The sequence below is a fragment of the Mycobacterium heidelbergense genome (assembly GCF_010730745.1).
Lineage (GTDB): Bacteria > Actinomycetota > Actinomycetes > Mycobacteriales > Mycobacteriaceae > Mycobacterium > Mycobacterium heidelbergense.
The window spans coordinates 281,763-393,137 of the sequence record NZ_AP022615.1; the positions used below are offsets into that span (position 1 = coordinate 281,763).

Annotated in this window: 110 protein-coding genes and 4 pseudogenes (2 of these 114 running past the window's edge); 44 read left to right on the forward strand and 70 right to left on the reverse strand. The window is 70.3% G+C overall.

Going from position 1 to position 111,375, the window contains the following annotated elements; translation table 11 throughout:
• Window positions 1–290, reverse strand: partial view of a thymidylate synthase gene (locus G6N25_RS01400; RefSeq protein WP_083072720.1) — the start only. 511 nt of this gene lie to the left of the window's left edge; the window shows 290 of its 801 coding nt (coding positions 1–290); it begins with the start codon at window positions 288–290; the stop codon falls past the left edge of the window.
• Window positions 291–444: 154 nt separating this feature from the next.
• Here G6N25_RS01400 and G6N25_RS01405 point away from each other — a divergent pair, with 154 nt between their 5' ends.
• Window positions 445–1,185, forward strand: a complete 741-nt coding sequence (locus tag G6N25_RS01405) for a dienelactone hydrolase family protein (RefSeq protein ID WP_083072721.1) — start codon at window positions 445–447, stop codon at window positions 1,183–1,185.
• A 78-nt stretch (window positions 1,186–1,263) separates the two neighbouring features.
• On the opposite strand, the gene G6N25_RS01410 is transcribed toward G6N25_RS01405, so the two are convergent.
• From G6N25_RS01410 to G6N25_RS01420, 3 genes are read right to left on the reverse strand one after another with little or no spacing between them, the layout of a single operon-like run.
• Window positions 1,264–2,349 carry an acyl-CoA dehydrogenase family protein gene (locus G6N25_RS01410; protein ID WP_083072722.1) on the reverse strand — a complete coding sequence of 362 codons (1,086 nt, stop codon included), beginning with the start codon at window positions 2,347–2,349 and terminating at the stop codon, window positions 1,264–1,266.
• Entirely contained in the window at window positions 2,346–3,524 is a 1,179-nt protein-coding gene (locus G6N25_RS01415; protein ID WP_083072723.1) for an acyl-CoA dehydrogenase family protein, read from the reverse strand. Before G6N25_RS01415 ends, G6N25_RS01410 begins: the two co-directional genes overlap by 4 nt.
• The gene (locus G6N25_RS01420; RefSeq protein ID WP_083072724.1) at window positions 3,521–4,285 is read right to left on the reverse strand and encodes an SDR family oxidoreductase; all 765 of its coding nucleotides are present in this window, start codon (window positions 4,283–4,285) and stop codon (window positions 3,521–3,523) included. Before G6N25_RS01420 ends, G6N25_RS01415 begins: the two co-directional genes overlap by 4 nt.
• Window positions 4,286–4,421: 136 nt before the next feature.
• Here G6N25_RS01420 and G6N25_RS01425 point away from each other — a divergent pair, with 136 nt between their 5' ends.
• The gene (locus G6N25_RS01425; RefSeq protein ID WP_071511340.1) at window positions 4,422–4,751 is read left to right on the forward strand and encodes a PE-PGRS family protein; all 330 of its coding nucleotides are present in this window, start codon (window positions 4,422–4,424) and stop codon (window positions 4,749–4,751) included.
• Window positions 4,752–5,195: 444 nt separating this feature from the next.
• On the opposite strand, the gene G6N25_RS01430 is transcribed toward G6N25_RS01425, so the two are convergent.
• Window positions 5,196–6,539 (reverse strand): hypothetical protein, encoded by a 1,344-nt coding sequence (locus tag G6N25_RS01430; protein ID WP_083072725.1) that lies wholly within the window; start codon window positions 6,537–6,539, stop codon window positions 5,196–5,198.
• 1,161 nt (window positions 6,540–7,700) lie between these two features.
• On the opposite strand from G6N25_RS01430, the gene G6N25_RS01435 reads away from it, so the two are divergent.
• A complete protein-coding gene (locus G6N25_RS01435; RefSeq protein WP_083072726.1) occupies window positions 7,701–7,931 on the forward strand; it encodes a hypothetical protein in 231 nt (76 codons plus the stop codon).
• A 484-nt stretch (window positions 7,932–8,415) separates the two neighbouring features.
• Here G6N25_RS01435 and G6N25_RS01440 read toward each other — a convergent pair whose 3' ends face one another.
• The 4 genes from G6N25_RS01440 to G6N25_RS01455 form a co-directional block, all read right to left on the reverse strand.
• A complete protein-coding gene (locus tag G6N25_RS01440; protein WP_083072727.1) occupies window positions 8,416–8,871 on the reverse strand; it encodes a flavodoxin family protein in 456 nt (151 codons plus the stop codon).
• Complete coding sequence (locus G6N25_RS01445) at window positions 8,868–9,332, reverse strand: hypothetical protein (RefSeq protein ID WP_083072728.1); 465 nt, start codon at window positions 9,330–9,332, stop codon at window positions 8,868–8,870. The genes G6N25_RS01440 and G6N25_RS01445 overlap by 4 nt, the downstream gene beginning before the upstream one ends.
• Window positions 9,329–10,063: a 4-hydroxy-tetrahydrodipicolinate reductase gene (gene dapB / locus G6N25_RS01450; protein WP_083072729.1), complete on the reverse strand. Its 735-nt coding sequence runs from the start codon at window positions 10,061–10,063 to the stop codon at window positions 9,329–9,331. Before dapB ends, G6N25_RS01445 begins: the two co-directional genes overlap by 4 nt.
• 160 nt (window positions 10,064–10,223) lie before the next feature.
• Window positions 10,224–10,925, reverse strand: a complete 702-nt coding sequence (locus G6N25_RS01455) for a UPF0158 family protein (RefSeq protein WP_083072730.1) — start codon at window positions 10,923–10,925, stop codon at window positions 10,224–10,226.
• Between the two features lie 345 nt (window positions 10,926–11,270).
• Here G6N25_RS01455 and G6N25_RS01460 point away from each other — a divergent pair, with 345 nt between their 5' ends.
• Together G6N25_RS01460 and G6N25_RS01465 are read left to right on the forward strand one after the other, a co-directional pair.
• Window positions 11,271–11,582 (forward strand): hypothetical protein, encoded by a 312-nt coding sequence (locus tag G6N25_RS01460; RefSeq protein WP_142272494.1) that lies wholly within the window; start codon window positions 11,271–11,273, stop codon window positions 11,580–11,582.
• Window positions 11,579–11,914, forward strand: coding sequence for a hypothetical protein (locus G6N25_RS01465; protein WP_083072732.1), 336 nt, complete (start codon window positions 11,579–11,581; stop codon window positions 11,912–11,914). The genes G6N25_RS01460 and G6N25_RS01465 overlap by 4 nt, the downstream gene beginning before the upstream one ends.
• A 198-nt stretch (window positions 11,915–12,112) precedes the next feature.
• Here G6N25_RS01465 and G6N25_RS01470 read toward each other — a convergent pair whose 3' ends face one another.
• Window positions 12,113–13,201, reverse strand: coding sequence for an NAD(P)H-dependent amine dehydrogenase family protein (locus tag G6N25_RS01470; RefSeq protein ID WP_083072733.1), 1,089 nt, complete (start codon window positions 13,199–13,201; stop codon window positions 12,113–12,115).
• Between the two features lie 6 nt (window positions 13,202–13,207).
• Complete coding sequence (locus G6N25_RS01475; RefSeq protein ID WP_083072734.1) at window positions 13,208–14,206, reverse strand: Rieske 2Fe-2S domain-containing protein; 999 nt, start codon at window positions 14,204–14,206, stop codon at window positions 13,208–13,210.
• A 160-nt stretch (window positions 14,207–14,366) separates the two neighbouring features.
• On the opposite strand from G6N25_RS01475, the gene G6N25_RS01480 reads away from it, so the two are divergent.
• Together G6N25_RS01480 and G6N25_RS01485 are read left to right on the forward strand one after the other, a co-directional pair.
• Window positions 14,367–14,936 (forward strand): TetR/AcrR family transcriptional regulator, encoded by a 570-nt coding sequence (locus G6N25_RS01480; RefSeq protein WP_232065903.1) that lies wholly within the window; start codon window positions 14,367–14,369, stop codon window positions 14,934–14,936.
• 72 nt (window positions 14,937–15,008) lie between these two features.
• Window positions 15,009–15,458, forward strand: coding sequence for a GNAT family N-acetyltransferase (locus tag G6N25_RS01485; protein ID WP_083072878.1), 450 nt, complete (start codon window positions 15,009–15,011; stop codon window positions 15,456–15,458).
• On the opposite strand, the gene G6N25_RS01490 is transcribed toward G6N25_RS01485, so the two are convergent.
• Both G6N25_RS01490 and G6N25_RS01495 read right to left on the reverse strand, forming a co-directional pair.
• Window positions 15,445–16,521 carry a PDR/VanB family oxidoreductase gene (locus G6N25_RS01490; RefSeq protein WP_083072736.1) on the reverse strand — a complete coding sequence of 359 codons (1,077 nt, stop codon included), beginning with the start codon at window positions 16,519–16,521 and terminating at the stop codon, window positions 15,445–15,447. The genes G6N25_RS01485 and G6N25_RS01490 overlap by 14 nt on opposite strands.
• A 47-nt stretch (window positions 16,522–16,568) precedes the next feature.
• On the reverse strand, window positions 16,569–17,477 hold the full coding sequence (locus G6N25_RS01495) for a metal-dependent hydrolase (protein WP_083072737.1): 909 nt from the start codon (window positions 17,475–17,477) through the stop codon (window positions 16,569–16,571).
• Window positions 17,478–17,570: 93 nt separating this feature from the next.
• Between G6N25_RS01495 and ald the strand changes: the two genes are divergently transcribed.
• Window positions 17,571–18,686, forward strand: coding sequence for an alanine dehydrogenase (gene ald / locus G6N25_RS01500; protein ID WP_083072738.1), 1,116 nt, complete (start codon window positions 17,571–17,573; stop codon window positions 18,684–18,686).
• Here the strand turns inward: ald and G6N25_RS01505 are convergent.
• The 5 genes from G6N25_RS01505 to G6N25_RS01525 all read right to left on the reverse strand — a co-directional run bounded on the left by G6N25_RS01505 (window position 18,683) and on the right by G6N25_RS01525 (window position 25,073).
• The gene (locus G6N25_RS01505; protein ID WP_083072739.1) at window positions 18,683–19,705 is read right to left on the reverse strand and encodes a nitronate monooxygenase; all 1,023 of its coding nucleotides are present in this window, start codon (window positions 19,703–19,705) and stop codon (window positions 18,683–18,685) included. The two genes, ald and G6N25_RS01505, sit on opposite strands and share 4 nt — an antisense overlap.
• 60 nt (window positions 19,706–19,765) lie before the next feature.
• The gene (locus tag G6N25_RS01510; protein ID WP_083072740.1) at window positions 19,766–21,133 is read right to left on the reverse strand and encodes a M16 family metallopeptidase; all 1,368 of its coding nucleotides are present in this window, start codon (window positions 21,131–21,133) and stop codon (window positions 19,766–19,768) included.
• Complete coding sequence (locus tag G6N25_RS01515) at window positions 21,120–23,405, reverse strand: polyribonucleotide nucleotidyltransferase (protein ID WP_083072741.1); 2,286 nt, start codon at window positions 23,403–23,405, stop codon at window positions 21,120–21,122. Before G6N25_RS01515 ends, G6N25_RS01510 begins: the two co-directional genes overlap by 14 nt.
• A gap of 329 nt (window positions 23,406–23,734) precedes the next feature.
• A complete protein-coding gene (rpsO, locus tag G6N25_RS01520) occupies window positions 23,735–24,004 on the reverse strand; it encodes a 30S ribosomal protein S15 (protein WP_083072742.1) in 270 nt (89 codons plus the stop codon).
• Between the two features lie 85 nt (window positions 24,005–24,089).
• Window positions 24,090–25,073, reverse strand: coding sequence for a bifunctional riboflavin kinase/FAD synthetase (locus G6N25_RS01525; RefSeq protein WP_083072743.1), 984 nt, complete (start codon window positions 25,071–25,073; stop codon window positions 24,090–24,092).
• An 86-nt stretch (window positions 25,074–25,159) separates the two neighbouring features.
• On the opposite strand from G6N25_RS01525, the gene mntR reads away from it, so the two are divergent.
• Complete coding sequence (mntR, locus tag G6N25_RS01530) at window positions 25,160–25,864, forward strand: manganese-binding transcriptional regulator MntR (protein ID WP_083072744.1); 705 nt, start codon at window positions 25,160–25,162, stop codon at window positions 25,862–25,864.
• A 123-nt stretch (window positions 25,865–25,987) separates the two neighbouring features.
• Here mntR and G6N25_RS01535 read toward each other — a convergent pair whose 3' ends face one another.
• The 5 genes from G6N25_RS01535 to G6N25_RS01555 all read right to left on the reverse strand — a co-directional run bounded on the left by G6N25_RS01535 (window position 25,988) and on the right by G6N25_RS01555 (window position 31,159).
• Complete coding sequence (locus G6N25_RS01535; RefSeq protein ID WP_083072745.1) at window positions 25,988–27,226, reverse strand: acyl-CoA dehydrogenase family protein; 1,239 nt, start codon at window positions 27,224–27,226, stop codon at window positions 25,988–25,990.
• Between the two features lie 7 nt (window positions 27,227–27,233).
• Window positions 27,234–28,424, reverse strand: coding sequence for a lipid-transfer protein (locus G6N25_RS01540; protein WP_083072746.1), 1,191 nt, complete (start codon window positions 28,422–28,424; stop codon window positions 27,234–27,236).
• Between the two features lie 214 nt (window positions 28,425–28,638).
• Window positions 28,639–29,514: a tRNA pseudouridine(55) synthase TruB gene (gene truB, locus G6N25_RS01545; RefSeq protein WP_083072747.1), complete on the reverse strand. Its 876-nt coding sequence runs from the start codon at window positions 29,512–29,514 to the stop codon at window positions 28,639–28,641.
• Entirely contained in the window at window positions 29,511–30,197 is a 687-nt protein-coding gene (gene pptT / locus G6N25_RS01550) for a 4'-phosphopantetheinyl transferase PptT (RefSeq protein WP_083072748.1), read from the reverse strand. Before pptT ends, truB begins: the two co-directional genes overlap by 4 nt.
• The gene (locus tag G6N25_RS01555) at window positions 30,194–31,159 is read right to left on the reverse strand and encodes a metallophosphoesterase family protein (RefSeq protein ID WP_083072749.1); all 966 of its coding nucleotides are present in this window, start codon (window positions 31,157–31,159) and stop codon (window positions 30,194–30,196) included. The genes pptT and G6N25_RS01555 overlap by 4 nt, the downstream gene beginning before the upstream one ends.
• A gap of 174 nt (window positions 31,160–31,333) precedes the next feature.
• Between G6N25_RS01555 and G6N25_RS01560 the strand changes: the two genes are divergently transcribed.
• Together G6N25_RS01560 and G6N25_RS01565 are read left to right on the forward strand one after the other, a co-directional pair.
• Window positions 31,334–31,915 carry a DUF3558 domain-containing protein gene (locus tag G6N25_RS01560; RefSeq protein WP_179961640.1) on the forward strand — a complete coding sequence of 194 codons (582 nt, stop codon included), beginning with the start codon at window positions 31,334–31,336 and terminating at the stop codon, window positions 31,913–31,915.
• A gap of 21 nt (window positions 31,916–31,936) precedes the next feature.
• Entirely contained in the window at window positions 31,937–33,625 is a 1,689-nt protein-coding gene (locus G6N25_RS01565; RefSeq protein ID WP_083072750.1) for a CocE/NonD family hydrolase, read from the forward strand.
• On the opposite strand, the gene G6N25_RS01570 is transcribed toward G6N25_RS01565, so the two are convergent.
• On the reverse strand, window positions 33,584–34,144 hold the full coding sequence (locus G6N25_RS01570) for a DUF1802 family protein (protein ID WP_083072751.1): 561 nt from the start codon (window positions 34,142–34,144) through the stop codon (window positions 33,584–33,586). The genes G6N25_RS01565 and G6N25_RS01570 overlap by 42 nt on opposite strands.
• A 203-nt stretch (window positions 34,145–34,347) precedes the next feature.
• On the opposite strand from G6N25_RS01570, the gene G6N25_RS01575 reads away from it, so the two are divergent.
• Complete coding sequence (locus G6N25_RS01575; RefSeq protein ID WP_372506690.1) at window positions 34,348–34,944, forward strand: hypothetical protein; 597 nt, start codon at window positions 34,348–34,350, stop codon at window positions 34,942–34,944.
• Here G6N25_RS01575 and G6N25_RS01580 read toward each other — a convergent pair.
• The 6 genes from G6N25_RS01580 to rimP form a co-directional block, all read right to left on the reverse strand.
• Window positions 34,941–35,948 carry a DHH family phosphoesterase gene (locus tag G6N25_RS01580; protein WP_142272496.1) on the reverse strand — a complete coding sequence of 336 codons (1,008 nt, stop codon included), beginning with the start codon at window positions 35,946–35,948 and terminating at the stop codon, window positions 34,941–34,943. The genes G6N25_RS01575 and G6N25_RS01580 overlap by 4 nt on opposite strands.
• A complete protein-coding gene (rbfA, locus tag G6N25_RS01585; protein WP_083072753.1) occupies window positions 35,923–36,405 on the reverse strand; it encodes a 30S ribosome-binding factor RbfA in 483 nt (160 codons plus the stop codon). The genes G6N25_RS01580 and rbfA overlap by 26 nt, the downstream gene beginning before the upstream one ends.
• On the reverse strand, window positions 36,405–39,164 hold the full coding sequence (gene infB, locus G6N25_RS01590) for a translation initiation factor IF-2 (protein WP_083072754.1): 2,760 nt from the start codon (window positions 39,162–39,164) through the stop codon (window positions 36,405–36,407). The genes rbfA and infB overlap by 1 nt, the downstream gene beginning before the upstream one ends.
• Before the next feature lie 67 nt (window positions 39,165–39,231).
• Complete coding sequence (locus G6N25_RS01595) at window positions 39,232–39,615, reverse strand: YlxR family protein (protein ID WP_179961641.1); 384 nt, start codon at window positions 39,613–39,615, stop codon at window positions 39,232–39,234.
• A gap of 62 nt (window positions 39,616–39,677) precedes the next feature.
• On the reverse strand, window positions 39,678–40,757 hold the full coding sequence (gene nusA, locus G6N25_RS01600) for a transcription termination factor NusA (protein ID WP_083072756.1): 1,080 nt from the start codon (window positions 40,755–40,757) through the stop codon (window positions 39,678–39,680).
• Window positions 40,754–41,287 carry a ribosome maturation factor RimP gene (gene rimP / locus G6N25_RS01605; protein WP_083072757.1) on the reverse strand — a complete coding sequence of 178 codons (534 nt, stop codon included), beginning with the start codon at window positions 41,285–41,287 and terminating at the stop codon, window positions 40,754–40,756. Before rimP ends, nusA begins: the two co-directional genes overlap by 4 nt.
• Window positions 41,288–41,496: 209 nt before the next feature.
• Here rimP and G6N25_RS01610 point away from each other — a divergent pair, with 209 nt between their 5' ends.
• Both G6N25_RS01610 and G6N25_RS01615 read left to right on the forward strand, forming a co-directional pair.
• Window positions 41,497–42,024: a hypothetical protein gene (locus tag G6N25_RS01610; RefSeq protein WP_083072758.1), complete on the forward strand. Its 528-nt coding sequence runs from the start codon at window positions 41,497–41,499 to the stop codon at window positions 42,022–42,024.
• On the forward strand, window positions 42,021–42,467 hold the full coding sequence (locus G6N25_RS01615; RefSeq protein WP_083072759.1) for a ferritin-like domain-containing protein: 447 nt from the start codon (window positions 42,021–42,023) through the stop codon (window positions 42,465–42,467). Before G6N25_RS01610 ends, G6N25_RS01615 begins: the two co-directional genes overlap by 4 nt.
• 4 nt (window positions 42,468–42,471) lie before the next feature.
• Here G6N25_RS01615 and G6N25_RS01620 read toward each other — a convergent pair whose 3' ends face one another.
• Complete coding sequence (locus G6N25_RS01620) at window positions 42,472–44,229, reverse strand: proline--tRNA ligase (RefSeq protein ID WP_083072760.1); 1,758 nt, start codon at window positions 44,227–44,229, stop codon at window positions 42,472–42,474.
• 150 nt (window positions 44,230–44,379) lie between these two features.
• Between G6N25_RS01620 and G6N25_RS01625 the strand changes: the two genes are divergently transcribed.
• Window positions 44,380–45,606: a sterol desaturase family protein gene (locus tag G6N25_RS01625; protein WP_083072761.1), complete on the forward strand. Its 1,227-nt coding sequence runs from the start codon at window positions 44,380–44,382 to the stop codon at window positions 45,604–45,606.
• A gap of 6 nt (window positions 45,607–45,612) precedes the next feature.
• Here the strand turns inward: G6N25_RS01625 and G6N25_RS01630 are convergent, their stop codons facing one another.
• From G6N25_RS01630 to mqo, 7 genes and pseudogenes are all read right to left on the reverse strand, one after another.
• Window positions 45,613–47,205, reverse strand: a complete 1,593-nt coding sequence (locus G6N25_RS01630; RefSeq protein ID WP_083072762.1) for an MFS transporter — start codon at window positions 47,203–47,205, stop codon at window positions 45,613–45,615.
• Window positions 47,206–47,227: 22 nt separating this feature from the next.
• Window positions 47,228–48,462, reverse strand: a pseudogene (gene cobA, locus G6N25_RS01635) (uroporphyrinogen-III C-methyltransferase).
• A gap of 9 nt (window positions 48,463–48,471) precedes the next feature.
• Complete coding sequence (locus G6N25_RS01640; protein ID WP_083072764.1) at window positions 48,472–49,848, reverse strand: cobyrinate a,c-diamide synthase; 1,377 nt, start codon at window positions 49,846–49,848, stop codon at window positions 48,472–48,474.
• 85 nt (window positions 49,849–49,933) lie between these two features.
• Window positions 49,934–50,548: a cob(I)yrinic acid a,c-diamide adenosyltransferase gene (cobO, locus tag G6N25_RS01645; protein ID WP_083072765.1), complete on the reverse strand. Its 615-nt coding sequence runs from the start codon at window positions 50,546–50,548 to the stop codon at window positions 49,934–49,936.
• A gap of 11 nt (window positions 50,549–50,559) precedes the next feature.
• Complete coding sequence (locus G6N25_RS01650) at window positions 50,560–52,377, reverse strand: magnesium chelatase subunit D family protein (RefSeq protein WP_083072766.1); 1,818 nt, start codon at window positions 52,375–52,377, stop codon at window positions 50,560–50,562.
• Window positions 52,374–52,853: a GNAT family N-acetyltransferase gene (locus G6N25_RS01655; protein ID WP_083072767.1), complete on the reverse strand. Its 480-nt coding sequence runs from the start codon at window positions 52,851–52,853 to the stop codon at window positions 52,374–52,376. Before G6N25_RS01655 ends, G6N25_RS01650 begins: the two co-directional genes overlap by 4 nt.
• Window positions 52,850–54,310 (reverse strand): malate dehydrogenase (quinone), encoded by a 1,461-nt coding sequence (gene mqo / locus G6N25_RS01660; protein ID WP_142272497.1) that lies wholly within the window; start codon window positions 54,308–54,310, stop codon window positions 52,850–52,852. The genes G6N25_RS01655 and mqo overlap by 4 nt, the downstream gene beginning before the upstream one ends.
• Window positions 54,311–54,390: 80 nt before the next feature.
• On the opposite strand from mqo, the gene G6N25_RS01665 reads away from it, so the two are divergent.
• Both G6N25_RS01665 and mtr read left to right on the forward strand, forming a co-directional pair.
• Window positions 54,391–55,395 (forward strand): alpha/beta hydrolase, encoded by a 1,005-nt coding sequence (locus G6N25_RS01665; RefSeq protein WP_083072768.1) that lies wholly within the window; start codon window positions 54,391–54,393, stop codon window positions 55,393–55,395.
• Window positions 55,396–55,399: 4 nt separating this feature from the next.
• Window positions 55,400–56,779, forward strand: coding sequence for a mycothione reductase (gene mtr, locus G6N25_RS01670; protein ID WP_083072769.1), 1,380 nt, complete (start codon window positions 55,400–55,402; stop codon window positions 56,777–56,779).
• On the opposite strand, the gene G6N25_RS01675 is transcribed toward mtr, so the two are convergent.
• The gene (locus G6N25_RS01675) at window positions 56,762–57,244 is read right to left on the reverse strand and encodes a Fur family transcriptional regulator (protein WP_083072770.1); all 483 of its coding nucleotides are present in this window, start codon (window positions 57,242–57,244) and stop codon (window positions 56,762–56,764) included. The genes mtr and G6N25_RS01675 overlap by 18 nt on opposite strands.
• A 137-nt stretch (window positions 57,245–57,381) precedes the next feature.
• Between G6N25_RS01675 and G6N25_RS01680 the strand changes: the two genes are divergently transcribed.
• From G6N25_RS01680 to G6N25_RS01775, 21 genes and pseudogenes are all read left to right on the forward strand, one after another.
• Window positions 57,382–57,717 carry a hydrogenase maturation nickel metallochaperone HypA gene (locus G6N25_RS01680; RefSeq protein WP_083072771.1) on the forward strand — a complete coding sequence of 112 codons (336 nt, stop codon included), beginning with the start codon at window positions 57,382–57,384 and terminating at the stop codon, window positions 57,715–57,717.
• Window positions 57,718–57,745: 28 nt separating this feature from the next.
• The gene (hypB, locus tag G6N25_RS01685) at window positions 57,746–58,495 is read left to right on the forward strand and encodes a hydrogenase nickel incorporation protein HypB (protein ID WP_083072772.1); all 750 of its coding nucleotides are present in this window, start codon (window positions 57,746–57,748) and stop codon (window positions 58,493–58,495) included.
• A gap of 297 nt (window positions 58,496–58,792) precedes the next feature.
• On the forward strand, window positions 58,793–59,848 hold the full coding sequence (locus tag G6N25_RS01690) for an NADH-quinone oxidoreductase subunit B family protein (RefSeq protein ID WP_083072773.1): 1,056 nt from the start codon (window positions 58,793–58,795) through the stop codon (window positions 59,846–59,848).
• Window positions 59,849–59,886: 38 nt separating this feature from the next.
• Window positions 59,887–61,689: a nickel-dependent hydrogenase large subunit gene (locus tag G6N25_RS01695; RefSeq protein ID WP_083072774.1), complete on the forward strand. Its 1,803-nt coding sequence runs from the start codon at window positions 59,887–59,889 to the stop codon at window positions 61,687–61,689.
• Window position 61,690: 1 nt separating this feature from the next.
• Window positions 61,691–62,590, forward strand: coding sequence for a NifU family protein (locus G6N25_RS01700; RefSeq protein WP_083072775.1), 900 nt, complete (start codon window positions 61,691–61,693; stop codon window positions 62,588–62,590).
• A complete protein-coding gene (locus G6N25_RS01705; RefSeq protein WP_083072776.1) occupies window positions 62,587–63,231 on the forward strand; it encodes a DUF5947 family protein in 645 nt (214 codons plus the stop codon). The genes G6N25_RS01700 and G6N25_RS01705 overlap by 4 nt, the downstream gene beginning before the upstream one ends.
• The gene (locus G6N25_RS01710) at window positions 63,228–63,881 is read left to right on the forward strand and encodes a DUF6084 family protein (protein WP_083072778.1); all 654 of its coding nucleotides are present in this window, start codon (window positions 63,228–63,230) and stop codon (window positions 63,879–63,881) included. Before G6N25_RS01705 ends, G6N25_RS01710 begins: the two co-directional genes overlap by 4 nt.
• A pseudogene (locus G6N25_RS01715) lies at window positions 63,878–65,231 on the forward strand (hypothetical protein); the annotation flags it as partial. The gene G6N25_RS01710 and the pseudogene G6N25_RS01715, both read left to right, overlap by 4 nt.
• On the forward strand, window positions 65,222–65,341 hold the full coding sequence (locus G6N25_RS24380; protein WP_372506648.1) for a DUF6893 family small protein: 120 nt from the start codon (window positions 65,222–65,224) through the stop codon (window positions 65,339–65,341). The pseudogene G6N25_RS01715 and the gene G6N25_RS24380, both read left to right, overlap by 10 nt.
• Window positions 65,342–65,358: 17 nt before the next feature.
• The gene (locus G6N25_RS01720; protein WP_083072782.1) at window positions 65,359–65,856 is read left to right on the forward strand and encodes a hydrogenase maturation protease; all 498 of its coding nucleotides are present in this window, start codon (window positions 65,359–65,361) and stop codon (window positions 65,854–65,856) included.
• Window positions 65,857–65,859: 3 nt separating this feature from the next.
• Window positions 65,860–66,114, forward strand: a complete 255-nt coding sequence (locus tag G6N25_RS01725) for a HypC/HybG/HupF family hydrogenase formation chaperone (protein ID WP_083072784.1) — start codon at window positions 65,860–65,862, stop codon at window positions 66,112–66,114.
• A gap of 1 nt (window position 66,115) precedes the next feature.
• Window positions 66,116–68,491 carry a carbamoyltransferase HypF gene (gene hypF, locus G6N25_RS01730; protein ID WP_083072786.1) on the forward strand — a complete coding sequence of 792 codons (2,376 nt, stop codon included), beginning with the start codon at window positions 66,116–66,118 and terminating at the stop codon, window positions 68,489–68,491.
• A complete protein-coding gene (locus G6N25_RS01735; RefSeq protein ID WP_083072787.1) occupies window positions 68,488–69,207 on the forward strand; it encodes a hydrogenase assembly protein HupF in 720 nt (239 codons plus the stop codon). Before hypF ends, G6N25_RS01735 begins: the two co-directional genes overlap by 4 nt.
• Window positions 69,204–69,860: a D-sedoheptulose-7-phosphate isomerase gene (locus tag G6N25_RS01740; protein WP_083072790.1), complete on the forward strand. Its 657-nt coding sequence runs from the start codon at window positions 69,204–69,206 to the stop codon at window positions 69,858–69,860. Before G6N25_RS01735 ends, G6N25_RS01740 begins: the two co-directional genes overlap by 4 nt.
• Window positions 69,857–70,969 (forward strand): hydrogenase expression/formation protein HypE, encoded by a 1,113-nt coding sequence (gene hypE, locus G6N25_RS01745; RefSeq protein WP_083072792.1) that lies wholly within the window; start codon window positions 69,857–69,859, stop codon window positions 70,967–70,969. The genes G6N25_RS01740 and hypE overlap by 4 nt, the downstream gene beginning before the upstream one ends.
• Before the next feature lie 21 nt (window positions 70,970–70,990).
• On the forward strand, window positions 70,991–71,263 hold the full coding sequence (locus tag G6N25_RS01750) for a HypC/HybG/HupF family hydrogenase formation chaperone (protein ID WP_083072794.1): 273 nt from the start codon (window positions 70,991–70,993) through the stop codon (window positions 71,261–71,263).
• Between the two features lie 15 nt (window positions 71,264–71,278).
• Window positions 71,279–72,406, forward strand: a complete 1,128-nt coding sequence (hypD, locus tag G6N25_RS01755) for a hydrogenase formation protein HypD (RefSeq protein WP_083072796.1) — start codon at window positions 71,279–71,281, stop codon at window positions 72,404–72,406.
• Entirely contained in the window at window positions 72,403–73,137 is a 735-nt protein-coding gene (locus G6N25_RS01760) for a DUF6390 family protein (protein WP_264055534.1), read from the forward strand. Before hypD ends, G6N25_RS01760 begins: the two co-directional genes overlap by 4 nt.
• A 19-nt stretch (window positions 73,138–73,156) precedes the next feature.
• Window positions 73,157–74,284 (forward strand): alkaline phosphatase family protein, encoded by a 1,128-nt coding sequence (locus G6N25_RS01765; RefSeq protein WP_083072798.1) that lies wholly within the window; start codon window positions 73,157–73,159, stop codon window positions 74,282–74,284.
• Between the two features lie 83 nt (window positions 74,285–74,367).
• The gene (locus G6N25_RS01770) at window positions 74,368–74,814 is read left to right on the forward strand and encodes a hypothetical protein (RefSeq protein ID WP_083072887.1); all 447 of its coding nucleotides are present in this window, start codon (window positions 74,368–74,370) and stop codon (window positions 74,812–74,814) included.
• A 145-nt stretch (window positions 74,815–74,959) separates the two neighbouring features.
• Complete coding sequence (locus tag G6N25_RS01775) at window positions 74,960–75,874, forward strand: PPE family protein (RefSeq protein WP_142272499.1); 915 nt, start codon at window positions 74,960–74,962, stop codon at window positions 75,872–75,874.
• Between the two features lie 10 nt (window positions 75,875–75,884).
• Here the strand turns inward: G6N25_RS01775 and G6N25_RS01780 are convergent, their stop codons facing one another.
• From G6N25_RS01780 to G6N25_RS01820, 9 genes are all read right to left on the reverse strand, one after another.
• Window positions 75,885–76,661 carry a 3-oxoacyl-ACP reductase gene (locus tag G6N25_RS01780; RefSeq protein WP_083072800.1) on the reverse strand — a complete coding sequence of 259 codons (777 nt, stop codon included), beginning with the start codon at window positions 76,659–76,661 and terminating at the stop codon, window positions 75,885–75,887.
• Complete coding sequence (locus G6N25_RS01785; protein WP_083072802.1) at window positions 76,662–78,020, reverse strand: aldehyde dehydrogenase family protein; 1,359 nt, start codon at window positions 78,018–78,020, stop codon at window positions 76,662–76,664.
• Window positions 78,011–78,745 (reverse strand): gamma-glutamyl-gamma-aminobutyrate hydrolase family protein, encoded by a 735-nt coding sequence (locus G6N25_RS01790; protein ID WP_083072803.1) that lies wholly within the window; start codon window positions 78,743–78,745, stop codon window positions 78,011–78,013. Before G6N25_RS01790 ends, G6N25_RS01785 begins: the two co-directional genes overlap by 10 nt.
• On the reverse strand, window positions 78,732–80,123 hold the full coding sequence (locus tag G6N25_RS01795; RefSeq protein ID WP_083072804.1) for a glutamine synthetase family protein: 1,392 nt from the start codon (window positions 80,121–80,123) through the stop codon (window positions 78,732–78,734). The genes G6N25_RS01790 and G6N25_RS01795 overlap by 14 nt, the downstream gene beginning before the upstream one ends.
• A 22-nt stretch (window positions 80,124–80,145) precedes the next feature.
• On the reverse strand, window positions 80,146–80,697 hold the full coding sequence (locus tag G6N25_RS01800) for an alpha/beta hydrolase (protein ID WP_083072806.1): 552 nt from the start codon (window positions 80,695–80,697) through the stop codon (window positions 80,146–80,148).
• A 127-nt stretch (window positions 80,698–80,824) separates the two neighbouring features.
• Window positions 80,825–82,330, reverse strand: a complete 1,506-nt coding sequence (locus tag G6N25_RS01805) for a cobyric acid synthase (RefSeq protein ID WP_179961642.1) — start codon at window positions 82,328–82,330, stop codon at window positions 80,825–80,827.
• Window positions 82,331–82,484: 154 nt separating this feature from the next.
• The gene (map, locus tag G6N25_RS01810; RefSeq protein WP_083072808.1) at window positions 82,485–83,342 is read right to left on the reverse strand and encodes a type I methionyl aminopeptidase; all 858 of its coding nucleotides are present in this window, start codon (window positions 83,340–83,342) and stop codon (window positions 82,485–82,487) included.
• Window positions 83,343–83,540: 198 nt separating this feature from the next.
• Window positions 83,541–84,002: a hypothetical protein gene (locus G6N25_RS01815; RefSeq protein ID WP_308204512.1), complete on the reverse strand. Its 462-nt coding sequence runs from the start codon at window positions 84,000–84,002 to the stop codon at window positions 83,541–83,543.
• A 170-nt stretch (window positions 84,003–84,172) separates the two neighbouring features.
• Complete coding sequence (locus G6N25_RS01820) at window positions 84,173–85,987, reverse strand: penicillin-binding transpeptidase domain-containing protein (RefSeq protein ID WP_083072810.1); 1,815 nt, start codon at window positions 85,985–85,987, stop codon at window positions 84,173–84,175.
• Window positions 85,988–86,287: 300 nt separating this feature from the next.
• Between G6N25_RS01820 and G6N25_RS01825 the strand changes: the two genes are divergently transcribed.
• Together G6N25_RS01825 and G6N25_RS01830 are read left to right on the forward strand one after the other, a co-directional pair.
• Window positions 86,288–86,569, forward strand: a complete 282-nt coding sequence (locus G6N25_RS01825; RefSeq protein ID WP_083072812.1) for a type II toxin-antitoxin system Phd/YefM family antitoxin — start codon at window positions 86,288–86,290, stop codon at window positions 86,567–86,569.
• A 3-nt stretch (window positions 86,570–86,572) separates the two neighbouring features.
• On the forward strand, window positions 86,573–86,836 hold the full coding sequence (locus G6N25_RS01830; RefSeq protein WP_083072814.1) for a type II toxin-antitoxin system RelE family toxin: 264 nt from the start codon (window positions 86,573–86,575) through the stop codon (window positions 86,834–86,836).
• Window positions 86,837–86,956: 120 nt separating this feature from the next.
• Here G6N25_RS01830 and G6N25_RS01835 read toward each other — a convergent pair whose 3' ends face one another.
• From G6N25_RS01835 to dxr, 4 genes are read right to left on the reverse strand one after another with little or no spacing between them, the layout of a single operon-like run.
• Window positions 86,957–87,811, reverse strand: a complete 855-nt coding sequence (locus G6N25_RS01835; protein ID WP_083072816.1) for a GNAT family N-acetyltransferase — start codon at window positions 87,809–87,811, stop codon at window positions 86,957–86,959.
• Window positions 87,812–87,865: 54 nt separating this feature from the next.
• On the reverse strand, window positions 87,866–89,026 hold the full coding sequence (ispG, locus tag G6N25_RS01840) for a flavodoxin-dependent (E)-4-hydroxy-3-methylbut-2-enyl-diphosphate synthase (protein ID WP_083072817.1): 1,161 nt from the start codon (window positions 89,024–89,026) through the stop codon (window positions 87,866–87,868).
• Window positions 89,027–89,075: 49 nt separating this feature from the next.
• Entirely contained in the window at window positions 89,076–90,296 is a 1,221-nt protein-coding gene (locus G6N25_RS01845; protein ID WP_083072819.1) for a M50 family metallopeptidase, read from the reverse strand.
• A complete protein-coding gene (dxr, locus tag G6N25_RS01850) occupies window positions 90,293–91,468 on the reverse strand; it encodes a 1-deoxy-D-xylulose-5-phosphate reductoisomerase (protein ID WP_083072821.1) in 1,176 nt (391 codons plus the stop codon). The genes G6N25_RS01845 and dxr overlap by 4 nt, the downstream gene beginning before the upstream one ends.
• An 84-nt stretch (window positions 91,469–91,552) precedes the next feature.
• On the opposite strand from dxr, the gene G6N25_RS01855 reads away from it, so the two are divergent.
• Window positions 91,553–91,807 carry a DUF2631 domain-containing protein gene (locus tag G6N25_RS01855; protein ID WP_071510275.1) on the forward strand — a complete coding sequence of 85 codons (255 nt, stop codon included), beginning with the start codon at window positions 91,553–91,555 and terminating at the stop codon, window positions 91,805–91,807.
• On the opposite strand, the gene G6N25_RS01860 is transcribed toward G6N25_RS01855, so the two are convergent.
• From G6N25_RS01860 to pyrH, 8 genes are all read right to left on the reverse strand, one after another.
• A complete protein-coding gene (locus G6N25_RS01860) occupies window positions 91,800–92,597 on the reverse strand; it encodes a DUF4097 family beta strand repeat-containing protein (protein WP_083072823.1) in 798 nt (265 codons plus the stop codon). The two genes, G6N25_RS01855 and G6N25_RS01860, sit on opposite strands and share 8 nt — an antisense overlap.
• 42 nt (window positions 92,598–92,639) lie before the next feature.
• Window positions 92,640–93,122, reverse strand: coding sequence for a histidine kinase (locus G6N25_RS01865; RefSeq protein ID WP_083072825.1), 483 nt, complete (start codon window positions 93,120–93,122; stop codon window positions 92,640–92,642).
• Between the two features lie 49 nt (window positions 93,123–93,171).
• Window positions 93,172–94,029: a cytochrome c biogenesis CcdA family protein gene (locus G6N25_RS01870; RefSeq protein ID WP_163672338.1), complete on the reverse strand. Its 858-nt coding sequence runs from the start codon at window positions 94,027–94,029 to the stop codon at window positions 93,172–93,174.
• Window positions 94,029–94,514: a protein disulfide oxidoreductase gene (locus G6N25_RS01875; protein ID WP_083072827.1), complete on the reverse strand. Its 486-nt coding sequence runs from the start codon at window positions 94,512–94,514 to the stop codon at window positions 94,029–94,031. The genes G6N25_RS01870 and G6N25_RS01875 overlap by 1 nt, the downstream gene beginning before the upstream one ends.
• A gap of 126 nt (window positions 94,515–94,640) precedes the next feature.
• Window positions 94,641–95,747, reverse strand: coding sequence for a 23S rRNA (adenine(2503)-C(2))-methyltransferase RlmN (gene rlmN, locus G6N25_RS01880; RefSeq protein ID WP_083072829.1), 1,107 nt, complete (start codon window positions 95,745–95,747; stop codon window positions 94,641–94,643).
• A gap of 31 nt (window positions 95,748–95,778) precedes the next feature.
• Window positions 95,779–96,660, reverse strand: a complete 882-nt coding sequence (locus tag G6N25_RS01885) for a phosphatidate cytidylyltransferase (RefSeq protein ID WP_232065674.1) — start codon at window positions 96,658–96,660, stop codon at window positions 95,779–95,781.
• A 22-nt stretch (window positions 96,661–96,682) separates the two neighbouring features.
• The gene (gene frr, locus G6N25_RS01890) at window positions 96,683–97,240 is read right to left on the reverse strand and encodes a ribosome recycling factor (RefSeq protein ID WP_083072832.1); all 558 of its coding nucleotides are present in this window, start codon (window positions 97,238–97,240) and stop codon (window positions 96,683–96,685) included.
• Window positions 97,241–97,250: 10 nt separating this feature from the next.
• Window positions 97,251–98,084: a UMP kinase gene (gene pyrH / locus G6N25_RS01895; protein WP_083072834.1), complete on the reverse strand. Its 834-nt coding sequence runs from the start codon at window positions 98,082–98,084 to the stop codon at window positions 97,251–97,253.
• A gap of 307 nt (window positions 98,085–98,391) precedes the next feature.
• Between pyrH and G6N25_RS01900 the strand changes: the two genes are divergently transcribed.
• Window positions 98,392–99,096 (forward strand): winged helix-turn-helix domain-containing protein, encoded by a 705-nt coding sequence (locus tag G6N25_RS01900; protein WP_083072892.1) that lies wholly within the window; start codon window positions 98,392–98,394, stop codon window positions 99,094–99,096.
• Window positions 99,097–99,298: 202 nt separating this feature from the next.
• Here the strand turns inward: G6N25_RS01900 and G6N25_RS01905 are convergent, their stop codons facing one another.
• Window positions 99,299–99,856, reverse strand: a complete 558-nt coding sequence (locus tag G6N25_RS01905; protein ID WP_083072836.1) for an MPT63 family protein — start codon at window positions 99,854–99,856, stop codon at window positions 99,299–99,301.
• Window positions 99,857–99,987: 131 nt separating this feature from the next.
• Here G6N25_RS01905 and G6N25_RS01910 point away from each other — a divergent pair, with 131 nt between their 5' ends.
• On the forward strand, window positions 99,988–100,407 hold the full coding sequence (locus tag G6N25_RS01910) for a MarR family winged helix-turn-helix transcriptional regulator (RefSeq protein ID WP_083072837.1): 420 nt from the start codon (window positions 99,988–99,990) through the stop codon (window positions 100,405–100,407).
• Window positions 100,408–100,411: 4 nt separating this feature from the next.
• On the opposite strand, the gene G6N25_RS01915 is transcribed toward G6N25_RS01910, so the two are convergent.
• Genes G6N25_RS01915 through rpsB form a run of 3 tightly spaced genes read right to left on the reverse strand, consistent with a single transcriptional unit; the run spans window position 100,412 to window position 103,516 of the window.
• Complete coding sequence (locus G6N25_RS01915; protein WP_083072838.1) at window positions 100,412–101,821, reverse strand: amidase; 1,410 nt, start codon at window positions 101,819–101,821, stop codon at window positions 100,412–100,414.
• 32 nt (window positions 101,822–101,853) lie between these two features.
• Complete coding sequence (gene tsf, locus G6N25_RS01920; protein ID WP_083072840.1) at window positions 101,854–102,669, reverse strand: translation elongation factor Ts; 816 nt, start codon at window positions 102,667–102,669, stop codon at window positions 101,854–101,856.
• Between the two features lie 10 nt (window positions 102,670–102,679).
• A complete protein-coding gene (rpsB, locus tag G6N25_RS01925; protein WP_083072842.1) occupies window positions 102,680–103,516 on the reverse strand; it encodes a 30S ribosomal protein S2 in 837 nt (278 codons plus the stop codon).
• 238 nt (window positions 103,517–103,754) lie between these two features.
• Here rpsB and G6N25_RS01930 point away from each other — a divergent pair.
• Window positions 103,755–104,237, forward strand: a pseudogene (locus G6N25_RS01930) (M23 family metallopeptidase); the annotation flags it as partial.
• Window positions 104,238–104,361: 124 nt separating this feature from the next.
• Here G6N25_RS01930 and G6N25_RS01935 read toward each other — a convergent pair.
• From G6N25_RS01935 to G6N25_RS01960, 6 genes and pseudogenes are all read right to left on the reverse strand, one after another.
• Window positions 104,362–105,650, reverse strand: a pseudogene (locus tag G6N25_RS01935) (IS110 family RNA-guided transposase).
• 331 nt (window positions 105,651–105,981) lie between these two features.
• Complete coding sequence (locus tag G6N25_RS01940) at window positions 105,982–106,872, reverse strand: tyrosine recombinase XerC (protein ID WP_083077585.1); 891 nt, start codon at window positions 106,870–106,872, stop codon at window positions 105,982–105,984.
• Between the two features lie 33 nt (window positions 106,873–106,905).
• On the reverse strand, window positions 106,906–108,078 hold the full coding sequence (locus G6N25_RS01945; protein ID WP_083077586.1) for a lactate 2-monooxygenase: 1,173 nt from the start codon (window positions 108,076–108,078) through the stop codon (window positions 106,906–106,908).
• A 1-nt stretch (window position 108,079) separates the two neighbouring features.
• Window positions 108,080–108,925 (reverse strand): siderophore-interacting protein, encoded by an 846-nt coding sequence (locus tag G6N25_RS01950; protein ID WP_083077588.1) that lies wholly within the window; start codon window positions 108,923–108,925, stop codon window positions 108,080–108,082.
• Window positions 108,926–110,086 (reverse strand): DNA-processing protein DprA, encoded by a 1,161-nt coding sequence (dprA, locus tag G6N25_RS01955; RefSeq protein WP_083077589.1) that lies wholly within the window; start codon window positions 110,084–110,086, stop codon window positions 108,926–108,928.
• Window positions 110,083–111,375, reverse strand: the 3' portion of a protein-coding gene (locus G6N25_RS01960) for a YifB family Mg chelatase-like AAA ATPase (RefSeq protein WP_083077590.1). Its footprint extends 219 nt past the window's final position; 1,293 of the gene's 1,512 nt are visible here — the last part of the coding sequence; its start codon lies off the right edge, out of view; it ends in the stop codon at window positions 110,083–110,085. Before G6N25_RS01960 ends, dprA begins: the two co-directional genes overlap by 4 nt.

The window sequence follows — 111,375 nt, forward strand, 5'->3', positions numbered from 1 at the left end:
TAGACCGGACCGAGATCGCCTGTGTCGCTTGCCCATTCGTCCCAGATGGTGACGCCGTGCTCGCGCAGCCAGGCGACGTTGGAGTCGCCGCGCAGGAACCACAGCAGCTCGTAGACCACCGACTTGAAATGCACCTTCTTGGTGGTGAGCAGCGGGAAGCCGGCCGACAGGTCGTAGCGGATCTGCCGGCCGAACAGGCTGCGGGTGCCGGTGCCGGTGCGGTCGGATTTGGCCGCGCCCGCCTCGAGCACCAGGCGCAGCAGGTCCTCGTAGGGTGTCGCGATCGGCACGCGGCCAGCTTAGCGGCGATCGCAAGCGCGGCGAAGCCGGGCGCGGCGGGTCGCCGCCAAAAAATCCGGCCGCGATCGCAAGCGCGGCGAAGCCGGGCACGGCGGGTCGCCGCCAAAAAATTCACCTCCGGGCCCCAGGAGTACAACGGAGGCCATGCCGACAATCACCGACACCGTCACCACTCCCGACGGCTCCTGCCCCGTCCGCCTGTTCACCCCCGAGGGGCCCGGCCCCTGGCCCGGCGTGGTCATGTATCCCGACGCCGGCGGGGTGCGCGACACCTTCGAGCAGATGGCCGCCAAGCTGGCCGGATTCGGCTACGCCGTGCTGCTGCCGGACGTGTACTACCGCAGCGGCGACTGGGCCCCGTTCGACATGGCCACCGCGTTCACCGACGCGTCCGAGCGCAACCGGCTGTTTTCCATGATCGGCAGCATCACCCCGGACAGGATGGCCAGCGACGCCGCCGCCTTCTTCGACTACCTGGCCGCGCGCCCCGAGGTGTCCGGGGAGCGCTTCGGCGTGTGCGGCTACTGCATGGGCGGGCGGACATCGGTGGTGGTGGCCGGCCGTCTCCCGGACCGCGTCGCGGCCGTGGCGTCCTTCCACGGCGGCGGCCTGGTGACCGACACCGCGGACAGCCCGCACCTGCTGGCCGACCGGATGACCGCGACGGTCTACATCGGCGGCGCCGAGGACGACGCGTCGTTCACGCCCGATCACGCCGAAGCGCTCAAGAAGGCGCTGACGGCGGCCGGCGTGCGGCACACCATCGAGTGGTACTCGGCCGCCCACGGGTTCGCAGTCCCCGACAACGCGCCCTACGACGAGGCCGCGGCCGAGCGGCACTGGACCGCGATGGTGGACACCTTCGGCTCGGCGCTTGCGCCTTAGTGGCGCCTTAGTTGTGCCGAGCAGACATAGAATCGCACGAAATCGCGCCGCGCTATGCGATTCCGCGTCTGCTCGCCGTCAGGAAACCGGCAGGTCGACCAGCTCGGCCAGCCGCGCCCGGTGGCGGTAGGCGGTGCCGAGGGCCAGCTGGTCGCTCTTGGCCCGCTTGAGGTACAGGTGCGCGGGATATTCCCAGGTCATGCCGATGCCGCCGTGCAGCTGTATGCACTCCTCGGCGGCGTGCACGGCGACGCCGCCGCAGTAGGCCTGCGCGATGGCCGCGGCGATGCCCGCGTCGTCGTCGCCGCGGGCGCACGTGTCCGCCGCGTAGCGGGCCGCGGCCGTCGCCGCGCCGACCTCGAACCACAGGTCCGCCAGCCGGTGCTTGATCGCCTGGTACGAGCCGATCGCGCGGCCAAACTGCTTGCGCTGCTTGACATAGGCCAGCGTGGTGTCGAAACACCACCGCGCCACCCCGAGCTGCTCGGACGCCAGCAGCGCCGCGCCCGTCTGCAGCGCCTCGGCCACGGCGACGTCCGCCGGCCCGACCCGCGACGAGGCTGCCCCCGAAAACCGCACGGTCGCAAGGGGTCTCGTCATATCCAGGGCGAGCACCGGCGACACCTCGACACCGGCCGCCGTTCGGGAGACCGTGTGCAGCTCAAGCCCGTCCGGGCCCGCGACCGGCACCACCAGTACGTCGGTTTCGCCGGCGCCCGCGACGCTGGTGACCACGCCGGTCAGGCCGTCGGCGCCGACCCCCGCGACCGGATCGCCCGGCGCGGTGGATAGCGGCACCACCAGCGCCGCGGTCACCACCCCCTGGGCCAGCGCCGGCACGGTCTCGGTGTCGCCGGCACGCAGTAGCGCGACCGTGGCCAGCACCGCGCTGGACAAGAACGGCACCGGCGCGACGGACCGGCCGATCTCCTCCATCACGACCGCGGCCTCGCGGGCACCCGCGCCGGCGCCGCCGAGCGACTCGGGCACCAGCAGCCCGGCCACCCCCAGCTCGGCGGCCAGGGTCCGCCAAACACCCGAAAAGTCTTGCGGCACCGCATCGTAGGCTCGCACCACCGATTCCGGCGGGCAGCGCTCGGCGAACAGGTGGCGAACGCTGTCGCGCAGCGCCTCTTCGGTGTCGGAGTACAGCAGGTCGCTCACCGGTCCAGGTCCTTCCAGGGCACGTCCTTGTCGACGCGGTGTTCGCCCGGCAGGCCGAGGATCCGCTCGGAGATGGTGTTGCGCAAGATCTCCGAGGTGCCGCCCTCGATCGAGTTGCCGCGAGCCCGCAGGTAGCGGTATCCCGGCTCGCGCCCGATCAGGTCGACGACTTCGGTTCTGCGCATGGTCCAGTCGTCGTAGTGCAGCCCGGATTCGGCATGCAGCTCCAGCTCGAAGCCCGAAATGGCTTGCGCCAGCGAGGCGAAGGCGATCTTCATGCCGGCGCCCTCGGGCCCGGGCTGACCCGCCACGGCCTGTTGCCGCAGCCGCTCACCGGCGAGCCGTAGGACCTCCGCGTCGACCCACAGCCGCATGAGTTCGTCGTGCATCGCGGGGTTGCGCAGACCCGGGTCGTCGCGCCAGGCGTCGGTGACCTTGCCGATGATCCCGCCCTCCCGCGGAACGCCCGGGCGAGAGCCGATCGCGACGCGCTCGTTGTTGAGCGTGGTGGTCGCGACCCGCCAGCCGCCGCCCACCGCGCCGAGCCGGTTCGCGTCGGGCACCCGGACGTCGGTGAGGAACACCTCGTTGAATTCCGCCTCGCCGGTGATCTGCCGCAGTGGGCGGACGTCGACGCCGGGCTGCGTCATGTCGCACAGAAAGTACGTCAGCCCAGCGTGTTTGGGCACCGTCGGGTCGGTGCGGGCGACCAGGATGGCCATCTGCGCGTGCTGGGCCATCGACGTCCAGACCTTCTGGCCGTTGACAATCCAGTCATCGCCGTCGCGGACCGCGCGGGTGGCCACCCCGGCCAGGTCCGATCCCGCACCCGGCTCGCTGAACAGCTGGCAGTAGACGTGCTCGCCGGTGAACAACGGGCGCAGGAACTTTCGCCTCTGTTCGTCGGTCCCGAACGCCGCGATCGTCGGCGCCGCCATGCCCATCCCGATGAAGTTCTTGACGGTGCCGCCCACCGGCGCGCCGGCGGCGGTCAGCCGGGCGTCGACGCGCTCCTGGGCCTTCCGCGGCAGGCCAAGCCCGCCGAAGCCCTGCGGCAGGTACACCCAGGCCAGGCCCGAGTCGTATTGCGCGCCAAGGAAATCCCGCGGGTCGGTGGTCGCCGGGTCGTGCTCGTCCAGCAGCGCCTGCACCCGCGCGTCCAGGTCGGGGCTCATTGCCGAAATCCCTGCGCGGGGCCGAGTAGCAGGCCGCCGTCGATGACCATCGTCTCGCCGGTGATCCAGCTCGCCGCGTCGGAGACCAGGAAGGCGACCGCGCCCGCCACGTCGACCGGCTCACCGATGCGCCCGAGCGCGATCGACGACGCCAGCGGATCCTCGTGGTCCTTCCACAGCGCCTCGGCCAGCCGAGTGCGCACCACCCCCGGGGCGATGGCGTTGACCCGGACGCGTGGTGAAAGTTCCAGCGCCAGTTGCTTGGTGACGTGGATCAGCGCGGCCTTGGTGGCGTTGTACAAACCCATCGCCGGGGACTGGTGCAGGCCGCCGATGGAGGCGGTGTTGACGATCGCACCGCCGTGCTCGCCCATCCAGGATTTGACGACGAGCGAGGTCCACAGCAGCGGCGCCCACAGGTTGACGTCGAAGATCTTGGCGAAGCGGGCGTGGTCCTGATCGATCAGCGGGCCGTACGCGGGGTTGGTTCCCGCGTTGTTGATCAGGATGTCGACGCTGCCGAAGCGCTCCAGCGTGAGGTCCACGCAGCGCCGCGCGGCATCCTCGTCGACCGCGTGGGCGCCGACGCCGAGCGCGTTCTCACCGACCTGCGCCGCGGCCTCGTCGGCGGCTTCCTGCTTGCGCGCGGTGAGCACCACGTTGGCGCCCGCGGCGGCCAATTGCTGGGCGATCGCCAGCCCGATCCCGCGCGAGGCGCCGGTGATGATCGCGGTGCGGCCCGTCAAGTCAAGTGAGGTCATCGTGGTGTGCCTTCTGTTTGGGTTGGGTTACTGCTCGAGGGGCCAGCGGGGTGCGCCTTGCGCACGATCTCGCGCGGGATGTTTTGCACACGTGTGTCCGTGGTATGCGACACGCATGTTAGTGAAATTAACCCTCATGAAACCACTGGTCGTGGCCGGGGCTGTCGCCGCGGCGATCGCCGCCGCTCCCATGGCCGCGGCTGACGCTTTCGCCGCCGGGCCAGCGATGACGGTACCCGCGCCCACCCATGTCATCTTCAAGGACGACCCGAGCGGCGGCGGTTGCGACAACAACGGCAACTGCGGCTCCGGAGGCCAGAACAACGGGCCCGGCGGCGGCCCGGGCGGCCAAGGCTGCGTCCCCGGCGTCGGCTGCGGCTCCGGCGGGCAGTTCGCCGGTCCCGGCGGCGTGCCGGGCGGCCAGGGCTGTCTGCCGGGCGTCGGTTGCGGCTCCGGTCACGGATAACGTTCCGGCCCTCAGCCTCCCGGGAGCCTGGTGATCCGGGCCCGGGAGGGTCGGGCTGGCGCATGGCGAGGTTTAACGAATCCGGTGGGCCGGGCGTTGCGCAGCCCGACACGTTGACCGCTTCATTGGCCGCTGGGGGGCGTTAGCTGGTACGAACGCTGGCAGTGGCGTGCCTTGAACATTCTCTTCGACGGACACGACTGTGACGACGTCCACCGGGACTTGGCCAACTATGCGACCCACAAGAACGAAGAAGTTCGCAAGTAGGTCACCGAAAGCTCGGCGGCAAGAACCCATTTCATACCAATGTGGCATTGGTCAGGCCGTCGTGGGCGCTGCGCGCCCAGCGTAGAAGCACCCAAATGTACGATTGGCCCCCTTCTTTGGGAAGGGGGCCAATCGCCGTTGGCGGTCACCGGCTCGCATCGGCGACCACCACCGGACTCAGAGCAAACTTAGGAGTTGGATGACCAACGTCCCCAGATGGGTTGCGATGTTGCCCAATATCGACGGGAGGCTCGACAGGGTCGATGGGAGGCCTCGCAGCAGTGACGTCACTGAACCACTAATGTCGCCAGTAATGGCACCGATGGCGCTATTTAGGGAGGGCCAGCCATTGATCAGCTGGTTGGCGAAGTTCTGGATTGCGGTCACGAAACTGCCGCCGCTGACGATGTTCTGGGCGTTGGGAGCCACGATTGCCTTCGCGAGGCCCGGGTCGAGAGTGTTCAACATCTCGTTGAGAAGGCCAGTGGGGATACTCGATGTTCCCGGAAACGCCCCACTGCTGAGCAAGCCATTGGTGATACCTATGCGAACATTCGCCTGGAACCCATTGATGACGGCGTTCGTCACTGCGCCGGGTGTATTGAGCAGATTGGTCAGCGCCCCCAGCGTATCCCCTGCACTCCAGGCGTTATAGGTCGCTTGAAGACTTGCACCAAGCCCCTGGGTCGATACGCCCACGGCATCGAGGGCATAGGTCGCGATATTCGGTACACCTGTAGTCAGGAGATAGTTGGTGGCGTTGGCGAAGTTTTGCGTGATGTATCCGGGGATACTCAAAATGTTTACGAGCGGAAGCCCAACGTTTACGATCGGACCGCCCAACAGACTGTTGAAGAGGGCAGATATTCCAGTTGAGACCTTACCTGCCGCGATATCGGCAAGCCCCGTGTGAACCGCCGGCCCAAGAGTGGGAATGAGCTTGACCAAGGCGTTCGCAGCGATTTGGTAGGGCCCCACATAATCGCTCGCGTATTGCACCCCGTTGGCGGCGAGCTGCTGCAAGACGGGGAAAGGAGTCGCGCTCCACTGGTTGAGAATGAACTGCAGATTGGCGCCCGCATGCGTAAAGGTGTTGGCCCACGTCTGAACGATCAGGCTTTGGGTGATGGGGCTGAAGACGTCGCTGAGGGCGGCCGCGGGAACAGCGGCCGCACTGGCCCCGCCCACAAGGGAGGCGAGTTCGTTTTCAACACCGGCGAACAGGTCCAGCACGCCACTGGCGTCGGTGAGCTGGATCGCGGACACACTCACTTCGGACAGGTGGGCGGCGGAACGAAGGTCGGGTAGGTGCTGGGCCATGGGACCGGCGGCGAGGACAGCGATGCTGGCCAGGGCAATTCCAGCGGTGATGTGGGGGCGGGCTGCGAGGTCCACGACCATCTCCTTTACGACATTCTGGATAATGACGAATTGAATGTACCCGTGGAATATGTTGGACGAATTGCGATAACAAAATAGGCAATTAACTGTGGTGATATATCCATGCAGCAAAACCAGCATGAAATGTATCGAAAGCTATTACTGACTCAGACCAACATTGACGGCTCACCAAAATTATTTATGGGCAGCTTCCGAATCAGTCAGCACACTGTGACACGGTGTCGTTGCCGGGTGTTGACAGCGCCATGGCGTGAGCGTCTCGATCGGCTCACAAACCAGGCAGGTCACTCCCTCTCAACGTGCCGGTGGATTTCACCGAGCGGCACCACAGCGTGCTGACGCGAGCGGGCGGGAAAAACAGTCGTCCGGCTTGTCCGTACCGCCGCGGCACGAGAAGGTAACCGTCGGTAAAGTGAGACACAACCAACAAGCAGCAGCGCACACTAGCCCAAGAAGCGCCGGTACGCTTGTGGCACAAGCCAATACCGATCACGCCCGGCGACTCCCCACAAGCGCTCCGATCGGGCAAGGCCGGGCATACCACACCCCGCCGGCCACCTTGGGCGCACCGTAAAGCAGTGCACATGGAGGTGGGCCCCGGCGGTGATGGCGGGGTAATCACCGAATGGGTCGACCACCTCAAAGCAGCGGTGGGCCCAGCGGGTGCGGGAGGGGTTTTCCTCGCCAGCCGATACCGGGCGTGGACGACGTGGGCAGCCAATCGGGGGGCATCGCGAGGGTCATCGTGCGCTGCGTGCCGCTGTAGACCACAGCGGCTCGGCGACGAGCACGGCCTGGCTGCGTCGGCGGAGACGGTGAAGCGCTATCGCTCAGCAAATATGCGAGTATCCTGTACGACCTGGCGAACAATTGTATTGCCGGATCGATAGCTATCTTAGCTGCGCGTGCGAATGCAGGCCTTACGCGACCGACAGGTAATTTCAATTTCAAGTATTATACCGGCGGCTGTCGTTTGCCATGATAGGCCTTAGCAGCCGTCTACCAGTGGATTTTCAAGATCAAAACAGTTGCGGAGTCACGTGTCCCTGAAGCGATCCCCCAAAGCCCCTCGAAAACGCCGCGGGCTTAAGTTCTCCACGGGTACGTCCAGCTCACCGACCTGCCCGACCTCGACTCCGCACCGGGCTCGCATCGCACGCCAGACCAACTCAGAACCTCACCTCGTCGGGACACCTGAGCGGATAGGGCTGACCAGGTCAGCCGCCACTTTATGCGTGTCCGCAACCACACGATGCTGGCGGTCCACGCTATCGTCCAGCGATGGCAAAGACGATCACACTACGTCTCTCGGATCACCAATACGACCTCATCAAGCGGTACGCCGGGAACGACGGCCAGTCGATGAACGCCTGGATCGAGGCGTTGGTCGCCGTTGAGGACATGAGGCGACGCTGCACCGCCCATGACCAGTGGATGTCGAACAACCCCGAGGCAGTCACCTTCGCAGAAACGTTGGCTGACCAAAACCTTGAGGCGCTGTCCCGCCGATGACCCCACGCCGCGGCGACGCCTGGCGCCTCGATGACGGCCGCACCGTCGTCGTCCTGTCATCGACGTTCTACAACGAAATCGCCTCGGAGCCAACGATTATCGCGGTTCCGGTATTTACCGGTGAACCCGTTACCCGACCTCACGCCTCTGGCCCGTTTTAGAGTCCCCGCAGTCTGCTTGCAGCGGACTCTGGGGACGCCTCGGCTCGCGCCAAAAGGTCTTGCAGTTCGGGAGTCGTGTCGTATTCGTACTGCGCTTCGGCCTCACTGGACGACCAATGTGGGTCGAAGTATGAGACTGCCGTCCGATTTGACGTACAGCAAGTAGCGGCGGTTCGGGTGACCGGGCAGCACCACTTGGCTGCGTTCGTCAGTCTCGACGAGAGTTGGTTCCGGCATACTCACGAGAATGACCCCTGTGTTGGCCAGCGGTTGACCATCAACGACGAGATCGTGCCCGAGTCTCCTCCATAGCGTCCACGCGATCACCCCATCAACTGAGCGGCGACCGTCGCGCCGAGATTCCAGCACGCCTCGATATCGCTTTTGTCTGGTTTGCCCGAAACCACCACGGTCTCCGCGGCTTTCACCCAACCCAGCCCCGCCGTGATTCCGTCGACGGCGCGCTCGGCTCCCTCGGTGCCCTCGTTGCCGTGCAGCCACAGCCCATACGGTCGGCCCCGGGTGGAGTCAAGGATCTGGTAATACGACTGGTCGAACGCGTGCTTGAGGGCACCGCTGATATAGCCCAGGTTGGCCGGGCTGCCCAGCAGATAGCCATCAGCTTCGAGCATTTCGACGGGCGACACGGTGAGCGCCGGCCGCCGCACGACCTCCACGCCCTCGATCTCGGGATCAGTCGCCCCGGCCACGACCGCCTCGAACAGCTCCTGACAGTGCGGGCTCGGCGTGTGGTGAATGATCAGCAGCGTCTTGCTCATTGGCGGCCCTGCATCTCGACGGCGGTCCGCATGGCTTCCCGCGCGCGCCGGCGATCGCCCGCGTAGTCGTAGGCTCGGGCCAGCCGGTACCAGCGTCGCCAGTCGTCGGGGTCGGCCTCCACCTCGGTGCGCACCGTCGCGAACAGCGCGTCGGCCGCGTCCCGCCGAATGCGCCCCGACGGCCGCCGCGGCAACGCGCTGGTGTCGAGTTCCATTCCGTCGTCGGCGATGAGTCGGGCCAGCCTCTGGTGAGCGAATCCGGCCCGCAGGGTGGCGATCATCGCCCACAGCCCGATGATCGGCATGATCAGCAGCGCAAGCCCCAGGCCCACGGCGGCGGCCCGGCCCGAGCCGATCATCGCAATGGCCGCCCGGCCCAGCAGCGCCATGTACGCCAGCATCGCCACGCACATGAAGGCGATCAGCAGCTGGATGCGGACGGTTCGCGCGGTGCCTTTCATCGCAGGTCGAGCAGGGGCTCCAGACCCACCGTGAGGCCGGGGCGTTCCTTGATGCGGCGCACGGCCAACAACACGCCCGGCACGAACGACGTGCGGTCGAGGCTGTCGTGGCGGATGGTCAGGGTCTCGCCCTCGGTCCCGAACAGGATCTCCTGGTGGGCGACCAGCCCGGCCAGTCGCACCGAATGCACCGGGATGCCGTCGACGTCGGCGCCACGGGCGCCGGGCAGGCTGGTGCTGGTGGCATCGGGGTTGGGTGGCAAGCCTTTTCGGGCCTCGGCGATCAGCTTCGCGGTGCGGGCCGCGGTGCCCGACGGGGCGTCGGCCTTGTGTGGGTGATGCAGCTCGATGACCTCGGCCGAGTCGAAGAAGGGCGCCGCCTGCTTGGCGAAGCGCATCGACAGCACCGCGCCGATGGCGAAGTTCGGCGCGATCAGCACACCGACGTTCCTACCGGCCAGCCACGAGCGAACCTGGTCGAGGCGCTCTTCGGTGAAGCCGGTGGTGCCGATGACAGCGTGAATTCCGTTGTCTATCAAGAACTTTAGGTTGTCCATCACCACGTCGGGGTGGGTGAAGTCGATGACCGCCTCCGTGTCGGCCTCGGTCAGCAGGCTCAGCGGATCGCCGGCGTCCACCTCCGCGGACAGCGTCAGATCCTCGGCGGCCTGCACCGCCGCGACCATCGTCGACCCCACCTTGCCCTTGGCTCCCAGCACGCCTACCCGCATTCGTGAAGCCTACTGCGGCCCCCCTCCCGCGCGAGCGTGCGTGTTTGTACGCCGACACGCCGGTACGGCTGGCATTTTGCGCACGCTCGGCCAACCCGGTTCAGGGTCGAGCACGCTCGGCCAACCCTGTTCAGGGCCGAGCACGCTCGGCCAACCCTGTTCAGGGCCGAGCAGCACCGGCCGGTCGATAGCCCGCCTCCGCGAGCCAGGCCCGGGCGCGGCCACGCTGACGCTCGCCGGAGAACTGGTAGTAGCGCTCCAGCTCGTCGGGCCAGCGCGAAAGCACGTCTTTGAACCGGCGGAACGCACCCTTTCCGCTTATCGCGATCTCGAGGCGGTCGGCGATCGCAGGATCGCCCACCGTGTCGATGAACCGCTCCATGTCGCGATAGCCGTCGCGCGACCCTACGCATTCCACATACAGCCAGCGGTCCTCATCGTCGTCCAGACCGTCGTCGTCGAAGTTTTCGAAGTCCGGGCTTCCGGGCCAGCACTCGCCGGTCTTGAGGTCCATCCGGCCGCCGCCCCACACCGGGTCGCCTTCCAGCAATGACGCCAGTTCCTCAAGATCGACTGGGAGCGACCGAAGCATCGGCGTCGCCCCCTGTCCCAGGGATGCCACGAGTTGGTCGGCCAACTCCTCGTCACCCTCCCAGCCGCGCTCCCTCAGCGCCGCCGCGCATTCTGCCGCAAGTTCGGCCGCTCCGCCCACGCCCTGAGCAACCGCATCCAGGAGCCCATCCCCTGCCAGCTGAAGGACCTCATCGTTCAGCCGGCCGCGCACCACCTCGACGATGGACCCGTCGCTGCTAAACACCGCCCTCCGTAGAGTCTCCACCGCGTTTGCGTCCCACTCACCCATGACACAACGGTAACGAGGGATCCACGCCCGGTGGGATGCCGGTTGTCCACAGTTCAGTGTTCATCCACAGCGGCCCCATATCCCGTGGCCGGTGTCGGTGGCCGACAATAGAATTTCGGGCATGGTTCGATCCCGCAGAGCCGGGCCGGTAGTAGGGCTGCCGCGGCAACTCCGGCCCCCTCACCAGCGAAGAGAAGGCTCATCGTCACAATGTAACGATGAGAGACGGGAACGAATAGCACGCGGAATGGCCTCTGACCAGCAGATTTGCAGCGGCCATATTGTTTTTGCAAATCCTACGGGCCGGTGGGTCTCTAAGAGCTGCCGTTACATCTACAGTTGACGGTGACAGAACTGCAGGTTTTGCGAGAGGTGAGTGCTTCGATGGCTGCAGTGATCAGCTACGAGTCGGAGTCCGAGATCGTGGAGTCCGACTCGGACTCGCGGTTGCACCTGACCGCCAGGGAACCGCATCAAAAATACGTGCGCATTGTTGAGGAAAACGGCACGATTCGCTTGGTGCCGTTAGACCAATTGCACGAGTCAGAACGAGCGATTCTTCTCAACCCGCAGCTATACGCCGACACCAGAGCGGGCCTACAGGAGTTCAGCAGAGGCGAACGGGTATCTAGCGACTGGCTACTCAGCGACGAGTGAACGAAAACGAGGCCGAGACCGTATGGCTGAGCCCGTCCGTGGATGCCTGGTTGCATCACGCCCATGACACTCGGCGGCTGAAGGATAAGTTCAAGAAGGCGCAGCGGGCCATCCGCATTATGCGCCAGGCCGGGCCGTCATACCCGTCTTTCTGCACCCATCAGATGGAGCACTTACCGGGCCCCGGCGGGGCCACGATCTGGAACTCGTATGTGGAAAACAAGACGCCGCAGGCTTGGCGCATGTACTGGGTGCGTTGCGACGACGGCTCGATACAGATCGTCTCTATCGGCCCTCACGATCACTATCCGGGCGAACAGCCGGATCCCTAGTCGAGATCCTCCTTGTCGGGCTCGAGGCTGCGTTGCCCCCGGCCGCAGGGATTGATCGCGCCGCAGGTGTGCAATTTCTGACCTTTCGGCCAACGCCTTAGTCCGCGGTCAGTTAGGCGATCCGAAATTGGGCCGGCACAACGGATTGCCGGTGACCGTCATCGTGTCGACCACGCAGGAGCTGACCTTGACCCGCGCCTACTTTTTGAACCGCCCGGCGAAGCCGCGCAGCGGCAGGTCGGCGCTGGTGATGAGTCCCGGGGGCGCCGCCACCACCGACGTGATCGCGTTGAGGGCGGGCAGACCGGTCACGGTCATGCCGATCGAGGCGAAATTGTCGGGATTCGACAGGTCCACGCCGGGCTTGGGGAAGATCATGTGCTTGTTGTAGACGCACGGATCGCCCTTGATCTGGGTGATGTAGCAGCCCTTGATGTTCCAGCTCGGGTCGGTGTGCGGGGTCATCTGCCACTCCAGGTGCGTCTCGACGCGCGGAACGCCGTCGACCATGCCCTGATACTTGATGTAGTTGCCGCCCAGCGAGCCCTTGGGCAGCGTGTACCAGCCCAGGTCGACGTCCTTGGTGCAGGCGCCCAGCTCATAGCTGAACGTGACCTCATCGAGGGGCAGGTCGAAGCAGTCGGCCATCATCAGCACGCTGTCGGCGAAGACGCGGGTGTACTTCTCCAGCTTCAACGGGATCTCCGGGTCGTCGACGGGCTGGCCGTAGCCCACCTCGATCCAGGTGTCGCGCGAGTGGTGACACGACACGTCGACGGACTCGATGGTGGTGACGTTCTCGATCTCGGCGACGTCGGCCGAGCACACCACGCCGAGGATCTGGTTCAGCCCCGGGTTCATGCCGGTGCCGTAGAAGGTCGCGCGGCCCTTTTCACAGGCCTCGGCCAGCAGCCGGGTCACCGACTTGCCCGACGGGTGCGGGTGGTTCCTGTCGCGGTGCCAGCCGGTGATCCAGTCGGCGGTCGTGACGATATTGATGCCGGCCTCAAGCACTTTGACGTAGAGGTCCTCGTCGGGAAACACGCCGTGAAACGTCAGCACGTCCGGCCGGGCCGCGATGATCTCCTCGACGGTGCCGGTCGCGGTCACCCCGTTGGGCCCCAGACCGGCCAACTCGCCGGCGTCGCGGCCGATCTTTTCCGGCGAATAGCAGTGCACGCCAACGAGTTCCAGATCTGGCCGCGCGGCGATCCGCTTGATCATCTCCTTGCCGACGTTTCCGGTGGCGACCTGGAAGACGCGGACGGGTCGAGCGGGTGCATTCATTGCGGGTCAGCCTTTCTGCGATGCGAATGCCTCGGGATAAAACTGCGTGGCCCACGCGCGAATCGCGGTGAAGCCCTCGTACTCGGAGGTGGCCAGCGCGGGCGGGTCCGAATAGCGCTGGTGCGCCCAGATTTCGATGTCCTGCTCGAACTGCCGGATCACTTCGCGCCCGAATTCGGCCGCCTTGGTCGCCGCGCGGGCCGGATCCTTGCCCGGCCTCCGCCCGATGTAGACCATGAACCGGACGTCGGAGGTGGACTCGTCGACCGGGGTGATCGCCGAGATGGTGCGGTTGTCGACCATGCCCCAGCTCTTGGTCACCGCGATCCCCAGGCCGCCGTTGATGGCCTCCACGCCGCTGTTGACGTCCTCGATCCGCTGGCCGTCGTCGCCCTCGAACGTGATGGTGAAGTCGACGAAGGACACCGGCTCGGCGAAGTCGTGGCGGGTGAACACCGGCACGATCGGGGTGTTGTGCACGTACTTGAAATGCGCGAAGTCCACGCCGTTTTCGAGCACGTACTGCGGGTGCAGCTCCAGGCCCACGCGGAACAGCCGCTGCTGCGGGTAGTAGCCGTCGGCACCGCTGCCGTCGCCGAACGAGGCGAACACGTCGGGCGGGTCGAAGAACGGCTCGCGGCGCTGCACGTCGTGCCAGACGTAGACCGACTCGTTGCGCTCCACCACGGGGTAGGTGCGGATGCGCCGGCCGCGGTTGGGCCGATCCTGATACGGGATGCAGACGTTGCGGCCCTGCTGGCTCCACTGCCACCCGTGGAACGGGCACTGCAGCACCTCGCCGACGACCTTGCCGCCGTAACCCAGGTGCGCGCCGAGGTGTTCGCAGTAGGCGTTCATCACGGTGAGCCCGCCGGATTCGGCCCGCCAGGCGACCATCTCCTCGCCGAAGTAGGTCATCCTGTGCACGTCGCCGACGCCGATCTCGTCGGACCAGGCGACCTGAAACCATCCGGTCGGTTTCATCGACAACGGCGGCTTAGCCATCGAGCCCTGCCATCTGAGCTGTCCTCCTCGCGTAGGAATGATAGGCCGCGTCGGAATAAAATCACAGTACCCTCTATGAAAATGCTAGGCTCGGCGGGTGACCGAAGCCAACGTCGCCGGGCGGCGCCCCAACCGGCGTGGCCACGCGACGCGCGAAAGCATGCTCGAGGCCGCGCTGAAGTCGCTGGCCTCGGGCGAGCCGGGGTCGGTGTCGGCCAATCGCATCGCCAAGGAGATCGGCGCCACCTGGGGCGCGGTGCAATACCAGTTCGGCGACACCGACGGCTTCTGGGCCGCGGTGCTGCACCGCACCGCCGAGCGGCGCGCCGCCACGTTCTCCATGCTGTCGCCGGTGCGGCCGGACGCGCCGTTGCGGGAGCGGGTCGGCGCCATCATCGACACCCTCTACCGCGGCCTGGCGGCACCCGATTCCCGCGCCATCGAAAACCTGCGGGCCGCGCTGCCCCGCGACCCCCGCGAGCTCGAGCGCCTCTACCCGCGCACCGCCGCCGAGCTGTTCTCCTGGGGCAAGAGCTGGCTCGAGACGTGCCAGCACGCCTTCGCCGGCCTGGACGTCGACCCGGACCGGGTGCGCGAGGTCGCCGCCCTGATCCCGGGCGCGATGCGCGGCCTGGTCTCGGAGCGCCAGCTGGGCTCCTACGCCGACCTCGACATGGCCCGGCGGGGGCTGACCAACGCTTTGGCCGCCTACCTGGAGCGACGGCCTTAGCCTTGACACGTGGAATCCAGCAGCATCCTGGTCCGTGCGGCCACGCCGGACGATTTCGCCGCGGTCGCGGCGATGCACTATCCGGTGTGGCGGCGATCCTGGACCGGGATACTGGCGCCGCCCGTGCTCGACCTGCTCGGGCCGCCGAGACGCTGGGTCGCCGAGGTCTACCCGCAGACCCTGAGCCGCCGCGGCTGGGGCATGTGGATCGCCGAGGCCGGCGCCCGGACGCTCGGCGTGGCCATCTTCGGGCCGGCCGACGAGGCTCCCGATGACCTTCACATCGACGCCCTGTACGTCGCGGAGGAAAGCCAGCGGCACGGCATCGGCGGTCGCCTCCTCGACGAGGTGATGGGCTCACATCCGTCCGGCGACGTGACCCTGTGGTGCGCGGAGAAGAACGGCAAGGCGCGCCGCTTCTACGAGAAGAAGAACTTCGAAGTCGACGGCCGCAGGCTCGATTGGGAGCCGCTTCCCGGGCTGAAGGTGCCCCACCTCGGCTACCGGCTCAGGCGTCGATGACCACCCGGTCGCCGTCCGCGCGCGACACGCAGACCAGCATCTCGTCGGCGCCCACCGCCGCGCGGCCCCGGTGATCGACCTGCCCCGCAAGGACTTTCACCTTGCAGGTCCCGCAGAAGCCCTGCTGGCACGAGTAGGGGGTCGTCGGGTCCCGATCGCGCATGACATCGAGCGCCGACCGATTCGCCGGGACGCTCAGCACTCGCCGCGAGCGCGCGAGTTCCAGCTCGAACCGAACCCCGTCGACCACCGGCGGCGGGCTGAACCGCTCGTAATGCAGTGGCGCGTCGGCGTGTTCGTTCCGGGCCACCCGCACCGCCTCCAGCATGGCGGTCGGCCCGCACACGTAGACGGCCGTCGTCGGGCCGGCGCCGGCCAGCAGTTCGTCCACGGTGGCGACGCGGCCGCGCTCGTCGTCGGCCCACACGGTCACCCGGTCCGGCGCCACCGACACCACCTCGTCCAGGAACGGCATGTACTCCCGGCCCCGACCGGCATAGACCGCGCGCCAACCGATTCCGCGCTGCGCGGCCGCCCGCATCATCGGCAGGATGGGCGTCACCCCGATGCCGCCGATGACGAACAGCACGTCGCGCTCGGCCGTGCCGAGATAGAACGCGTTGCGCGGGCCCTCGAAGACCAGCGGGTCGCCGGCGCGGTAGGCGTCATGCATCTCGACGGAACCGCCGCCGCCGTCGGCGATCCGGCGCACGGCGATGCGGTAGTCCGTGCGGCGCCCGGGCGGTCCGCACAGCGAGTACTGCCGGCGCCGGCCGGAGGGCAGCTGGACGTCGATGTGCCCGCCGGGCGTCCAGGACGGCAGCAACCCGCCGTCGGGGTCGGCCAGCGTCAACGCGACCACGTCGGGGGCGACGAGCTCGCGCTTGGTGATCACCGCACATTGCTTGCGCCGCACCGGCTTTACCCGCGACGGCTCCCACCGCGACGCCGACGCGAATCCCTCGAACACCGCGCGGATGCCGCACAGCAGGGCGCCGAAGCGGTCGCGGTCGCGGCGACCGTAGAGGTCGGCCGGCCTGGAGGCCCAGATGCTCTCGTCCACCACGAAATCCTTTGGGAAATCCTCACGTCTGCCGCATGGCCATCGGCTCAGCGCGACGCGCGGGCGGCGGGCGAGACCGCCAGGTAGTCGACCGCCAGCCCCAGCCCGCCCAGCTGCGACGGGTGGAAGCCCGGCCGGTAGTAGGCGCCGACGCCCCGCACGAATTTCATCGGCCCGGGCACCAGGCCCCGGCGCGCCGCCCTGAAGTAGTCGCGCCAGCGCGGCCTGGTCCCGGGCGGCAGGCACGGGTCCACCGAGTACAGGAACCGCACCCCGCGGATCCACAGCAGCAGCATGGCCGGCCCCACGACCAGCTGGGCGCGCGCCCGCCGCCAATACCCGGCCCGCAGGTGCTTCATGGTGTCGAAGGCGACCGCCTTGTGCTCGACCTCCTCGGCGCCGTGCCAGCGCAGCATGTCCAGCATCACCGGATCGGTGCCGATGGCGTCGTGCGCCGGCGAGTCCAGCACCCACTCGCCCAGGATGGCGGTGTAATGCTCGATCGCCGAGACGAACGACACCTGCTCCAGCAGCCAGCTGTGCCGCCGCCGCGGCCCCCATCCGGGCCTGGGGCCCAGCAGCCTCCCGAACAGCCACGCGATCTGGTCGGTGTACGGGGTCAGGTCGACGCCCTGGGCGGCGAAGTGGGCGAGCACCCTCGAGTGCGCCTGGGAATGCAGGGCCTCCTGGCCGATGAAACCCTGCACGTCCAGCCGCAGCTGATCGTCCCTGATCAGCGGCAGCGCCTTCTTGAACACGTCGACGAAAAACTCTTCGCCCGCGGGCAGCAGCAGGTGCAGGACGTTGAGCATGTGAGTGGCAAACGGCTCGTTGGGCACGTAGTGAAACGGCAACGCCGCCCAGTCGAACTCGACGTCGCGCACCTCGAGGACGAGACGCTCGTGGTCCAGCGACGCGTCGTGCGGACCCGCTGCCTGATCGTCGACGGTGAACATCGTGGCCCCCTACCCTTCCACCGCTGGCCAGTATAGGACTGATCGGTCAACGCGCCGTTTGCGGCGCCTTCGAGTGTTCTTCACACTTGAGGGATGCGCGTCGGCGTCCCCACCGAGACCAAGAACAGCGAATTCAGGGTCGCCATCACGCCCGCCGGCGTCGCCGAACTGACCCGCCGCGGCCATGAGGTGCTCGTCCAGGCCGGCGCCGGGGAGGGGTCGGCGATTCCCGACACGGAGTTCAAGGCGGCGGGCGCCCAACTGGCCGGCACCGCCGAACAGGTGTGGGCCGGCGCCGACCTGCTGCTCAAGGTCAAGGAACCGATACCGGCCGAGTACGGCCTGCTGCGGCGCGGCCAGGTGCTGTTCACGTTTCTGCATCTGGCCGCTTCGCGGGCGTGCACCGACGCGCTGTTGGCTTCCGGCGCAACGTCGATCGCGTACGAGACGGTCCAGGCCGCCGACGGGACGCTGCCGCTGCTGGCCCCGATGAGCGAGGTCGCCGGCCGGCTCTCCGCCCAGGTCGGGGCCTACCACCTGATGCGGACGCAGGGCGGGCGCGGCGTGCTGATGGGCGGGGTGCCGGGCGTCAAGGCCGCCGACGTGGTGGTGATCGGCGCCGGCACGGCCGGCTACAACGCGGCCCGGATCGCCGGCGGCATGGGGGCATCCGTCATGGTCTTCGACGTCAACATCAACAAGCTGCGGCTGCTCGACGCGGAGTTCGGCGGCCACATCGGCACCCGCTACTCGTCGGCGTACGAGCTCGAAGGCGCCGTCAAGCGCGCCGACCTGGTGATCGGTGCCGTCCTGGTGCCCGGCGCCAAGGCCCCCACGCTCGTCTCGAATTCCCTTGTCGCGCAGATGAAGCCGGGCGCGGTGCTGGTGGATATCTCCATCGACCAGGGCGGCTGTTTCGAGGATTCGCGGCCCACCACCCACGACCGGCCGACGTTCGCCGTGCACGACACGCTGTTCTACTGCGTGGCGAACATGCCCAGCGCGGTGCCGAAGACGTCGACCTTCGCGCTGACCAACGCGACCATGCCGTACGCGCTCAGGCTCGCCGACCGCGGGTGGCGGGCGGCGTGCCGGTCGGATCACGCGCTGGCCCACGGGCTTTCGACGCACGACGGGGCGCTGCTGTCCGAGCGGGTGGCCGCCGACCTCGGCCTGCCGTGCGCCGACCCGGCGAGCGTGTTGGCCTAACCGGCGAGGCCGGCGACGATGTCGGCCACCGGCCCGGGGCGCGCGTCCCGGAACGCCGTGCCCGCCCAGAGGGCCATCCCGTTCGGGTCCTCCCAGGCGGCCGCCGCCTCCCGGATGGGCAGCGTCATCTGGTTGACCTCGGGATAGCCCAGCGGGGCCACGTTGTCGAGCAGGCGGATGAATTCGTTCTCCAGGCCGCGCGCGTATCGGCCCGAGAACGCGCGCGTGACGATGGTCTTGCCGAAGAGCTGATTCTTCATCGCGGTGCGATGCGCCTGGCTGGTGCCGGCCTCGTCGCTGAGCAGCAGCGCGGTGCCGACCTGGACGGCCACGGCCCCCCGGCGCAGCACGCCGGCGACGTCCTCGGCGGTGCCCAGCCCGCCCGCCGCGATGATCGGGACGTCGCGGTGCGCCCGGTGGATCCGGTCGATCAGGTCGCGCAGCGACTCGGCGCCGGGCTCCATGTCCGGCGCGAAGGTGCCGCGGTGCCCGCCGGCGCCCGGGCCCTGCACCACCAGGCTGTCCGCCCCGGCGGCGACGGCCACCCCGGCCTCGTAGGCCGACGTCACCGTGATCATCACCAACAGGCCCAGCGCGCCCAGCCAGCGGATCACGTCCGGCGGCGGCACGCCGAAGGTGAAGGACACCAGCTCGGGGCGCACGTCCGCGACCACCTCGAGCTTGCGCCCCCAGTCGTCGTCGTCACCGTACTCGGGCCGGCCCACCTCCACCTGGTAGTGCTCGGCGATCCCCTCGAGTTCGTCCGCGTAGTAGTCCAGCGCCACCCAGTCGGCGACGCTGGGCTGGGGCACGAAGAGGTTGACGCCCAGCGGGCCGGTGGTCAACGCGCGCGCGGCGGCGATGTCGGCGGCGAACCGGTCCGCGCTCAGGTACCCGCCGGGGATGAAGCCGAGCCCGCCGGCGTTGGAGACCGCCGCGGCCAACGCCGGCGTGCCGGGGCCGCCGGCCATCGGCGCACCCACGATGGGCACCGCGATATCCCAAAAGCCGAGTACCATTCGGCTAGTCCGCCAACGGCGAGCGCCGGCACGGCGCGAGTGAGGAGGCGGACATTTGAGCTACCCTACCATCGCCCGAAGTTGTTGGGGCAGCGATCGTTTCGAGGCGTACGGCCCCAGAACGGCGGCGGCGTAGCGCTTGCCGAGCAGGCGGCGGGCCACCGCGTTGACCTCCTCGACGGTCACCTCGTCGATCTGTCGCAGGGTGTGCTCGATGCTGCGGTGCTTGCCGTAGTTCAGCTCGCTGCGCCCGAGGCGGCTCATCCGGGAGCTGGAATCCTCCAGCCCGAGGACCAGCCCGCCGCGCAACGAGCCCTTGGCGATGCGGCATTCGGCCTCGGTGAGGCCCTCGCGCGCCACCGATTCGAGCACCTCACCGGTCACCCGCATCACGTCGGCGAAACGCTCCGGCAGGCACGCCGCATACACCGACAGCGCGCCGCCGTCGGCGAAGATGTCCAGCGCCGAGTAGACCGAATAGGCCAGCCCGCGCAGCTCCCGAACCTCCTGGAACAGCCGCGAACTCAGGCCGCCGCCCAGCGCGGTGTGCAGCACCGACAGCGCCCAGCGGTGCTCCCAGCCGCGCCCGGGGGTGCGCACCCCCAGCGACACGTGGGTCTGCTCGGCGTCCCGGTTGACCAGCGCCAGCCCGGGCCGGCCGGGCACCCGCCCGGCGCCCTTGCGGGGGGCGACGGGCTGCCGGCCGCGCACCAGGTGCGGCCCGAAATGCTCGCGCACCAACGCGACCACCTCGTCGTGGTCGACGTTGCCGGCCACCGCGACGACCATCCGCTCCGGGGTGTAGCGCCGCACGTGAAACGAGTGCAGCTGCGCCCGCGTCATCGCCGACACCGACCGCGCGGTGCCGATCACCGGGCGGCCCACCGGGTGGTCGCCGAACAGCGCCGCCAGGAACATGTCGCCCAGCGCGTCCTCGGGGTCGTCGTCGCGCATCGCGATCTCCTCGAGGACGACGTCGCGTTCCAGCTCGACATCCCCGGCGGCGCAGCGGCCGTTGAGCACCACGTCGGCGACCAGGTCGATGGCCAGTTCCAGGTCGCTGTCGAGCACGTGCGCGTAGTAGCAGGTGTGCTCCTTGGCGGTGAACGCGTTCAGCTCCCCGCCGACGGCGTCCATCGCCTGCGCGATGCCCACGGCCGTGCGGGTCGGGGTCGACTTGAACAGCAGGTGCTCCAGGAAGTGCGCCGCCCCCGCCACGGTGGCGCCCTCGTCGCGCGATCCGACGCCCACCCAGACCCCGACCGACGCGGAGCGCACCGCGGGCAGGTACTCGGTGACCACCCGCAGGCCGCCCGGCAGCGTGGTGCGGCGCAGTGCGGCCTGATGTTCGGGTTTTGCCGCGGCGACGTACTTGCCCCGCCGCAGCGCGGGATCCGCTGCTGGCCCCCGAGGATCAGCTAACGGCATCGGCGGGCGCGGTCTCCTGAGGAGCCCCGGCATCGGCGGGGGCAGCATCCGCTGAATCCTCGTCGGCCACCAGGACCAACGAGATCTTGCCCCGCTTGTCGATGTCGGCGATCTCGACCCGCAGCTTGTCGCCGACGTGCACGACGTCCTCGACCTTCGCGATGCGCTTGCCCCTGCCCAGTTTGGAGATGTGCACCAGGCCGTCACGCCCGGGCAGCAGCGACACGAAAGCGCCGAAATCCGTTGTCTTGACCACGGTTCCGAGGAATCTCTCGCCCACCGTCGGCAGCTGCGGGTTGGCGATCGCGTTGATCCGGTCGATCGCGGCCTGCGCCGAGGGCCCGTCGGTGGCGCCGACGAACACGGTGCCGTCGTCCTCGATGGAGATCTGCGCGCCGGTCTCCTCGGTGATCGAGTTGATGACCTTGCCCTTGGGGCCGATGACCTCACCGATCTTGTCCACCGGGACCTTGATGGTGGTCACCCGCGGGGCGTACGGGCTCATCTCGTCGGGTGCGTCGATGGCCTCGGCCATGACCTCGAGGATCGTCAGGCGCGCGTCCTTGGCCTGCGCGAGGGCGCCCGCCAGGACCTGGGAGGGGATGCCGTCGAGCTTGGTGTCCAGCTGCAGCGCGGTGACGAAGTCCTTGGTGCCGGCGACCTTGAAGTCCATGTCGCCGAACGCGTCCTCGGCGCCGAGGATGTCGGTCAGGGTGACGAAGCGGCGCTCGGTCTTGCCGTCAACTTCTATGTCGTCGGAGACCAAACCCATCGCGATACCCGCCACCGGCGCCTTGAGCGGCACCCCGGCGTTGAACAGGGCCAGCGTGGACGCGCACACCGAGCCCATCGAGGTGGAGCCGTTGGAGCCCAGCGCCTCGGACACCTGGCGGATGGCGTACGGGAATTCCTCGACGCTGGGCAGCACCGGGATCAGGGCCCGCTCGGCCAGCGCGCCGTGCCCGATCTCGCGCCGCTTGGGCGAGCCGACCCGGCCGGTCTCGCCGGTGGAGAACGGCGGGAAGTTGTAGTGGTGCATGTACCGCTTGGACGTCTCGGGCCCGAGCGAGTCGATCTGCTGGGCCATCTTGACCATGTCGAGCGTGGTGACCCCGAGGATCTGGGTCTCGCCGCGCTCGAACAGCGCGCTGCCGTGCGCGCGCGGAACGACGGCGACCTCGGCCGACAGGGCGCGGATGTCGGTGATGCCGCGGCCGTCGATGCGGAAGTGGTCGGTCAGGATGCGCTGCCGGACCAGCTTCTTGGTCAGCGACCGGAACGCGGCGCCGACCTCCTTTTCGCGGCCCGCGAAGGTTGCAGAGTCCCCAGTGAGCCGCTGCAGCACCTGGGCCTTGAGCTCGTCGGTGCGCTCGTTGCGTTCGGCCTTGCCGCTGATGGTCAGCGCAGCGGCCAGCTCGTCGGTGGCCACCGAGGACACCGAGTAGTAGACGTCGTCGCCGTAGTCGGGGAACGTCGGGTAGTCCGCGGTCGGCTTCGCGGCCGCGTTGGCGAGCTCCTGCTGCGCGGCGCACAGCGCGGCGATGAACGGCTTGGCCGCCTCCAGGCCTTGGGCCACAACGGTTTCCGTCGGTGCCTGGGCGCCGCCCTCGACGAGCTCGATGACGTTCTCGGTGGCCTCGGCCTCGACCATCATGATCGCGACATCGGAACCATCGGCTGTGTCTACTAAGCGGCCCGCCACCACCATGTCGAACACGGCCCGCTCGAGCTGCTCGACGGTCGGGAAGGCGACCCAGGTGCCGTCGATGAGCGCCACCCGGACGGCGCCGATGGGGCCGGAGAACGGTAGCCCGCTCAGCTGGGTGGACGCCGACGCGGCGTTGATGGCCAGCACGTCGTACAGGTCGTTGGGGTCCAGGCTCAGGATCGTGACCACGACCTGGATCTCGTTGCGCAGGCCGTCGACGAACGACGGGCGCAGCGGGCGGTCGATGAGCCGGCAGGTCAGGATGGCGTCGGTGGACGGGCGCCCCTCGCGGCGGAAGAACGAGCCGGGGATGCGGCCGGCGGCATACATCCGCTCCTCGACGTCGACGGTCAGCGGGAAGAAGTCGAAGTGCTCCTTGGGGCTCTTGCTGGCGGTGGTCGCCGACAGCAGCATGTTCTCGTCGTCCAGGTAGGCGACCACCGCGCCGGCGGCCTGCTGGGCCAGCCGGCCGGTCTCGAAACGCACGGTGCGGGTGCCGAAGCTCCCGTTGTCGATGGTGGCGGTTGCCTCGAACACGCCCTCTTCAATTTCAGCGACAGACATAGCCGTCCGTACTGCCTCTCTCACGTTATTCAGCTTTTTCGCGTCGTCACGCGCAGAACAGGGGCAACCCCACGAGCAAAGTCTGAATGCGGCTACGGCCATCGATCGAAGCGGCCGACCCACCCCAGATCCGGGGAGCCCGGCAGCCACTACCGAAGACCGCCCGATGCAGACCGGGCTGCTCCCGTGCGACATGCGCGTGACACGCTGGAACGGCACGCGCGGATCTGCGCGGACCGCACCGTCTGCTCGGGCCTAACCGGCCCAGAACGCCCCCACTCTACACGGGCGAACTTCGCCCGCTCTGGGGGCTCGAGACTCGCCGGGCGTCAGCGACGCAGGCCTAGCCGCTCGACCAGCGAGCGGTACCGCTCCACGTCGATCTGGGACACGTATTTGAGCAGCCGGCGCCGCCGCCCCACCAGCAGCAGCAATCCCCGCCGCGAGTGGTGGTCGTGCTTGTGCACCTTGAGGTGCTCGGTCAGGTCGGCGATCCGCTTGGTCAGCAGCGCGACCTGCGCCTCCGGGGAACCGGTGTCGGTCTCGTGCAGGCCGTAGGAGCCCAGGATTTCCTTTTTCTGCTCGGCTGTCAGCGCCACGAAGCATCTCCATCAATCGGTCCGCGATGTCAATTCAGAGCGCGGCCACCGCGAACCGCAGCACGCGCCGATGTCGCCCGGGAGTCTAGCAGCCGGGCAGCAGGGCGCGCGCCCGCTCGGTGTCCCCGCCCATCGCGGCGACGAGATCTTTCACCGAGTCGAACTTGCGCTGGCCGCGGATGCGGGCGACGAAGTCCAGGGCGACGTGCTGGCCGTACAGGTCGGCGGCGGTGTCGAGGACGAAAGCCTCGACGGTGCGGGTGCGCCCGGAAAAGGTCGGGTTGGTGCCGACGGACACGGCGGCCTGGTAGCGCTCGCCCGGGACCATCGCCCCGGGGGCCCCCGCCCCCTGACCGTGCCCGAGCACGGTGAACCAGGCGGCGTACACGCCGTCGGCCGGGATGGCCGAATACATCGGCGGCGCGACGTTCGCGGTGGGAAAGCCCAGCTCGGCGCCCCGCCCGTGGCCCCGGACCACGACGCCCTCGACGCGGTGCGGGCGGCCGAGCGCCTCCGTGGCCGCCACCATGTCGCCGGCGTCCACGCAGGACCGGATGTAGGTGGAGGAGAACGTCACGGTCTCATTGCTGTGGTGTTCGGACAGCAGCGACATCGCCTCGACCGCGAACCCGAACCGCTCGCCGGCGCGGCGCAGGGTGTCGACGTTGCCGGCCGCCTTCTTGCCGAAGGTGAAGTTCTCCCCCACCACCACCTCCACCACGTGCAGGTTTTCCACCAGCAGCTCGTGGACATAGCGGTCGGGGGTGAGCTTCATGAAATCGCTGGTGAACGGCATCACCAGGAAGACGTCGATGCCCAGCTCTTCGACGAGTTCGGCGCGCCGGGTCAGCGTCGTCAGCTGCGCCGGGTGGCTGCCGGGATAGACCACTTCCATCGGGTGCGGGTCGAACGTCATCAGCACGGCCGGCACGTTGCGCGCCCGCCCGGCTTTCACCGCGTGCGCGATCAGTTCGGCGTGGCCGCGATGCACGCCGTCGAACACCCCGATGGTGAGCACGCATCTGCCCCAGTCCGTGGGGATCTCCTCCTGGCCACGCCACCGCTGCACGACCGCAAGCCTACGGCGCCGACACGGTCGATGGCGTGGCGGCATCGCGCCTGCGCCGGGCGCACCGAGAACCTAAACTTCTGCTTGTGAGGGCTGACGACGAGCCTGGCGGTATCACCGCGGTCGGTCAGGACTACCTGAAGGTCATCTGGAATGCCCAGGAGTGGTCCCCGGACGGGGGGCCCGCGAAGGTGAGCACCAAGATGCTGGCCTCGAAGATCGGGGTGTCGGCCAGCACGGCGTCGGAGTCGATCCGCAAGCTGGCCGAGCAGGGCCTGGTCGATCACGAGAAGTATGGCGCGGTGACCCTGACCGCGGCCGGGCGGCGCGCGGCGCTCGAGGTGGTGCGCCGGCACCGGCTGCTGGAGACGTTTTTGGTTGAGGAGCTCGGCTACGGCTGGGACGAGGTTCACGACGAGGCCGAGGTGCTCGAGCACGCGGTGTCGGATCGGCTGGTGGCCCGCATCGACGCGAAGCTGGGGTTCCCGCGGCGCGACCCGCACGGCGACCCGATCCCGGCCTCCGACGGGCAGGTGCCCACGCCGCCGGCCCGCCAGCTGTGGGCGTGCGGCGACGGGGAAACCGGGACGGTGGCCCGCATCTCCGACGCCGATCCGGAGATGCTGCGCTATTTCACCGACGTCGGGATCAACCTCGATTCGCGGCTGCGGGTGCTGACCCGCCGGGAGTTCGCCGGCATGATCTCGGTGGCGATCGAGTCCGCCGACGGCGCCGAGAGCACCGTCGACCTGGGTAGTCCCGCGGCGCGGGCGATCTGGGTGGTGGCGTAGCTTTCGTTCGCCGCTTTCCTTCGCCGCTTTCTTTCGCCGCTTTCCTTCGCCGAGCGTGACGTCAGGGCGAGATTTCGCGCGATTTTTCGCCCTGAGAGCACGCTCGGCGCCGCCGCTTGGTGTCTAGCCCAGCAGGCCCTTGGCGATGTGGGTGACCTGAACCTCGTTGCTGCCGGCGTAGATCATCAGCGACTTGGCGTCGCGGGCCAGCTGCTCCACCCGGTACTCGGCCATGTAGCCGTTGCCGCCGAACAGCTGCACGGCCTCCATCGCCACCTCGGTGGCCGCCTCCGAGGAGTACAGCTTGATCGCCGAGGCCTCGGCCAGCGTCAGCGGTTTACCGGCCCGCTGACGTTCGATGGTCGCAAACACCATGTTCTGCACGTTCATTCGCGCGATTTCCATCTTGGCCAGCTTGAGCTGGATCAGCTGGAACTGCCCGATGTTGCGGCCCCACAGCGTGCGGGTCTTCGCGTAATCCACGCACAGCCGGTGGCATTCGTTGATGATGCCCAGCGCCATCATCGCGATCCCGATCCGCTCGGCCGCGAAATTGGCCCGGGCGCTGTCGCGGCCGTCGCCGTCGGCGTGCCGTTCGTTCTCGCCGAGCAGCCGGTCGGGGGTCAGCCGCACGTTGTCGAAGAACAGTTCGCCCGTCGGCGAGGACATCATGCCCATCTTCTTGAACGGCTTGCCCTGCGTCAGGCCCGGCATGCCGGCGTCCAGCACGAAGACCAGCACCGGGCGGTTGCGGGGGTCCGAAGCGGGGTCCCCGTCGTCGGCGAGTTTGGCGTAGACCACCAGCACGTCGGCGTCGGGCCCGTTGGTGATGAACGTCTTCTGCCCGTTGAGGATGTAGTCCGCACCGTCGCGCTTGACGTGGGTCTTCATGCCGCCGAACGCGTCCGAGCCCGAGTCCGGTTCGGTGATGGCCCACGCCGCAATCTTTTTCAGCGTCATCAGCTCGGGCAGCCAGCGCTCCTTCTGGGCCAGCGTGCCGCGGCTCGCGATGGTCGCCGCGCCCAGGCCGAGGCTGACCGACGCGGTGCTCAGCAACCCGATGCTGACGGCGGCGATTTCGGACACCAGCACCGCGACCATCGACGCCTGGGCGCCCATGCCTCCGAAATCGCCTGTTTCTCCTTGCTTTTCGTTCTGCCCACTTCGTTCGCGGTCGAGCATCTTTGCGACCGACTCGGCGGCCAGCGCGTCGAGACCGAACTGGGCGAACAGCTTGCGGACGATCGGATAGGGCGACAGCGCACCGGTTTCCAGTTCGTCCAGGTGCGGACGGATCTCCTTGTCGACGAACTGGCGAACCGCGTCCCGAACCATCAGGTCGGTGTCGGACCATTCGAACATGGCGCCCTTAGCGCTCGGCCCGCTGGTACGCGGTCACGACGGCGGCGCCGCCCAGCCCGATGTTGTGCTGCAGCGCGGCGGTGACGCCCGCGACCTGGCGCTTGTCGGCGGTCCCCCGCAGCTGCCAGGTCAGTTCGGCGCACTGCGCCAGCCCGGTCGCGCCCAACGGGTGGCCCTTGGAGATCAGGCCGCCGGACGGGTTGACGACCCAGCGCCCGCCGTAGGTGGTGTCGCCGTTGTCGATCAGCTTGGGGGCCTCGCCTGGGCCGCACAGGCCGAGGGCCTCGTAGAGCAGCAGCTCGTTGGCCGAGAAGCAGTCGTGCAGCTCGATCACCTGGAAGTCCTCGGGACCCAGCCCGGACTGGTCGTAGACCCGTTGCGCCGCTTGGACATTCATGTCGTGGCCGATGAGGCTCTTGGCGCTGCCGTCGAACGTCGACGCGAAATCGGTCGTCATGGCCTGGCCGACGATCTCCACCGCCTGACCGGCCAGCCCGTGGCGGTCGACGAAGCCCTCCGAGGCCACGATCGCCGCGCCCGACCCGTCCGACGTCGGCGAACACTGCAGCTTGGTCAGCGGGTCGGAGATCATCTTCGCCGCCAGGATGTCGTCGAGGGTGTAGGGCTCCTGGAACTGCGCGTAGGGGTTGTTGACGGAGTGCTTGTGATTCTTGTAGCCGATCTTGGCGAAATGCTCTGCGGTGCTGCCGTATTGCCTCATGTGCTCGCGGCCGGCGGCGCCGAACATCCACGGCGCGACGGGCATCGCGAACTCGTCGATCTCGGCCATCGCCTTGACGTGCTTGCCCATCGGCGATTCGCGGTCCTGGAAGCCGCCGCCCAGCGAGCCGGGCTGCATCTTCTCGAAGCCGAGCGCGAGGGCGCAGTCGACGATCCCGCCGCGGACGGCCTGGGCCGCCAGGAACAGCGCCGTCGAGCCGGTGGAGCAGTTGTTGTTGACGTTGACGATCGGGATCCCGGTCATGCCCAGCTCGTAGAGCGCGCGCTGCCCGGACGTGGAATCGCCGGCGACATATCCGACGTAGCCCTGCTGCACCTCGCGGTAGTCGATGCCGGCGTCGGCCAGCGCGTTGGTGCCCGACTCCCTGGCCATGTCCGGGTAGTCCCAGCCCTCGCGGCGGCCGGGCTTCTCGAACTTCGTCATGCCGACGCCGACGACGTAAACCTTGTTGGACATCTTTGGCCCCTTCCGAACGGCTTGGAGGAGCGGCCCGCTGGCGATTGCCCAGGCCGCAATTAGACCCGGCCCCCAGTGTGCAACTTGGCCGTGTGGGACCGTCGGCCGGGGCCCCTTGCATAGCCTTTGCATAGCCGCCGAGCCTGTAATTTTGCAGGTCTCGACTCGGACTTTGTCTGCAGATTTACAGGCTCGGCGAAGGGCGCGCGGCCCGCTACAGCGTCGCCGGGCGGATCACCACCACCGGCTTGGTCAGCGAACCCTCGTCGCGCAGCAGCGCGATCACCCGGCCGTCGGCGTCGGCGGCCGCGTAGACGCCGTCGATGCCCGCCGCGGAAAGGGACCGGCCGTGGCTGGTCGCCTGCGCCTCGTCGGCGGTCAGGTCGCGGCGGGGGAACATCAGCAGGCACGCCTCGTCCAGGGTCCAGGTCAGCCGGGGCTCCGCGGCCAGGTCGTCGAGCGAGCGCGCCCGGTCCAGCCCGAAGCGGCCGACGCGGGTGCGCCGCAACGACGTCAGGTGCCCGCCCACCCCGAGCGCGGCGCCGAGATCGCGGGCCAGCGCGCGGATGTAGGTCCCCGACGAGCAGTCGACCTCGACGTCGACGTCCACGAGCCGGTCGTGGGCGCGGACATCCAGCACGTCGAAGCGGTCGATGCGCACCGGCCGGGCCGCCAGCTCGACGGCGTGGCCCTCGCGGACCAACCGATACGCGCGGCGGCCGCCCACCTTGATCGCGCTGACCGCCGACGGCACCTGCTCGATGTCGCCGCGCAGCCCGTCCACCGCGGCGGCGATCGCCTCGCCCGTCACACCCGACGCCGAAACAGATTGCAGCAGTTCACCTTCGGCGTCGTCGGTGGACGTGGTCTGGCCCAGGCGGACGGTCGCGGCGTACGACTTCGAGGCCCCGCTCAGCAGGCCGAGGATCTTGGTGGCACGGTTGACGCCGATCACCAGCACGCCGGTGGCCATCGGGTCCAGCGTGCCGGCGTGGCCGACCCGGCGGGTGGAAAAGACGCGGCGGCAGCGCGCCACGACGTCGTGACTGGTCATTCCGGCCGGCTTGTCGACGACCACCAAACCGCTCATAGCACGATCGCGGTCAGCACCAGCCTACGGTCGACCGACCACCGTCCCCGCAGCGCGGTCAGCGGCGGGCCCGACAGCGCCTCGCCGTCGATCAGGATCTTGGAGACGAACGCCCCGGCGGTGCCCGCGCCGGACGGATCGACGTCGAACACGACGTGGGCGTCCTCGAAACCCAGCCACCGCCTGGTCAGCGGGAACCAGGCCTTGTACGTTGCCTCCTTGGCGCAGAACAGGATTCGGTCCCAATGCAGGCCCGCGGGCAGGGCGGTGATCTCGTGGCGTTCCTCGTCGAGGGCGATCGCGCCCAGCACGCCGTTCGGCAGCACGTCGTGCGGCTCGGCGTCGATGCCCACCGAGCGCACGGGGCCGGCGCGTCCCACCACCGCGCCGCGGTAGCCGGTGCAGTGCGTGAGGCTGCCCACCACGCCGTCGGGCCAGCGCGGCTCGCCCTTGTCGCCCTTGAGGATCGGCACCGGCGGCACGCCGAGCTCGCCCAGCGCGACCCGGGCGCAGTGCCGGACGGTGACGAACTCGTTGCGCCGCTTGGCCACCGACTTGGCGATCAGCGGCTCCTCGTCGGGCAGCGGACTCAGGCCCGGCGGGTCGGAATACACCTCCGCATACGCCAGGTCCCCGGACACCGTGTCGGGCAGTACCGACGACACCAGCGGCCGTCCGGTCATCGCGACTGCCGCTGCCGCAATCGCTCCCGGAACTGCTCGGACTGCCGGCGCATCTCGGGGGTGATCACGAAGTGCCCGCCGAAGTCGTTGAGGTAGCCGGGCGCGTACTGCGGGTCCGGCAGCACCTGGCGCAGCCAGCTGTACGGCTTGCGGCGCCGCCACTCCCGCGGGTAGCCCACCGACACCTCCTCGAAGCGCACCCCGTCGTACCAGGTGGTGCGCGGGATGTGCAGGTGGCCGTACACCGAGCAGACGGCGTTGTAGCGGGTGTGCCAGTCGGCGGTACGAGTGGTCCCGCACCACAGCGAGAACTCCGGGTAGAACAGCGCGTCGCACGGCTCGCGCACCAGCGGGAAGTGGTTCACCAGGACCGTCGGCGTCATCCAGTCGAGCTGTTCGAGGCGGGCGCGGGTGGCGGCCAGCCGCTCGCGGCACCACTCGTCGCGGGTGGGGTACGGCTCGGGCGAGAGCAGAAACTCGTCGGTGGCCACCACGCTGCGCTGCCGCGCGATGGCCAGGCCCTCGGCTTTGCTCGTCGCCCCCTCGGGCAAGAAGGTGTAGTCGTAGAGCAGGAACATCGGCACGATCGTGGCCGGGCCGCCGCGCTCGGTCCACACCGGGAACGGATGCTCGGGCGTGACCACGCCCAGCTCGTCGCACAGGGCGACCAGGTAGTCGTAGCGCGCCCGGCCGAAGACCTGCGCGGGGTCGCGGTTGGTGGTCCACAGCTCGTGGTTGCCCGGCACCCAGATGACCTTGGCGAACCGGCGTCGCAGCAGGTCAAGCGTCCAGCGGATCTCGTCGGTGCGTTCGGCGACGTCGCCGGCGACGATCAGCCAGTCGTCCGGCGACGACGGGTGCAGCGATTCGGCGACCGGCTTGTTGCCCAGGTGACCGGTGTGCAGGTCGGAGACCGCCCACAGCGTCGGCTTTCCGCCGTTGGCCGAGCCCTGGGTTGTCACGAGTAACCAGCCTAGTGACTCGCGTTCGGGTGGGCCGTTTCGCGGCCTCCGCGCGGCCCGCCGGCGGCGCGTGCTGCCGGCCGAATTAGAACAAGTTCAGGTTTCACTGTGACTGCGAGCACGCGACTTGTACACTGCCCGGCAAGGGACCGCCGAAGCACAAGGGGTGTCGCGTTGATCAAGGTGCGTCTGATCGGAGCGCTGGGTGCGCTGATCACAGCGATCGTCGGGGGCACGGTGGGTTGGCAGGGCGTCGCGCCGGGCCCCGGCGGGGGTGGGCCCGTGGAGCTGCGGTCGACGGCCGCGCCGATGGAAACCACGATGAAGAGCCCCATCGTCGCGACGACCGACCCGCGCCCCTTCGACGCGTGCGAGGACATCCCGTTCGACGCCGTGCAGCGCCTGGGGCTGGCGTTCACGCCCCCCGAACACGAGGACGGGCTCCGCTGCCACTTCGACGCGGGCAACTATCAGATGGCGGTGGAACCCATCATCTGGCGCACCTACGCGGAAACCCTGCCCGCGGACGCCGTCGAGACCACGATCCAGGGCCACCGCGCCGCGCAGTACTGGGTTCTGAAGCCGACCTATCACAACAGCTACTGGTATTTCTCCTGCATGGTTGCGTTCAAGACCAGCTACGGCGTGATCCAGCAGTCCCTGTTCTTCTCGACCGTCTACTCCAACCCCGAGGTCGACTGCATGTCGACCAATCTGCAGCGGGCCAACGACCTCGCGCCCTACTACAAGTTCTAGGGGCCACGCGGGCGTCCTAGCCTGGGGATCGTGAGGAAAGCGGGCGCCAACGGCCTCGGACGGCTGTTGGGCCTGCCGCCGGCGACCACCGATTACGCCGTGGACCGCGTCGGCGTGCCGATGCGCGACGGGGTCCGGCTGGTCGCCGACCACTACGCGCCGATCACCCCCAACCCGGTCGGCACCGTGCTGGTCCGCGGGCCCTATGGGCGCGGGTTTCCGTTCTCGCTGGCGTTCGCCAGGCTGTACGCGGCGCGCGGCTACCACGTCGTGCTGCAGAGCGTGCGCGGAACGTTCGGGTCGGGCGGGGCGTTCGAGCCGATGGTCAACGAGGCCGCCGACGGCGCCGACACGGTCGCCTGGCTGCGTGAGCAACCCTGGTTCACGGGCCGGTTCGCCACCATCGGGCTGTCGTACCTGGGATTCACCCAGTGGGCGATGTTGCGGGATCCGCCTCCGGAGCTGGCCGCGGCCGTCGTCACCGTGGGCCCGCACGATTTCAACGCCTCCGTGTGGGGCACCGGCTCGTTCGCCGCCAACGACTTCCTGGGTTGGAGCGACCTGGTTTCCCACCAGGAGGACCCGGTGCGCGTCCGGGTGGCGCTGCGCCAGTTGAGCGCCCCACGGAAGGTTGCCCGCGCCGTCGGCCAGGCGCCGATGGGCGCTGCCGCGCGGACGCTGCTCGGCGCGGGCGCGCCGTGGTTCGAATCCTGGGTCGAGCACACCGACGCCGACGATCCGTTCTGGGATGCGCTGCGGTTCACCGAGGCGCTGGACCGGGTGCGGGTGCCCGTGCTGCTCATCGGGGGCTGGCAGGACATCTTCCTGCGGCAGACGCTGCAGCAGTACGCGCACCTGCGCGGCCGGGGCCCAGACGCCGCGGACGTCGCGCTCACCATCGGGCCCTGGACGCACACCCAGATGCTGACCAAGGGGCTGGCCACCGGCGCCCGGGAAACGCTGGACTGGCTCGACACCCACCTGGGCGGCGCCGCCCCCCGCCGGCCGAGCCGGGTCCGCGTCTACGTCACCGGCGTGGACAACGGTCAAGCCTGGCGCGACCTGCCCGACTGGCCGCCCGCCACCGCCGAACGCGCGCTGTACCTGTGGCCCGGCGGCCACCTGGGCGAGACCGCGCCGACGGACCTGGCGGGCCTGGCGCCGGCGACCTTTCGCTATGACCCCGCCGACCCGACGCCCACCACCGGCGGCCCCCTGCTGTCCTCCAACGGCGGCTACCGCGACGACGGCCGGCTCGCCGTGCGCGACGACGTGCTCGCCTTCACCAGCCTCACCCTCACCCGCGATGTGTACGTCTACGGAAATCCGGTCGTCGAGCTGGCGCACAGCTCGGACAATCCGCACGTCGACCTGTTCGTCCGGGTGAGCGAGGTCAGCGCCAAGGGCCGGTCCCGGAATGTCAGCGACGGCTACCGGAGGCTGGGCGCCGCCCGGAAAGCGACCGGGACCGTCAGCGTCGAGCTCGATGGCATCGCCCACCGCTTCCGTGCGGGCTCACGCATCCGCGTCCTGATCGCCGGCGGCTGGTTTCCCCGCTACGCGCGCAACCTCGGCACCGGCGAACCGGTGTTGACGGGCCGGCAGTCCAGGCCGGCCACCCACGCCGTGCGCTACGGGCGATCCCGGCTGCTGCTTCCCGTCGGCCCGTCAGCCGACCGCGTCGCGGACCCGGGCGGCGACCTCGTTTAACGCGGCGGCCTCGCATACCGGCGCGGCCAACCGCGGCCGCACGGGCAGCCGCACCCAGCTCCTGCAGCCCGCATACTCCGGGACGCGGGCCAGCGGCACCGGCTCGACCAGCGGGATCACCGACACCACCAGCGCCGCCAGCCTGTGCTTGGGCCGGAAGTCGAGCCGGTCGGCGCGCACCGACTCGGCGGTCCAGATGTGCAGATCCTCGATCGCCGGCAGGTTCTCCGGCCGGTTAACCTGCACCGCGGCAACAACTTTCGCCGCGGCCCGCACCACCAGCCGATCGTCGGTGCTGTCGGCGGCCCCGGCTTGCAGCAGGTCGCGATGCTCGGGCCGCACGCGCGGCGCGTGGCTGTGCGCGACCGTCGGGAACAGCAGAAACTCCCGGGCCGCGACCTCGAACCGCTTCTCCCCGATGCCGCCCTTGCGCAGCAGCACGCGCTGCCGGCCGTCCAGCAGCGCGTGCACGACCGCGCCCCATTCCTTGAGCGCGGGCACGGTCGCGGTCGGCGTCATTTCGCTCCGGCCAGCCGGGCCACCACCTCGGGCCGACGCAGCGGCGGGACGGTGATGTTCCGGCACATGCCTCAACGATAAGCGCGGCGAGTGGGTGACCGAGGCGGTGGCGCAGCGCGGGCGGGCCCGGGTGCGTTAGGGCGGCGCGGCGATAGCCAATACGATCCCAACAACGAGACATAAACTCGCCGCAGGAGGAATCGATGCGCGTCGGCCGCCTCACCACGGGGGCCGTCGCCATGCGGACCCTCGGCGGCCTGGCCTTGGCGGCGGCATTAGCGGTCGCGGCGGTCGCGCCGCGGGCGGCCGCGCAGCCGCCACCGGGATTTCCCAATCTCGACGGTTTCACCGCCGTCCCCGCCGACGGCTACCTCACGACCCCCCGCCCGGGCGCCTCGCCCCGGATCAGCTTCTCCGCCGCGCCCACCCTGGTGTGCGACTTCTACGGCGGGACCGCGCCCCCGGCGCAACCGTCGCAGGACATCAAGTGCAGCGGGGACATTCCCGGGATGGACGACGTCCCGTTTCCCGGCGGGGGCCATCCCAAACCGGGCGATTGCGTCGTGGGCGCGGTCAATTTCAGGGGGCCCGGCTACGAATTGAGCCGGATGTCCTACGGGGGGTGCGACGGCAACGCGCCGACGCTGACGTCAACCGGCAAACCGTTGGGCGCGGGCCAGAAGCTGTCGTACCTCAACGTGACCTGCGCCGTGGGCGCCGACAGCCTCGTCGCCTGCCTGGACACCACCAGCGGCAGCCACGGGTTCGTCCTGCAGCGCTCGGGAAGCTCGGCGTTCTAGCCGAGCGCCGCGCGCAGCGACGCCACGGCGTCGTCGATCGAGCCGGCGGTCGAGTAGCCGGCGGCCAGCCGGTGCCCGCCGCCGCCGAACCCGGACGCGATCGTCGCCAGGTCAATGTCGGCCTTGGCCCGCATCGACACCGACCACTGCCGCGGGTCGACCTCCTTGAAGACCGCCGCCACCTCGGCCTGCTGGGTGGTGCGCACGATGTCGACGATGCTCTCGACTTCCTCCGGGCGGGAACTGACCCAGTCCTGGTTCCCGACGACCGCGTAGACCAGCCCGCGGCCGCCGGCCGCGTCGGGCAGCAGGCGCGCCGAGCCCAGCACGCGCGACAACAGCGGCAGCCACGCGAACGGGTGGGTGTCCATCAGGGTCCGGCTGACGGCGGCGTTGTCCACGCCGACGTCGACCAGCCGGGCGGCCAGCCGCAGGGCGCGGGCGCTGGCCCAGCGGAACGACCCGGTGTCGGTGGTCAGCCCGGCGTAGATGCAGTGCGCGACGTCGCGGTCGATCGGCTTGCCCCACGCGTCGAGGATGTCGGCGACCATCATCGTGGTGGAATCCGCCGACACGTCGACGAAGTTGGCGGTGCCGAACAGGTCGTTGGAGGCGTGGTGGTCGATGACCAGCAGCCGCCGGTCCTCGACCAGGTCGCCCAGGGCCCCGAGCCGTTTGAAACTCGGAACGTCAACGGTCACAACCAGATCGACGTCGCGGCGCATCGCGTCCGGGCCGACCAGCAGGTGACGGCCGGGCAGCGACGCCAGCGACTCGGGCAGGGTCGCCGGCGCGGCGAAACTGACCTCGACGCGCTTGCCGCAGCCGTCCAGCACCAGGGCCAGGGCCAGCCCGGCGCCGATGGTGTCGGCGTCGGGGTGCACGTGGGCGATCACCCCGATCGTCGCGGCGCCCGACAGCAGTTCGACGGCGCCGAGTGCGTCCACGCGTGTGCCCACCCGCGAGGGGCCGGCCAGTTCAGTGTTCGGGTCGGTCGTCGTCACCGGTGCTCCCGTCGAACGCGTCCCCGCCCCCCCTGACACGATACGGATCGGCCTCCCCGGCCGGCCTGGCGCCCGAGCGAACCCGCGCCAGGTCGGCGTCGGCGGCGCGGGCGCGGGCGAGCAGCTCGTCCATCCGCTGCACGTTGTCGGACGTGGTGTCCCGGGTGAACGTCAGCGTGGGAGTGAAGCGGACGCCGGTGCCGGCCCCGACCTTGGTGCGCAGCGTGCCCTTGGCCCGCTCCAGCGCCGCCGCGGCGGCGGCGTAATCGGGCTCGGCGTCCAGCGTGGGCCCCATCACCGTGTAGAACACGGTCGCGTCGTGCAGGTCGGCGGTCACCTTCGCGTCGACGATGGTCACCCCGTCCAGCCCGGGATCCTTGATCTCGAATTCGATCGCCGAGGCGACGATCGTGAAGATCCGCTTCGCCAGCCGGCGCGCCCGGGCGGGGTCAGGCATCAGACGCGCTCTTTCTGCACCAGCTCGTAGGACTCGATGACGTCACCTTCCTTGATGTCGGAGTAGCCCAGCGTCATGCCGCACTCGAAGCCCTCGCGGACCTCGGTCACGTCGTCCTTCTCCCGTCGCAGCGACGCGATGGTGATGTTCTCGGCGACCACGATGTTGTCGCGCAGCAACCGGGCCTTGGCATTGCGCCGCATGATGCCCCCGGTCACCAGGCAACCCGCGATCAGGCCGACCTTCGAGGACCGGAACAGCGCCCGGATCTCGGCGCGGCCCAGCTGATTCTCCTCGTAGATCGGCTTGAGCATGCCGCGCAGGGCCTTCTCGATCTCGTCGATCGCCTGGTAGATCACCGAGTAGTAGCGGATCTCCACACCCTCGCGGTTGGCCAGCTCCGTCGCCTTGCCCTCGGCCCGCACGTTGAAGCCGATGATGATCGCGTCCGAGGCCGACGCCAGGTTGACGTTGGTCTCGGTGATACCGCCAACGCCACGGTCGATGACGCGCAGCGCCACCTCGTCGTCGATCTCGATGCCCATCAGGGCCTCTTCCAGGGCCTCGACGGTACCGGCGTTGTCTCCCTTGAGGATCAGGTTCAGCTGGCTGGTTTCCTTCAGCGCCGAGTCCAGGTCCTCCAGGCTGATCCGCTTGCGGGAACGCGCCGCCAGGGCGTTGCGCTTGCGCGCGCTGCGCCGGTCGGCGATCTGGCGGGCGATGCGGTCCTCGTCGACGACGAGGAAGTTGTCACCGGCGCCGGGCACCGACGTGAAGCCGATGACCTGCACCGGACGCGACGGCAGCGCCGCCTCGATATCCTCGCCGTGCTCGTCGACCATCCGTCGCACCCGGCCGTAGGCGTCGCCGGCGACCACCGAGTCGCCGACGTGCAGCGTGCCGCGCTGGATCAGCACGGTGGCCACCGGGCCGCGGCCGCGGTCCAGGTGCGCCTCGATCGCCACGCCCTGGGCCTCCATGTCTGGGTTGGCCCGCAGGTCCAGGGCCGCGTCGGCGGTCAGCACGACCGCCTCGAGCAGCGCCTCGATGTTGGTGCCCTGCTTGGCGGAGATGTCGACGAACATCGTGTCGCCGCCGAAATCCTCTGCCACCAAACCGAATTCGGTGAGCTGCCCGCGGATCTTGGCCGGGTCGGCGCCCTCCTTGTCGATCTTGTTCACCGCCACCACGATCGGCACGTCGGCCGCCTGCGCGTGGTTGATGGCCTCCACCGTCTGCGGCATCACGCCGTCGTCGGCGGCGACCACCAGGACGGCGATGTCGGTGGCCTTGGCACCGCGGGCCCGCATGGCGGTGAACGCCTCGTGGCCCGGGGTGTCGATGAAGGTGATCAGCCGCTCGTCGCCGTCCAGGTCGACCCCGACCTGGTAGGCGCCGATGTGCTGGGTGATGCCGCCGGCCTCTTCCTCGCGGACGTTGGCCTTGCGGATGGTGTCCAGCAGCCGGGTCTTGCCGTGGTCGACGTGGCCCATCACGGTCACGACCGGTGGGCGGGTCTGCAGGTCTTCCTCGCCGCCCTCGTCCTCGCCGTAGGTGAGGTCGAACGACTCCAGCAGCTCGCGGTCCTCGTCCTCCGGGCTGACGACCTGGACGACGTAGTTCATCTCGCCGCCCAGCAGCTCGAGCGTCTCGTCGCCGACCGACTGGGTGGCCGTCACCATCTCGCCGAGGTTGAACAGCGCCTGCACCAGCGCGGCCGGGTTGGCGTTGATCTTGTCGGCGAAGTCGGACAGGGAGGCGCCGCGGGCCAGCCGGATCGTCTCGCCGTTGCCGTGCGGCAGCCGCACCCCACCGACGACCGGGGCCTGCATGTTCTCGTACTCGGCGCGTTTCGCCCGCTTGGACTTGCGGCCGCGCCGGGGCGCGCCGCCGGGACGGCCGAACGCGCCGGCGGCCCCACCGCGCTGACCGGGGCGGCCACCACCGCCACCGGGGCCACCACCGCCGCCGGGGCGGCCTCGAAAACCTCCCGAACCGCCGGCACCGGCTCCGGGTGCCGCGCCGACGCCACCGCCGCCGCGGTAGTTACCGCCGCCGCCGTCGCGACCACCGCCGGGCCCGCCAGGACGGCCGCCGCCGGGACGGCCTCCGCCGGGTCGCGGCGCGCCGGTGCGGGCGGGTCCACCGGCGCCGCCGGGGCGGGGCGGCATGCTGCCGGGCGACGCGCCGGGGCGCGGCGCTCCGGGCCGGGGCGCGCCGGGGCGCGGCGCCATCGGGCGCGGGATGGGCCGGTCGACGGGTTGCGCCGACGAGAACGGGTTGTTGCCGACGCGCGGGGTGCGGACGCCCGGCTTCGGCATCGGGCCGGGACGCGGGCCCGGCGTCATGCCGGGGGTCGGCGCTCCCGGCTGCCGGGGCTGCGGGTGGTCGGGAGGCGCCGACGGGCGCCCGGGTGCCGGCGGGGCGGGCGCCTCCACGGTCGTGGAGCCCGCCGCGGGCGGGGCCGGCGCGGCGGTCGCCTCGCCGTTGCCGGCGGCCTTGCTGATCGCCTTGTCGAGGGCCTTGTCGAGCGATTTGTCGGGCCCCTTGGCGGGCGCCTTTGCGGCGGCCTTTGCCGGGGCCTCGGCGGCCGGCTTGCCGCCCCCGAAGGACTCACGCAGCCGGCGGGCGACCGGCGCCTCCACCGTCGAGGACGCGGATTTGACGAATTCGCCCTGTTCGTTCAGCCGGGCGAGGACTTCCTTGCTGGTGACACCGAGTTCCTTTGCCAACTCGTGTACGCGGGCCTTACCTGCCACTACATCTCCTGTCTATGAGGCGACAGTCGTGGGCCGGCCGCGCCTCGGGTTTAGCTATGACACATGGTCATCGGGACTTCACGGTGTGCTCATGTTCTTTGCTACCTGTTCTGTTGCCGGGGCGATCGGGCGCACTGAGAAACTCAATGTGCTCGACCACCGCGGAGGTGTCCAGTGGACCGGCGATGCGCAACGCTTTGGTGAAAGCCCGCCGCCGAATCGCCTCTCGGGCGCACTGCGGCGAGGGATGCAGCCACGCACCCCGCCCCGGCAGGCTACTCCCCGTGTCAACGGTCGCGGCGCACTCGCCGTTCCCGGTTGCCACAGCCACCACTCGAAGCAGTTCGACGGCCAGCTCTCGCTTTCGGCACCCCACGCACGTCCGCACCGGTCCACCGGTGTGTCTGTGCGCCCTGCTGGTTCGGGGAACCGGAAGTTCGCGCTGGATCACGGCTCAGTCTAGCGTCACTTCACCGGAGGTCAGAACCGCCCAAGGATGCGCCGCGACGTCCGCTAACGCTCGTGCGCCATCCCGTGCGTGGCACCGTGTTCGGGCCGGCCCTCGGAATGGGCCTGGGAATGGGCCTGGGAATGGGCCTCCGAGCCGCCCGGCGAATCCCCGTGAATGTCGATGCGCCACCCGGTGAGCCGGGCGGCCAGCCGGGCGTTCTGGCCCTCCTTGCCGATGGCCAGCGATAGCTGGAAGTCGGGCACCACCACGCGGGCGGCCCGGGCGGTCTCGTCGATGATCGACACGGAGACCACCTTCGCGGGCGACAGGGCGTTGGCGACGAAGCGGGCCGGGTCCTCGTCGTAGTCGATGATGTCGATCTTCTCGCCGGAGAGCTCGCTCATCACGTTGCGGACCCGCTGCCCCATCGGGCCGATGCAGGCGCCCTTGGCGTTGAGGCCGGGAACGTTGGACCGCACCGCGATCTTGGAGCGGTGGCCGGCCTCGCGGGCCACCGCGACGATCTCGACCGATCCGTCGGCGATTTCGGGGACCTCCAGCGAGAACAGCTTGCGGACCAGGTTGGGGTGGGTGCGGGACAGGGTGATCACCGGCTCGCGGGACCCGCGGGTGACGCCGACGACGTAGCACCGGACGCGGTTGCCGTGCTCGTAGTTCTCACCGGGAACCTGCTCGGCCGCGGGGATGACGCCCTCGGAGGCCTTGGTCTCGGTGCCCATCCGGACGACGACCAGGCCGCGGGCGTTGGCCCGGCTGTCGCGCTGAATCACCCCGGCGACGATCTCCCCCTCGCGGGTGGAGAACTCGCCGTAGGTGCGCTCGTTTTCGGCGTCCCGGAATCGCTGCAGCATCACCTGGCGGGCGGTGGTGGCGGCGATGCGGCCGAAACCCTCGGGGGTGTCGTCCCATTCGCTGATGACGTTGCCGTCCTCGTCGACCTCGCTGGCGATCACGCGGACGACGCCGGTCTTGCGGTCGATCTCGATGCGCGCGTCCGTCTGATGGCCCTGGGTGTGCCGGTAGGCGGTGAGCAGCGCCGATTTGATCGTCTCCAGCAGTTCATTGACGGAGATGCCCCGATCGACCTCGATCGCGTGCAGCGCGGCCATGTCGATGTTCATGCTCCGGCCTCCGTCCTGTCGGCGCTGTCGGCGGTCGCCAGATCCAGCTCGGCCTGGGTTGGCGGCGAAAACTCAACCTGGACAACCGCTTTCGCGATTTCGCCGAGCGGGATCTCGCGCACCGCCCAGCCCCGGCCGTCGCGGACCACCAGCGCGACCGCGTGATCGCGCGTCTCGCCGACGCGGCCGGTCAGCCGCGACCCGTCCGACAGCGCGATCTCGACCTTGCGACCGCGGGCGCGGCGGAAGTGTTTCTCGCCGGTCAGCGGGCGGTCCACGCCGGGCGAGCTGATCTCGAGCACGTAGCTGTCGTGAACGCCGTCCAGGCCGTCCAGTAGAGCCGATGCCGAGCGCGACAGGTCCGCGATCGTGTCGAGGTCCAGGGGGTTGTCGCCGTCGGCGATCACCGTGATCCGCGGCGGGCTCGTCCGGGTGTCGAGGACCACGTCGTCGATTTCGTAGCCGGCACGCGCGAATTCGCCACCGAGTAGCTCGATCACCTGCGTCTGCGACGGTAGCCCGGTGGTCACGGCGAGCTCCTCATCTTGAGTTGTCCGGTCATCTGGCGGATGTCGCCGCCCGCGTGGCCTGCGGGGCGGCTTCCGGGTCCCGGCGGAACGCAGCCGCTGCCGTTCCGCGAGAGTCAGCTATCAACGATACGCCAGGACCGGCGGGGCACGGCGTGACGGCCGGGTGGCCACGGCCCCGGGGCCCGGCCCGCTGATGGCAGGATGTTGCTGTGCCCAGCGCAGGACCCGTCACCAACAGGCGGGGCGTACTCGCCGGCGGCGCGGCCCTCGCCGCGCTCGGGCTGGTGACGGCCGCCTGCGGCGAATCCCCGCCCAAGCCGCCGCCCGTCGAGGACCTGTTGGGGCCGTTGGACCAGGCCCGCAAGGACAGCGCGCTCGCGGGCGCCGCCGCCGCGGCCGTCGGTAACCCGCCCCAGATCGCGGCGGCGCTGACGGTGGTCGCCACCCAGCGCGCCGCGCACGCCCGCGCACTGTCCACCGAGATCTCCCGGGCGGCCGGCAAGCTCGCCACCTCGGCGAGCGAGACGACCAGTCCCAGCCCGGCCGAACCGGCGGGCCCGCCACCCCCGCCGCCGCCGGTCTCCGACGTCATCGATTCGCTGAAGGCATCGGCCGAGAGCGCCGGCCGCCTGGTGGCCACCTCGTCGGGCTATCGGGCGGGGCTGCTCGCCTCCATCGCCGCCTCCTGCACCGCGTCGTCCACAGTGGCGCTGGTGCCCGGGGGTCCCTCGATATGAGCTCCGGCAAGGACGCCGACAACGCGGCCCTGTGCGACGCGCTGGCCATCGAGCACTCGACCATCTACGGCTACGGCATCGTGTCCGCGCTGTCGCCCCCCAGCGTCAACGACCTGGTGGTGGAGGCCCTGGGCCAGCACCGCCAGCGCCGCGACGACGTCATCGCGATGCTGGCCGCCCGCAAGGTCAACGCGCCGGTCGCCGCCGCCGGCTACCAGCTGCCCATGCTGATCGGCAGCGCGGCGGACGCGGCGCGCCTGGCGGCGCGGATGGAGAACGACGGCGCGACGGCGTGGCGCGCCGTGATCGAGCACGCCGAGACGGCGGACGACCGGGCGTTCGCCTCGACGGCTCTGACGCAGAGCGCGGTCATGGCCGCCAGGTGGAACCGGGTGCTGGGCGCCTGGCCGATCACGACGAGCTTCCCGGGCGGCAACGAGTAGCCCGCTAACCGGTCAGCACCGCCGCGATGTCGGCGGACAGCGAGGCCCCGGCGGTCAGCTGGCGGGTTTCCCCGCCGTAGCGGTCGCGCAGCTCGACCACGCCGTCCGCCCAGCCGCGCCCCACCACGACGATCCACGGCACGCCCAGCAGCTCGGCGTCCTTGAACTTCACCCCGGGCGAGGCCGACCGGTCGTCGAGCAGCACCTCGACGCCCAGCCGGTCCAGCTCGCCGGCCAGCGCGACGGCCCCGGCGCGGGCCTCGGCGTCCTTGTTGGCGATCACCAGGTGGACGTCGAACGGCGCGACCGCCGGCGGCCAGCGCAGGCCCAGCTCGTCGTGGTGCTGTTCGGCGATGACGGCCACCATCCGCGACACCCCCAGGCCGTAGGAGCCCATGGTCAGCCGCACCGGCTTGCCGTCCTCGCCGAGCACGTCGACGGCGAAGGCGTCGGTGTATTTGCGGCCCAGCTGGAAGATGTGCCCGATCTCGATGCCGCGCGCCGACACTAATGGACCAGCACGGTCCGGCGACAAATCGCCGTCGCGTACCTCGGCCGCCTCGATGGTGCCGTCGGCGGTGAAGTCCCGGCCGGCCACCAGCCCGACGACGTGCCGGCCGGGCTCATCCGCCCCGGTGATCCAGCTGGTGCCGTCCACCACCCGCGGGTCGACCAGATAGCGAACGCCGTTGTCGCGCAACGCCTTCGGCCCGATGTAGCCCTTCACCAGGAACGGATGCCCGGCGAAGTCGGCGTCGTCGAGGAAGGCGTACTCGGACGGCTCCAGCGCCGCGCCCAGCCGCTTGTCGTCGACCTCGCGGTCCCCCGGCAGCCCGATGGCCAGCAGCTCCCAGTCCCCGTCGGGCTGGCGGACCTTGAGCAGGACGTTCTTCAGGGTGTCGGCGGCGGTGACGGCGCGGCCAAGACCGGCCCCGCCGGCGGCGTTGGCCCAGTCCACCAGGGTGGCGATCGTCGGGGTGTCGCCGGTGTCGTGGACCTTCGCCTCGGGCAGCCCATCGGTCGGCCGGGCCTCGGGGCGCGCGGTGACGACCGCCTCGACGTTGGCGGCGTACCCGGACTCGAGGCAGCGCACGAAGGTGTCCTCGCCGACCGGGCTCTCGGCCAAAAACTCCTCGGAGGCACTGCCGCCCATCGCCCCCGACACCGCGGACACGATGACGTAGCGCACCCGCAGCCGGGAGAAGATGCGCTGATAGGCCTCGCGGTGGGCGTGATAGGCGGCCTTGAGCCCGGCGTCGTCGACGTCGAAGGAGTAGGAGTCCTTCATCAGGAACTCCCGCACGCGCAGGATGCCGGCCCGCGGCCGGGCCTCGTCGCGGTACTTGTTCTGGATCTGGAACAGCAGCAGCGGGAAGTCCTTGTAGGAGCTGTATTCTCCCTTGACGGCGAGGGCGAAGAGCTCCTCGTGGGTGGGGCCCAGCAGGTAGTCGTTGCCGCGGCGGTCCTGCAGCCGAAACACGCTCTCGCCGTATTCGGTCCACCGGTTCGTCGTCTCGTACGGGGCGCGCGGCAGCAGGGCGGGGAACAGGATCTCCTGCCCGCCGATGGCGTTCATCTCCTCGCGGACGACGCGTTCGATCTTGCGCAGCACCCGCAGCCCCAGCGGCAGCCAGCTGTACAGCCCGGGCGCGACGGGCCGGATGTAGCCGGCGCGGATCAGAAGCCGGTGGCTGGGCACTTCGGCGTCGGCGGGATCGTCGCGCAGGGTGCGCAAAAACAGCTCGGACATCCGGGTGATCACAGCGGGCAAGCCTAGCGGTTCTGCTCGCCGATCGAGCCTGCGCCTAGGGCGCGCAAATTTGCGAAAACCCGCTCTGGGCGCAGACTCGATGCCGCCACCGCAGGCTCGCACCTCAGGCGTTCCTCAGCTAGGCGCGCTACGTTAACGCGCATGGGTGATCGGCGTCGGCCCGTCGTCGTGATTTTGACCGTTCTGTATTCGATCGAAGTGATCGGGATCCTTTGGGCCGCAGTGGTTGTCGCGAACCTAGGGGCGGGACTGCCCGCGTTGTCGTTGGTCGCGGCCGCGGCTTTGGTGGGCTGGCATGCGGTAGCTCTGCTCCGTCTGCACGCTCGCAGGTTGAGCGTGCAGGGGTTGGCCATCCAGTCGGTCGTGCTGATCGCCGCCATAGCGTTGGCCACTCAGCGGCCGTGGGCCGGCGCGGCGGGGATCGTCGTGGCCGCCGGCGTGCTGGCGGGGTGGGGCCGGCTGGCCGCGCCGGACCGGTCGGCCGAACCGGCGGCCGCGTCGCCCGTCACGCCGTTGCCGGAGGGGCGCCGCCCGTCCGGCGTCGTCGTGGTGCTGCTCACCGCGGCGCTGGTGCTGGGCGCGCTCAGCGTGCGCGGCGGAATCGTCGTCGGCCTGGTGGTTTTGGCGATCATCTTCGTACCGCTGGAGCAGCTGTTCGCGCTGCGCCCGCGCCGGATACTGCGGGCGGGATGGCGCACCGACGTGGTCCATTACCTGATCAACGGGGCCGCGCTCAAGGTCGGCGTCGTCGCCGCGGTGGCGGTGGTCGGCACCGTCCTGCGCGCCTTCGTCCCCGCACCGTGTCGCGCCGCGATCGCCGCGAGCCCGGGCTGGGCGCAGATCGTCGCCGCGCTGGCGATCGCCACCGTCGGCGGGTACGCGGGACACCGTGCCGCGCACGAGGTTCCGCTGTTGTGGCGGTTCCACCGCGTCCACCACAGCGTCCGGGAGCTGGACTGGCTGGCCGCGAACCACCTGCATCCGCTCGATCAGATCTTCATCCGCTCCGCCGCGGTGCTGCCGCTGTACGCGCTCGGCTTCGGCCGGGTCAGCTTGGGCGCCTTCGTCGTCCTGACCACGCTGCAGGCGATTTTCATCCACGCCAACGTGCGGCTCATGTTCGGGCCGCTGAGATGGGTGATCGCCACCCCGCAGTTCCACCACTGGCATCACGCCCGCGAACCGCGGGCCTACAACTCCAACTACGCCGGGGAGTTCCCGGCCGTGGATGCGCTGTTCGGCACCCTGTACCTGCCCGCCGACCGGTGGCCCGCGCAGTACGGCGTCGACGACGGCGAACCCGCCGGGTACCTGCGGCAGCTCGTGTGGCCGCTGCGGTCGCGCGCGGCTCAGGCCGGGCGGGCCTGACGGCGGCTACAGCTCGCCGGAGTCGATCGCGTCCTTGACCTCTTGCGCGTGGGCGACCTGCGCGGGGGTGTAGCCGATGAACAGCGCCGCACCGCCGACCAGGACGGCCGCGCCGGCCACCCAGAGCAGGCCGTAGGTGTAGCCGTGGTCGAGCGCATGCAGCTGCAGGTCGTTCATGAACTTCACCGGGCCGGTGGTGCCGCCCAGGTACAGCGTGCGCGAGGTGATCACGGCCTGGATGACGGCCAGCACCAGCGGCCCGCCGAGGCTCTGCGCCATCAGCGCGATGGCCGACACCGGGCCGATCTGGTCGAAGCCGACGCCGGCGATCGCCGACAGCGTCAGCGGGACGACGACCATGCCGATACCGACGCTGCCGACCACGATGAGCACCGCCAGGCCGGGGAAATACGGGATGCCGCGGTGCACGAACGCCGAGCCGTACAACATCGCCCCCAGCAGCAGGATCCCGCCGCCGATGGTCAACACCCGCGGCGAGAACCGCGACACCAGCTGCGAGGACACGCCCAGGCCGATCCCCATCGCGATGACGAACGGGATGAAGCTGACGCCCGCGCGCAGCGCGCTGTAGCCCAGGATGTCCTGCACGTACAGGCCCATGCACACCGTCAGGCTGAACATGACGCCGCCGGCCAAGAAGATCGCGGCGAACGTCACCAGCCGGTTGCGGTCGCGGAACAGGTCGAACGGCACGACGGGGTTTTCGGCGGTGCGCTCCACGATGGCGAAAGCAATGGTGGCCGCCAGCGCCACGCCGGCCGAGCCGAGGGTGGTGACCGAGATCCAGCCCTTCTCCGGGCCCATCGAGAAGGCGAAGACCGCCGCGGTGCACGCCAGCGTGGCCAGCATGGCCCCGGTGGCGTCGAGCTTCATCCGCTCCCTGTTGGTCTCCCGCAGCGCGGTGCGGGCCAGGTAGATCATCACCAGCCCGATCGGCACGTTCACCAGGAACGCCAGCCGCCAGGACACCTCGGTGAGCGCCCCGCCGACCACCAGGCCCACCACCGAGCCGACGGCGGTCATCGCGGCGAACACCGCCGTCGCGGCGTTGCGCGCCGGGCCCTTCGGGAAGGTGGTCGCCACCAGCGCCAGGCCCGTCGGCGACGCGATGGCCGATCCGATGCCCTGCAAGAGCCGGGCGATGACCATCGTCACCTCGTCCCAGGCGACCGCGCACAGCACCGAGGAGATGGTGAACAGCGCGACGCCGACGATGAAGGTGCGCTTGCGCCCGATGGTGTCGCCGAGCCGCCCGCCGAGCAGCATCAGGCCGCCGAAGGTGAGCACGTACGCGGTGATGACCCAGCTGCGGCCGGCGTCCGACAGGCTCAGCTCGTTCTGGATCTTGGGGAGCGCGACGATGGCGACGGTGCTGTCCATGGTCGCCAGCAGTTGCATCCCGCCGATGGCGACCACGGCCGCGATGAAGCGCTGGGACGGCAGCCAGGTGGGGTAGTACTTGCTGATGCGTGATGAGGCGGTCTCCGCCGGGCGCGCCTGGCGCATCGGGGCCGGACGATCGGGGCGCGCGGAGGTCCAGTTGTGGACCGCGCGCTCTGTGTCGTTGAGAGCCGTCATAACGGGTTACCTTACAGTAATCTTAAGAATTGTTTAAACGCCGAACGCCACTTGGGCCCTTTCGAGGCCCGCGACGGCGCCGATGACGATGATCGCGGGTGGTCGGATCCCCTCGCCGCGGATCTTCTCCGGCGTGTCGGCGAGGGTGGCCCGCACCGTCTGCTGGGCCGCCGTCGTTCCGTGCTGGACCACCAACACCGGCGTATCCGCAGGTCGGCCGCCTCTCAGCAGCACCTCGACGAAAAGCTCGATGCGTTCGACGGCCATCAGCAAGACGATGGTGCCGGTCATCGCGGCCAATGCGTCCCAATTCACTAACGATTCGGGGTGGCCGGGCGCGACGTGGCCGCTGACCACCACGAATTCGTGATTGATCGCCCGATGCGTGACCGGGACGCCGGCCAGGGCCGGCACGCCTATGGCGCTCGTCACACCGGGCACCACGGTCACCGGGATTCCGGCCTCGGCGCATGCCAACACCTCCTCGTAGCCGCGCGCGAAGACGAAGGGGTCCCCGCCCTTGAGGCGGACCACGAAGCGCCCGGCCCGGGCCCGCTCGATCATGGCGTCGTTGATCGCGTCCTGGGCCATGGCCCGCCCGTACGGGATCTTCGCGGCGTCAATGACTTCCACGTGCGGTGGCAGCTCGGCGAGCAGTTCGGGCGGCGCGAGCCGGTCGGCGACGACGACGTCGGCCTGGGCGAGCAGGCGGCGCCCGCGCACGGTGATCAGTTCGGGGTCGCCGGGGCCGCCGCCGACCAGCGCCACCCCGCCCTTGACGACGTCGTCGCTCTCGCTGCCCCCGGTGATGACGCCCGTCTGCAGCGCCTCGCGGATGGCCGAGCGGATCGCCGCCGACCGGCGGTGCTCGCCGCCAGCCAGCACCCCCACCGACAGCCCGGCGTAGCTGAAGGTCGCCGGGGTGACCGCGGTCCCCTCGACGGCGATGTCGGCGCGGACGCAAAAGATGCGGCGGCGTTCGGCCTCGGCGACCACGGCCGCGTTCACCCGCGCGTCGTCGGTGGCGGCGATGGCGTACCAGGCGCCCTCGAGGTCACCGTCGCGGTATTCGCGCACCGACAGGATGATTCCGCTCATCGCCTCGACGGCACGGGTGGCGGTGCGCGAGATGACGTGCACCTCGGCGCCGCTGGCGATCAGCAGGGGCAGCCGGCGCTGGGCGACGGTCCCCCCGCCGACGACGATGACCTTCTTGCCGGCCAGCCGCAGTCCGGCGAGGTAGGCGCTCTCGGTCACCGGGCAAGCCTAATGTCTGCCGATCCTCGCCCCGCGGGCGTGGGCGACGAAGCGCGCCACCGCATCGGGCGTCGCGGCCGGGTGGGTGTGCAGGTACGACGCGTGCACGCCCGCGCGCACGGCGCCGTCCCGCACGGTGCCGTCGTCGCCGCGGTACACCCACGCCGGCGGGTAGTTCTCGGTGAAAGTTATTGCAGTCCGATGGAATTCGTGCCCGGCCACGCGCCGGCCGGCGGGATGCAGCGCCGAGTCGGCGACGGCGACCGCGTCGCGATAGGCCAGCGTGAGGTGCGGCGTGAACCGCGCCGACCCGGCCAGCGCGCCGCACATCGGGTGCCCGTCTAGGTCGTCGACCAGGTAGACCAGCCCGGCGCATTCGGCGTGCACCGGCGCGCCGGCGGCGGCCAGGCCGTTGATCTGGCGGCGGACGACGTCGTTGGCCGAGAGCTCCGCGGCGAACTGTTCGGGGAAGCCGCCGGGCAGCAGCACCGCGTCGGTGCCGTCGGGCAACGGGTCGGCGAGCGGGTCGAATTCGGCCACGTCGGCGCCGGCGGCGCGCAGCAGCTCCGCGTGTTCGGCGTAGCCGAAGCTGAACGCCTTTCCGGCCGCCATCGCGACGGTGGTGCGCGCGCCCGGCGCCTCCCCCACGGCGGCCGCGGGGTCCCACGGCGTCGCGGCGAGCCGGCTCGCGGCGGCTGCCATCACGGCGGACAGGTCGACGTGGCGGGCGACCAGGGCGGTCATCGCGGTGACCGCGGCGTGCGCGCGGCGACCGTGCTCGACGGCCGTGACGAGCCCGAGATGCCTTGTCGGCAGCTCCAATTCGGCGGTGCGCGGGATGGCGCCCAGCACCGGGACACCGGCCCGTTCGCAGGCCTGGCGCAGCACCTGCTCGTGCCTGGGCGACCCGACCCGGTTGAGGATCACGCCGGAGATCCGGGTCGCGGCGTCGAACGTCGAAAAGCCGTGCAGCAGCGCGGCGATGCTGTGGCTCTGGCCGCGCGCGTCGACCACCAGGATGACCGGGGCGCCCAGCAGGCCGGCGACGTGCGCGGTCGAACCCGCCGCGGGGCCGGCCGGGGTGGGCCCGATGCGCCCGTCGAACAGGCCCATCACGCCCTCGATCACGGCGATGTCCGCGCCGCGGGCGCCGTGGGCGTACAGCGGGCCGACGAGCCGTTCCCCCACCAGCACCGGGTCGAGGTTGCGCCCTGGCCGCCCGGCGGCCAGGGCGTGGTAGCCGGGGTCGATGAAGTCGGGGCCGACCTTGAACGGCGCCACCGTGTGGCCGGCGCCGCGCAGGGCCCCGATCAAACCCGTTGCGACCGTGGTCTTCCCGCTCCCCGACGCGGGCGCACCCACAACCACCGCGGGAACCTGGGTCACTGCCCCACCCTGTACCGCGAGCGTGCGCAGAATGACAGGCTGGGCGGCGTGTCGCCGTACAGACACGCACGCTCGCGGGAGGAAGTCACCACTCGATGCCCTTCTGGCCCTTGCGGCCCGCGTCCATCGGGTGCTTGACCTTGGTCATCTCGGTGACCAGGTCGGCGGCCTCGACCAGCCGCGGCGGGGCATCGCGTCCGGTGATGACGACGTGCTGGAGGCCGGGCCGCGCCAACAGCACGTCGACCACGTCGTCGACGTCCACCCAGCCCCACTTCATCGGGTAGGTGAATTCGTCGAGCACGTAGAAGTCGTGGCGTTGGGCGGCCAGGCGGCGCGCGATCTCGGCCCAACCGTCGGCCGCGGCCGCGGCGTGGTCGACCTCGCTGCCCGCCTTGCGCGTCCAGGACCAGCCCGCGCCCATCTTGTGCCACTCGACCGGCCCGCCGATGCCCCGCTCGTCGTGCGACTCGCCGAGTTGGGCGAAGGCCGCCTCCTCGCCCACCTTCCACTTGGCGCTCTTGACGAACTGGAAGACCGCCACGTTGAGGCCGGCGTTCCACGCGCGCAACGCCATTCCGAACGCCGCCGTCGACTTCCCCTTGCCCGCGCCGGTGTGCACCGCGAGCACCGGCGTGTGGCGCCGGGCGCGGGTGGTCAGGCCGTCGTCGGGAACTTGCAGCGGATTGCCCTGTGGCATATGAGGATACCTCAGGCGACGCCGCGCACGGCCCGCGTCAGGTGGTCGGCGTGCAGCTGCTCCAGCCGGATGGCCGGCGCGCCGAGCTGCTCGGCGAGCCGGCGGGCCAACCCGAGCCGCACGTAGGACGTCTCGCAGTCCACCACCACGGCGGCGGCGCCCTCGGCGCGCAGCCTGGACGCCGCGATTCGGCTGCGGCCCAACGGGTCCGGTCCGGCGGTGGCGCGGCCGTCGGTGAGCACCACCACCAGGGGGCGCCGCGCCCGGTCGCGCGCCCTTTCGCGGACGATCAGCTCGCGGGCGGCCAGCAGGCCCTCGGCCAGCGGGGTCTTGCCACCGGTGTCGAATCGGGCCAGTCGCCGGCCGGCGATGTGCGCCGACGACGTCGGCGGGAGCAGCAGCCGCGCCGCCTGTTGGCGGAACGTGATGACCGCGACCTTGTCGCGGCGCTGGTAGGCGTCGCGCAGCAGCGACAGGGTGGCCCCGCCGACCGCGGCCATGCGGTCCCGGGCGGCCATCGAACCCGACGCGTCGACCACGAAGATCACCAGGTTGCCTTCGCGCCCTTCGCGGATGGCCCGGCGCACGTCCTCCGCCATCGGCCGCAACGGCCCCGCCCCGGCCCGCTCGGCGGCCGACAGCAGCGTGGCGAACAGGTGCAGCCCGTGCGCGCCGGGGCCGGTGTCGCCCGGGTCGGCGGCGGCCACCGCCCGGCCGGAGGCGTTGCGGGCACGCGACCGCCGTCCCGGTGCGCCCTCGCCGACCCCCGGGACGCTCAGCGCCCGGGCGCGAAACGTTTGCGACGGCGGCGCGCTGGGCTTGGACGACGACCGTGAGTTGGGTTGCGGCGCAGGCGCATCGGCGGCCTGGCCGCCGCCGCCCGGCGGCTCGGGTGGCGGGTCTTCGGCCCCGGCCCGCGCCAGGGCCTCGTCCAGCTGCTCGCGATCGATGCCGGGGTCGTCGAACGGGTCGCGGCGGCGCCGGTGCGGCAACGCCAGTTCGGCCGCCACCCGGATGTCCTGCTCCTCGACGGTGTGCGCGCCGCGCCAGGCGGCGTGCGCGGTGGCCGCGCGGGCCACCACCAGATCGGCCCGCATGCCGTCGACGTCGAACGCCGCGCACAGCGCCGCGATGCGGCGTAACTCGTTGTCCGGCAACACCACCTGGTCGACGAGGGCGCGCGCCGCGGCGATCCGGCGGGCCAGCTCGGCGTCGGCGTCGACGTAGCGCTGCGCGAACGCGTCCGGGTCGGCCTCGTAGGCCAGTCGCTGCCGGATCACCCGCACCCGCACGTCGACGTCGCGCGACGCGTGCACGTCGACGGTGAGGCCGAAGCGGTCCAGCAGTTGCGGGCGCAGCTCGCCCTCCTCCGGATTCATCGTGCCGATCAGCACGAACCGGGCCTCGTGCGAATGGGAGATGCCGTCGCGTTCGACGTGGACCCGGCCCATCGCCGCGGCGTCGAGCAGCACGTCAACCAGGTGGTCGTGCAGCAGGTTGACCTCGTCGACGTAGAGCACGCCGCCGTGCGCGCGGGCCAGCAGCCCCGGCGAAAAGGCGTGCTCGCCGTCGCGCAGCACCCGCTGCAGGTCCAACGAGCCGATCACGCGGTCTTCGGTTGCGCCCAAAGGCATTTCGACCAGTCCGGCGTCGGAGTTGCCGGTCGCGGCAGCCAGCAGCGCCGCCAGCCCCCGCACGGCGGTCGACTTGGCGGTGCCCTTCTCGCCGCGGACGAGCGCGCCGCCGATCTCGGGGCGCACCGCGCACAACAGCAGGGCGAGCCGCAGCTGGTCGTGCCCGACGATGGCGCTGAACGGATAGGGCTTCACGGCTGCTCCGCCTGAGGTGGAGGTGGGCGTGGGGGCCGCAGCATCGGCACGTGCGGGACACCGTCGTCGAGGAAATCGTCTCCGTCGCGGACGAATCCGTGCTGGGCGTACATGTCGGCCAGGTAGGTCTGCGCGTCGATCCGGCAGGGGTAGTCGCCGACCTCGGCCAGCGCGGCGCGCAGCAGCCGCGTGGTGTGGCCCTGGCCGCGCGCGCTGCGCTGGGTGCACAGCCGCCCGATCCGGAACGCCTTCTCGCCGCCGGCGTGCTCCTCCATCAGCCGCAGCGTGCAGATCACGTCGCCGTCGGCCGTTTCCAGCCAGAAGTGCCGGGTTTCGGCGAGCAGGTCGCGCCCGTCCAGCTCGGGGTACGGGCAGGCCTGTTCGACGACGAACACTTCGACCCGCAGCTTGAGCAGCTCGTAAAGCGTTGGGGCGTCGAGGTCTTTGGCCCAGGCGCGGCGCAGCGCTTCACTCATGCGGCCAGCCCCAATGCTTTCGTGCCCCACGACCACACCTCGTCGAACAGCGCGGGCTCGCGCGACAGCTCACATCCCAGCGACGGCACCATCTCCTTGAGCGTGGGCAGCCAGGAGCCATACCTGTCGGGGAAGCACCGCCGCAGCACGTCGAGCATGGCCGGCACGGCGGTCGACGCGCCCGGGGAGCCGCCCAGCAGGCCGGCGATGCTGCCGTCGGCGGCGCCCAGCACGGTGGTGTCGAAGTCGAGCACCCCGCCCCGGCGGATCACCTGCACCCGCTGCCCGGCCACCGTTGGCTCCCAGTCGGAATCGGTTGCGCCGGGAGCGAATTCGCGCAGGGCGCGCACCCGGTCGGGTTCGGAGAGCCGCAGCTGGCCGATCAGATACCTGACCAGCGCCGCCTGGGTGGCCCCGACGCCGAGCATCGACATCAGGTTGTCCGGCCTGATCGAGCGGGGCAGGTCGCTGATGCGGCCGTGCTTCAAGAACTTCGGCGACCAGCCGGCGAACGGGCCGAACACGAGCCACGACGCGCCGTTGACGAGCCGAAGGTCCAGATGCAGCGCCCCGAGCGGCGGGGCGCCCGGCGCCGGCACGCCGTACACCTTCGCCCGGTGCCCGGCGACCAGCGCCGGGTTGCGCGAGCGCAGGAACCGGCCGCCGATCGGGAAGCCGGCGAAGCCCCTGACCTCCTTGATGCCGGACCTCTGCAGCAGCGGCAGCGCGTCACCGCCGGCGCCGACGAACACGAATCCGGCGTTCAGCCGGCGCTTTTCACCGGTGCGGCGGTTGGCGATCAGCAGCGTCCAGCCGTCGGGCCGGCGGGTCAGGCCGCGGACCTCGTGGCCGAACAGCGCGGTGGCGCCGCCCCGCACGCAGAAGCCGATGAGCTGTCGTGTCAGCGAGCCGAAGTCGACGTCGGTGCCGTCGGCGGCCCAGTTGAGCGCGGTCGGCTCGGAGAAGTCGCGCTCGGCGGCCATCAGCGGCAGCCGGCGGGCGAACTCGTCCGGGTCGTCGATCAATTCGGTGCGCGCGAACAGCGGGTTGCCGGCCAGCGCGCGCCGGCGCCGCCACAGATAGTCCACACGGGCCGCCCCGCGCACGAAGCTGACGTGCGGGACCGGGTTGAGGAAGCCGCGGTCGGTCAGGACGCCGTTCTCGACGGCGTAGGCCCAGAATTGGCGAGTCACCTGGAACTGCTCGTTGACGCGGACCGCCTTGGTGATGTCGATCGAGCCGTCGGGGTTCTGCGGGGTGTAGTTCAGCTCGCACAGCGCCGAGTGCCCGGTGCCGGCGTTGTTCCAGGGGCCGCTGCTCTCGGCGGCGACGGCGTCCAGCCGCTCGATCACGGTGATCGACCACCCCGGCTCGAGCCGCCGCAGCAACGCGCCGAGCGTCGCGCTCATGATGCCGGCGCCGATCAGCGCGACGTCGGTCCTGGCTAGCCCTGGCACCGTCCCAGGTTATCCCGACGCGACGCGGCGCCGACGGCCTACGGCCCGCCCGTCACCAGCAAAGGCTCTAAGCTTGCCCCGTGACTGGCTGGGTGCCCGACGTGCTGCCCGGCTATTGGCAGCGCACCCTGCCGCTCGGATCCGATCCCGCCGGCGAGGGCGACATCGTCGCAACCCTGGTCCGGCGCGGCGAGCCCACCGGGGCCGACCACGCGGTGCTGGCCGTGCACGGCTACACCGACTACTTCTTCAACACCGCGCTGGCCGATCACTTCGCCGAGCGCGGCTTCGCCTTCTACGCGCTGGACCTGCAGAAGTGCGGCCGATCCCGCCGCGACGGCCACACCCCGCACTTCATCACAGACCTCGCCCACTACGACGCCGAGCTCGAGCGCGCGCTGTCGGCCGTCCGCGAGCGGGCCCGCCCGGTGAAGGTCCTGGTGTACGGCCATTCCTCCGGCGGGCTCATCGTGTCGCTGTGGCTGGACCGGCTGCGCCGGCGCGATCCGGCGGCGCACGCCGGCGTCGGCGGCCTGGTGCTCAACAGCCCGTTCCTGGACCTGCACGGCCCGGCGCTGCTGCGGCTCCCGGTGACCTCGGCGCTGATCGCCGGCCTGTCGCGGGTGCGGTCCAAGGGCGTGGTCCGCGGACCCACCGAGGGCGGCTACGGCACCACGCTGCACCGCGACTACCACGGCGAGTTCGACTACAACCTGCAGTGGAAACCGGTGGGCGGCTTCCCGATCACCCTGGGCTGGCTGCACGCCATCCGCCGCGGCCAGCGCCGGCTGCATCGCGGGCTCGACGTCGGCGTGCCCAACCTGATCCTGCGTTCGGACCACACCGTGCCGGAAAGCGGCGACGCGGCGGCCATGCAGCGCGGCGACGCGGTCCTCGACGTCGCCCAGGTCGCCAGGTGGGCCGGCTGCATCGGGAACCGCAGCACCATCGTCCCGGTGGCCGACGCCAAGCACGACGTGTTCCTGTCGCTGCCCGGGCCGCGCGAGGCGGCGTATCGCCAACTGGACCGCTGGCTGGACGACTACCTCAGCGCCGACGCGCCGGCGCCGTCCGAGAAGGGCTGACAGCGTGGAAACCTACGACATCGCGATCATCGGAACCGGTTCGGGCAACAGCATTCTCGACGATCGCTACGCCGACAAGCGGGCGGCGATCTGCGAGCAGGGCACCTTCGGCGGCACCTGCCTGAACGTCGGCTGCATCCCGACCAAGATGTTCGTCTACGCCGCCGAGGTCGCCGCGACCATCCGCGGCGCGGCGCGGTACGGCGTCGACGCGCACATCGACCGGGTGCGCTGGGACGACATCGTCTCCCGCGTCTTCGGGCGCATCGATCCCATCGCGCTCAGCGGCGAGGACTACCGGCGCTCGGCCCCGAACATCGACGTGTATCGCCGGCACACCCGCTTCGGGCCGGTCCAGCCCGACGGGCGCTACCTGTTGCGCACCGACGCGGGCGAGGAGTTCGCCGCCGATCAGGTGGTGATCGCGGCGGGCTCGCGGCCGGTGATCCCGCCGGCCATCCTGGCGTCGGGCGTCGCGTATCACACCAGCGACACCGTCATGCGGATCCCCGAGCTGCCCGAGCACGTCGTGATCGTCGGAAGTGGCTTCGTGGCAGCGGAATTCGCGCACGTCTTCTCCGCCCTCGGCGCGCGGGTCACCATCGTGATCCGCGGCGGCTGCATGCTGCGGCATTGCGACGACACCATCTGCGAACGGTTCACCCGCATCGCGTCCAGCAAGTGGGAACTGCGCACCCACCGCAACGTCGCCCGCGCCGCCAACCGCGGCTCCGGCGTCGCGCTGGAGCTCGACGACGGCAGCACGGTGCACGCCGACCTGCTGCTGGTGGCGACCGGCCGGCTGTCCAACGCCGACCTGCTGGACGCCGAGCAGGCCGGGATCGACGTCGAGAACGGCCGGGTCGTCGTCGACGAATACCAACGGACCTCGGCGCGCGGCGTTTTCGCGCTCGGCGACGTGTCGTCGCCGTATCAGCTCAAGCACGTCGCCAACCACGAGGCCCGCGTCGTGCAGCACAACCTGCTGTGCGACTGGGACGACACCGCGTCGATGGCCGTGACCGACCACCGCTTCGTGCCGTCGGCGGTCTTCACCGACCCCCAGCTGGCCACCGTCGGGCTGACCGAAAACCAGGCCGTCGCACGCGGATTCGACATCTCGGTGGCCATACAGGACTACGGCGACGTCGCCTACGGCTGGGCGATGGAGGACACCACCGGGATCGTCAAGCTCATCGCCGAGCGCAACAGCGGCTGCCTGCTGGGCGCCCACATCCTGGGTCACCAGGCGTCGTCGATCATCCAGCCGCTGGTCCAGGCGATGAGCTTCGGGCTGACCGCCGCCGAGATGGCGCGCGGGCAGTACTGGATTCACCCGGCGCTGCCCGAGGTGGTCGAAAACGCGCTACTGGGCCTGCGCTGACTCGGCGTCCTGGCACCGCGGGCACAGGCCGTGCAGCGTCAGGCCGGCCGCCTCCGACAGCGCGAAGGAACTGCCCGCCATCGCCTGCTCGAGCGCCGAGCTCAGCTGCCGGGCAGGCACCTCGATGATCGCGCCGCATTGCGTGCACACCGCATGGTGGTGGGGCGCGGCGGCCAGCCCGTAGGTGGTGACGCCGCCGTCGAGGGTCAGCGCGTGCAGCAGGCCCTGGTCCACCAGCGTGGTCACCGTGCGGTAGATGGTCGCCACGTCGGGCGGCTGGGCGCCGGGCGGCAGGCACGCGCGCACCCGCCGGTGGATCTCCGCCACCGGCAGGTGCCCGTTGACCGGCTCGAGCACCGCCAGCACCTGGATCCGCGACGCCATCCGCCGCAGCCCGCGGGCGCGGAGGAAGCCCCCGATCCGCTCCGTGACGGCGGGGTCCAAGGCCGACGGCTTAGGCGTCACCCGTCCAGTGTCGCGCCGGAGACCCCGGATCGCCAGTCCGGTGAAGCCCCGGGGGACCGCTGGGGTTCGCCGAAAGCGCCGATTCGGGTGTAGAACAGTGCTCATGAGCCCGCGCGAGCGGACGCCGGTGATCCCTAATGCATGAGCTGTCCCTGTGCGAAGCGATCGCCGGCGTGGCCAAGACGCACGCCGACGGCCGGCGCGTCGACGTGGTGCGCGTCCGGATCGGCGCCCTGCGCCAGGTGGTGCCGGAGTCGCTGGCGTTCTGCTGGACACTCGTCCGGGACTCCGAGGAGATGCCGGGCGCCGAGCTGGAGCTCGAGTGCGTCGGCGCCGAGGTGAAATGCCGTTCGTGCGGCCGCCGGTCGGAGATCACGTCGGCGTGGTCGATCTGGTGTCCGCAATGCGACAGCCCCGACGTCGAGGTGCTGCGCGGCAACGAATTTTTGGTGACGTCCTTGGACGTCTCGTGAAAGACGCGCTCGTCGAACGGATTTGACCATGGGCAGATTTCATCGGCACGACGACGGCACCGTGCACACCCACGAGCACGAGCACGGGGACCACAGTCGCTACCGGACGGGCGGGCAGCGCATCGACGTGCTGGAGGCGATCTTCGCCGAAAACGACGTTCTCGCCGACGCCAACCGGGCCGCGTTCGAGAGCAACGGGATCCGCGCGCTGAACCTGATGAGCTCACCGGGATCGGGGAAGACGACGATCCTGCAGGCCACGCTCGACGAGCTCGCCGGCGAGTTCGCGCTCGGGGTGATCGAGGGCGACATCGCCACGGACCTGGACGCGGCCAAGCTCAGCGGTCGCGGCGCCCAGGTGTCGCTGCTCAACACCAGCAACGGGTTTGGCGGCGAATGCCACCTCGACGCGCCCATGGTCAACCGCGCGCTGCCCGGCCTCGACCTGCCCGGCCTGGACCTGGTGATCATCGAAAACGTCGGCAACCTGGTCTGCCCGGCCGAGTTCGACGTCGGCGAGCACGCCAAGGCCATGGTGTACTCCGTGACCGAGGGCGAGGACAAGCCGCTGAAGTACCCGGTGATGTTTCGATCGGTCGACGTGGTGCTCCTCAACAAGATCGATTTGGTCCCCCACCTCGACGTCGACGTCGACACGTACATCACGCACGTCCGTCAGGTCAACGCGGCCGCGACGATCCTGCCGGTCAGCGCGCGCACCGGCGCCGGCATGGGCGCGTGGTTCGGCTGGCTGCGACGGTTCGCCCACAACGCCTAGCGGTCTGGTCGGGCGCTCCTGCAATCGATTTGCATCAAACCCCGGGACGGCCCGGCGCTCCGGGCCGGCCCACCGGTTCGTCGCGGTCGCCGGTGAGCCCCCCGAGATCCGTTGGCGCGCAGCGCAAGCGGGCCACATAAGCAAGACTGTACGACGGCCGTTTAGCCGCGGTGAAAGGAGCGAACCGTTGACAACTCTGGGCGGCAGGCGTAGACCCAAAAACAGCGCTGTGCAAGTGGGCCGACGGTCGACTCCGGCAGCGTAGGAGCCTCCAGCCCGGCTCCGGAAAGCTGCAGCATGCCAACAGAAGCGGCAGTCAAAGCAGAGGAAACATTGATCCATGTTCTATGGATTAATGCGGGGCTCAGTTGTGATGGCGATTCGGTGGCGTTGACTGCCGCCACCCAGCCCAGCGTCGAGGAGATCGCCCTCGGCGCGCTTCCCGGCCTCCCGAAGGTCGCCGTGCACTGGCCCCTGATCGACTTCGAGTGCGGACCCGCCGGCGGGGCGGACGACTTCCTCGCGTGGTTCTTCAAGGCCGATCGCGGCGAATTGGAGCCCTTCGTGCTCGTCGTCGAGGGATCCATCCCCAACGAAAAGATCAAGGACGAGGGCTACTGGTGCGGGTTCGGCAACGACCCGGCCACCGGCCAGCCGATGACCACCAGCGAGTGGCTCGACCGGCTGGCGCCCAAGGCCACCGCGGTCGTCGCGGTGGGGACCTGCGCCACCTACGGCGGCATCCACGCGATGGCCGGCAACCCGACGGGGGCGATGGGCGTGCCCGACTACCTCGGCTGGGAGTGGAAGAGCAAGGCCGGCATCCCGATCGTGTGCGTTCCGGGCTGCCCGATCCAGCCGGACAACCTGTCCGAGACGCTGACCTACCTGCTCTACATGGCGACCGGCCAGGCGCCGATGATCCCGCTCGACGACGCGCTGCGCCCCACGTGGTTGTTCGGCAACACCGTGCACGAGGGGTGTGACCGGGCCGGCTACTACGAGCAGGGCGACTTCGCCACCGAGTACGGGTCGCCGAAATGCATTGTCAAGCTTGGCTGTTGGGGCCCGGTGGTGAAATGCAACGTGCCCAAGCGTGGGTGGATCAACGGCGTCGGCGGGTGCCCGAACGTCGGCGGCATCTGCATCGGGTGCACCATGCCGGGCTTCCCGGACAAGTTCATGCCGTTCATGGACGAGCCGCCCGGCGGCAAACTGTCCAGCACCGCGTCGGGTCTGTACGGGACCGTGATCCGCAGCCTGCGGGGCATCACCGAGCACACCCTGGACAAGGAGCCGCGCTGGCGCCACAACGGCGACAAACTGACCACCGGAGCCCGCAGAACCTGGTAGGTCAGCACGCTCCCTTCAGCTCAGACGGAGAGACTTCGATGACAACTATCGTGCCCGAGCCCACCACCGCCAAGCGGGAACCCGGCCAGCTCGTCGAGATGGCCTGGGACCCGATCACCAGGATCGTGGGCAGCCTCGGCATCTACACCAAGATCGACTTCGAGAACCGGGAGGTCGTCGAGTGCCACAGCACCTCGTCGATCTTCCGCGGCTACTCGATCTTCATGAAAGGCAAGGACCCGCGCGACGCCCACTTCATCACCAGCCGCATCTGCGGCATCTGCGGCGACAACCACGCCACCTGTTCGTGCTACGCGCAGAACATGGCCTACGGGGTCAAGCCGCCGCACCTCGGCGAGTGGATCGTCAACCTCGGCGAGGCCGCGGAATACATGTTCGACCACAACATCTTCCAGGAGAACCTGGTCGGGGTGGACTTCTGCGAGAAGATGGTCTCCGAGACCAACCCGAGCGTGCTGTCGCTGGCCGAGAAGACCCCGGCGCCGCACGCCGACGCGCACGGGTACAAGACGATCGCCGACATCATGCGCTCGCTCAACCCGTTCAGCGGCGAGTTCTACCGGGAGGCGCTGCAGGTCAGCCGCTGGACGCGAGAGATGTTCTGCCTCATGGAGGGCCGCCACGTGCATCCCTCCACGCTGTATCCCGGCGGGGTCGGCACGGTCGCGACCATCCAGCTGATGACCGACTACATGACCCGGCTGATGCGCTACGTCGAGTTCATGAAGAAGGTCGTGCCGATGCACGACGACCTGTTCGACTTCTTCTACGAGGCGCTGCCCGGCTACGACAAGGTCGGGCTGCGCCGCACGCTGCTCGGCTGTTGGGGCTCCTTCCAGGACCCGGAGGTGTGCAACTTCGAGTACAAGGACATGGAGCGCTGGGGCAACGCGATGTTCGTCACGCCCGGCGTGGTGGTGGACGGCAAGCTGGTCACCCACTCGCTGGTGGACATCAACCTGGGCATCCGGATCCTGTTGGGCAGTTCGTATTACGACGACTGGACCGACCAGGAGATGTTCGTCAAGACCGATCCGCTGGGCAACGCGGTGGACCGGCGCCACCCGTGGAACCAGCACACCAACCCGCACCCGCAGAAACGCGACATGGAAGCGGGCGGCAAGTACAGCTGGGTGATGTCGCCGCGCTGGTTCGACGGCACCGACCACCTGGCGCTGGACACCGGCGGCGGGCCGCTGGCCCGGCTGTGGGCGACGGCGCTGGCCGGCCTGGTCGACATCGACTACGTCAAGGCCACCGGTACCAGCGTGAAGATCAACTTCCCCAAGACCGCGCTGAAGGCCCCGGTCGAATTCGAGTGGAAGGTGCCGCAGTACGGCAGCAACACGATCGAACGCGACCGCGCCCGCACCTACTTCCAGGCCTACGCCGCGGCGTGCGCGCTGCACTTCGCCGAGAAGGCTTTAGCGGAGATCCGCGCCGGGCGCACCAAGACCTGGGAGAAGTTCGACGTGCCCGACGAGGCCATCGGCTGCGGCTTCACCGAGGCGGTCCGCGGGGTGCTGAGCCACCACCTGGTGATCCGGGACGGCAAGATCGCCAACTACCACCCCTACCCGCCCACCCCGTGGAACGCCAACCCGCGCGACAGCTACGGCACGCCGGGGCCTTACGAGGACGCGGTGCAGGGCCAGCCGATCTTCGAGGAGAACGGCCGGGAGAACTTCAAGGGCATCGACGTCATGCGCACCGTGCGCAGCTTCGACCCCTGCCTGCCCTGCGGCGTGCACATGTACCTGGGGAAGGGCAAGACCCTGGAGAGACTGCACACGCCGACGCAGTCACCCGCCGGGGAATGACATGGCGGATCGCCCGATCACCGAGAACGACGCGCAGTGGCGCACCGCGGGCGATCGGATCCAGACGCTGCTGGATTCCTGCGCGGCGAGCGGGGCCGCCGCGCAGGAACGCGCCCAGCGGCTGGTCCGCGAGGTCGTCGGGCTCTACGGGGCCGGGCTGGAACGGATCATGGGGCTGGTCGAGGACCCCGGCTCCGATATTCCCCTAGCCGAGCGGCTGGCCACCGACGACCTGGTGGCCAGCCTGCTCCTGGTCCACGGCCTGCACCCGCACGACGTGCGCCGACGGGTGTCCGACGCGCTGGACCGGGTGCGGCCCTACCTGGGCTCCCACGGCGGCGACGTCGACCTGATCGGGGTCACTGACGGACCCGACGGTGCTGGCGTGCTCCTCTCTTTTAAAGGCAGCTGCAAGAGCTGCCCGTCGTCGGCGGTGACGCTGGAGCTGGCCGTGCAGGACGCGATCCGCGCGGCCGCGCCGGAAGTCGCGTCGATCGAGGTCGTCACGGCCGAACCCACGGGCGCGGCGATCCCCGCCGAATCGCTGCTGGCCCGCGTGCATTCGAACGGCCCGGCGTCGTGGCACCCGGTGCCCGAGCTGGCCGAGCTGTCGCCCGGCGAGGTGGCCGGCTTCCTGGTGGGCGGCGCCACGATGCTGGCGTGCCGCGTCGACGGCCAGACGTTCGCCTATCGCGACCACTGTCCGGTGTGTGACGACTCGCTGGCCGGCGCGCGGCTGAGCGGCGAACAATTGCGATGTCCGTGCTGCGCAACGGCTTTCGATGTCGTGCACGCGGGCGCCGCGGCGAACGGGACCCATCTCGAACCCCTTCCGCTGCTGACCCGCGACGGGGTGCCGTCGGTGGCGCTGCGGGGCGAACCGGCGGGGGCCCCGGCATGACCGGCCCGTACGACGTACTGACGCGCATCACCGCCAACCGGCGGGCCCCCGAGCCGGTGGGCGAGCGCTGCGAGATGTGCTCGGAAGCGATTGCCGACGAGCACCAGCACGTGGTGAATGTGGCCGGGCGGCAGCTGATGTGCGTCTGCCGGGCCTGCTATCTGCTGTTCACCGACAGCGACGCCGAGCTGCGCTACCGCGCGGTGCCCGACCGGTACCTGGCGTTTCCGGATTTCGCGCTGGACCGACACGGCTGGGAGGCGCTGCAGATCCCGGTCGGCGTCGCGTTCTTCTTCGTCAACTCCGCGCTCGGGCGCACCGTCGCGTTCTACCCCGGCCCGGCCGGGGCGACCCAATCCGAGCTGGACCTGGACGCGTGGGACGCGATCGGCGGCGCCGACCCGCGGACGGGCCTGCTGGCCGACGACGTGGAGGCGCTGCTGGTGCGGGTCCCCGAGACCGAAGGTGCCGCGCCGCAAAGCTATCTCGTCCCGATCGACGCCTGCTACGAGTTCGTCGGGCGCCTGCGCACGCTGTGGCGGGGCTTCGACGGGGGCCAGCAGGCGCGGGCGTTCATCGACGGCTTCTTCGCGCGGATCGAGGCGCGCGCCGTGAAAACGCCGCCCGGGACGCCACCATGACCCCGGAGCAGCTGGACATCAACTTCGCCGTCCTCGACGTGGCGCCCGAGCCGTACGCCGTCAGCCCGGTGCTGACCGCCCGCGTCGGCGTCGCCACCGGCGGCGACGATCCGGTGCACGCCATCGCCCTGCGCTGCCAGGTCCGCATCGAGCCGCTGCGGCGGGCCTACTCCGACGCCGAAGCGGCCGGGCTGACGGACTTGTTCGGGCCCCGCGAACGCTGGGCGAGCACCCAGCGCACCTTCCTCTGGCAGCACTGCGCCGCGATGGTGCCGGGCTTCGCGCACAACACGACGGTCGCGCTCGCGCTGGACTGCACCTACGACTTCGAGGTCGCCGCGGCCAAATACCTGCACGCGCTGCGCGACGGCGCGCTGCCCCTCCAGTTCCTGTTCAGCGGAACGATTTTCGTCAAGTCCGAACGCGGGTTCTCGGTGCAGCAGGTGCCGTGGGACTGCGAGTATCGCTACGACATGCCGGTCGCGGTGTGGCGGGACCTGATCGCGCAGCACTACCCGAACGCCGGCTGGGTGCGGCTATCCCACGACACCATCGCGGCGCTGGCCGCCTACAAGTCGGCGCGCGGCCTGCTCGACCTCGACCACGCCGTCACCTCGCTGCTGGACGCCGACCGGGAGACGGCCCTATGACATCCAGGACCTCGAGCTGGGACCGGGCCCGCGCCGTCGCCGACGCGGTGCTCTACGAGGGCTATCTGCTCTACCCGTACCGCGGGACGTCGAGCAAGAACCAATCGCGGTGGCAGTTCGGCGTTTTGGGGCCGCCCGGCGCCGCCGACGCGGGCCTGGGCGAGGACGACACGCTGGCGGCGCAGTTCCTGGTCGACGGGGCCGAGGCGATCACCCTGATGGTGCGGTTCCTGCAGTTGCAGCACCGCCTGGCCGAGCGCGAGTTCACCCACGGCGAGTTCGAACCCGTCGGCGAGCTGACCACCCCGGCCGGGTCGTGGCTCACCTGGGACGAGGCGGTCGACTGCGAAAGGTCCTTCGGCCCTATCGCGTTGGACGGCCGGCGGCGGACGATGCCGGTCGTGGCGGACGCGGCGACCGACATCGAATTCCTCGACGGCGGACGCCTGGTGCGCCGACGGCGGGAGGTGCGCGGCGCGCTGACGGTCACCAGCGAGCCCGACGGCGACCTGCGCCGCGTGTCGGTGCGGGTCAGCAACGTCGGCGACGCCGCGGGCGACAAGGCCGATGCGATCGCGCGGTCCATGATCGGGACCCACCTCATCGCCGAAGCCGTTGGCGGGCGGTTTGTTTCGCTGCTCGAACCGCCGCCGCGCGCCGCCGGCGCGGCGTCCCGGTGCGGCCAACACCGCTGCTTCCCGGTGCTGGCCGGCCCGCCCGGCACCGACGACCTCCTGCTGATCTCGCCGATCATCCTCTACGACCGCCCCGAGGTCGCCGAACAGAGCGACACCGCCCTGTACGACTGCACGGAGATCGACGAGATCCTCACCCTGCGCGTGATGACGATGACCGACGAGGAGAAGGGGCAGGCCCGGGCCACCGACCCGCGGGCCGCGCGGATCATCGACCGGTGTGACGCCATGTCGCCCGAGGCCATGGCGCGCCTGCACGGTGTGCTGCGCGATCCGCACGCGATCTCCGGGCTGGTCCCCGAGATCCCCGAGGGCATCGACTGGTGGGATCCGCTGGCCGACAACGCCGTCCGCCCCGAGATCGACGCGGTGCTGGTGAACGGGGTCCGGATCGCGCGCGGCAGCCGGGTCCGGCTGCGGCCGCGGCGCAACGCCGACGCGCAGGACATCTTCGTCGCCGGCAGGACGGCCCGCGTGACGTCGGTGCACGAGGACGTGGACGGCGACAGGCATGTCGGGGTCGTCGTCGACGACGACCCGGCCGCCGACCTGCACGACTGGTACGGCCGCTACCTATACTTCTCCCCCGACGAAATTGAGCCGCTGGAAGCCGAACAGCCCGTCAACCCGTGAAAGGAGTTCGACATGGAAGTCTTGGGTTGGATATTCATCGCCATCATGGCGCTGGTGGTCGGGGTGGCCCTGGTGCTCGGGCTGGTGTCGCTGCCCGACGCCCGCCGCTACCTGAAACTGAGGCGGATGTAGCCAGCCGGAACAGCCCGATGACAGCGCGCATCCTGGTGGCCGGGATCGGCAACATCTTCCTGGGCGACGACGGATTCGGCTCGGAGGTGGTCCGCAACGCCGAGATCGCACAGGACGATTCGGCCGTCCGCGTCACCGACTACGGCATCAGCGGCATGCACCTGGCCTACGACCTACTCGAGGAATGGGACACGCTGGTCCTGGTCGACGCCGTGCCCAGCCGCGGCAACCCCGGCACCTTGCACGTCTTCCAGGCCGACCACGAATCCGGGCCCGGCGCAACCGGTCTCGACGGTCACGGCATGGACCCGGCCGCCGTGTTCGCCAGCCTGCGGGCGCTGGGCGGCCGCCCGCCCTACACGGTCGTCGTCGGGTGCGAGGCCGGCAGCGTCGAGGAGGGCATCGGCCTCACCGAGCCCGTGGCCAAGGCCGTCCCCCGCGCCGCCCGCGCCGTCGAGGAGATCGTCGCGGCGCTGCAAACCCGCGCGGCCGCGACCGCGCGAGAGGACGGCTGAGCCATGTGCCTGGGGATACCCGGCCAGGTGATCGGGATGCTGGACGGTTACGAGGGGCAGCTCGCGCTGGTCGACGTCACCGGCGAGCGGCGCAAGGTGAACGTCGGCATGCTGCCCGAGGAAACGTTCGCGCCCGGTGACTGGATCATCATCCACATGGGCTTCGCGGTGGAGAAGACGGACCGCGCCGGCGCCGAGCAGGCCATGGCCGGCCTCGAGCTGATGGGCAGGGGCCGTACCGACCCGGGGGGCGGTTGAGATGATCGAGTCGCCCCTGATGGTGCGGTCGCGGGACGTTCGGCGGCGCTTCACCGTGACCGGTGTCGTTCAGGGGGTCGGCTTTCGTCCCTTCGTCCACCGCGTCGCCACCGAGCTGGGCCTGGCCGGGTTCGTCGGAAACGATTCGGGCGCGGTCTTTCTCGAGGTGCAGGGCGAGCGTGCGCGCATCGACGAATTCGGCCGCCGGCTGCGCGCCGAGGCCCCGCCGCTGGCCCGGATCGCCGCGGTCACGGTCACCGACCTCGCCGCCGACACCACCGGCGGTCGCGAGTTCCTCATCGTGGCGAGCCGGACGGTCGCCGGTGCGAGCACACCCATTCCGCCCGACATCGCGGTGTGCGACGACTGCGTCGCCGAGCTGTTCGATCCGCGCGACCGCCGGTACCGGCACCCGTTCGTGACGTGCACCAACTGCGGGCCGCGGTTCACCATCATCCGCGCGCTGCCCTACGACCGCCCGGCCACCACCATGTCGGCCTTCGCCATGTGCGAACGATGCGCCGCCGAATACCACGATCCGGCCGATCGCCGGTTCCACGCCCAGCCGATCGCCTGCCCCGATTGCGGGCCCTCGCTGTGGTTCTCGTCGCCGGCCGGCCGGATGACCGGGTCGGACGCCGCGCTGGCGGCCACGCAGCGCGCGCTGGCGGGGGGCCCAGGAGGCCCGGTGGTCGCCATCAAGGGCATCGGCGGCTACCACCTGGCCTGCGCCGTCGACGACGACGCGGCGGTGACCGCGCTGCGGGCGCGAAAGGCGCGGGGCGCCAAGCCCTTCGCCATACTGGTCCGCGACCTCGGCGTCGCGCGCCGCTACGCGCGGGTGGACGCGGCCGAGGCCGCGGTGCTGTCGAGCCCCGCCCGCCCGATCGTGCTGCTAAGGCGGCTGCCCCGGAACAGCGGCGCGCCGGTCGCCGCGGCCGTCGCGCCCGGCAGCCCGCTGCTCGGGCTGATGCTGCCCTACTCCCCCCTCCATCACCTGCTGCTGGCCCCCGTGCCCGGCTCCGCCGGGCCGGTGCCGGAGGCGCTGGTGCTGACGAGCGCCAACCGTTCCGACGAACCCATCTGCTTCACCGACGACGATGCCGCCGAACGGCTTTCGGTGCTCTGTGACGCGGTCCTCGACCACGACCGGCCGATCCACGTCCCGTGCGATGACTCGGTGGTGCGGGTCGTCAGGGACCGGGACGGGGCATCGGAACTGCCGATCCGGCGTTCCCGCGGCTTCGCGCCGCTGCCCGTCGACCTCGGGCTTGCGGGCCCGGCCGTGCTCGCCGTGGGCGGGGAGCTGAAGAACACCTTCTGCCTCACCGACGGCTCGCGCGCCTACCTGTCCGGCCACATCGGCGACATGGGCACGTGGGAGACGCTGCGCGCGTTCGAGCGGGCGGTGGGACAGCTCAGCGAAATACGCGGGGCGCCAACGCGGTTGGCCGCGGACCTGCATCCGGGATATCACACCCGGAGCTGGGCGGAAGGCCACGCGGGCGATCGGCCGCTGGACCTGGTCCAGCACCACCACGCGCACGTCGTCTCGCTGCTCGCCGAGCACGGGCGCGTCGGCGAACCCATTGTCGGGGTCTCCTTCGACGGAACCGGTTACGGCCCCGACCACACCATCTGGGGCGGCGAGATCCTCGCCCTCGGGGCCGACAGCCACCGATTCGCCCGCGCCGGCCACCTGCTGCCGGCGCCGCTGCCCGGCGGTGACGCCGCGGTGCGCAACCCGTGGCGGATGGCGCTGTCCCAGCTGTGGATGGCCGACATCGACTGGACCCCGGACCTGGCGCCGGTCGCCGCCGCGACACCGGACGAATTGCGCTTGGTCCGTTCGCAATTGGAGTCCGGCGCCGGGTGTGTGCCGTGTTCGAGCATGGGCCGGCTGTTCGACGCCGTCGCCTCCCTGCTCGGGGTGCGGCACCGGATCGACTACGAGGGTCAGGCCGCCATCGAGCTCGAGGCGCTCGCGGAGTCGGCCGCCGGGGCGCCCGGGCCGTCGCTGCCGCTGACGGTGCGCGCCGACGGGGTGATCGACCCCGCCACCATGGTGCAGACGATGGTGGCGGCCCTCTACGCCGGAACCCGGCCCGCGCTGCTGGCCGCGGAGTTCCACGAGGCGGTCGCGGACGCCGTCGCCAAGGTGGTCGGCCGGGTGGCCGGCGGGGTCCGGCTGGTGGGCCTCACCGGCGGGGTGTTCCAAAACGTGCTGTTGCTGCGCGCGTGCCGTACGCGGTTGCGGCAAGCCGGGTTTGAGGTGCTGACCCACCACACGGTGCCGCCGAACGACGGCGGGCTGGCGCTGGGCCAGGCCGCGATCTCGACGCTGACCGGGCTGGAAGAGAAGGGGGCCGGCGGATGACCACCGCCATCGATCGCGGGCTGGGCGCCGAGTTGGCCTCGGACCTGGCCGCCACCGCGTTCACGCTGGCCAGGCGGTTCGCCGCCGGGGCGACCATGTGGTCGATCGCGCCGTCGTGGGAACCGCACGCGCTGCACATCGCGGTCGAGTTCGTGCACCCGGTGATCATGGGCAAGCGGGCCCTGCCCGCGGTGGCGCTGACCGGGCCCGACCTGGTGGACCTGGTGCGGGTGTCGGTGCGGCCCGGCGACATCGTGGTCGCGGTCTCCGGCGCCGACGACGCGCGGGTGCGTTCGGTGATGCGGCGCGGCCCGGCCTGGGGGGCCACCACGATCTGGATCGGCAGCGGCGACCGCCCCCCGGCCGGGATGGCGGATCACGTGCTGTGGCTCGACGACCCGGATCCGCGGGTCCCGGCGACGGGCGGCTTCGTGCTGTTCTACCACCTGCTGTGGGAGCTGACCCACGTGTGCTTCGAGCACCCCGGCCTGCTGAAACCCGCACGCGCCGAGGCGGTTTGCGTCACGTGCGGCGACGAGGGGCGCCTGGGCGAGGTGGTGGGCGCGTCGGAGGGCGGGCAGGCCCCGGTGCGCACCGCGCTGGGCGTCGAGAGCGTGGTGACCACGCTCGTCGACCCGGTCGCCGCCGGGGAGCTGATCCTGGTGCACGCCGGCACGGCCATCGGCCGCGTCGACGAGGAGGGCAATCTTTCATGAGCGAACCCACCAACTTCCTGTACCCGTTCATCGACGCCGAGGAGGACGACCCCGAGTCGCTGCTCGCCGACCTGGCCGCGTCGGCGCAGGCGAAGGCGGCCGAGAGCCTGGCGCTGCGGCGCTCCACGCTGGACGCCAACGCCGACCTGCTGGAGCGGGCCGCCGCCGAGATGGCGCGCCGCTTCGCGGCGGGCGGCCGGCTGTTCACGTTCGGAAACGGCGGCAGCTGCACCGATTCCACCACGCTGGCCCGGCTGTTCGCCCGGCCGCCGCTGGGCAGCCCCCTGCCCGCGTGGTCGTTGACCGCCGATCAGGCGATCGTGACCGCGCTGGGCAACGACGTCGGGTTCGAGCTGGTGTTCGCCCGCCAACTGATCGCGCGCGCGAAGGACGGCGACATCGCGATCGCGATGTCGACCAGCGGCAGCTCGCCGAACCTGCTCGCCGCGCTGGCCGAGGCGCGGCGGCGCGGCCTGTACACCGTCGGTTTCGCCGGCTACGACGGCGGCGCCTTCGCCAACGACCCCAACGTGGACGCCTGCTTCGTCGTTCGTTCGCAAAGCGTGCACCGCATTCAGGAATCCCAGGCGCTGCTGGGCTATCGGCTGTGGTCGACGGTGCACGAACGCCTCCGCGACGAGGGGGCCGCATGAACAACTCGGCGCGCGAATACCTGTCGTCGGGCCCGCGGTTCGCCGAGGGCGAGGTGATCGAGCGGATCGAGTCGTTCCGCAGGCGCCGCCCCCGGTTGCTCGACGACCACGTGACGCTGGCGCACGGGGCCGGCGGGAAGGCGTCGGCGGCGCTGGTGGACGCGGTGTTCATGGAGGCGTTCCGCAACCCGGCGCTCGAGTCGCTGGGCGACGGCGCGGTGCTCACGCTGCCCAGCGGCGAGCGCCTGGCGATGTCCACCGATTCATTCGTGGTGCAGCCCAGGCGTTTTCCCGGCGGTTCGCTCGGGGAGCTCGCCGTGCACGGCACCTGCAACGACCTGGCGATGACCGGCGCGGTGCCGTCCTGGATCTCGGCGGCGTTCGTGCTCGAAGAGGGCTTTCCCGTCGCGGAATTGAAGGAGATCGTCGCCGACATGGCGGTCGCGGCCGCGGGCGCGGGCGTGCAGATCGTCACCGGCGACACCAAGGTGGTGCCCAAGGGCGCGGCCGACGGCGTGTTCGTCACCACCACCGGGGCCGGCGTCGTTCCCGCGGGGCGCGCGCTGTCGCCCGCGTCGGTGCGCGCCGGCGACCGGGTGCTGCTGTCGGGGTCGATGGGCGATCACGGCATGGCCGTCATGCTCGCCCGGGGTGACCTGGCCATCGAGGCCGATATTCATTCCGACACCGCCTCCCTGAGCCCACTGGTGGAGCTGTTGATGGCGGCCGCCCCGTCCACCCGCTGGCTGCGGGACCCCACCCGGGGCGGGGTCGGCACCGTGTGCAACGAACTCGCCCAGGCCTGCGGCCTGGGGGTGCTGCTCGAGGAGGAGCGACTGCCGGTGCGGCCCATGGTCAACGGCGCGTGCGAGCTGCTCGGCATCGACCCGCTCTACGTCGCCAACGAGGGCAAGTTCGTCGCCGTCGTCGCGCCGGAGGAGGCCGAGGCCGGGCTGGCCGCGGTGCGGTCCCATCCCCTGGGCGCCGACGCGGCCGAGGTCGGGGAGATCGTGGCCGAACCGGCCGAAAGCGTGGTGCTGCGTACCGGATTCGGCGGGACGCGGATCGTCGACATGCTCGTCGGCGACCCGCTGCCCCGAATCTGCTGAGTTCTGCTGAAGGGAGCTGTTATGTGTCTGGGGATTCCGGGCCGGATCGTCGAGATCACCGACCCCGCGAACTATTTGGCGAAGGTCGACGTCGGCGGCGTGCAGCGCACCATCAGCGTGCGGCTGCTCGAGGACGACATGCCCGCGCCCGACGACTGGGTGCTGGTCCACGTCGGGTTCGCGATGGCCACGATCGACGAGACCGAGGCGCTGCTCACCCTGGCCGCCATCCAGAAGCTCGGCGACGCGTATGCCACCGAGATGGCGGCCTTCGACTCCTCGGCGATCGTCTAACCAGAAAGGCCCGCAATGAAATTCGTTGACGAGTTCCGCGACCCGGCGGCGGCCCGCAAATTGATCACCGCCATCGAGCGCCTGGCCGGGGAACGCGAACACTTCAAGTTCATGGAGGTGTGCGGCGGGCACACGCACACCATTTACCGGCACGGCATCGAACACCTGCTGCCCGGCAACGTCGAACTGGTGCACGGCCCGGGCTGCCCGGTCTGCGTGATCCCCATGGGCCGCATCGACGACGCGATGTGGCTGGCCGGCCAGCCCGACGTGATCTTCACCTGCTTCGGCGACATGATGCGGGTGCCCGGCTCCGATGGCAGCCTGCTGAACGCCAAGGCCCGCGGCGCCGACGTGCGGTTCGTCTACTCCCCGCTGGACGCGCTGAAGATCGCGGTCGACAACCCGGACAAGCACGTGGTGTTCTTCGCCATCGGTTTCGAGACCACCGCGCCGTCGACCGCGGTGACGCTGGTGCGGGCCCGCGACCTGGGCCTGCCCAATTTCAGCGTGTTCTGCAACCACGTCACGATCGTGCCGCCGATCAAGGCCATCCTGGAGTCACCGGACCTGCGGCTGTCGGGTTTCATCGGGCCCGGGCACGTGTCGACCGTGGTGGGCAACCGCCCCTACCGGTTCGTGCCGGAGGTGTATCGAAAGCCGTTGGTGGTGGCCGGTTTCGAGCCGCTGGACATCCTGGCGGCGGTCGCGATGCTGCTGCGCCAGATCCGCGAGGGCCGCTGCGAGGTGGAGAACCAGTACAAGCGGGTGGTGCCCGAGCGCGGCAACCCGGCCGCGCTGGCGCTGATGGGCAAGGTGTTCGCGCTGCGGCCGCACTTCGAATGGCGTGGGCTGGGTTTCATCTCGCAGAGCGCGCTGCGGCTGCACGACGATTTCGCGGACTTCGACGCCGAGCTGCGGTTCGCGATGCCGGGCGTGCGGGTCGCCGACCCGAAGGCCTGCCAGTGCGGCGAGGTGCTCAAGGGCGTGCTCAAGCCTTGGGAATGCAAGGTTTTCGGCACCGCCTGCACGCCCGAGACCCCGATCGGGACGTGCATGGTGTCCCCCGAGGGTGCGTGCGCGGCGTACTACAATTTCGGCCGCATGCACCGCGATGCGGTCAAGCTGGTGGCGCGCACTTGACCGATACCCGCGGCGTCGAGATGTTCGCCCGGTACGCCTGCGCGCCCAACGCGCTGGGCTACTGCGGTCCCCCGCTGGGGGCCACCCTGCGCGGCGGTTCGGTGGACGAGGTGCGCCGCGCGGCGACCGCGTTCTCCGGGGCGTGGCCGTACCTGCGGGTGCTGTCGGCGCTGACCGGCATCGCCGACCCGCTGGATCACCGTCTGGTCAAATCGTATTGGCTCGGCGGCGGCGTCGGCGCCGGCCTGGACCCGCGGGACTTCCTCGACGCGCTGCTGGATATCATCGGCCCGCAGGCGGGCCGCTACTGGTCGCACCTCACGGCGGACCTGGCCCGCGAGGCGGCCGCCAACCACTGCTTCCACGTGTTCGGCGTGTACCCGTGGACGCGGTTTCTGGGCCGGGGCATGGACGAGCACCCGCTCGGCGTGCTGGATAATTGCCGGATCTCGTGGGGCACAGTCGTTTCCCGCGACGGCGAGCGCGTCGAGGTGAGGCGCCGGCGGCTCGTGTACGACGGTCGGGTGCTCGCGCTGGCCGAGCCCTCGGCGCGCGTGCTCGACGTCTGGGCCGACGGATACAGCGCGGTGCCCGACGTCGCCGTCGGCGACGAGGTCGCGGTGCACTGGGGCCGGCTGTGCGGCCGGCTGTCCGCGGAGCAGGTCCGCGCGCTCGCTGACAGCACCGATTGTCAGCTGCGGGCGACGAGTCAACGGCTCGCGCACGCCTGATCGTGCGAGACTGACCGGCGTGCCCGGTTCCATCTGCGACGTGCTGCCCGCCGCGGCCGCACTGCTCGGCGCCCCGGGCGCGGTCGACACGCTGGGCCTGGCAGATTGCGTCGGAGACCGGGTCGATCGCGTCGCGATCGTGCTGGTGGACGGGATGGGCTGGCACCTGCTGCCCGAACTGGCCCGCAGCGCGCCGCTGCTCGCGTCCGTGCTGGCCGGCGGCACCGGGCGCCTCGGCGAACTCGCCTGCACGTTTCCGTCGACCACGCCCACCAGCCTGGTGTCCCTGGGCACCGGGGCCCAGCCCGGCGAGCACGGCATCCTGGGGTTCACCCTCAACGTGCCCGGCACCGACAGGGTGCTCAACCACATCCGGTGGCGCGACGACCCGCCGCACACCGTGTGGCAGCCGCTGCCCACCTGGTTCGAGCGGCTCGCGCAAACCGGCATCAGCGCGCGCGCCGTGCTGCCCGCGTCGTTCCTGGGCAGCGGGCTGACCGAGGCGGCGTATCGCGGCGCCCGCTTTCGCCCGACGCAGCCGGCCGACGACTACGCCCGGCAGGTGACCGACGAGCTGAACGCGGGGCCCGGCCTGGTCTACGGCTACACCGCCGGCCTGGACACCGCGGCCCACGCGTTCGGCATCGGCTCGCCGCAGTGGCACGAGGCGGCGGCCCACGTCGACGCGCTGCTGGCCCGGCTGGTCGAATCGCTGCCCGCGAACTCGGCGATGCTGGTGACGGCCGACCACGGCGGCCTCAACGTGCCGCCGGAGGCCCGCGTCGACATCGACACCGACCCGCGGCTGGCGGCGGGGGTGCGGGTGGTCGCCGGCGAGCCCCGGGTGCGCTACCTGCACACCGAGCCGGGCGCCGCGGCGGACGTGCGGGCCGCCTGGGCCGAGGTGCTCGACGGCTGGGCCCGGGTCTACAGCCGCGAACAGGCCGTGGCCACCGGGATGTTCGGGCCGGTCAATCCGGCGAACCTGGCGCGGATCGGCGACGTCGTCGCCGTCTGCACAGGCGACGCGGCCGTGCTGGCGACCGGCCACGAGCCCCCGGAATCGGCGCGCCTCATAGGTTTCCACGGCGCGGCCACCCCGGCCGAAATGGCGATCCCGCTCATCGTCTTCAACTCCTTCGGCTAGGCGCGGTGGGCCCCGAACACACACCGGACTTTGACCGTTTTCACAGCTCGCTCCGGTTTTTGGACAGGTACAGTCGGTGCACTGTGAGACCTGGGGGCGCCGGCAGAACCCGACGATGGCAGTCGTCCATCGCGATCGTCGCCGCGCTCAGCCTGTTCGTTGCCCTGGTCGCCGGCTCGGCGTTGCGGCCCCAGTTTGCCGCGGCGGCGCTGCCCGAGCCGGCGGCGTGGTCCCAGACCCCGGACGTCGGCGGGCACGCGCACCTTCACGAGCGCCAAACCGTGGCCCAGCTCCCCCACGCCGCCTGGCGGGGCTCCGCACCGGCCCACAAGAAGCCGTTTCACAGCATGTGGATGACGAAGGACCGGCCGCCGACGTGGAGCCGCCTGTCACCACAATCGGTCCGGTCGCCGCTGGCACCGTCGTTCGCCGCGTTGGGGTTTCAGCCGTGCGGCGCCCAACCCCGCGCGCCCGCGGCCGTTCGCGCCGACCGGGACATCTTGACCCAGCTCTGCGTAGCCCGTCGCTGACGGGTCGGCGCCGGGCCGATTGCGCACGCCGCTGATCGCCCGGCGCACGCCGTCATAGCGCGGGTGACCCAAGCTTCTCTGTCCCGAAAGAAGAACCCATGGTTTCGAATACGACCCATGCCGCCGCGGCGAGGCGGAGGCGGCCATGAATTTCGCGATGCTTGCCCCGGAGATCAACTCCGGGCGAATGTATGGGGGTCCCGGATCGGGACCGATGACCGAGGCGGCGATGGCCTGGGACCGGCTGGCGGTCCGGCTGTCCACCGCGGCGGCGGACTACGCGGCGGTGACCGCCAAGCTGGCGGCGGGCCGGAACGGCTCGGCGGCAACGGAAATGATCGACGCCGCGGCGCCCTACCTGAGGTGGCTCGACGCCACCGCCGCGCAAGCCGGGCATGCGGCCGCCCGGGCCGGCGCGGCGGCGAGCGCCCATCGGTCGGCGGTGGCGGCGACGGTGCCCCCACCGGCCATCGACGCCAACCGCGCGCGGCGCAGGTCGCTCGCCGCGGCGAACTGCCTGGGGCACAACGGCCCGGCGATCGCGGACACCGACGCCGACTACGAACGGATGTGGGCCCAGGACGTCGACGCAATGCGCGCCTACGCGCGGGCCGCGGCCGACGCGTCGACGGTGACACCGTTCACGCTGCCGCCCGTGACCGCGGGGCCGGTTCCCCGGAATGCGGCCGCGGGCTGGGTCGTCAGGTCGGCGCCGGAGATGGTATCGGTTGGCCGCCGGGTGATCTCAGCCATCCCCGAAGCGCTGCGCGCGCTTTCCCGGTCGCCGCTGGCGACGTTCGACGCGACCCTTTCGCCGGTGACGCCGGCGCTGTCGAAGCTGAGCTCGCTCAGCGCGCCGTCGGGCCGCGCGATCGGCCACCTGAATGCGCTCAACAAGGCCGCCGCGCTGCGCTGGCTGCTACCGGATCAGGGTGGCGCCCTCGGCCCGCGGATCATCGCGAGGATGGGCCGCGGGACGTCGATCGGGACCCTGTCGGTGCCGCGGGCCTGGTCGACGGCCACGGCGCCAATTCCCGTCTACCGCGGGACCGTCGCGTAGCGGCGGGCGGTCAGAGGGGTGTGACGTAGGCCGAGCTGATGCCGCCGTCCACCAGGAACGTCGACGCGGTGATGAACGACGCGTCGTCACTGGCCAAAAATGCTACGGCAGCGGCGATTTCGTCGGGCTCGGCGAAGCGGCCCAGCGGCACGTGCACCAGCCGTCGCGCGGCCCGCTCGGGGTCCTTGGCGAAAAGCTCTTGCAGCAGTGGGGTGTTGACCGGTCCCGGGCACAGCGCGTTGACCCGGATCCCCCGCCGGGCGTACTGCACCCCCAGCTCCCGGGACATGGCCAGCACCCCGCCCTTGGAGGCGGTGTAGGAGATCTGCGACGTCGCCGATCCCAGCACCGCGACGAACGAGGCCGTGTTGATGATCGAGCCCTTCCCGGCGGGCACCATGTGCCGCAGCGCCGCCCGGCAACACAGGTACACCGATTTGAGGTTGACGTCCTGGACCCGTTGCCACGCCGCCAGTTCCGTGCTTTCGATCAGGTCGTCCTCGGGGGGAGAGATGCCGGCGTTGTTGAACGCGATGTCGATCCAGCCGTAGGTCTGGGTCGCGGCGTCGAACAGCGCGTTCACCGCGTCCTCGTCGGAAACGTCGGTCGGCACGAACAATCCGGACAGCTCCTCGGCCGCCGCGGCGCCGGCGTCGCGGTCGACGTCGCCGACGACGACGGCCGCGCCCTCGGCGTGCATCCGCCGCCCGGCGGCCAGCCCGATGCCGCTGCTGCCGCCGGTGATGACGGCCACCCGGCCCGCCAGCCGTCGGGTGAGATCCACCATCTAACCCTCCTCGCCGATCGCGATGAACACGTTCTTGGTCTCGGTGAAATGCAGTGGCGCGTCGGGGCCGAGCTCGCGGCCCAGGCCCGACTGCTTGAAACCGCCGAACGGCGTGTTGTAGCGGACCGACGAGTGCGAATTCACCGATAGGTTGCCGGATTCGACCGCCCGCGACACCCGCAGCGCGCGGGACAGGTCATCGGTCCAGATCGACCCGGACAGGCCGTAGGCGGTGTCGTTGGCCAGCGTGATGGCGTCGTCCTCGTCGTCGAAGGCCAGCACGGTGACGACGGGGCCGAAGATCTCATCGGTGACGGTGCGGTCGGTGCGGCGCGGCGTGAGAACGGTTGGCGGAAACCAGAACCCGGGCCCGGACGGCGCCGTGCCGCGAAACGCGACGGGCGCGTCGTCGGGCACGTAGGAGGCCACCTTGTCGCGGTGCGCGGCCGACACCAGCGGACCCATCCCGGTGTCGCGGGACGTGGGGTCGCCGACGACGACGCCCTTGACCGCGGGCTCGAGCAGTTCCATGAACCGGTCATAGACGCTGCGCTGCACCAGGATCCGGCTGCGCGCGCAGCAATCCTGCCCGGCGTTGTCGAACACCCCGGCGGGCGCGGTCGCCGCGGCGCGCTCCAGGTCGCAGTCGGCGAAGACGATGTTGGCGCTCTTGCCGCCCAGTTCCAGCGTCACCCGCTTGACGTGTGCGGCCGCCCCGGCCATCACCCTCTTGCCCACGTCGGTGGAGCCGGTGAACACGACCTTGCGGACGTCCGGGTGGGTGACGAGCCGCTCCCCCACCACCGCGCCCTGTCCGGGCAGCACCTGCAGCAGGTCCGCGTCCAGCCCGGCTTCCGCGGCCAGCTCGCCGAGCCGGATCGTGGTCAGCGGCGTCCATTCGGCGGGTTTGACCAGGACCGCGTTGCCCGCGGCCAGGGCGGGCGCGATGCCCCAGGACGCGATCATCATCGGGAAGTTCCACGGCGTGATCACGCCGACCACGCCCAGCGGTTCGTTGAAGGTGACGTCGAGCCCGCCGGCGACGGGAATCTGCCTGCCGGACAGGCGTTCCGGGCTGCCGGCATAGAACGTCAGCACGTCGCGGACGTGGGCGGCCTCCCCTTCGGCCGACGCGATCGGGTGCCCCGAGTTGGCGACCTCCAGGGCGGCCAGCTCGTCGGTGTGGGCGTCGACGGCGGCGGCGAACGCCCGCAGGCCGGCCGCGCGTTGCGCCGGCGACAACGCCGCCCAGCGCCGCTGGGCCGCGCGCGCCCGCGCCACCGCGTCGTCGACCGCGGCGGCATCCAGTAACTCGACCGAGGCCAGCGCGTCCTCGGTCGCGGGATTGATCAGCCGCATCGGCGCCCCGCGTACGTCCGCGCGGCGTCCACCACCGCGGTGAACAGCCGTAGGTCGTCGAGCGACTTCTCCGGGTGCCACTGCACGGCGAGCACGAAGCTTTCGCCGGGCAGCTCCACCGCCTCGACCACGCCGTCGGCGTCCACCGCGCTGACCACCAGGCCCTCGCCGACCTCGTCGATCGCCTGATGGTGGTAGCACGGAGCCTCGGCGCCCTCGCCGATCAACCCGGCGAGCCGGGTGCCCGGCACGGTGCGCACCGGCAGCCTGGCGAACACGCCGTTGCCCGCGCGATGGCCGCCGTGGCCGAGGACGTCGGGCAGGTGCTGGTGCAGCGTGCCACCGAGCGCGACGTTGAGCACCTGCGCGCCGCGGCAGACGCCCAGCACCGGAAGCCCACGGTCCAGCGCGCCGCGCAGCAGCGCGAATTCCCAGGCGTCGCGGTCGGTGCGCGGGCGGTCGGTCTCCGGGTGCGGCCGCTGGCCGTAGGCCGCGGGGTCGAGGTCGTAGCCCCCGGTGATGACCAGGGCGTCGAGCCTGTCGAGCACCGCGCCGACGGCGTCGACCGGCTGCGGCGGCAGCAGCACCGCGACGCCGCCGGCCATGGTGACGCCCTGGAAGTAGTCGGCCGGCAGATAGCCGGCGGCGACGTCCCAGATCCCGGTCCGCACCCGCTCCAGATACGCCGTCAGGCCCACGACCGGTCTCGATTCAGAGGCGTTCAAAACCGCGCGTCCTCTCCCAGTCGGTGACGGCCGCGTTGAACGCCGCCAGCTCCACGCGGGCGTTGTTCAGGTAATGGGCGACGACGTCGTCGCCGAACGCCTCCCGCGCCAGCGCCGACGCGCCGAACAGCGCGGCCGCCTCGGCCAGCGTGGCGGGCAGCCGCTCGACGCCGGTCGCCTCATACGCGTTCCCCGCGTGGGGCTTTGGCGGCTCGAGGCCCCGTTCGATGCCGTGCAGCCCGCCCGCGATCAGCGCCGCGACCGCGAGGTAGGGGTTGACGTCGCCGCCGGGGACCCGGCATTCGACCCGCAGGTTGCGGCCGTGGCCGACGACCCGCAGCGCGCAGGTGCGGTTGTCCAGGCCCCACGCCACCGCCGTGGGCGCGAAGCTGCCGTCGGCGAATCGCTTGTAGGAGTTGATGTTCGGCGCATAGAACAGCGTGAACTCGCGCAGCGTGGCCAGCAGGCCCGCGACGAAACCGCGACACGTCGGCGACATGCCGTGCGGGCCGTCGGCGTCGGCGAACACCGCGCCGCCGTCGTCGCGCAGCGAAAGGTGAATGTGGCAGCTATTGCCTTCGCGCTCATCGTATTTCGCCATGAACGTCAGGCTCTTGCCGTGCCGGTCGGCGATCTCCTTGGCGCCGTTCTTGTAGATCGCGTGGTTATCGCAGGTGACCAGCGCCTCGTCGTAGCGGAACCCGATCTCCTGCTGGCCCCTGTTGCATTCGCCCTTCACGGCCTCGAACCGCAGGCCCGCGCCGATCATGCCCTGCTGGATGTCGCGCAGCAGCGGTTCCATCCGCGACGACGCCAGGATCGCGTAGTCGATGTTGTAGTCGCTGGCCGGCGTCAGCCCGCGATACCCGCCGGCCCAGGCCTGCCGATACGACTCGTCGAACACGATGAACTCCAGCTCGGTCGCGACGTCGGCGACCAGCCCGCGCCCGCGCAACCGGTCGAGCTGGCGGCGCAGGACGGCCCGGGGCGCGACGGTGACCTCGCCGCCGTCGGCCCGGCCCAGGTCGGCGATCACCAGGGCGGTGTGGGGCAGCCACGGGATGAGCCGCAGGGTGGACAGGTCCGGCCGCATCACCATGTCGCCGTAGCCGGTGTCCCAGCTCGACATCGCGTAGCCGGCGACGGTGTTCATCTCCACGTCGACGGCGAGCAGATAGGCGCAGCACTCGGCGCCGTGCGCGGCCACGTCCTCGACGAACAGCCCGGCCGCCACCCGCTTGCCGACGAGCCTGCCCTGCATGTCGGCGAACGCCACGATGACGGTGTCCACCGCGCCGCGTTGCGCCAGTTGTTCCAGCGCGGCCAGCGACAGCATCGGAGAATCCGGACCGGTCGCAGCGCTCTGTTCGCCCACCATGGCCGCTAGTCAACCAGGCGCGCTACCAGGTGCTGGTGCGCAACACGATCTCGGCGGCCAACTGCGCGGTCGACTCCTGCACGGTGCGCCGGCCCAGGTCCACCACGCGGTACTCGGCGTAGACGAACCGCTGGCTGGCGCTGGCCACCGCCCGGGCGGCCGCCGAGCTGACCAGCACGGTGGTGCCGATCTCCACCGGGGGGCAATGCTCGTCGCGGACCGCCCCGTTGAGGTCGGCCACCCGCGGATGTCCACGGTCGATCACCACCAGCCCGACAAACCGGCCCAGCCTGGTCGCCGCCAGTTCCCAGGCGAGCTCGCCGCCGGCGCGGTCGCCGACCACCACGGCCCAGCTGACCCCCAGCGCATCGAGGATGCCGACCACCGACTTGGGGGTCAGCCGCTGGTCGAGGCCGACGACGACGGTCCGAAACGACGCGGTATGCAGGCGCTCGCACACCGCGTCGTACGCGATGGGCGCGCGCCGCTCGTCGCCGATGATGACGACGACGGCGCCCTTCTCCGGCCCCGCCACGGCCACCGGGACGGGAAACCCGTCGAGCGTGGTCATCATCGAAGACACCCACGCACGCTACAGCGAACCGCCAGCGTGTGCGAGGTTTCCTCCACAACTCCACCCCCACCGACGCACCGGTCTCATCGCGTACCAGACGATTATGCCGCCGGTCGCGACACATCCCCTAGGGCTGCAGACCGATTGCGACGCGCGGGCGCCGCGGCGGGGGGCCGTCGAGCAGGCCGAGGACGGCGTCGAGGTCGAGGTGGGCCGCCAGCAGGTCCGCGATCCTGTCCAGTTGGGCGTCGCGTCGCGCGGCCACGTTGACGTCGTCGGCGACGACGAACCCGCGCCGGCCGGCCGCCCCGGCGACGCGGGTGAGCCAGGCGCGACGGAAGTCGTCGTTGTCGAGCAGGCCGTGCCAGTGCGTGCCGAACACCGCGCCGCGCGCGATGCCCTGCGTTTGGTGGTCGGCGTCGAACCAGGCCTCCTCGGCGCACCGGGAGAGCCGCCCGTGGTGGATTTCGTATCCGGTCAGCGGTTGCCGCCAGCGGCGCAGCGTCTTGGGTTCGGTGAAGGCGATGTCCGCGTCGAGCAGCCCGAGCCCGGCGACCTCCCCGGTCTTGGATTCCACCGGGTCGTCGATGCGCCGGCACAGCATCTGGAACCCGCCGCAGATGCCCAGCACCGGCTTGCCGGCAGCGGCGTGCTCGGCGATCGCGTCGGCCAGTCCCCGGTCGCACAGCCAGCGCAGGTCGGCGACGGTGGCCTTGCTGCCGGGGAGCACGATCAGGTCGGCGTCAGCCAGCTCGGCGGGGTCGGTGACCCAGCGCACCAGCACGCCGGGCTCGCACGCCAGGGCCTCGACGTCGGTGGAGTTGGAGATCCGGGGCGGCCGGACGGCCGCGACCTTGAGCCACTCGGTGCCGCGCGGTGGTGCCGGGGTGCCGACGACGCGGTGCGCGACCACCTGGAGCGAGTCCTCGGCGTCCAGCCAGAGCTCGTCGGCGTAGGGCAGCACCCCGTAGGTGGGGCGGCCGGTCATTTCGCGTAGCTGTCGCAGCCCGGGTTCCAGCAGCGCGGGGTCGCCGCGGAATTTGTTGACGACGAAGCCGGCGATGAGCGCCTGGTCGTCGGGCTCGAGCACCGCGACCGTGCCGAACAGGTGGGCGAGCAGGCCGCCGCGGTCGATGTCGCCGACCAGGATCACCGGCAGGTCCGCGGCCCGGGCCAGCCCCATGTTGGCCAGATCGGTGGCGCGCAGGTTGATCTCGGCCGGCGAACCGGCTCCCTCGCAGATCACCGCGTCGAATTCCTCGCGCAGGCAAGCTAATTCGTCTCCGACGATGCGGGCGAGCCGGTCGCGATGCGCTATGTAGTTTGTCGCCGTCACCGATTCGGCGACCCGGCCCTTGATCACCAGCTGCGAGGTCCGGTCGCTGCCCGGTTTGAGCAGGATCGGGTTGAATCGCACGCTGGGCTCCAGCCCCGCCGCGCGCGCCTGGATCGCCTGGGCGCGGCCGATCTCGCCGCCCTCGATGGTGACCACCGAGTTGTTCGACATGTTCTGCGCCTTGAACGGCGCGACCTTGACGCCGCGGCGCGCCAACAACCGGCACAGCCCCGCGACCACCACGGACTTCCCCGCGTCGGAGCTGGTGCCCGCGACCAGCAGGGCCCCGCTCACCATCCAGCGGTGTTCGCGGGGCCCAGCCTCGCGGGGCCGGGCCTCGCGGCGAGCTGCCTCGCGGGGCCGAGCCTCGCGGCGAGCAGACGCAGAATCGCATGATTGCGGCCCGCGCAGTGCGATTCTGTGTCTGCTCGCGCTAGGGGCACGTGTCGCGCTAGAGGCATGTCAGGATCTCGACGCCGGTGTCGGTGACCAGCAGGGTGTGCTCGAACTGCGCGGTCCACTTGCGGTCCCGGGTGACCACCGTCCAGCCGTCGTCCCAGATTTCGTAGTCCAGCGCGCCGAGGTTGATCATCGGCTCGATGGTGAACGTCATTCCCGGCTGGATGATCGTCGACACCGAAGGCTGGTCGTAGTGCAGCACGACCAGACCGTTGTGAAACGTGGTGCCGATGCCGTGACCGGTGAAGTCGCGAACCACGTTGTACCCGAACCGGTTTGCATACGACTCGATCACGCGGCCGACGACCGACAGCGCGCGCCCGGGCTTGACGGCGTTGATCGCGCGCATCGTCGCCTCGCGGGTGCGCTCCACGAGCAGCCGGTGCTCCTCGGCGACGTCGCCGGCCAGGAAGGTCGCGTTGGTGTCGCCGTGCACCCCGTCGATGTAGGCGGTGACATCGATGTTGACGATGTCGCCGTCTTCGATCACCGTCGAGTCGGGGATGCCGTGGCAGATGACCTCGTTGAGCGATGTGCAGCACGACTTCGGGAAACCCTTGTAGCCCAGGGTCGACGGATAGGCCCCGTGGTCGATCATGTACTCGTGGGCGATCCGGTCCAGCTCGTCGGTCGTCACCCCGGGCGCGACGGCCTTGCCCGCCTCCGCCAGCGCGCCGGCCGCGATCCGGCCGGCGACGCGCATCTTCTCGATGACCTCCGGCGTCTGCACCCACGGCTCGCTGCCCTCCCGGGCGGTCGACTTGCCGACGTATTCCGGGCGCGGGATGCGGGCGGGCACCGGCAGGGTCGGGGAGATCACTCCGGGGGAAAGCGCGGTGCGGGCAGGCATGCCGCTAGCTTAATCGCGCTTCCTTCGCGGCGACGGTCGTCGGGTTGGGCGTCGAGCGTGAACGTGGGGCGGCGATTCGTCAGTTTTCCCGCCCTCAGAGCACGCTCGACGCCGTCAGCCCACACTCGAGGAGCGGCGCCAAAGGGGCCGGCCAGCCCTGCCGGTGGGTCGTGCACACAGGCACCGCAAATTAGGGCGTTAGGTGCCGGTCTGATGTTCGGGAGCGCTGGGATCGGTTTCGAGAAGCGCTGGGGTGTTGTCCATTGTTGTGGGTGTGTTGGTGAGGACGCGGGCGGCTGTCCACAGCGGAGGAACGCAGCGCCAACGAGCCAGCAGTGACCACGCGGTCCTGATCCGCGACGTGTACGCGGCGGGTTGGGTGGCCAGCAGCCGCGGCGGTGGCGCCGAGCGGCTCAGTTGCGGCCAGGTCGCGCCGACGGTGGTGCGCAGCCAGGCGAGGCTGGTCAGCTTGGATGCCGCGCCGGCGTCCCAGCGCACGACCAGGCCGTCGGTGGCCAGGTGTCCCCAGCGCGCGGCCGGCAAGATGTGGCGGCGCCGGGCCGTCGGCAAGACGACGGCGTGGGTGTCGGGCAGCTCGCCGGTGGTCAGCCTCGGTTCTTCCTGTTTACGTCCAGCCCGTCGGCCTGTAGAAACTGACAAAGGACATGGTCCAGAGCCTAGTAGTCGCAGGTCCGAGGGCCCAGCAACCTCCTCACCATCGCCTGGGCCGCCAGCCCTCGAGGGGCAGCATGTCCACCATCCGTTATCCGTTCGCCGGTGCGGAGAACGAACTCGCCTCGCTCGCCAGCAGAGCGGCCCCGGCAATGCCCCTAGGCCAGGTAGTCCCGCGGCAGCGATTCGAACATCACCTTCGTCATCCGAACCGCGTATTCCGAGCTGCCACCCCCGACGATCAGCGCCGCGAACGCCAGGTCGCCGCGGTATCCGGCGAACCAGGAATGCGAGCCGCCCGGGAACTCGGCCTCACCGGTCTTCCCGTACACCTCGCCGCAGCAGCCGGCGATCTCCTTGGCGGTCCCGTTGGTCACCACCAGCCGCATCATGGGCCGCAGCGCGTCGACCATCTTCGGTGAGATCGGCGTGTCGTCGCCCTCGACCGTCGTCGGCCGCCCGGCGATCAGCTGCGGCACCGGGGTTTTGCCGGCGGCAACGGTGGCCGCGACCAGGGCCATGCCGAACGGGCTGGCCAGCACCTTGCCCTGCCCGAAGCCGTCTTCGGTGCGCTCGGCCAGGTCCACCGTCGGTGGCACCGACCCGGTGACCGTGGTGATGCCGTCCACCGTGTAGTCCAGCCCGATCCCGTAGCGGGTGGCCGCCTGCGTCAGGCCGCGGGGCGGCATCCTGCTGCCCAACTCGGCGAACGTGGTGTTGCAGGAGCTGGCGAACGCGCGGGACATCGACACCACGCCGAGATCGAACCCACCGTAATTGGGGATGCTGCGGTGTCCGATGTCTATGTGGCCCGGGCAGCCCAGCATGGTGTTGGGCGTGGCCATGTCGCGTTCGATGGCCGCGCCGGCCGTGATCATTTTGAAGGTCGACCCGGGTGGAAACAGGCCGTTGGTGGCGGGCAGGCCGTCGGCGTCGGCGCCGCCGTTCTGCGCGATCGCGAGGATCTCCCCCGTCGACGGCTTGATCACGACGATCATCGCCTTGCCGCCGCGGGTGTCCACCGCGTGCTGCGCGGCGTTCTGCACGGCCCGGTCCAGGGTGATCGACACCGACGGCGCCGGCGAGCCTTCGACCTCGTGCAGTACGGCGACATCGACGCCGTTCTGGTTGACGCTGACCACCCGCCAGCCCGCCTGGCCGTCGAGTTGGTCCATGACGGCCTTCTTGACGGCGCTGATGACGGCCGGCGCGAAATGCGGGTCGGTCGGCAGCATCTCGGCCTGCGGTGTGATCACGATGCCGGGCAGTCTGCCGATCGCCGGGAAGACCTTGTCGTTGTCGTCGGGATGCAGCGTCACCAGATCCAGCGGCCGGGTCGCCGAGGTGGCCTCTTCGGCGAGCAGCTGCGGGTCGGCGAGCGTGTCGTTGAAGGGGCGGAGCACGTCGACCACCGCGTGGGCCGTTCCGATCAGCGCCGGCCCGGCCTGAGTGGCGTCCAGCGTGTAGTGATACACGTAGCCGGGAGCGAGCACGTCGCTGCCGCCGAGCTCGTTCACCGAGGCGCGCCGCGGTCGGTCGGCGCGCAACGCGAACGTCTGGTGCTCGCCCAGCCTGGGATGCAGCCCCGTGGTGGCCCACCGCACCTCCCAGCGCCCCTCGTCGCGGGCCATCTTCAGCTGGCCGTCATAGCTCCACGTCCGGTTCTTGGGCAGATGCCAGGTGAAGCGATAGTTGACCGTGCCGGTGTCCTCGGCGTACTTGGCGCTGAGGATCTGCGCGTCCAGGTGGGTGGCCTGCAGCCCGGACCACGCCGCGTTGAGCGCCTCGCGGGCCTCGTTGGGGTTGTCGCTGAGCTGGGCGGCCGTCGCGGTGTCGCCGATGGCCAGGGCGCCGAAGAACTTCGCGGCGGCGGGCCCCGGGCCGTCGGGCCGCGGGGTGCATCCGGACAGGGCGATCACCGCGACGAGCAGCAGACCTGAGGCCGCTGAGGCCACTGTTGTTTTTGTTGCCATCGTTGCTGATGTTAAGAACTGTGGCGTCGACACCGGCGCAGACACACCGAGACCGAACCGTTATCGCGCGGGCCACCTTGCCGAGCGTCACGCCAGCGTGACGCTTTCCGCCGAACGTCACGCCAGCGTGGCACAGCGGGGGTGGGCGCTCGGCGGCGTGGCTGCTCCACCGAACGTCACGCCAGCGTGACGCTTTCCGCCGAACGTCACGCCAGCGTGACGCTCGGCGAGTGGCAGCCAAGGCGACAGGCCTTAATTTCGGTCGTGCGAAAGCCTATATAACGGCCTATCATCGTGAATATGCGGACACTGCCGATCTCGAAGGTCAAGGACAAGCTCAATGAGTTCGTCGACGCTGTCGCGTTGACGCAGGACCAGATCACCATCACCAAGAACGGTGCGCCGGCGGCCGTCCTGATCGGCGCCGATGAGTGGGAATCGTTGCAGGAGACGCTGTATTGGCTTGCACAACCGGGAATCAAGGAGTCGCTCGCCGAAGCCGACGCCGACATCGCGGCCGGCCGCGGCTACGGCGAAGACGAGATCCGCGCCGAATTCGGCCTCCCGCGGCGCCCCAGCTAAGCGGTGCCTCACGCCGTCCGATTCACTGCAACAGCGCGCCGAGACCTGCATAAGCTGCCACCGCGAGTCCGCTCCGCGGTGGTCGAATTCGCGTTCGGCGATCTGTCGCGTGAACCTCGTCGGGTGGGCAAGCCGCTTCGGCGCGAGTTGACCGGCGCGTTCAGCGCACGTCGCGGGCCGTACCGCATCCTGTACCGCATCGACGACGAACGCACGACCGTATGGATCCTTCGCGTTGATCACCGCGCCGATGTCTACCGCCGATGAGGGTGCTCGGCGGGGTGGCTGCTCCACCGAACGTCACGCCAGCGTGGCGCTTTCCGCCCAACGTCACGCTAGCGTGACACTCGGCGGGATGAGGCGTGGCGAGGCGTAGCGAGCGGCGGCTCAGTCCAGCAGCACCGTCGCGAAGGTGCCGACTTCGGCGAACCCCACCCGGGCGTACGCGGCGCGGGCGACGGTGTTGAAGTTGTTCACATACAGGCTGGCGATGCGTCCGCTGCCGACGATCACGGCGGCGACCGTCGCGGTGCCGCCGGTGCCCAGGCCCAGGCCGCGCCACTCCGGGTGCACCCACACCCCCTGGATCTGGCCGACCCTCGGGGACTGGGACCCCACTTCGGCCTTGAAGACGACCTGGCCGTGCTCGAAGCGGGCCCACGCCCGCCCGGCCGCGATGAGGTTGCCCACCCGTCGGCGGTAACCGCGCCCGCCGTCGCCGAGCCGCGGGTCGACACCCACCTCGCCGATGAACATGTCCACGGCGGCCACCAGGTAGGCGTCCAGCTCGTCGGGCCGCACCTGCCGCACCCCGGGATCGATGTCGCAGTTCGGGTGCTTGGTGAGCGCCATCAGCGGCTGGTCGTCGCGCACGTCGCGCGCCGGGCCCCAGGCCGATTCGAGCCGCTCCCACATAGGCATCACCAGGTCGGCCCTGCCGACCAGCGACGAACAGCGCCGCGTCCCGCTCATCGCCTCCTCGGCGAAGGCGCTCAGGTCGGCCGGCGCGCCGCGCAGCGGAATGAGGTTGGCGCCGGCGAAGCACAGCGACTCGTCCGGGCCGCGGCGGGTCCACAATTCCCCGCCGATCGAGTTGGGGTCGATGCCGTGGTCCGCGACGCGCGCCGCGACCATGCACGAGCCGATCGGGTCGTCGTCGAGCACCCGCCAGACGGCCGCGGCGTCACGCACCACGGACACCCGTCGCTCGCCGACAAGGCGAAAGATGGGCGGAGCCGACATCGGGCGAACTCTCTGTGCTGCGAACCGAGGATCAGTGAAAAGGCATTGGCCCTATCAGCTTACGGTCACAATCGGCGAACCGCTCGTTTCTGCTCCAGGATCGGTTCCCATTTTCGAGGCCAGCCGCATGGCCTCCTCGATCAGCGTCTCGACGATCTGGGCTTCGGGCACGGTTTTGATCACCTCGCCGCGAACGAAGATCTGCCCCTTGCCATTTCCCGACGCGACGCCCAGATCGGCCTCGCGGGCCTCGCCCGGGCCGTTGACGACGCAGCCCATCACCGCGACCCGCAGCGGAACGTCGAGGCCGTCCAGGCCGGCGGTCACGGCGTTGGCCAGGGTGTAGACGTCGACCTGGGCGCGACCGCACGACGGGCAGGACACGATCTCGAGCGACCGCGGCCGCAGGTTCAGCGACTCGAGGATCTGGCTGCCGACCTTGACCTCCTCCACCGGCGGCGCGCTCAGCGACACCCGAATGGTGTCGCCGATCCCCCGCGACAGCAGCGCCCCGAAGGCGACCGCCGACTTGATGGTGCCCTGGAAGGCCGGACCGGCCTCGGTGACGCCGAGGTGCAGCGGGTAGTCGCACTGGGCGGCCAGCTGCTCGTAGGCGGCGACCATCACGACGGGATCGTTGTGCTTGACGCTGATCTTGATGTCGGAAAAGCCGTGCTCCTCGAACAGCGAGGCCTCCCACAGCGCCGACTCGACCAGCGCCTCGGGCGTGGCCTTGCCGTACTTGGCCATGAATCGCTTGTCCAGCGAGCCGGCGTTGACGCCGATGCGGATCGGGATGCCGGCCTCACCCGCGGCCTTGGCCACCTCGCCGACCCGGCCGTCGAACTCCTTGATGTTGCCCGGGTTCACCCGCACCGCCGCGCACCCGGCGTCGATGGCGGCGAAGATGTACTTCGGCTGGAAGTGGATGTCGGCGATCACCGGGATCTGGCTGTGCCGGGCGATCTCGGCCAGCGCGTCGGCGTCCTCCTGGCGCGGGCAGGCCACCCGTACGAGATCACAACCAGCCGCAGTCAATTCCGCGATCTGCTGCAGCGTCGTGTTGACGTCATGGGTCTTGGTGGTGCACATCGACTGCACCGAGATCGGGTGGTCGCTGCCGACCCCGACGTCGCGGACCATCAGCTGGCGCGTGGGGCGCCGGGGGGCCAGCGTCGGCGCCGGCGCCTCCGGCATGCCCAGGCCAATGGTCATGTGCGCCGCTCCTCCTCATCGCTTCGCTCTGCATCGTCGCCGGCGCGGGTCACTGGAAGAGCCTGATCGGGTTGACCAGGTCGGCGGTCACGGTCAGCAGCATGTAGCCGACCACGAACACCAACACCACGTACGTGGCGGGCATGAGCTTCAGGTAGTTCACCGGCGCGGCCGCGACCATGCCGCGGGCCGACCGGATGAGGTTGCGGACCTTCTCGAACACCGCGATGGCGATGTGGCCGCCGTCGAAGGGCAGCAGCGGCACCAGGTTGATCGCGCCCAGGATGAGGTTCAGCTGGGCCAGGAAGAACCAGAACGCCACCCACAGCCCGTGGTCGACGGTGTCGCCGCCGATGATGCTCGCCCCGACCACGCTCATCGGCGTCTGCGGGTCGCGCTGCCCGCCGCCGATGGCGTGCACCAGCGCGCCGACCTTGGTCGGGATCGTGACCAGCGACTTGCCCACCTCGACGGTCAGGTCGCCGGTGAAGGCGAAGGTGGCCGGTATCGCCGAGAGGACCCCGTAGTGCGCGGGCCCCTGCCGGACGGCGCCGACGCCGATGGCGCCGACGGTGGCGGGCTGGGGCTGACCCTGCCCATTGGCCCCGTTGGCGAGAAAGCGCTGGGTGGGCGTGACGTCGACGTAGGTGGTGATCGGGGTGCCGTCGCGCTCGACGACGATCGGCACGGTGCCGCGCAACTTGCGCACCGCGGCAGCCATGTCGTCGAAGCTGGACACCGGGGTGTCGCCGACCTTGACGACGACGTCGCCGGCGCGGATCCCGGCGAGCGCCGCCGGACCGGGCCCGGTGCAGTTCCCGACCTTGCCCGGGGAGACTTCCGGTGCCACACAAGCGGTTTCGCCGACGACGGCCCTGCTGGGCGCGTGCAGGTTGGGCAGGCCCCAGACCAGCGCGATGCCATAGATCAGCGCCAGGCAGATGACGAAGTTCATGCCCGGGCCCGCGAACAGCGTCGCGACGCGCTTCCAGGTCTTCTGCTTGTACATCGCGCGGTCGGCTTCCTCGGGCGCCAGGTCCTCGACCGGCGTCATGCCGGCGATGTCGCAGAACCCGCCCAGGGGAACGGCCTTGACGCCGTACTCGGTTTCGCCGCGCCGTGTCGACCACAGCGTGGGGCCGAAGCCGACGAAATAGCGGCGCACCTTCATGCCGGTGGCGCGGGCGACCCACATGTGGCCGCACTCATGCAGGGCCACCGAGATCAGGATGGCGAGCGCGAACAGCACAATGCCGATAGCGAACATCATCGGGTTGGTAGGACCTCCTGTGTGACCGCCCGCTGCGCGCGCTCGCGGGCCCAGCGTTGCGCGTCGAGTACGTCATCCACGGTAGCCGGTGAAGCGGCCCATTGGTCGGCGGCGTGCAGCACGTCGGCGATGGTCCTGACGATCGCGGGGAAACGGATGCGGCCTTGCAGGAACGCCTCCGCCGCCTCCTCGTTGGCGGCGTTGTAGACGGCGGTCATGCAGCCGCCGGTCTGCCCGGCGTGCCGGGCCAACTCGACCGCGGGGAAAACGTCGCGGTCCAGCGGCTCGAATTCCCAGCTAGAGGCGGTCGTGAAGTCGCAGCTTATGGCCGCCCCGGGCACCCGGTGCGGCCACCCGAGCGCCAGCGAAATCGGCAGCCTCATGTCCGGGGGGCTGGCCTGGGCGATCGTCGAGCCGTCGACGAAGGTGACCATCGAATGAACAATCGACTGGGGGTGCACGACGACGTCGATGCGGTCGTAGGGAACGCCGAACAGCAGGTGGGTTTCGATGAGCTCGAGCCCCTTGTTGACCAGCGACGCCGAGTTCAGCGTGTTCATCGGGCCCATCGACCAGGTCGGGTGGGCGCCGGCCTGCTCGGGGGTGACGGCCTCGAGGTCGGCGGCGGTCCAGCCGCGAAACGGCCCGCCGGAGGCGGTCAGCACCAGCCTGGCGACCTCGTCGGGCGCGCCACAACGCAGGCACTGGGCCAGCGCGGAGTGTTCGGAGTCGACGGGCACGATCTGGCCCGGCCGCGCCGCCCGCAACACCAGCGGACCGCCGGCGATCAGCGATTCCTTGTTGGCCAGCGCCAGCCGGGCCCCGGAGGCGAGCGCGGCCAGGGTCGGTCGCAGGCCCAGCGCCCCGACCAGCGCGTTGAGCACGACGTCGGCGTCGGTCTCCTCGACCAGCCGGGTGACCGCGTCGGGCCCGGTGAAGGGGACGTCGCCGAGCTTGGCCGCCGCGCGCTCGTCGGCGATGGCGACGTTGGTGACGCCGGTCTCGGCGCGCTGGCGGGCCAGCGTGTCCGGGTTCGCGCCCCCGGCGGCCAGGCCTACCACCTCGAAGCGGTCCGGGTTGGCCGCGATGACCTCCAGCGCCTGGGTGCCGATCGAGCCGGTGCTGCCCAGCACCAGCACGCGCAGGCGGCCGTCGGCGGTCGGGTTGGTCACTCACCCATTGTGCCGTGCGGCGCCGCGCGGCGGGTGTGCCAGAATCTGTGTGCAGAAGCCGATCCGATCCGAAGGGGATTCGCCGTGGCCAGTACCGAGGTGGAGCACTTCAACGGCGTCGACGTCGCCGAGGTGCCGTCGGCGGCCTGGGGGTGGAGCAGGATCAACATCCGCACCTGGCACACCACCGGGGTGGTCATCTTCATATTTCTGCTGGCGATGCTGCGCGGCAACCACGTCGGCCACGTCGAGAACTGGTTCCTGATCGGATTCGCCGCGCTGACGCTGTTCGTGCTGGTGCGCGATTGGTGGGGTCGCCGGCGCGGCTGGATCAGGTAGCCGTCGCCGGGTTCGCCCGGCGGATGTTGACGTCTCCGGAGCCGCTGCGCACGTTCAGGACGAAGGTCTCGTCGCCCTGCTGCGGGCCGTCCGACGGCCGCAGGTCGTTGCTGACGTCTCCGGATGCGGTGACGATGTCCAGCCGGGCCGCGGTGCCCTCGGCGATCCCGACCGCGACGTCGCCGCTGCTGGTGTGGGCCGACACGCCGCCACGGACGGCCGCCGCGACGTCCACCGATCCCGACGCGGTCCGCGCCCTCACGTGGCCGCGCAACCGGTCGACGGTCAGCGAGCCGCTGGCGGCCTTGAACTTCAATTCGCCGTCGAGGTCCCCGACCGTCACGTCGCCCGAGGCCGTGCCCACCAGGGCGCTGCCCTGCACGGCGTGCACGGTGAATGAACCAGACGCGTTGGCCGCCTTGATCTTTCCCTTGACGGAGTCGACCTCGACCTTTCCACCGGCCGACCCGAGCCTGAAGTCGGCGAGTTCGCCCTCGGCGCGCAGGTCGGCCGACGCCAGCGACGCGTGCAGCCGCGAGAGTGACGGCAGGGCGATGTCGACGTCGATGGCGCCGCCCCGGAAGCCGCGTCTGGTGCAGGAGACGACGAGCTTGCCGTCGCGGAAGTCGACGCGGGTGCGCTCGGCGGCCCGGACGTCGGAATCCCGTGATCCGTCGCGCGGGCGGACTTCCACGACGGTGTCGGCGCGGTCGGTGGCCGCGAGCCGGATCGAGCCGTCGCCGGCTTCGATTCGCACGGCGATCGGCTCGGGGGTCGCAAAGGTCGGCATGTTCGTTCTCCTTCGTTTTTGTTGATGGTGTTTTCGGTGGTGTCAGCGCACCCAGCCGGTAACCCGGTGCCCGGAAGCGCGGCCGGACTCGGGCCCGGCGGCGTGACCGCTCGCCGCGGCCGCCGCGCGCACCAGCCAGGAGTTCAACGACGCGCCGTCGCGGCGGGCGGCGGCCTCGACCGTTGACCTCAGCGCCTCGGGAAGCCGCAGGGTGACCCGCCAGGTGCCGCCGCCGGCGTCGTCGTACTGGGCGACGAACGCATCCTCGTCGGGTGCTTCGTCGAGCGGCGCGCTGACGATGAACTCGGGGTCTCGGCCGCGCAGCCGCACCTCCACGGATCGGGGCGCGAGCTCCCCGGTGATCTCTTCGGCGGCGGCCGCCAGCGCTTCCAGCAGCGCCAGTCGCATCGCCGACTCCAGCGGGGCGCTCAGCCGGTCGGCCAGGTCCCGCGCCTCCGCGCCGGCGGTTGCCGCGGCCACGTTCAGCTCGTGGCGGACGGCGTCGACATACGGTTGCAAATCCATGGTGTCATGGTGACACTACTTTGATGTCATTGCAAGTGTCGCGATGGTGCTAGCGCCGTCTCCGTCGGCGCCAGGTGCCTGCGAATGCGCCGATGACCAGCGCGGATAGCGCCACCAGCCACGGCACCACGCCATGTTGGTGCGCCCAGCCGGCCAGCGCTCCCTGCAGCCGACCGGCCGACGCGATGACCGCATCCTGGGGGTTCGCGTTGGTGGTGAACAGGCGCAGCTCGTAGACGCCGTAGTAGGCGACATACAGCCCGACCAGGACCAGCAGCGCGCCGCCGATCCGGTTGACGAAGGGCAGGACTCGCCGCAAGCGATCGGCCAGGGCCGTGCTCGCCATCGCTGCGGCGATGGCGAGCACGCCCACGACCAGGGTCAAACCCGCGACGTAGGCGAGGTAGACCACGGCTCCCGTGAGGACCGATCCGGCCCGGAGGCCGGCGGCGGTGACCGCCAGGAACGGCCCGATGGTGCACGACAGCGAGGCGATCGCATAGCTGACGCCGTACCCATACATGCCTATGAGCCCCCGCGCGCCCGGCGCCCAGCGCGGGCCGAGCGGCCGGGGCGTCAGCGCGGTGAGCTCCCGGCCCGCCAACAGCCAAACCCCCAGCGCGACAAGCACACTGCCGATGACCACGGTCCCGTACGGCAGGTAGCGCTGCACGGTCGCGGCCGCCGAGATGGTCAGCGCGCCGAACGACCCGAAGACCGTGAGGAAGCCGAGCGCCATCCCGACTGTGGCCGCCAGCGCGCGGCCTATCGGGGCCCACCCGCGCCGTTCGGGTTGCTGCCCGCGGACAACGAGAAGCAGGTACGCGGGCAGCATGGCGAACCCGCACGGGTTCAGGACCGCGACCAGTCCGGCGGCGAAGGCCAGGCCGGCGAGACCCTGGTCCATTAGGACGTCAGCGCGGCGACCCGGCCGGACAGCTCCTGCTGGGACATCGCCGAGGTCGGGTTGTTGATGAAGGTCGAGCTGCCGTCCGCCCGGTAGAACACCCACGCCGGCTGCCAGGGGACGTTGTAGCGGGCCCAGATCGAGCCATCGGCGTCGTTGAGGGTGGTGAAATGCAGGTTGTACTTGGAGACGAAGTTCTGCATGGCGCCAACGTCCGAGTGCGCCGCGATGCCGACGAACGTCACACCCGGATTGGCGGCGGCGACCTGACTGACGGATGGGGCCTCGGCGTTGCAGAACGGACACCATGGCGTCCAGAACCACAGCACCGCCGGCTTACCTTCCAGGCTGGCGCCGTTGAATGGCGCGCCGGCGAGGGTGGTCCCGGTGAATTGCAGACGATCCTCGGCCTCCACCCGCGACGCGTCGGCCAGCCCGACTGTCAGCGCGGCCACGATGGCTAATAACACGCGAAAGATGCTCATGCGCGAGAAACGTGTGGGCCGTCTTCGCGGTTCATGCGCCTGGGATATTCGCGGTTCATGCGCCTGGGATATTGACTCTGCGGCCACCAGGGGCCCTACTCGCACTTTCGCCTGGTGGACGCAGAGTCAATGGCGGGAGTCGGCGGCCAGCTGTCCGCAGGCGGCGCTGATCTCACGACCGCGGGTGTCTCGCACCGTGCACGAGACCCCATTCGCCCGGACCCGACGGACGAACTCCCGCTCCACTGCCTTCGGGCTGGCGTCCCAATCGCTGCCCGGGGTCGGGTTGAGCGGGATCAAATTCACGTGGACCAGCGGCCCCAACGCGCGATGCAGCCGCTTACCCAGCAGATCCGCCCGCCATTCCTGGTCGTTGACGTCGCGGATCAGCGCGTACTCGACCGAGACCCGCCGACCGGTCACGTCGGCGTAATACCGCGCGGCATCGAGGGCCTCGGCAATCTTCCAGCGGGTGTTCACCGGGACCAGCGTGTCGCGGAGCTCATCGTCGGGCGCGTGTAGAGATAGCGCCAGGGTCACCCCGAGCCGCTCGTCGGCCAACTTCCGGATCGCGGGCACCAGACCCACCGTGGACACCGTCACCGAGCGGGCCGAAATCCCGAAGCCGTGGGGGTTCGGTTCGGTGATGCGCCTCACCGCGGCCAGCACCTTCACGTAGTTGGCCAGCGGCTCCCCCATGCCCATGAAGACGACGTTCGAGAGCCGGTCGCCGAAGTCGTCGCGTAGGGCCGCGGCGGCGGCGCGCACCTGTTCGAGGATCTCGGCCGTCGACAGGTTGCGGGTCAGTCCGCCCTGGCCGGTCGCGCAGAACGGGCAGGCCATGCCGCAGCCGGCCTGCGACGAGATGCACACCGTGTTGCGGTCCGGGTAGCGCATCAGCACCGACTCGACGGTGGCACCAGCCGGGTCGTTAACGGCCCGCCACAACGTCTTTCGGGTCTGGCCGGCGTCGCAGCTGACTTCTGTGGCCGCGGTGAGCAGGTTCGGGAACATCGCCTCGGCGATCGGGGCCCGAAGGGCCGCGGGAAGGTCGGTCATCTGTTGCGGGTCGGCGATCAGCCGGGCGTAATACTGGTGCGCGAGCTGCTTGGCGCGAAACGGCGGGAGGCCCAGCTCCGCGACGGCCGACGCGCGGCCGGCCTCGTCGAGATCGGCCAGGTGCCGCGGCGGCCTGCCGCGGCGCGGCTCGGAGAAAACCAATTGTTGGACCATGACGTGTCCAGTATCGGTCACGGCGCGGGCCTCAGGGCACCAGCGTGAGCACCGTCCACGCCGCGACCGCCGACGGCAGCACGCCGTCGAGCCGGTCCATCAGACCGCCGTGGCCCGGAAGCAGGCGGCCCATGTCCTTGATGCCGAGGTCACGCTTGATCTGGGACTCCACCAGGTCGCCCAGCGTGCAGGTGAGCACCAGGACGACACCCAGCAGCGCGCCGACCCATGGCGGTTTGCCGGCCAGGAAGGTCGCGGTCAGGATGGTCGCGGTGATCCCGCACACCAGCGAACCGGCGAATCCCTCCCAGGACTTCTTCGGGCTGATTGTCGGGACCATCGGATGCTTGCCCCACAGCACGCCCACGGCATAGCCGCCCACGTCGGACGCGACCACGGCGATCATCAGGCAGAACACCCGTCCCGCGCCATCCTTCGGGTAGACCAGCATCGCACCGAAGGAGGCGAACAGCGGGACCCAGGCGGCCAGGAAGATCGTGGCCGACGCGTCCCGCAGGTAGTTTTTCGATGACTCCGAGGCGCCCTCGTGTCCGCGGTTGTCCTGCATCAACAGCCGCCAGATCATGCAGACCACGACCGTGGCGCCGAAGCCGGCCAGGGCGCCGGCGGCATGAAATGGCCAGGTCAGCCAGACGGTGACCTGGCCGCCGACCAGCAGCGGGATGACCGGAATGAGGTATCCGGCTTCGCGCAGCCGGCGCACCACCTCGTGGGTGGCCACCACGATGGCGATCGCCACGATGAGGACCCAGAAGCGCGGGGCGAAAAGCAGCGTCACGACGAGGACGCCGCCGATGGCGACGCCGACGGCGATCGCGGCGGGCAGGTCGCGGCCGGCCCGGGACGTCTTCCTGGCCGGCGGGGTGCCTGCGCCGGCATCGGGGGTCGCCACGGATTCGGTTGCTGAGCGGCCGCTAGACCTCCAGCAGCTCGCCTTCTTTGTGCTTGACCAGCTCATCGATCTGAGTGACGTACTGGTGGGTGGTCTTGTCCAAATCCTTTTCCGCCCGGCCGACCTCGTCCTCGCCGGCCTCGCCGTCCTTGCGGATGCGGTGCAGCTCCTCCATCGCCTTGCGGCGGATGTTGCGCACCGAAACCCTGGCGTCCTCCCCCTTGTGTTTGGCCTGCTTGACCAGCTCGCGCCGACGCTCCTCGGTGAGCTGCGGCACCGCCACCCGGATCAGGGTGCCGTCGTTGGTGGGATTCACCCCGAGGTCGGAGTTGCGGATGGCCGTCTCGATGGCGTGCAGCTGACTGGCCTCGTACGGCTTGATGACGACGAGCCGCGCCTCGGGGACGTTGATGCTGGCCAGCTGGGTGATCGGGGTGTTGGTGCCGTAGTAGTCGATCACGATCCGGGAGAACATGCCCGGGTTGGCGCGGCCGGTCCGGATGGTGGACAAGTCGTCGCGGGCCACCGATACGGCCTTCTCCATCTTCTCTTCCGCATCGAAGAGAGCCTCGTCAATCATCGTCTTCCCCTCAGGTGGTGACCAGCGTCCCGATCTTCTCACCGGCGACCGCACGGGCGATATTGCCATTGGTCAGCAGGTTGAACACCAGGATCGGCATGCCATTGTCCATGCACAGGCTGAACGCGGTGGCGTCGGCCACCCGCAGCCCCCGATCGATGACCTCGCGGTGGCTGATCGCGGTGAGCAGCTCGGCCTCCGGATTCTTCCGCGGATCCTCGGAAAACACGCCGTCGACCGCCTTGGCCATCAGCACCACCTCCGCGCCGATCTCCAACGCCCGCTGCGCGGCGGTGGTGTCGGTGGAGAAGTACGGCAGCCCCATGCCCGCCCCGAAGATGACCACCCGGCCCTTCTCCAGGTGGCGCACGGCGCGCAACGGCAGGTAGGGCTCGGCCACCTGGCCCATGGTGATCGCGGTCTGCACCCGGGTGACGATGCCTTCCTTCTCCAGGAAGTCCTGCAGCGCGAGGCTGTTCATGACCGTGCCCAGCATCCCCATGTAGTCCGAACGCGTGCGCTCCATGCCGCGCTGCTGCAGCTGCGCGCCGCGGAAGAAGTTGCCGCCGCCGATGACGACGGCGACCTGCACGCCGTCGCGGACCACCTCGGCGATCTGGCGGGCGACCTGCGCCACGACGTCGGGATCCAACCCGACCTGGCCGCCGCCGAACATTTCGCCACCGAGCTTGAGCAACACCCTGGAATACTTGGCCCGGCCCCCGGGCGGGCCGGAAGCCAGTCCCTTCTCCGGTGACGATGCCGGTACGCCGTTGGTGCTGTTCGGCGGCTCCGGCTTCGCGGCCGCCGCGCCGGCGACTGGGGACTCCCTGGGCTCCGTCATCAGACTCCTCGCATGAGAGTGCCATCCCGGGTGATCCCCATCCGGAACGGCACCTCACATCCTGCCTCATCGCGGCGCGCCGTGGCGTGGGCGGGGTGCATTATCTGCGCGGTCGCCGGTTTGCGCGAATCCTGGGTCCCGGCAACGGCGGGAGGCCAACCGGTGGGACCCGTCGGGTCGGGCCGACCGAACGCACTAAACTTTGCATAGTTTCGCTCTGAATAGGGTATTCAGCGCTGCGCTGCAGGCATCTCCCCGCGAGGTGCCTACGGGTCGGGGGCGATAGCAGACCCTCATGAGTTTGGAGATGTCCTTGGACGTTTTACTGCTTACCGATCAGGACGATTTCGGATCGGCGCTACCGACTCTGAGGTCATTCACCCACACCGTGCGGCACGCCCCCCTCACCGAGGAGGTTGGCGGGCATGGCGATAACACCGACGTGGCGATCATCGACGCGCGGACCGACCTCGACACGGCCCGGACGGTATGCCGCCGATTGACCGCCGACGCGCCGGCCATCGCGGTGGTGGCCGTGGTCGCCCCGGCGGACTTCGTGGCGGTGGACGTCGACTGGCACTTCGACGACGTGCTGCTGCCCGCGGCCGGGACCGACGAGCTGCAGGCACGCCTGCGGATGGCGATCGCACGCCGGCGAAGCGCGATGGACGGCACGCTGAAGTTCGGCGACCTCCTCCTTCACCCGGCCAGCTTCACGGCGTCACTCGACGGCAAGGACCTGGGCCTGACGCTCACCGAGTTCAGGTTGTTGAATTTCCTTGTGCAGCATGCCGGTCGGGCGTTCACGCGCACCCGGCTGATGCACGAGGTGTGGGGTTATGACTGCAAGGGTCGTGTCCGCACGGTCGACGTTCACGTGCGGCGGCTGCGCGCCAAACTCGGGGCCAGGCACGGATCGATGATCGACACCGTCCGCAGCGTGGGCTACATGGCGCCCACGCCGCCGCAACCGGAATGGGTCCTGACCGAGCCGATGCTGTCGCCGATCTAGTCACAAGGCGCACCGGCGCGCGCCTGCGCGCGCCTCCGCCGGCGCGTCGAGACTGCGGTGGTTGCGGCGCCCAGGGCGAAAAGCTAGCCGTGGACGCAGGCTCGATGCCGCCAGCGCAGACTCGGCGCCAGCGGCGTCTGGTCATAAACCCCCGACGAAGGTATGGATCGCCGTAGCGCGGGGAGACAACGCAGCTATCGGATCAGGCGTGCGCCGCCGGGGCGGGCGGGGCACCCGGTGCCGGACTTGAGTTCGGGGCGCCGGGCGCCGAACCCCCCGGCACGTTCGACGTCCAGATCAGGATGTCCTGCATCCCGTCGTTGTAGACGACGCCGTTCGGGGGCGCGCCGGTCACGTCGAAGTACAGCGTGCCGGTCGACTCGCTGCCCTGCGGGATCGGCGCCGGGTTGAGGCCGTTGGGCGCCCCGACCTTGTCGATCACCCGGTAGTTCTGGCCGTTGGGCCCGCGGGCGATGAAATCGTTGACCATCGGCGTGACCAGCCCGCCGTCCGACCTGGCGGTGACGTCCGCCTGGTAGAGCGTCCCCTTGGGCGTGTAGCCGGGAATCGCGGCGCTGCTGGGCTGCAGGTTGCTCACCGTGTAGTCGGTGACCAACGCCCCGTCGACGAGTTGTTCGCTGGTCCCGAACCCCTGAATGTTGGGCGGCGCGGCAAACGCGGCAGCTGCGGTCAAAACGCCTGCGGCCGCGATTCCCCCGGCCGCGATGGCACTCTTCACAGCGGTTGTGGTGACCTTCATGCTCATTCCTTTCGTGTCGAACAGTCGCTCGCCCCGAGGGCGACAACCGCACAAAGGCCCGCATAGCCCGTCGCGGCATGCCTAAACCCCCCTCGGTGAACAAGCGCTCGGGGTATGTCAATATCGTTGACATGGTCCAGGCCGAAGACGCGCCGCTCGGTTACCTGCTCTACCGGGTGGGAGCCGTTCTGCGGCCGGAGGTTTCCGCCGTCTTGAACCCGCTGGGCCTGACGCTGCCCGAATTCGTTTGCTTGCGCATTCTGTCGATGTCCCCGGGGCTGTCCAGCGCCGAATTGTCCCGGCACGTGGGCGTCACACCGCAGGCGATGAACACGGTGCTGCGCAAGCTGGAAGACGTCGGCGCGGTGGAACGACCGACGTCGGTGTCCTCCGGCCGCGCGTTACCGGCCACGCTGACCGGTCAGGGGCGCGCCCTGCTGAAGCGCGCGGAAGGCGCGGTGCGCACCGCCGACGGCCGCATCCTGAGCAAGCTGACCGCGGCGCAACAGCGCGAGTTCAAGCGGACGCTCGACAGGCTCGGGTCCGACTGACGCATCACCCGGCGGCCTGGATGCGGGCCCACGGCCGGGCCTCCTCGAATTCATAGGCCAGCTCCAGCAGGAGCGCTTCCTGCCCGAGGTCGGCCGACAGCATCACGCCCACCGGCATGCCATCGGCGGATTGCCCCAGGGGCAGGGAAATCGCCGGCTCGCCGGTGACGTTCTGCAGCGGCGTGAACGCGACCCAGTCGATGAGCCGGTCCATCACCTGGTCGTAGTCGGTGGGGGCCAGGTAGCCGATCCGCGGCGTCTCGTCGGCGACGGTCGGCGTGAGCACCGCGTCGTAGGTGCGAAAGAGCGCCGCGGTGCGCCGCCGCAGCCGGCGCAGCCGCACGATCGCCAGCGGCAGCCGGTGGAGGTTGCGGCTGGTGTGCCGGTCCAGGCCGAGCGTCAGGCCGTCCAGCCGGGCGCGGTCGAACGTGTCGCCGAACACGCGGCGTCCGCTGCGCACCTGGGCCAGCGCCAGGAAGCCCCAATACAGCACGAAGTCGTCGACGAAGCTGGCCGGCGCCGGGGGCTCGGCCAGGTGTTCGACGCGGTGGCCCAGTTCCTCGAGCGCCGCCGCGGACTTCAGCGTCAGCTCGCGCACCTCGGGGCTGGGTTCGCGCTGGATCGATCGGGTCAACACGGCGATGGTCAATCGCTGCCGGCCCGGGCGCGTGACGTCCCCGATAGGCGCCAGCTTCGGGTTGCGGAAGATCCGCTCGGCCTCGCGGTAGAAGGCGGCGGTGTCCCGCACCGAGCGGGTCAGCACGCCGTTGGCGACGATGCCCACCGGCATCCGGCGCAGCTCCGGGTCCAGCGGCAACCGGCCCCGCGACGGCTTGAGCCCGACCAGGCCGTTGCAGGAGGCCGGGATGCGGATCGAGCCGCCGCCGTCGTTGGCGTGGGCGATGGGCACCACGCCGGCGGCGACGAACGCGCCGGAACCCGAGGACGAGGCGCCCGCGGTGTGGTCGGTGTCCCACGGGTTGCGGACCGGACCGAGCCGGGGGTGTTCGGCCGACGCGCTGAACCCGAATTCCGACATCTGCGTCTTGCCCAGCGAGGTGAGCCCGGTTCCCAGGTACAGCCGGGTGAACTCGCCGTCGGCGGCGGCGTCGCGCGGGGTCCACGCGTCGGTGCCCCGCATCGTCGGCTGGCCCGCGACGTCGACGTTGTCCTTGACGAACGTCGGCACGCCACCAAAGAAGCCGCCCGCGGGATCGGCTTTGGCGGTTTCCCGGGCCCGCTCAAACGCCTCGTACGCCAGGCCGTTGAGGGCCGGGTTGACGGCCTCGGCGCGGGCGATCGCGGCCTCGACGACGTCGGCCCTGCCGACCGAGCCGGCCCGTAGGGCGTCGGCCAGCCCGACCGCGTCGAGGTCGGCGAGGGCGTCGTCACCGAAAGCGTGCACGCGTCGCATAGCAGCGACGCTAGCCCTCGCGGCCGACCGGCTTAAGCCTGGCCCACCTCGAAGCGGACGAACCGGGTCACGGTCACGCCGGCCTCGTCGAGCAGGGCCTTGACGGTCTTCTTGTTGTCGGACACCGACGGCTGCTCGAGCAGCACGGCGTCCTTGAAGAAGCCGTTCAGCCGGCCCTCGACGATCTTGGGCAGCGCCTGCTCCGGCTTGCCCTCGGCCTTGGCGGTCTCCTCGGCGATGCGGCGTTCGCTGGAGACCACGTCCTCCGGCACGTCGCCGCGGGACAGGTAGCGGGCCTTGAGCGCGGCGATTTGCAGGGCGGCCGCGTGGGCGGCGTCGTTGTCCGAGCCCTCGAACTCGACCAGCACGCCCACGGCGGGCGGCAGGTCGGCGGCGCGCTTGTGCAGGTAGGTTTCGACGTTGCCGTCGAAGTACTGCACGCGGCGCAATTCGAGCTTCTCGCCGATCTTGGCCGACAGGTCGGCGATGGCCTGTTCGACGGTCTTGTCGCCGATGCTGGCCGCCTTCAGGGTGTCGACGTCGGTGGCCTTGGCCGCCAGCGCGGCGTCGACGATCTGGTCGGCCAGGGCCTGGAACTCGGCGTTCTTGGCGACGAAGTCGGTCTCGGAGTTCAACTCGACCAGCGCGCCACCCTTGGCCGCGACCAGGCCCTCGGCGGTGGCCCGCTCGGCGCGCTTGCCGACGTCCTTGGCGCCCTTGATGCGCAGCGCCTCGACGGCCTTGTCGAAGTCGCCGTCGGTCTCGGCCAGCGCGTTCTTGCAATCGAGCATGCCGGCGCCGGTGAGTTCCCGAAGCCGCTTGACGTCGGCGGCGGTGAAGTTCGCCATCTCAGCCTTCCTATGAGGGGTCGGTGGTCGATTCGGTGGCGCCCGCAGCGGCTTCGGTGGGGGCGGCCGTCGTTGTCGCCGAGGCCAGCAGCTCCTGCTCCCACTCGGCGAGCGGCTCGGCGGACTCCGCCTCGGGCTTGCCGTCGCCGCGTCCCACGCCGGCGCGGGCCTGCAGCCCCTCGGCGACCGCGGAGGCGATCACCTTGGTCAGCAGCGCGGCCGAGCGGATCGCGTCGTCGTTGCCCGGGATCGGGTAGTCGACCTCGTCGGGGTCGCAGTTGGTGTCCAGGATCGCGATGACCGGGATGCCCAGCTTGCGGGCCTCGCCGACGGCGATGTGCTCCTTGTTGGTGTCGACGACCCAGATCGCCGACGGCACCTTGTTCATGTCCCGGATGCCGCCGAGGCTGCGCTCCAGCTTGTTCTTCTCGCGGGTCAGGCCCAGGATTTCCTTCTTGGTGCGGCCCTCGAAGCCGCCGGTCTGCTCCATCGCCTCGAGCTCCTTGAGGCGCTGCAGCCGCTTGTGCACGGTGGAGAAGTTGGTGAGCATGCCGCCCAGCCAGCGCTGGTTCACGTACGGCATGCCGACGCGGGTGGCCTCGGCCGCGACCGACTCCTGCGCCTGCTTCTTGGTGCCGACGAACAGCACGCTGCCACCGTGGGCGACGGTCTCCTTGACGAACTCGTACGCCTTGTCGATGAAGGTCAGCGTCTGCTGCAGGTCGATGATGTAGATGCCGTTGCGGTCGGTGAAGATGAACCGCTTCATCTTGGGATTCCAGCGACGGGTCTGATGCCCGAAGTGGGTGCCGCTGTCCAGCAGCTGCTTCATGGTGACTACGGCCATGCTCGTGCCTTACGTGTGTCGGTTGTCGCCCGGCTTCGGGTGAGGCCGGGCCCTGGCGCCCGCGGAATGCCGCACCCGTCCTGAACGTCCTGGACGGGACCGCACGGCAATCGGTTGGCTGCGGGCGCGTGAAGTCAGCCCGCTGACGCGAGCTGCGCCGAGAAGTTTACACGCCGTATTCCACAGGGTTGGCCGCGGTGACTGGCCGGCCCGCTGCGTGCTGCGCTGAACTGAGCCGATGCGATGGGCGGCGCTTGCCCTGTGCTGGGCGCTGGTCGGCGCGGCGCCGGCGGTTGCCGACGACGCCCGGCTGGACTGGCCGCTGCGGCCGCCGCCGACCGTCGTCCGGGGTTTCGACGCGCCGTCGCCCGACTGGAACCCCGGGCATCGCGGCGTGGACCTGGCCGGCAGTCCCGGCCAGCCGGTGTACGCCGCCGGCGCCGCGACGGTGGTGTTCGCCGGGCTGCTGGCGGGGCGGCCGGTGGTGTCGCTGGCCCATCCCGGCGGGTTGCGGACCAGCTACGAGCCGGTCCGGGCCGCCGTCCGGGCAGGTCAGGCCGTGACGGCGCGGACCGTGATCGGCGAGTTGGTGGCCGGGCATGCCGGTTGCGCGGCCGCGGCGTGCCTGCACTGGGGCGCGATGTGGGGCCCGGCGTCGGGGGCCGACTACGTCGATCCGCTGGGCCTGCTGAAGTCCACCCCGATCCGGCTCAAGCCACTTGGCGGCTAGCGCTTTGCGGCGCCGAGCAGACGCAGACTCGCACGATCCGGGGCCCGGACGTGCGAGTCTGCGTCTCACTCGAAAATGTGGTGACCCGAAGCGGGTGAGTCGCTGGCCCCTGGTGTTAGGCGACTTCGGTGAGTGGTTCGAGGATGACGTTGTATCCCAGGGCTTCGAGCTGCTTGATGGCGTTGGCCTTGGTCTTGCTGGGGTGGTGGCGGGTGTAGTAGCCGGGGCCGGGGTCGCGGTAGAAAGCGCCGTTGATCAGCATGTTGTAGGCGTCGGTGAGCATCTTGTGTTCCAGGGCGACCAGGGCGATCATGCCCGCTGGTGAGCTGTGCTGGGCTTTGGTTCTGTTCCTGCGTTTTGGCTGGGGTGGGCGGCTGCCGGCGATGCGTCGGTAGCGGGCGTTGTAGTAGGTGTCTTTGCTGCGGGCCGCCGAGAGGGCCGCGACCCCGAGGCGGCTTTGAGGTAGCGGTTGCCCGCTCGGGTGGCCGCTGATTTGACCCGGCCCGCTGATTCGTTGCAACCGGGCACCACCCCAGCCCACGACGCCAGGTGCGCCGCAGTGGGAAACACGCTCATGTCCGCGCCGGTCTCGGCGATGAACACATCGGCCACGATCGTCGAAAAGCCCGGGATGCTCATGAGTAACTCCCGGATGGCTTGAAAGGTTGGATCGCCTCCTCGATGCGTTCATCTAGGCGGGCGACGTCGGCGTCGTGGGCGTCGATGCGATCCAGATACAACCGCGTCATGAACGCGTGATGGTCGTTAAACCGCCCGCGCAGCTCTCGGTGAGCGCGGGGATCTTCTCCCGCAGCCGTTGTTTGGCCAGATCAGCCAGCACCGCCGGATCGCGCTGCCCGGCGATCAGCGCCTCGAGCATCGCCCGCCCGGAGACCCCGACGATGTCAGAGGCCACCGCCGACAGTTTGATCCCGGCGTCTTCGAGCAGTTTCTCTAGCCGCTGAATCTCCTTGGTACGCGCCCGGGTGATCATGGTGCGCGCCCGCGTCAGATCGCGTAACTCCCGAATCGGCTGCGGCGGCACGAACGAGGCGCGTACCAGCCCGTGTGCGCCCAGGTCAGCCAGCCACATCGCATCCGAGACATCGGTCTTGCGGCCAGGCACATTACGCACCGCCTTAGCGTTGGCCAAGATCACCGGCAGCGCATCTTCAAGCAGGTAGTAAAACGGCTTCCAATAATCCGACGTCGATTCGATCACCACACAGCTGACCTGCTCAGCCAGCAGATGCTCGCGCAACGCCAGGATCTGGCTGGTGGTCGAACCCACGTGCTCACCGTCGTCGTGGTGGCGCGCCGACCCTGACCCTGAACCCGGACACAGACCTTGGCGTCCTTCTTGGAAACATCAAGGCCTGCACACCGCCGATGGACCACCTCCATGATCAATCACCTCATCATCTAGAACCTGTTGTTAATCAGCGTGTTCCGGGAAGAGTGAAAACAAACAGGAGTCTCACTCGCGTGCTCACAGGCAACAAACCACGGCCCCCGCACAACCACGGGGTACCCTTCGTCCCAAGCTGCTCGGCGTGCTCACGACAACACAGACGCAACGGGATCCACCGAAACACCCCTCCAGCGTCAACCCCGCCAGCACGCCAAGCAACCACCTAGCCACGCCGAACGACACCACCAAATTTTCATCCCCCACGGCGGGGCCTCAGCCCCCCAGATAGCTGCTCGCGCCACCTAGGCGCCACTTAGGCCACACTTAGGCCCGCGGGTGGGCCTGGTCGTGCACCGCCCGCAGCCGGGACACCGCGACGTGGGTGTAGAGCTGGGTGGTCGCCAGGCTGGAGTGGCCGAGCAGCTCCTGGACAACCCGCAGGTCGGCCCCGCCCTCGAGCAGGTGCGTGGCCGCGCTGTGCCGCAGCCCGTGCGGCCCCATGTCGGGCGCGCCGTCGACCGCGGCGACGGTCTGGTGCACGACGGTGCGCGCCTGGCGCACGTCGAGCCGCCGGCCGCGGGCGCCCAGCAGCAGCGCCGGCCCCGAGTCCGCGGTCGCCAGGGCGGGACGCCCGTCGGCCAGCCAGGCGCGAAGCGCGTCGGCGGCCGGCACCCCGAACGGTGCGGCGCGCTGCTTGTTGCCCTTGCCGAGGACACGCACCAGCCGATGCCGAGCGTCCATGTCGTCGACGTCGAGGCCGCACAGCTCGCTCACCCGGATGCCGGTGGCGTAGAGCATCTCGACGATCAGCCGGTCCCGCAAAGCCATCGGATCACCTTGCGCCGCAACGGATTTCGCGGCCGTCATGGCCTCCAACGCCTGGTCCTGGCGCAGCACCGCCGGCAGGGTGCGGTGGGCCTTGGGCACCTGCAGCCGAGCCGCCGGATCGCCGGTGAGCAGGCCGCGACGCGACGCCCACGCGGTGAACGCCTTGACCGACGAGGTGCGACGGGCCAGGGTCGTGCGGGCCGCGCCGGCGCCGGCCGCGCCGGCCAGCCACGCCCGCAGCAGCGGCAGGCTCAACGCGTCCAGGCCGCGCCCGTCCAGAAACGCGAACAGCGAGCGCACGTCGCCGAGGTATGCGCGGCGGGTGTGCGCCGAGCGGCCGCATTGCAGGGCCAGGTACTCGTCGAACTCCTCGAGGATCGCCTCCACGCCCCCACGGTCGCAGGCACCGCCCGCGCAGCCTCAGTCGACGCGCCGAAGCGTGTCCGGGGTGAGATCTTTGAGCGTCCGATATCCGTCGACGGCCATGATCAGGTCCGCCTCGGCGAGCAGCGCGCGCAGGACGTGCACGACGCCGTCGACGCCCCCGAGCGCCAGGCCGTAGGCGTACGGGCGGCCGACGCCCACCGCGGTCGCGCCCAGCGCGAGCGCCTTGATGACGTCGGCGCCGCTGCGGATGCCCGAATCGAAGAGCACGGGCAGCCCGTCGGCGGCCTCCACCACCCCGGGCAGGCAATCGATCGCGGGCAGGCCGCCGTTGGCCTGCCGGCCGCCGTGGTTGGAGCAGTAGATGCCGTCGACGCCGCCGTCCCTGGCGCGCCGGGCGTCGTCGGGGTGGCAGATCCCCTTCACGAGCAGCGGCAGGTCGGTCAGTGACCGCAGCCACGGGAGGTCGTCCCAGGTCAGCGGCGATCCGAAGACCTGCACCCAGCGCAGCACCGCGCCTTGCGGATCCTCCTCCGGCGGGCGCTGCAGGCCGGCGCGAAACACCGGGTCGCTGGTGTAGTTGGCCAGGCAGTGCCCGCGCAGCTGCGGAAAGTTCGACGTGCTCAGGTCCCGCGGGCGCCAGCCCGTGACCCAGGTGTCGAGGGTGACGACGATGCCCTTGAAGCCGGCCGCCTCGGCGCGGTGCACCAGGCTCGCGGCCAGGTCCCGGTCGGTCGGGGTGTACAGCTGGAAGAACCCGGGCGTGTCGCCCAGCGCGGCGGCGACGTCTTCCATCGGGTCGACGGTCAGCGTCGAGGCCACCATCGGGACGCCGGTGACCGCGGCCGCGTGGGCGGTGGCCAGGTCGCCGTGGCCGTCCTGCGCGCAGAGGCCGATGACGCCGATCGGCGCCATGAAGAGCGGCGACGGCAGGGTCATCCCGAACAGCTCGACGGACAGGTCGCGTTGAGCGGCGCCGACGAACATCCGCGGGATGAGCCCCCACCGCTCGAAGGCCGTGCAGTTGGCCTGCTGCGTGCGCTCGTCGCCCGCTCCCCCGGCGACGTAGGACCACACGGACGGCGGCAGCGCCGCCTCGGCCTTGCCCTCGAGCTCCGCGAAGGCCATCGGCAGCGACGGCACCACCCCGCCCAGGCCCCGCAGGTAGATCTCGTTCTGGTAGTCCCCGAAATGGGGCGGCACTGCCATGTCAGCCGGCCTCCGCCTCGGCCAGTTCTTTCTTCCACTGCCGGAACGTCTCTTCGGTGCGGCCGCGCCGCCAGTAGCCCGAGATCGACGACGCCCATTTGGCGTCCACGCCGCGCTCGTTGCGGATGTAGGGCCGCAGGTTGTGCATGACGGCTTGCGCTTCGCCGTGGATGAAGACGTGCACCTGCCCGGGCAGCCACGGGGCGTTGGTGACGGCGTCGATCAGCGGCGCGAAGTCGCCGGCGCGGTCCTCGGGAACCAGATCGGCGCGGCCGCCGCGATAGATCCAGCTGACCTCGACGGATTCCGGTGCGGTCAAGGGGATCTCGTCTTCCTGGCCGGCGACTTCGATGAACGCCTGGCCGACGGCGTTGGGGGGCAGGGCCTCCAGCGCCGCGGCGATGGCCGGCAGCGCCGACTCGTCGCCGGCCAGCAGGTGCCAGTCGGCGGCCGGGTCGGGGGTGTAGGCGCCGCCGGGCCCCATCAGGTAGATCGGCTGGCCGGGTTGGGCCGCCGCGGCCCACATGCCCGCGACCCCGTGCTCGCCGTGCACGACGATGTCGATCGTGAGCTCGCGGGCGGCGGCGTCGACATGGCGGACCGTCATGGTCCGCACCGAAGGCCTTTTGTCGGGGGGCAGGCCGGCGAAGCTGTCCAGGGTCAACGGCCGGGGCAACCCGGCCACGTCGACATCGTCCGGGACGAACACCAGCTTGACGTACGAGTCGGTGAATTTGCTCGGCACGAAGGCGTCGAAATGACCGCTCCCAAGCACCACCCGGACCATGTGGGGCGTGAGCTGGTGAGTGCGGACAACTTCGAAGCTCTGCAGAGGTCGACCTGCCACTTATCCTCCTGTCCAGACCCGACCCCCGTCGACTATACGAGCGGCGCCACGGACAATTCGCCATCGCCCGTCGTCGCGCAGCGCCAGCCCGGCCACCTCGAGGATCGCCAGCGGCCCCAGCACCCGCTCAGGCGGCAGTCCCGACGCGACCGCGATCTCGTCGACGCTGGCGGCGCCGCGGCCGGGCAATGCCTCGTACACCCGGCGCTCGGCGTCGCTCAGCCCGTCGAGCGCCGTGGCCGGGTGCGGTTCCTCGGGTGCCAGCTCGCCGATGCGGCCGACGAGCTCGACGACGTCGTCGGCGCGGGTGACCAGTTCGGCTCCGTTGCGCAGCAGCGCATGACACCCCGCCGACGCCGACGACGTCACGGGCCCGGGCACCGCGGCCACCACCCGGCCCAAGGCCCGCGCCCAGGCGGCGGTGCTCGCCGCGCCGCTGCGCAGGCCCGCTTCCACCACCACGGCCGCCCCCGCGGCGGCGGCGACCAGCCGGTTGCGGGTCAGGAACCGGTGCCGGGCCGGGCGGACACCCGGCGGGTATTCGGTGAACAGCAGCCCGTGCCGGCCGATGCGATGCAGCAGCGTCGAATGACCGGACGGATAGGGGATGTCGAGCCCGCCGGCGAGCACGGCGACGGTGATCCCGTCGCAGTCGAGCGCCGCGCGGTGCGCGGCGCCGTCGATGCCGTAGGCGCCCCCGGACACCACCGCGACGTCGCGCTCAACCAGCCCGGCCGCCAGGTCGGCGGCCACCTGCTCGCCGTAGCCGGTCGAGGCGCGGGTTCCGACCACCGCGGCCGCGCGCTGCGCCACCTCGTCGAGGCGGGCGGGTCCCAGTGCCCACAACACCAGCGGCGGCCCGCCGCGGGACCGGACTTCGGCGCCGTCGAACGCGGCGAACGCGAGCAGCGGCCACTCGTCGCAGCCGGGCGTGATCAGTCGCCCGCCGCGACGGGCGAGCAATTCGAGATCCGCTGCGGCCCGGTCTATTTCGCGCCTCGCCTCGGTGTGCCGTGCCACGCCGTCGTCGACCAGCCCACGCCGGACGCGGTCGGCCGCCTCCACCGCGCCGGCGCGGTTCACCAGGGCGGCCAGCTCCGCGCACGGCGGTTCGGCCACCCGCGACAGGTAGGCCCATGCCCGCGACACCGGATCGCTCATCGCCGCGCCCCCGCTTGCCGGAAGCTGAGCGCGGCGGCGACCTCGTCGAGCCCGGGCGATGCCAGGCCGGCCAGGTCGGCCAGGCTCCACGCGACCCGCAACGTGCGATCCAGGCCGCGGATGCTGAGCAGCCCGCGGTCCAGCGCCCTTTTCAGCGGGTCCATCGCGGCGTCGCCGGGGCGAAACTTTCGCCGCAGCAGCGTCCCGCTGACTTCGGCGTTGGTGCGGAACCCGTAGGGTCGCCAACGCTCGGCGGCCGCGTCGCGCGCCGCCGCCACCCGCCGGCGCACCTGCGCCGTCGATTCGCCGTCGGTGACCGCGAATGCCCCGGCGCGCACCGGATGCATCTGCACCCGCAGGTCCACCCGGTCCATCAGCGGCCCGGACAGCTTGCCCAGATAGCGGCGTTTGGCCGCCCCGGCGCAGACGCAGTCCTGCGGATCGGCCGGCGCGCACGGGCACGGGTTGGCCGCCAGCACGAGCTGGAAGCGGGCCGGGTAGCGGGCCACGCCGTCGCGGCGGGCAAGGCGAATTTCCCCGTCCTCCAACGGTGTTCGCAGGGCTTCCAGCGCGCTGACGCGGATCTCGGCGCATTCGTCGAGGAACAGCACGCCGCGATGCGCCCGGCTGACGGCGCCGGGGCGGGCCATCCCCGAACCCCCGCCGACGAGCGCCGCCACGGTGGAACTGTGGTGTGGCGCCACGAACGGCGGCAGGGTGATCAACGGAGTATCCGCCGACAGCAGCCCCGCCACCGAGTGGATCGCGGTGACCTCCAGGGACTCGCTTTCCGACAGCGGCGGCAGCAATCCCGGAAGACGTTGCGCCAGCATCGTTTTGCCCACTCCGGGCGGCCCGGTCAGCATGAGGTGATGCGCCCCGGCGGCGGCGACCTCCACCGCGAACCGCGCCTGCGCCTGCCCGACCACGTCGGCCAGATCCGCCGTCGGCTCCGGCTCCGTGACGCCCGCGCTGATCCTGTGGTGCAACCCGCCGGAGCCGCCGAGCCAGCCCTGCAGTTGCCGCAGCGTGCGCACGCCCCAGACGTCGATCCCGTCGACGAGGCTGGCCTCGGCCAAGTTGTCGGCCGGGACGACGACGGCCGGCCAGCCGTCGCGTTTGGCGGCCAGCACGGCGGGCAGCACCCCGCGCACCGGCCGGACCCGCCCGTCCAGCGAGAGCTCGCCGAGCAGCACCGTCTTTTCCAGGCGTTCCCACGGGTGCTTGCGCTGCGCCGAAAGCACCGCGGCGGCCAGCGCGATGTCGTAGACCGATCCCATCTTCGGCAG

What these genes read in the sequence shown, in the direction of transcription:
- G6N25_RS01800 (WP_083072806.1), bottom strand. Translation starts at nt 80,697, where the DNA reads ATGATGACCACGCTCGACGGGTTTCCCGTCCCGGTGGCCGTGGCGGGG.
- G6N25_RS01945 (WP_083077586.1), bottom strand. Translation starts at nt 108,078, where the DNA reads ATGGCAGTGCCGCCCCATTTCGGGGACTACCAGAACGAGATCTACCTG.
- G6N25_RS01405 (WP_083072721.1), top strand. Translation starts at nt 445, where the DNA reads ATGCCGACAATCACCGACACCGTCACCACTCCCGACGGCTCCTGCCCC.
- G6N25_RS01825 (WP_083072812.1), top strand. Translation starts at nt 86,288, where the DNA reads ATGCGGACACTGCCGATCTCGAAGGTCAAGGACAAGCTCAATGAGTTC.
- G6N25_RS01785 (WP_083072802.1), bottom strand. Translation starts at nt 78,020, where the DNA reads ATGCGGCTGATCAATCCCGCGACCGAGGACGCGCTGGCCTCGGTCGAG.
- rbfA (WP_083072753.1), bottom strand. Translation starts at nt 36,405, where the DNA reads ATGCCTGACCCCGCCCGGGCGCGCCGGCTGGCGAAGCGGATCTTCACG.
- G6N25_RS01900 (WP_083072892.1), top strand. Translation starts at nt 98,392, where the DNA reads ATGTCCTTGGACGTTTTACTGCTTACCGATCAGGACGATTTCGGATCG.
- nusA (WP_083072756.1), bottom strand. Translation starts at nt 40,757, where the DNA reads ATGAACATCGACATGGCCGCGCTGCACGCGATCGAGGTCGATCGGGGC.
- G6N25_RS01445 (WP_083072728.1), bottom strand. Translation starts at nt 9,332, where the DNA reads ATGAAAGGCACCGCGCGAACCGTCCGCATCCAGCTGCTGATCGCCTTC.
- G6N25_RS01780 (WP_083072800.1), bottom strand. Translation starts at nt 76,661, where the DNA reads ATGGTGGATCTCACCCGACGGCTGGCGGGCCGGGTGGCCGTCATCACC.
- G6N25_RS01740 (WP_083072790.1), top strand. Translation starts at nt 69,204, where the DNA reads ATGAGCGAACCCACCAACTTCCTGTACCCGTTCATCGACGCCGAGGAG.
- G6N25_RS01540 (WP_083072746.1), bottom strand. Translation starts at nt 28,424, where the DNA reads ATGTCCAACAAGGTTTACGTCGTCGGCGTCGGCATGACGAAGTTCGAG.
- G6N25_RS01705 (WP_083072776.1), top strand. Translation starts at nt 62,587, where the DNA reads ATGACCGGCCCGTACGACGTACTGACGCGCATCACCGCCAACCGGCGG.
- map (WP_083072808.1), bottom strand. Translation starts at nt 83,342, where the DNA reads ATGCCTGCCCGCACCGCGCTTTCCCCCGGAGTGATCTCCCCGACCCTG.
- hypF (WP_083072786.1), top strand. Translation starts at nt 66,116, where the DNA reads ATGATCGAGTCGCCCCTGATGGTGCGGTCGCGGGACGTTCGGCGGCGC.
- G6N25_RS01420 (WP_083072724.1), bottom strand. Translation starts at nt 4,285, where the DNA reads ATGACCTCACTTGACTTGACGGGCCGCACCGCGATCATCACCGGCGCC.
- cobO (WP_083072765.1), bottom strand. Translation starts at nt 50,548, where the DNA reads ATGCCACAGGGCAATCCGCTGCAAGTTCCCGACGACGGCCTGACCACC.
- G6N25_RS01690 (WP_083072773.1), top strand. Translation starts at nt 58,793, where the DNA reads ATGCCAACAGAAGCGGCAGTCAAAGCAGAGGAAACATTGATCCATGTT.
- G6N25_RS01630 (WP_083072762.1), bottom strand. Translation starts at nt 47,205, where the DNA reads ATGACGGCTCTCAACGACACAGAGCGCGCGGTCCACAACTGGACCTCC.
- hypE (WP_083072792.1), top strand. Translation starts at nt 69,857, where the DNA reads ATGAACAACTCGGCGCGCGAATACCTGTCGTCGGGCCCGCGGTTCGCC.
- truB (WP_083072747.1), bottom strand. Translation starts at nt 29,514, where the DNA reads ATGAGCGGTTTGGTGGTCGTCGACAAGCCGGCCGGAATGACCAGTCAC.
- G6N25_RS01915 (WP_083072838.1), bottom strand. Translation starts at nt 101,821, where the DNA reads ATGCGACGCGTGCACGCTTTCGGTGACGACGCCCTCGCCGACCTCGAC.
- G6N25_RS01865 (WP_083072825.1), bottom strand. Translation starts at nt 93,122, where the DNA reads ATGGATTTGCAACCGTATGTCGACGCCGTCCGCCACGAGCTGAACGTG.
- rpsB (WP_083072842.1), bottom strand. Translation starts at nt 103,516, where the DNA reads ATGGCCGTAGTCACCATGAAGCAGCTGCTGGACAGCGGCACCCACTTC.
- G6N25_RS01615 (WP_083072759.1), top strand. Translation starts at nt 42,021, where the DNA reads ATGAGCTCCGGCAAGGACGCCGACAACGCGGCCCTGTGCGACGCGCTG.
- dprA (WP_083077589.1), bottom strand. Translation starts at nt 110,086, where the DNA reads ATGAGCGATCCGGTGTCGCGGGCATGGGCCTACCTGTCGCGGGTGGCC.
- G6N25_RS01905 (WP_083072836.1), bottom strand. Translation starts at nt 99,856, where the DNA reads ATGAAGGTCACCACAACCGCTGTGAAGAGTGCCATCGCGGCCGGGGGA.
- G6N25_RS01700 (WP_083072775.1), top strand. Translation starts at nt 61,691, where the DNA reads ATGGCGGATCGCCCGATCACCGAGAACGACGCGCAGTGGCGCACCGCG.
- G6N25_RS01425 (WP_071511340.1), top strand. Translation starts at nt 4,422, where the DNA reads ATGAAACCACTGGTCGTGGCCGGGGCTGTCGCCGCGGCGATCGCCGCC.
- pptT (WP_083072748.1), bottom strand. Translation starts at nt 30,197, where the DNA reads ATGACCGGACGGCCGCTGGTGTCGTCGGTACTGCCCGACACGGTGTCC.
- G6N25_RS01870 (WP_163672338.1), bottom strand. Translation starts at nt 94,029, where the DNA reads ATGGACCAGGGTCTCGCCGGCCTGGCCTTCGCCGCCGGACTGGTCGCG.
- G6N25_RS01875 (WP_083072827.1), bottom strand. Translation starts at nt 94,514, where the DNA reads ATGAGCATCTTTCGCGTGTTATTAGCCATCGTGGCCGCGCTGACAGTC.
- G6N25_RS01515 (WP_083072741.1), bottom strand. Translation starts at nt 23,405, where the DNA reads ATGTCTGTCGCTGAAATTGAAGAGGGCGTGTTCGAGGCAACCGCCACC.
- G6N25_RS01430 (WP_083072725.1), bottom strand. Translation starts at nt 6,539, where the DNA reads ATGCTGGTTTTGCTGCATGGATATATCACCACAGTTAATTGCCTATTT.
- G6N25_RS24380 (WP_372506648.1), top strand. Translation starts at nt 65,222, where the DNA reads ATGGAAGTCTTGGGTTGGATATTCATCGCCATCATGGCGCTGGTGGTC.
- G6N25_RS01720 (WP_083072782.1), top strand. Translation starts at nt 65,359, where the DNA reads ATGACAGCGCGCATCCTGGTGGCCGGGATCGGCAACATCTTCCTGGGC.
- G6N25_RS01750 (WP_083072794.1), top strand. Translation starts at nt 70,991, where the DNA reads ATGTGTCTGGGGATTCCGGGCCGGATCGTCGAGATCACCGACCCCGCG.
- G6N25_RS01435 (WP_083072726.1), top strand. Translation starts at nt 7,701, where the DNA reads ATGGCAAAGACGATCACACTACGTCTCTCGGATCACCAATACGACCTC.
- G6N25_RS01775 (WP_142272499.1), top strand. Translation starts at nt 74,960, where the DNA reads ATGAATTTCGCGATGCTTGCCCCGGAGATCAACTCCGGGCGAATGTAT.
- ispG (WP_083072817.1), bottom strand. Translation starts at nt 89,026, where the DNA reads ATGACCATTGGCCTGGGCATGCCGGAGGCGCCGGCGCCGACGCTGGCC.
- G6N25_RS01695 (WP_083072774.1), top strand. Translation starts at nt 59,887, where the DNA reads ATGACAACTATCGTGCCCGAGCCCACCACCGCCAAGCGGGAACCCGGC.
- rlmN (WP_083072829.1), bottom strand. Translation starts at nt 95,747, where the DNA reads ATGGTCCAACAATTGGTTTTCTCCGAGCCGCGCCGCGGCAGGCCGCCG.
- hypD (WP_083072796.1), top strand. Translation starts at nt 71,279, where the DNA reads ATGAAATTCGTTGACGAGTTCCGCGACCCGGCGGCGGCCCGCAAATTG.
- G6N25_RS01475 (WP_083072734.1), bottom strand. Translation starts at nt 14,206, where the DNA reads ATGGCTAAGCCGCCGTTGTCGATGAAACCGACCGGATGGTTTCAGGTC.
- G6N25_RS01575 (WP_372506690.1), top strand. Translation starts at nt 34,348, where the DNA reads ATGCGCGTCGGCCGCCTCACCACGGGGGCCGTCGCCATGCGGACCCTC.
- G6N25_RS01535 (WP_083072745.1), bottom strand. Translation starts at nt 27,226, where the DNA reads ATGTTCGAATGGTCCGACACCGACCTGATGGTTCGGGACGCGGTTCGC.
- G6N25_RS01480 (WP_232065903.1), top strand. Translation starts at nt 14,367, where the DNA reads ATGCTCGAGGCCGCGCTGAAGTCGCTGGCCTCGGGCGAGCCGGGGTCG.
- hypB (WP_083072772.1), top strand. Translation starts at nt 57,746, where the DNA reads ATGGGCAGATTTCATCGGCACGACGACGGCACCGTGCACACCCACGAG.
- G6N25_RS01860 (WP_083072823.1), bottom strand. Translation starts at nt 92,597, where the DNA reads ATGCCGACCTTTGCGACCCCCGAGCCGATCGCCGTGCGAATCGAAGCC.
- G6N25_RS01625 (WP_083072761.1), top strand. Translation starts at nt 44,380, where the DNA reads ATGGGTGATCGGCGTCGGCCCGTCGTCGTGATTTTGACCGTTCTGTAT.
- G6N25_RS01510 (WP_083072740.1), bottom strand. Translation starts at nt 21,133, where the DNA reads ATGCCGTTAGCTGATCCTCGGGGGCCAGCAGCGGATCCCGCGCTGCGG.
- G6N25_RS01470 (WP_083072733.1), bottom strand. Translation starts at nt 13,201, where the DNA reads ATGAATGCACCCGCTCGACCCGTCCGCGTCTTCCAGGTCGCCACCGGA.
- G6N25_RS01495 (WP_083072737.1), bottom strand. Translation starts at nt 17,477, where the DNA reads ATGTTCACCGTCGACGATCAGGCAGCGGGTCCGCACGACGCGTCGCTG.
- G6N25_RS01845 (WP_083072819.1), bottom strand. Translation starts at nt 90,296, where the DNA reads ATGATGTTCGCTATCGGCATTGTGCTGTTCGCGCTCGCCATCCTGATC.
- G6N25_RS01795 (WP_083072804.1), bottom strand. Translation starts at nt 80,123, where the DNA reads ATGGTGGGCGAACAGAGCGCTGCGACCGGTCCGGATTCTCCGATGCTG.
- G6N25_RS01725 (WP_083072784.1), top strand. Translation starts at nt 65,860, where the DNA reads ATGTGCCTGGGGATACCCGGCCAGGTGATCGGGATGCTGGACGGTTAC.
- G6N25_RS01805 (WP_179961642.1), bottom strand. Translation starts at nt 82,330, where the DNA reads ATGGTGAGCGGGGCCCTGCTGGTCGCGGGCACCAGCTCCGACGCGGGG.
- tsf (WP_083072840.1), bottom strand. Translation starts at nt 102,669, where the DNA reads ATGGCGAACTTCACCGCCGCCGACGTCAAGCGGCTTCGGGAACTCACC.
- G6N25_RS01820 (WP_083072810.1), bottom strand. Translation starts at nt 85,987, where the DNA reads ATGGCAACAAAAACAACAGTGGCCTCAGCGGCCTCAGGTCTGCTGCTC.
- G6N25_RS01440 (WP_083072727.1), bottom strand. Translation starts at nt 8,871, where the DNA reads ATGAGCAAGACGCTGCTGATCATTCACCACACGCCGAGCCCGCACTGT.
- G6N25_RS01835 (WP_083072816.1), bottom strand. Translation starts at nt 87,811, where the DNA reads ATGTCGGCTCCGCCCATCTTTCGCCTTGTCGGCGAGCGACGGGTGTCC.
- G6N25_RS01655 (WP_083072767.1), bottom strand. Translation starts at nt 52,853, where the DNA reads ATGAGTGAAGCGCTGCGCCGCGCCTGGGCCAAAGACCTCGACGCCCCA.
- G6N25_RS01910 (WP_083072837.1), top strand. Translation starts at nt 99,988, where the DNA reads ATGGTCCAGGCCGAAGACGCGCCGCTCGGTTACCTGCTCTACCGGGTG.
- G6N25_RS01505 (WP_083072739.1), bottom strand. Translation starts at nt 19,705, where the DNA reads ATGGTACTCGGCTTTTGGGATATCGCGGTGCCCATCGTGGGTGCGCCG.
- G6N25_RS01570 (WP_083072751.1), bottom strand. Translation starts at nt 34,144, where the DNA reads ATGACGCCGACCGCGACCGTGCCCGCGCTCAAGGAATGGGGCGCGGTC.
- G6N25_RS01680 (WP_083072771.1), top strand. Translation starts at nt 57,382, where the DNA reads ATGCATGAGCTGTCCCTGTGCGAAGCGATCGCCGGCGTGGCCAAGACG.
- G6N25_RS01455 (WP_083072730.1), bottom strand. Translation starts at nt 10,925, where the DNA reads ATGGGTGAGTGGGACGCAAACGCGGTGGAGACTCTACGGAGGGCGGTG.
- pyrH (WP_083072834.1), bottom strand. Translation starts at nt 98,084, where the DNA reads ATGACGGAGCCCAGGGAGTCCCCAGTCGCCGGCGCGGCGGCCGCGAAG.
- frr (WP_083072832.1), bottom strand. Translation starts at nt 97,240, where the DNA reads ATGATTGACGAGGCTCTCTTCGATGCGGAAGAGAAGATGGAGAAGGCC.
- dapB (WP_083072729.1), bottom strand. Translation starts at nt 10,063, where the DNA reads ATGCGGGTAGGCGTGCTGGGAGCCAAGGGCAAGGTGGGGTCGACGATG.
- G6N25_RS01415 (WP_083072723.1), bottom strand. Translation starts at nt 3,524, where the DNA reads ATGAGCCCCGACCTGGACGCGCGGGTGCAGGCGCTGCTGGACGAGCAC.
- ald (WP_083072738.1), top strand. Translation starts at nt 17,571, where the DNA reads ATGCGCGTCGGCGTCCCCACCGAGACCAAGAACAGCGAATTCAGGGTC.
- G6N25_RS01485 (WP_083072878.1), top strand. Translation starts at nt 15,009, where the DNA reads ATGCACTATCCGGTGTGGCGGCGATCCTGGACCGGGATACTGGCGCCG.
- G6N25_RS01710 (WP_083072778.1), top strand. Translation starts at nt 63,228, where the DNA reads ATGACCCCGGAGCAGCTGGACATCAACTTCGCCGTCCTCGACGTGGCG.
- G6N25_RS01735 (WP_083072787.1), top strand. Translation starts at nt 68,488, where the DNA reads ATGACCACCGCCATCGATCGCGGGCTGGGCGCCGAGTTGGCCTCGGAC.